The sequence below is a fragment of the Pseudomonas sp. MWU12-2037 genome (assembly GCF_023242345.1).
Classification (GTDB): domain Bacteria; phylum Pseudomonadota; class Gammaproteobacteria; order Pseudomonadales; family Pseudomonadaceae; genus Aquipseudomonas; species Aquipseudomonas gingeri_D.
In genome coordinates, this window is the sequence record NZ_JALLIZ010000006.1 from 342,225 (window position 1) to 444,095 (window position 101,871).

Sequence of the window (101,871 nt, forward strand, 5' to 3'; positions counted from 1 at the left end):
ACAACGGTATCGAGATCGCCATTTCATGCGAACAAGGTATTTGTGGCACCTGCCTGACTCGGGTTCTGGAGGGCGTGCCGGAACATCGCGACCTGTTCCTCACCGAAGGTGAACAAGCCGCCAACGACCAGTTCACCCCTTGCTGCTCGCGTTCGAAAACACCACTGCTGGTGCTCGATCTCTAGTTATCAGTCAATCAATCCATTTGCGTCATAAAACGGATACGGCCCGGGATACTCACCAAACACGCCGTTATGGGTCACCAACGCCTGCTCATGCCAGTGATGCAACAGATACCCCGGCGGTTCCAGGTTGAAATGCGCCGGGGCGGTGGGCTGCAGATCCAGCACGATTTGATGTGAGGTACCGGGGCACACACAAATCAGGCTGCCGCCGAAACGCCGCTGCATCGGCCGATGCAGGTGTCCGCACAACAACCGCTCGACCTGCGGGTGACGGGCAATGAGCCCCTCCAGGGCCATCGCGTTGATGAACGGCTCGCGGTCCATATGGCCAATGCCACTGATAAACGGCGGATGATGCAGAACCAACAGAGTCGGCGCCTCGGGGCGACGGGCCAGTTGTTCATCGAGCCAATGCAACTGACGGTCCTGCAACTGGCCGCCATGGGCGCCGGGTATGCTCGTGTCCAGACCGATAAGGCGTAGCGGATGCTCCTCGACCACCCAATCCAGTGGTTCACCGGCCACTCTCGGCCAGTAGGTGTGATCGGCGAATGCCGCCAACAAATGCTCCCGATTGTCGTGGTTACCGGGCACCAGGTAGAAAGGCATGTGCAGGCGCGCGAGCTCAGGGTGCAGCACGGCATATTCGTCGGGGCGACCGAAGTCCACCAGGTCGCCACTGATTACCACAATATCCGGGCGCGGCCGGCTGGCGTTCAGATGATCGACAGCACGACGCAATGCACCGAGGGTATCGACGACGCCATAGGTCAGTTTCTGACCGGCTTTAAGATGCAGATCGCTGATCTGCGCAACGAGAAATGGACGGTTCAAAATACTGATCTCTGATCACTGATGCAGGGTGAACAACACTTGTGGTTCGATGGCCAAGGCAAGCATGGCGCCGGCCCCGTAAATCACGCCATCGGTGCAGTCCACCAACAACGGCTGGGGGGCGCCGACATCCACCAGCAGACGGCTTTGCGCCCCCTGGAAAAACTGGCCGACAAGACGTCCACGTAGATGCCCCTGGCAGTCCATCACCCGCAGATGTTCGGGGCGGCAATACACGGTGGCAGGCAGACGGGTGCCGCTCCATGGCAATTCACCGCCACTGACTTTCAAGCCATCGGTCGTGCGCTCGATCACCGAAAAAGCATTGAGGTTACCCACGAAGCTGGCGACGAAAGCATTGGCTGGCTGCTGGTAGATTTCCCGCGGACTGGCCAACTGCGCGACGCGGCCCTGCTCCATCACCAAAATGCGATTCCCCAACGCCATGGCTTCGCCCTGGTCGTGGGTGACGAACACGGCGGTGATTCCCAGGCTGCGCAACAGCTGATCCAACTCGCTGCGCAAGCGCTCACGCAACTGCGCATCCAGCGCCGCCAAGGGTTCGTCGAGCAGCAACACCCGAGGTCGCGGTGCCAGGGCACGGGCCAGAGCGACCCGCTGGCGCTGACCGCCGGACAGCTCGTGAATACTGCGTTTACCATGCTCATCCAGGCCGACCAGCTCCAGCAGTTCCGCGCAACGCTTGTTGCGTTCGGCGGGCGACATACCGCGAATTTTCAGGCCGTAGCTGATGTTGCCGGCCACATCCAAATTCGGAAACAAGGCGTAGTTCTGGAACACCATGCCCACGTTGCGGCGCTCGATGGGCAGGTGCGTGACATCATCGTCGCCCAAAAAAATCCGCCCTGCATCTGGACGTTCCAGACCGGCGATCAGGCGCAGGGTAGTGGTTTTACCGCAGCCGGACGGGCCAAGAACCGCCAGGGTTTCCCCCGCCTCGATGCTCAGGTCCAGGTCATGCACGGCAACGGTGCCATCAGCGAACGCCTTGCGACAACCCTCAAGGCGAATGGTGGTTCCGGTCATCGTTTTTCTCCACGGGAAAGACGGCTGCTGATGGCCTGCAGCGCGATAAGCAGCGGCACGATCATCATCAGAAATATAAGGGTGTAGGCGCTGGCGACTTCCAGCCGGGCCGAGGCATAACTGTCGGCCAAGCCCACCGGCAATGTCTTGGTCATCGGCGTGTGGAGCATCCAGGTCAGGTTGAACTCACCCAACGAAAGGGTGACCACCATCAACACCCCGGCGAGAATCCCCGCCCGGCAGTTGGGCAGCACCACACTGAAGAAACGCCGGATCGGCCCCGCGCCCAGGCTCGCCGCCGCCTCTTCCAGGACCGGTAGATGCTGGCGTTGCATCACCGCCATCACCGGGCGCACCAGAAACGGCAGGGTGAACAGCACATGGCCGACCAGAATGAACAACCAACTGCTGCGAAACTCGCCAAACTGGCCATAGGTCAGCAACAACGCCAGCGCGCTGGCCAGGCCGGGCATGGCGACCGGCAGCACCATCAGTTCCTCGAACGCGCGACTGAAGCGATTGTCCATCCGTACCAGCGCATAAGCCGCCGGCACGCCAACCACACAGACACACAGCGCACAAGCCACGGCCAGTTCCAGGGACAGCCAGACGGTCGGCGAATAAGCCTGCCAGACTTGCACCAGCCAGGCGAACGTGAGGCCGCTGGATATCCCCTGGAAATAATTACGCGTCACCCCGGCCAGCAGTGACATCAGCACCGGGACCAGCATGAAAGCGCAAACCAGCAAGGTAAACAGCAGTTGCCCGACAAACAGCGTTGAGCGCTTCACAAGACCGTCCTCGAAGGTTTGACCAACGTGCGGGCCAGCAACAAAACGATCCAGGTCAGCACGCCCAACACCACCGACAGCGCGGCGGCCAGCGCAAAATTGGCGTAGTTGGTGAACACGTTGTAAATCGCTACCGGCGTTACATTCAACCGCGTGCCCAGCGTAAACGCCGTGCCGAAGGCGCCCATGGACGTGGCAAAGCAGATCGCCCCGCATGAGACCAGCGCCGGGGCCAGGCCGGGCACGATGACATCACAGACCACTCGCCAATGACCCGCGCCCAGTGAATGGGCGGCTTCTTCCAGGCTGCGATCCAGGCTTTCACACGCCGCCATCACGGTGAGAATCACTCGCGGAATCGAGAAGTACAGGTAGCCGACGAACAGCCCTGTCAGCGAATAGGCAAAAATCCAGCGCTCACCCGCCAGCTCAAGGCCAAGGCTGGCGAACAAGCCTTGGCGGCCGGCCAGCAGGATGACCAGAAAGCCGACCACCACGCCGGGAAACGCCAGTGGAAAGGTCAACAAGGCGACCAGGGCCGAACGGCCGAAGAAGCGCTGGCGCGAGAGAAACACCCCGCTGACGCCGCCCACCAGCAGCGCCGCGAGGGTCACCACCAGGGCCAGCACGCAGGTCTGCGCCAGACTGCCCAGGTATTGTGCACTGCTCAGCACCTGCCAATAGCCGCTGTCACTGCCATCGCGACTTTGCCCACCCAGCATAATCAGATGCGCCAGTGGCAGTAACCAGAACGCGAACAGCACGGCGGCCGCCGGCGCCAGCGCCCAGGCAGCGGTCGGCCGCAAGCGTGGCACCAAGGTCCAGACCGAGCGACCTTCCCGGGCTTTGACTTGCGAAGCCATCACTTACTTGACCTCACTCAGATAACGTGCGGAAAAGACTTCCTGCACCGCCGCCATATGTTCGTAATCGACCACGCCAGCCCGGGCATAATCGCTGTCCGGCAGGAACTGTGCGGCGACGTCCGCAGGCATCTTTATCGCTCGCACGGGCCGCAGGTAGGCCTTGGCCCACAACGCCTGGCCTTGATCGGACAGGACGAAATCCAAGACCTTCTCGGCATTGACCCGATGCGGGGCATTGCCGACCATGCTCATGACGTAAGGCACGCTGATGCTGCCTTCCTTGGGAATCACAAACGCAACGTTGGCATTGTCCTTGTAGCGCGCTCGATAAGCGTTGAAGTCGTAATCGACCAGAATCGGCAACTCACCGGACAACACTCGGGCGTAGGCCGTCTGCTTGGGCACGATGGGTGCGTTTTTCGCCAGTTTCTGGAAGTAATCGATGGCTGGAGCGAAGTTATCCAGGTTGCCGCCCATGGCTTGGTTGATGGCCACCGCCGTCACGTAACCGACGAACGCACTGGATGGATCGAGGTAGCCCACCATGCCTTTGTATTCCGGTTTAAGCAGGTCGTTCCAGCTTTGTGGCACGGGCAGGCCACCCAGCGCATCGACATTGACCATGATGCCCAACGTGCCGGAATGAATCGCAAACCAGTGGCCTTCCGGGTCTTTCAGGCCGGAGGGAATCTCCTCCCAGCCCTTGGGTTTATACATGCCAACCACCCCGGCCTTTTGCGCCTGCAAGCCGAAGGTGACGCCGTAATACACCACGTCAGCCACCGGGGCGGCCTGTTCGGCGACCAATTGCGCCAGTGACTGACCGGAGTTTTTGTTGTCTTGCGGAACCTGCACGCCAGTCGTATCGGCAATCGCCTTCAGTTGGGTGCCCCAGTCCGCCCACTCCGGCGGGCAGTTGTAGCAGATGGCCGTTTGCGCGGCTTGCGCCAGGTTGACCACGCCGCACAGCAGCAAAGCGGCCAGGGTTTTACTGATGCGGATCATCAAATGTCTCCTCGTAGGGCTGAGTACTTTCGCCTGGCCGGATATGACAAGGCAGGCAATGGGAAGCCGGTGCGGCGCCGGCGATCTGCGCCAGCAACTGATCGATCACGGTATAAGCCAGCGTCGCGATGGGTTGAACGACACTGCACAATGTCGGGTGTATCTGGGTGCCCAGGGCGATGCCGTCAAAGCCGATGACCGAGAGCTGCCGAGGTACGTTCCAGCCGTTACGTCGCAGTTGCGCAATCAGGCTGATTGCCAGCAAATCGTTGGAACAGACCAGCGCACTGAGCGCTTGCGGGCCATGTAGGAACGGCTCGATAGCGGCAAAGTCAGCCTGGGTGTGGGCGGGCATTTCGATCACTGGCAAGCGGTCGAGACCGGCCTCACGCATCGCATCGCAATAACCGGCGTAACGCAGGCGAGCGCGGTCGGACTGCAAGGCGGGCCCCGCGACCATGCCGATCCGCCAATGCCCCGCTTCCAGCAGATAACGGGTCGCCAGCGCCATGCCCGCGCGGTTATCCACGGACACGCTGCTGTGGTCAGGATTGCCGGGTTGGTGGTAGGCCAGTACAAAGGGCGTGTCTTCCCTGGCAAGGCTTTGCAGTACCCGGCTCCGATCGGCATCCGTGACCGTCAGGACCAGACCATCGACGCGCTGACGCAACAATTCCTCGACCACCGCGCTTTCACGTTCGCTGCTGTAGTCGGTGGTTGCCAGCAACAGGTTGTAACCGCGTAAGCGCGCAGCGCGCTCCATCGCCTGGAATTGCTCGGCGAACACCGGGTTGAGCAGATTGGGAACCACAACGCCAATCAGTTTGGTGGTTTGCAGACGGAGTTGGCGGCCGAGACGATTGGGCCGAAAACCCAGTTCACGCGCTGCGGCGAATACTTGTTCTCGAGTCGCTGGACGCACCACTTCAGGGGAGGCAAAGGCTCGCGCCGCGGTCGCCCGCGAAACACCGGCCAGTTGTGCAACCTCTTTCAAATCAGTCATTTTTGCTCGCTTGAGATCGATCTCATTGAGAGCGACATTACTCAAGGGACATGGCGTTTTCGCGATCAAAAAATGACAATTGGATGTCAGGCTCCCCTCGCCCACCTCGACTCCGTCCGAGGTCAGTGCTCAGGTGTCCATCAGTGCGGCCGGCAAGGCTGGAATCAGGAGCGGAGAATAACCTTCATTCGCTCTTCGGCCGCCGCCGAGCCGAAGATCTCGGCATAGCGCAACGTGGCGTTGGCGTGCTCGCGCATGATGGCTTCGGCACGCGCGCCCTGGCGGTTGACCAGCGCATCGAACACCGAATGGTGCTGCATGTGCGCATAGTTGAAACGCCGGTACTCGCGAACCATGTCGTCACGGTCAACCGCCAGGGCGGTCACCGAGGCGAAAGGCAAATGGTCGTTGCGCGCCAGGGCGTCGGCGATGGCCGGGTTGTGGCTACCTTCGACGATCACCTGGTGAAAACGCATGTTGAGATCGTGATAGAGCTCAAGGTCCTCGATGGTCACGAACCCTTTGTCGAACAGTTGATCACCTTGCGACAGGCACTGTTCAAGGCTCGCCCGGGCCTCGTCCGAAAGCCCCCGCTCGGCGGTCTGGCGCGCCGCCAGGCCTTCGAGCACGCCCCGCACTTCGACCGCACCGGCAATATCATCGGGATTGACGGAGCGCACCTGAAACCCGCGCCCGCCAAAACGCACCAACAGGCCTTCCTGCTCCAGCGTGCGGAACGCCATGCGCACCGGCATCCGCGAGACACCGAAAAGCTCCGCCGTGGGATTTTCCATCAGCCGTTCGCCAGCCGCCAATTCGCCGGAGGCGATCATCTTGCGCAGCGCGACCAGCACCGTTTGACCGGGCTTACTCATCCAGGCAACTTCCAGAAAGGTGGGTTGCCATAGTAACGCAAGGTCTGGGCTGACTGCAGGGCGCTGTTTACGGATCGGGCTGCATACCGGCAAAGGCAGCGATGCCTTGCTTCAGCCTTGATACTCGGGATTTTCGATCAGCAAAGCCATGCCCTGCCCGCCGCCGACACACGCCGCCGCGATGCCATAACGCAGATTGCCCTCGCGCAACTGCCTGGCCAGGCTCAGCACCAGGCGCAAACCACTGGCGGCCAAGGGGTGGCCCAAGGCGATCGAGCCACCCCGTCGGTTGAGTCGGTCGCCATCCAGCCCCAGCACCTGGGCCACGGCCAGTACCTGGGCCGCCTGCGCCTCGTTGATTTCCAGCAAGTCGATATCGGCCAGGGCCAGCCCGCTGCGCTGCAGCAGCAACTGGATCGCCGGCGCTGGCCCTATGCCCATGAATTCCGGCGCCACACCTACCACGGTACTGGCCAGCAAATGGGCCAGCACCGGACGAAAAGCCCAAGACGCTCGCCCCACCAGCGCCGCCGCCGCGCCATCGACCAGCGCGCAACTGTTGCCGGCCGTTTGCACACCGCCGTCATGCACCGAGCGCAATCGGCTCAAGGCCGCCAGATCGGTAGGCCGCGGGTGACTGTCCCGCGTCACCCGCTCCACGCCCCGCGGCAACTGGATACTCCGTGCCTGATAGCCAGCCAGCTCAAAGCGTTCATTGCCCAGCGCCACCAGCTCAGGTGTAAACCAGCCGTCCGCCTGAGCCTGCAGCGCCAGTTGATGACTATCCAGCGCATAACGATCCACCACCTCACGACTCAGGCCATAGCGCTGGGCCAGGTTATCGGCGGTGGCAATCATATCCAGACCCGGCGCCGGGTCGTAGAGCGCTTCCCAGAGAAAGTCCTTGAACTCCACGGCGGCACCGAGGCGGAAACCGTCGCGGTGGACATAGGCGGCAATCGGATTGCGCGACATGGATTCAGCCGCCACGCACAGGGCCAACTGCACACCGTCGTCCAACTGCCTGGCGGCCTGGTGCAAGAGCTCGAAGCCGGTGGCGCAGATGCGCTGCACCGCCAGCGCCGGGATCCCTTGCGGCACGCCACTGTAAAGGCCGATATGGCGGGGCAGCAGGTAGGCATCGAAACTGGCCTGGGCCATGGAACCGGCGAGTACGCTGTCCACCGCTGTCGGATCGATAGCGGCGCGGGCCAGCACCTCGCGCCCGACCTTGATCCCCAGGTCGATCGGCGAGACCTGGGCCAAGGCCCCGCCGAGATCGACCCAGGGCGTGCGCAGGGCTTCGAAAATCGCCACATCGCGAAAACTCGAATACTGCCCCACGCTGTTCACGGTTGAGATCCGGCACGCAGGATGGAAGGCTCTTCGCCGCGATACAGCGCTTCGACCTTGGCGGCGCGCCACTGCAACACCGCACGCTGATTGATCGAGCCCTTGTCGGTGATTTCACCGCGATCGATGGAGGCCGGTTCATCGAGCAGCGCGATCCATTCCAGGCGGCTGGCATTACCGGTGGCATCGCGGTTGAGCCGTTGCAGCCAGTCGCTGAACCACAGGCGCACAGGCACGCTGGCCAGGACCTCGACATCGCTGGCCTGCGGACTCAAGGCGGCCAGACGTCGACACTCATACAAGCGTGGAAAGACCAGCGCCCCCAGGCACTCGCGATCCGGCGCGGCCACCACCAGGTCCTGGACATAGGGCGAACCTTCGAGCACCGCGCGATTGCGCAAGGGGCCGACACTGACAAAGACCCCGGAAGACAACTTGAAGTCCTCGGCAATCCGCCCGTCGAACATCAGGCCCAGTTCCGGGTCTCGCGGATCCGCGAGCTTGAGGGCATCGCCGGAACAGTAGAAGCCCTGCTCATCGAAGACTTCGGCGGTCTGCTGCGGCGCGCGCCAGTAACCCGGCATGATGTGCGGCCCGCGAAAACGCCCCTCCAACTTGCCATCCACCGGCACCAGGCGCACCTCACAACCAGGCGCCGGCAAGCCGATGTACCCGGCCATGGACAACGGCCCGGTGGTGAAGGTGCAGGACGGAGCCGCCTCGGTCATGCCAAGCCCGGCCATCATGCGAATACGCTCACCACAATGCGCTTCGGCAACCCGGTCCAGGCGGTCCCAGATCCGCTGGGACAATCCGGCGGCGGCGAAAAAGAACAGTTTCATGCGCGAGAAGAAACATTCGCGCAACTCAGCGTCCTGCTCCAGGGCGCTGACCAGTTCCTCCCAGCCCCTGGGCACGGTCAGGTAGGCGGTGGGCGACACGTCCTTGAGGTTGCGCAGTGTTTCGGCAAAGCCCTGGACGGTGGGCTTGCCGTCGTCCAGGTAAAAGGTCCCGCCGTTGTACAGCACGATACCGACATTGTGGCTACCGCCGAAGGTGTGATTCCACGGCAGCCAGTCCACCAGCACCGGCGGTTCTTCGCCAAACACCGGGAAGGTCTGCAACAGCATCTGCTGGTTGGCGCAGAGCATGCGCTGGGTCGTGACCACCGCCTTGGGCAGCTTGGTGGAACCCGAGGTAAACAGAAACTTGGCGATGCTGTCGGGCCCGGTGGCGGCGAACGCCGCTTCGGCTTCGGCCGCGCCGGGTTGTTGCAGCAAGCTGGCAAAGCGGCTCTGCCGGCGCCCCGGCATCTCGCCACGGACGCTGATCAGTGGCGTCTCGACCGGTAACACGGCGTCTATCGCGCGCTGGAAGGCGGCAACATCACTGACGAACACCAACCCCGGCTGCAACAGATCGCAAACATGCCGCAGCTTGGCGAAATCCTGCGACAACAACGAATAGGCCGGAGAGATCGGGCAATAGGGAATACCGGCGTACATGGCCCCCAGCGCAATCTGCAGATGCTCGATGTCGTTACCCGAAAGGATCGCCAGCGGCCGCTCGGCTGAAAGACCATAACCCAGCAGACCCTGGGCAATGGCGCGGACGCTGTCGAGCATCTCGGCGTAACTCACCCGCCGCCAGCCACCGCCATCCTGACGCGCCGCGATAAAGGTCTGTTGCGGACGTACCTCGGCCCAATGCACCAGGCGATCGAGCAAACGCCTGGGCAACTCGGCCAGGGGTTCGAGGGAGCGCATGGACAGGATGCCCTGCTCTTCGCTGACCTCGACCGCTGGATGGCCGATGGACACTTGGCGATAACGCGGCGTACTGGCCTCGGTCCGAGGCGCTGATCTGAATTCTGAACTCATGGGTTTGTCCTCCTCAGATCGGGTAGTGCCGAGGTCCGTTCTGCAACGTCACCCAGCGCAACTGGGTGAAATGCTCGATGGCCGCCCTGCCGCCAAAACTGCCGTAGCCGCTGGACTTGACCCCGCCGAAGGGCATCTGCGCTTCATCGTGCACGGTCGGGCCATTGATATGACAGATACCCGATTCGACCCGCTGGGCCAAGGCCAGGGCGCGACCGGTGTCACGGCTGAAGATCGCCGCCGACAGGCCGAACTCGGAATCGTTGGCCAGGCGCAGCAGCTCTTCATCGCCATCACCACGCAGTACCACGGCCACCGGACCAAAAGACTCTTCGCGGTACAGGCGCATGGCATCGGTGACACCGTCAAGCAAGGTCGGCTGCAAGATGCTGCCCTCCAATTGACCGCCGGCGAGCAGCGTGGCGCCCTTGTCGAGGGCATCGTCGATCAACAACTTGATGCGCTCGCCAGCACTGGCGTCCACCAGGGAACCGAGTACGCAATCCCCGGCGTCGGGGTTGCCCGCCGGCAAGGTGGCAATCTTCGCCACCAACCGGGCGACAAAGGCATCGGCGACTTTGACATCGACGACCAGGCGCTCGGTGGACATGCAGATCTGCCCCTGGTTGAAGAAGGCGCCGAAGGCCGCGGCCTCCACCGCCGCGTCCAGGTCGGCATCCGCCAGCACCAGAAATGGCGCCTTGCCACCCAGCTCCAGCAACGCCGGCTTGAGATGACGCGCCGACAGTTCGCCGACGATGCGCCCGACATGGGTCGATCCGGTGAAATTGACTCGCCGTACCGCCGGGTTGGCGATCAGCCGCTCGACAATCGCGGCGGCATCCCGCGGCGCGTTGCTGATGACGTTGACCACCCCATCACCGAGGCCGGCGTCCTGTAACACCTGGCCAATCAACCGATGCACCGCCGGGCTCAGTTCCGACGCCTTGAGCACCACCGTGTTGCCACAGGCCAATGGCATGGCAATGGCCCGGGTGGCGAGGATCACCGGGGCATTCCAGGGGGCGATGCCCAGTACCACGCCGCACGGTTGGCGCAGGGCCATGGCGAAGCTGCCGGGGACATCGGAGGGAATGACTTCGCCATTGATCTGGGTGGTCATGGACGCGGCTTCACGCAGCATATTGGCCGCCAGGTGCACATTGAAGCCATACCAGTTGGCCATGGCGCCGGTCTCGCCGGCCGCCGCGATGAATTCCGCGCCGCGGGCCTGCAACTGCTCCGCCGCTCGTAACAGGCGGGTACGTCGTTCATTGGGAGCCAGGGCCGCCCAGCTCGGGAAGGCCGCCTTGGCCGCAGCCACGGCAGCGTCGGCATCTTCCAGGGTGGCGGCGGCAACCCGCGACACCACCTCACCGGTCACCGGATGACGCCGTTCGAAGGTTCGACCGTCTCGGGCGGGGCACGACTGGCCGCCGATCAGCAGGGGCACGTCCAGCATGGTGATTCCTCTTTATTGTCATTATCGGGAATACGTTCAAGCGGCATGGGCGCGGCGCACAACCGGATGCGCTGGCTGCGCGCCACGTGTTTCAGCGCTTATACGCCTGCAAGCCGGGCTTGATGCTCTTGTCGTCGAGAAACTGCTTCATGCCCTGCTCGCGGCCGCCTTCGGTATCCAGCAGGCGCGACTGATCGAGCTTGGCGTACAGGTAATCCTCGTTCTGCTCCCAGGTCAGTTCGCGGCAGCGCTTGAAACCGTGCTTGGCGGCCCGCAGGACCACCGGGTTTTTCTCCAGCAGGTTGCGCGCCAGCGCCACGGTGACTTCACGCAACTGCGCCAGCGGCACACTTTCGTTGACCAGCCCCATCTCGGCGGCTTTCTGCCCGCCAAAGGTCTTGCCGGTCATGATGTAGTACAGCGACTGGCGATGCCCCACCGTATCGGCCATGGCTTTGCTCACCAGGTTGCCCGGCGGGATGCCCCAGTTGATTTCCGAGAGACCGAAGGTCGCCTCGTCGGCGCAGATCGCCAGGTCGCAGGCCACCAGCGGGCTGAAGCCACCACCGAAGCACCAGCCGTTGACCATTGCGATGGTCGGCTTGGTGTACATGCGCAGCAGCTTCCATTGCCATTGCGAGGCTTCGCGGCGGATTTTTTCCTGGAGGATCTCCGGGCCGGCATCCACTTCGCGAAAGTACTCCTTGAGATCCATGCCGGCGGTCCAGGCTTCACCGGCCCCCGTCAGCACCAGCACCCCGGCGGCAGGATCCTGCTCCAGGGTCTCCAGCACATCGACCATTTCCCGGTTCAGGGTCGGGCTCATGGCATTGCGTTTTTCCGGACGATTGAGAATCACCCAGGCAATGCCCTCCTCGATTTCGACCTTGACGGTAGTCCAGCGACCTTCGTAATTGCTCATGGCGGGCTCTCTTGTTCCGGGCTTGAAGATGAGTAAAAACTAAACCTGAAAATTAGTTATGTCAATTAACCATTAACAAAATTAACTTGATTGCTTTTAACCCTTAACCGTTTGTGTTGCCTGGACATCTGCAAGAGACCATGGCTATCCCCGAGCAACCACGGCAAACTAGATAGTCTTCTTAACCTCCTGCCTGAGGATCCACCCCGCAATGGCCAAGTCTTCCAAGATTGCCGCCACCCCCGAGCCCCCTGCCGAGAACGCCGAAACCCAAGCGCCACTGGACTCCGCCCTGGACGACCTGATCGGTTATGCCATGCGTCGGGCGCAGTTGAAGCTGTTCCAGAACCTGATCGAGCGACTCTCGGCCCACGATTTGCGGCCGGCGCAGTTCTCGGCCCTGGCGATCATCGACCAGACGCCCGGGCTGATGCAGGCCGACCTGGCCAAGGCACTGGCCATCGAACCGCCCCAGGTGGTGCCGTTGCTGAACAAACTGGAAAGCCGGGCGCTGGCGGTGCGGGTGCGCTGCAAGCCGGACAAGCGCTCCTACGGGATTTTTCTCAGCAAGACCGGGGAGACCCTGCTCAAGGAGCTGAAACAGATCGCCACCGAGAGCGATCTGGATTCCACCTCCGCCCTCGACAGTCAGGAGCGCGAGGAACTGCTCAGGCTGCTGAAGAAGGTCTATCAGGCATAAACACCGGCGCCGCGGCTGGCGCCGGGACTGGGCCGGCTCCAGTCGCGCCGGAGATACACGATCACTAGCTTACGCCTGGGCATCCATCTGCGCCCAAACCGCCTCAGCCAGATGGAAGGTGGCGTTGGCCGCGGGAATGCCGCAATAGATCGCGCTCTGCATCAACACCTCCTTGATCTCGTCGCGGCTCACGCCGTTGTTTTTCGCGGCACGCAAGTGCAGGCGCAGCTCCCCTTCGCGGTTCATGCCGATCAGCATGGCGATAGTGATCAGGCTGCGGGTGTGCCGTGGCAACCCGGGGCGGGTCCAGATATCGCCCCAGGCATGCCGGGTAATCATCTCCTGGAACTCGCCATTGAACGGCGTCAGATGTTCCAGACTACGATCCACATGGGCATCGCCGAGCACTTCGCGGCGCACTTTCATGCCGGCTTCGTAACGTTGCTGTTCGTCCATTGCAGGATCCTTTTCTAAGGTTTGAAAGCGTGATGTTCGGCCAGCGCACGTTGGACCCAGCGCTGTGATTGCCCCAGGTAATGAGCCGGGTCCAGCAGGCGGTCCAGCGCCTCGGCGGACAGTTGCGCGGTCACTTGCGGTTCGGCTCCGAGCACCTGGCGCAAGTGCTCGCCCTGCTCCACGGCACGGCGGCAGCATTGTTCGATCAGATGATGCGCCGCATCGCGGCCGATACGCTGGGACAAGGCAATGCTCACGGCTTCCGCCAGCACCAGCCCTTTGGTCAATTCCAGATTCTGCAGCATGCGCCCGGCGTCGACTTCCAACCCTGGCACCACCTGCAAGGCCTGTTGCAGCGAGCCGGACACCAGGCAACAGAGCTCCGGCAGGGTTTCCCATTCGGCATGCCACAGGCCGAGGCTGCGCTCATGTTCCTGCGGCATCGCGCTGAACATCGTCGCCACCAGCCCGGGGGCCCGGGTCGCCGCACCGATCATGACTGCCGCTGCGACCGGATTGCGCTTGTGCGGCATGGTCGAGGAGCCGCCCTTGCCCGGCGCGGCCGGCTCGAACACCTCACCCGCCTCAGTCTGCATCAGCAAACTGAGATCGCGTCCGACTTTGCCCAGGCTGCCGGCGATCAGCCCCAGCAGGCTGGCGAATTCCACCAGGCGATCACGCTGGGTATGCCAAGGCTGGTCAGGCAGGTGCAGACTCAACTCATCGGCCAGGGCTTCGGCCACCGTAAAAGCCTGGTCGCCCAAGGCCGCCAGGCTGCCGGAAGCCCCACCGAATTGCAGGCACAGCAAACGCGGTTTGACTTCAGCGAGACGCTGGCGATGGCGAGTGATAGCGCCCAGCCAACCGGCGATCTTCATGCCCAGGGTCACGGGTGTCGCCTGTTGCAGCCAGGTACGCCCGGCCAGCGGGGTGTTCGCGTGGCGCGCGGCCTGCTCGGCGAGCGCATCGGCCAAACGCCCCAGATCACCTTCCAACAGCGCAATGGCTGAACGCAGTTGCAGCACCAGGCCACTGTCCATCACATCCTGACTGGTGGCCCCCATATGCACGTAGCGCTCAGCGGTCGGGTTGGCCACGGCAATCTTCCTGCCCAACGCCTTGACCAGCGGAATCGCCGAATTGCCGGCATTACCGATGGCCACGGCCAACGCGTCGACATCGAACAGCTGCGCGCTACAGGCCGCTTCGATATCACCAACGACCTCCTGGGGTATCAATCCGGTGCTGGCTTGCGCGCGCGCCAGGGCGGCTTCGAAATCGAGCATGCCTTGCAACCGGCCTTGATCGGAAAAAATCGCCCGCATCGCCGGCTGGGTGAAATAGGCATCGAAAAGTTGATTCGTCGGTCTGTTCAAACCACAGCTCCAGGATTCATGAAAAACAATGAGGCGCTTTCAGGTCGCGTCTGCATGGCTGACCAGCCCCTTGATCACCACCGCGAGGGTTGCCAAGGCCGCCGGCACTACCAGCGCGGTCAGCACCTGTTCGAAGTTCCAACCCAGGCCCAATAAGGTCGCCCCGGCCCAGGCCCCGAGGATCGCACCAAAACGACCGATACCGAGCATCCACGACACACCGGTGGCGCGACCCTGGGTGGGGTAAAAACGCGCGGCCAGCGATGGCATCGCCGATTGCGCGCCGTTGATGCACATGCCGGCCAACAGCACCAAGACGGCCAATACGCTGACATGGCCCAGGCTCTGCCCCACCAGCCAGGCGAAGACGCCGGCCAACAAGTAAGCAATGCCAATGACCTTGTGCGGGTTGAATTTATCCATCGCCCAGCCCACACCCACCGCACTGAGCACACCGCCGAATTGGAACAGCGCGCCGATAAAGGCCGACTGCTCCATGCTCGCGCCGCTGTCACGCATCAGGGTCGGCAACCAACTGGTCAACAGGTAGACGATCACCAAACCCATGAAATAGGTCAGCCACAGCAGCAAGGTACCGGCGCTATAAGCCCCGGAGAAAATCACCTTCAGCACGTTGCGGCTCTGCACCACCGTCTGTTCCGGCACGCTGAAGCCGGTGGCCGCCGCGACCTCCAGCGGCGCAATCGGCGCCAGCACCTGGCGAATCCGCTCCACGCCACGATTGCGCACCACCAGGAAGCGTGCCGACTCCGGCAACCGGAACAACAGCACCACGGCCAGCACTAGGGGCAGGATCCCGCCGAGCATCAGCAGGCTGTGCCAACCCAGCAGCGGAATCAGCTTCGCCGAGACGAACCCACCACAGGCCATGCCCAGATTGAAACCGCAGAACATGCTGGTCACCAGCAACGACTTGAGCCGCTCGGGGGTGTATTCGGAGAGCAGCGTGGTGGCATTGGGCATTGCCGCCCCCAGGCCCAGGCCGGTCAACAGACGCAGGGCCAGGAGTTGGTCGATATTGCTGCTGTAGGCCGACAGTAGACTGAACACGCCAAACAGAAACACCGCCACCACCAGCACCCCCTTGCGCCCGAAACGGTCGGCCAGGGGGCCGGAACCCAGGGCACCGAAGACCATGCCGATCAGCGCGGCACTCATCACCGGTCCCAGGCTGGCGCGATCGATACCCCAGTCCTGGCTCAAGGCCGGGGCGATAAAGCCCATGGCCGCGGTGTCCAGGCCGTCGAGAAAGACGATCAGAAAACACAGCAGCACCACCCGCCATTGATAGCTGGACAATGGCTTGGTGTTGATCAACAGCTGAACATCAAGCGTGCCCGTCACTGGCACAGGGGCTAATAACGACATACAGACATTTCCTTCTTCTTATTATTATCGGGTCGCTTGCATCGGCAAGCGCCCTGCAACTGCACGCAAGCCACAACCTTAGAAGTCGAAGAACACCGTTTCCGCCTCGCCTTGGACATGAATGTCGAAACGATAGGCCAGCTTGCCGTCGACCGTGCAACGCCTGGCAATCAGGGTTTCACGGCGTTGCGGCTGTTCGATCAGATTCAATACCGGATCGAGCGCATTGGCCTGGGCCTCGTCGTCGAAGTACAGGCGGGTCTGCAAGTGGATATTGATGCCCCGGGCAAACAGCGAAACGTTGATATGGGCCGCCATGGGTACCCCCGCGGCGTTGTTCAGCGTGCCGGGCTTGATGGTGTTCAGCGTCCACTCGCCGACATCCGTGGTCGCGGTGCGGCCAAAGCTGTTGAAGGGCTTTTCCAGGTTGTAATCGCTGTCATAGACGCCTTCGTGGTTGGCCTGCCAGAACTCCAGGAACGAATCGCGAATCAGATGGCCATTGCCGTCGTAGACGTGCCCCATCAGCAGAATATGCTCGCCCGGCGCACCGGGTTTGGCCATCTCGTTCCAGATTTCCTGCTCGCGGGGCGGGTTGCCGGCAGCCTCCAGCGCCAGGCCGATATGCACATAAGGCCCGGCGGTTTGCGAAGGGGTTTCAGGCAGAAGTTGAACGGGCATGTGCGTGCCTCCTCAGCGGTTTTCGAAGTGGGTCTTGCGCTGGCCGCGCAGAACGATATCAAAGCGATAAGCCAGGCAATCCATGGGATTGGCCAGGCTCATATCGAGCCTGGCGATCAGGCTCTGCACCGCTTCCGGATTGGCGATCGACTTGACGATCGGGCACATGGGGATAAGCGGATCGCCTTCGAAATACAGCTGGGTGATCAAGCGCGTGGCAATCGACGGGCCGCTGATGGAGAAGTGGATATGCGCCGGACGCCAGTCGTTGGGACCGTTGCGCCACGGGTAGGGACCGGGTTTGACCGTGCGGAAACTGTAATGACCGTCACGGTCGGTCAGGGCCCGGCCAACGCCACCGAAATTCGGGTCGATGGGTGCCAGGTAGCTGTCTTTCTTGTGTCGGTAGCGACCACCGGCATTGGCTTGCCACATCTCCACCAGGGTATGCGGGACCGGCTTGCCGTACTGGTCACAGACGCGACCGGCGACGATGATGCGCTCGCCGATGGGCAGGCCGCCCTGGTTGAAGTTCAACAGCAGATCATTATCGTGCACGCCCATCTTCAAATGGGAGAAATCCGGGCCGCTGGTTTCCGACAGGGACTGGGGAATGCTCACCAGGGCCTGGCGCGGGGAACGCAGGATCGAGGTCTTGTAGTCAGGCGTCAGGGCTTTGGGGTGCCAATTGCGGTCACGAATGACGAAGCGGCTGTTGTCCGCATCAGACATGTCGGGCTCCTTATTGTTAGAGGTAAGAGCTGCTTGGATAGCAGTCTGTCCCTCAGTCTCCTTTGATAGTGCCCCCGCCAAAACTGAAAAAACCAACTTCATCCATATCCAAATGGTTATGGATAATGATCCTCGCGATATTCCAGCCCTACTTCGCGCAACACCTCCACACGCCGCCTTCGAGATCTGGCATCCGCTAACGCTGGATGCGGAATTGTTTCGGTGACTGCCCCGTGCCGCGCTTGAAAAAGCGCGAGAAGTAGGCCGGTTCGGAAAAGCCCAGGCTGTCCGACACCTGGTTGATGGTCATGGCGGTGTAGACCAGATCGCGCTTGGCTTCCAGCAGCAGCCGCTGGTTGATCATCTGCAATGCCGATTGCCCGCAGAGGCGTCGGCACAAGGCATTGAGGTGAGCCGTGCTGATCCCCAGCGTCGCCGCATAGTGCTCGATGGGTAGATGCTCGCGAAAGCGCAGTTCCAGTGTCCGGGTGAACATCTGCAAATGCTCGCGGCCCCGTTCAAGCGGCAAGGCGTCCGGCGGCGTGCGCTCCAGACTGCGGCGACTGAGCCAGATGGACAGTACCGTGATCAACGATTGCAGCATGGGATCACGGCCGGGCTGGTGTTCACCGTATTCCCGGGTGATGGCTGAAAACAGCGTGTCCAGATACGAATGCGCGGAGCCGATCGGGTAACAGGCCGCCGTGGTCAATACCGGACTGTTGAGCGAAGCGCCGAGCTGTTCGGCCAGGGGCTGTGCCAGGCTGAGTACGTGGCCTTGGATATCCTCGGAGAACTTGAAGGTGTGCACACACAGCGCCGGCACGACTTGCAGCGCAGCGGAATCGATGTGGTGGATCTCGTCTTCGACCTTCAGTGTCGCCTGCCCTGCCTGCACGTAGAGCAGCTGCACCAGGTCGCTGTGCCGGTGGGGTTTGATTTCCCAGCCATGCAGTTTGCTGCGCTCGGGGATCGACTCGCAATGGATCAAGTCAGGGGTCGGCCAGGCGCCGGTCTCGCCGTAGAGCTTGAACACCGGAACAGGCACAGCGGATGATTTCGACATCTACCTCCCCTCCACAACGATCCACGAAAAGTCCATGGAATGCATCGGATATTGCCTTCATATCCGCACTTTAGCCACTAAAAATACAGGAGACAAAAACAACAGTGCCCGGCAAGGCCCAACGCCTTCAGCGGTACCAGAAAGGACTACCCTCCATGAAAACCCAAGTCGCTATCATCGGCTGCGGCCCCTCCGGCCTTTTGCTCGGTCAACTGCTGCATCGTGCTGGCATCGACAACGTCATCGTCGAACGCAAGAATCCCGAATACATCCTCTCGCGAATTCGCGCCGGCGTGCTGGAACAAGGCATGGTCGATCTGTTGCGCGAAGCCGGTGTCAGCGCGCGCATGGATGCCGAAGGCCTGGTGCATGACGGCTTCGAACTGGCCTTCGACGGACGCTGTGAACGCATCGACCTCAAGGCACTGACCGAGGGCAGAACGGTCATGGTCTACGGTCAGACCGAAGTCACCCGTGACTTGATGGACGCACGTGCCGCCGTGGGCGCGACGACTCTTTACGAGGCCGAGAATGTGCAGCCCCACGGCATGCAGAGCGACAATCCTTACGTGACCTTCGAACATCACGGCGAGACCGTGCGCCTGGACTGCGATTACATTGCCGGCTGCGACGGCTTTCACGGTGTATCCCGACAATCGATACCGGCAGAGACGCTGAAGATTTTTGAACGGGTCTACCCCTTTGGCTGGTTGGGAATCCTGGCCGACACCCCGCCGGTCAGCCATGAACTGATCTACTCCAACCATGAGCGAGGCTTCGCCTTGTGCAGCATGCGCTCGCCGACGCGCACCCGTTATTACGTGCAAGTGGGCGCCGAGGAAAAGGTCGAGGACTGGTCGGACGAACGTTTCTGGGAAGAGCTCAAGCGCCGTTTGCCAAGCGCTATCGCCGAGCAATTGGTCACGGGCCCCTCGATTGAAAAGAGCATCGCGCCGTTGCGCAGCTTTGTCGTCGAGCCCATGCAATATGGTCGACTGTTCCTGCTCGGCGATGCGGCCCATATCGTTCCGCCCACCGGCGCCAAAGGTTTGAACCTGGCGGCGAGCGATGTCAGCACGCTGTACCGGATCCTGCTCAAGGTTTATCGCGAGGGTCGCACCGACTTGCTGGAGAAATACTCGCAAATCTGCCTACGTCGGGTCTGGAAAGCCGAACGCTTCTCCTGGTGGATGACCTCGATCCTCCACCGTTTTCCTGATACCGATACCTTCAGCCAGCGTATCCAGAAGAGCGAACTCGATTACTTCACAGGCTCGGCCGCCGGACGCAAGACGATTGCGGAAAACTATGTCGGGCTGCCCTATGAAGCCATCGAATAACTGAATTGCCCCCCACTCTTTGCGCATCATTCGACGGAACGAAAAAAACCACCTGGGACTGGCTGCCTTGGTTAAGCAAGGATTAATCAGAAAAGACCTACAGTTCCTTAACCCGTCTGAGGAGCAGCACATTTCCGTGTTGCCGCGAGGCTCTGTCTGGACGGCGCCCGATGCGTGGCCTTCCGTGATCAGGAACAGGAACGACTGGCTCATCGACTGATCGCCGACGGCATGGCGCTCTACACTCTCGCCTTTCAGCGGCTCGGTTCACCATCATCCCGGCCCATCAGGATTTCCTCGACGCGGCAGGCCGCGAATGACTCAAGCGAAGACCCAACACCATGAGACAAAGACTTTGCCCATGACATTGCCGAGGAGGCTCTAGCGCTGTAAGCGTGTCCGCTTTTGGCCGTTTTCTGCCTGATGCAGATGGGCTGCTCTCGGCCGGAAGCACGGAAGATGACTAAACGCGTGAACCGGCTATCGACCCAGCACGCAATGATGGCAATATGACTCTTCTTAGGAAAAGTAGCATTCGGCGCGAGGCGAAGCCGGATGTCATGCGCACAGGGATAAGGAACATGGCTTCGATTCAGGTGGATGGTGAGGACAAGACCGCAAAGATCAGCGACTGGTCGATTCGCTGGAGCGACAAGTACGAAGCCCTGGAACTGACGTGTCACTTCCCCTCCAAGAAAAAATACACCCGCCCGCTCAGTAACTGCCAGGTCTCGCCCACCCGCGAGTTGACCAATGTATTGCTGCACAAGTCCGGCAGCAAGATCGTCACGCCTATTGCCAAAGCTATGATTTACGGCGAGCGATATGCCGTCGTGCACTACCCGGACGCCGAAAAGCCCTATATCTACAAGATGGACGGTATCGGTTTTACCGCCCCGACATCAATGAAGGAAACGCCGGTCTTCCGCTATTTCACTACCGTGGCGAATGCCCGAAAGGATCACGCTGAGTCGAAGACCAATCGTGAAATTGCCGATAATGTAGTGCGCCAGCTCGGAAAACTGCCCGCCATCGCTGGCACTGCCTTGCAAGCCTATTGTACGGGGCGCAACGGCACGCTGGCGCCGGGTCAGGGGCTCATCTATCCGTTCGGGCTTAACGAGAGTCAGCTTCAGGCGGTCGAGCGGGCGTTCAGCGCGCAAATCAGTGTGATCGAAGGTCCACCAGGGACCGGCAAGACCCAAACGATCCTCAACATCCTCGCCAATATTCTGTTACGTGGGCAGACGGTAGCGGTGCTATCCAACAACAATGCTGCTGTGGAAAACGTCTACGAAAAGCTGGAGAAATACGGCCTGGGCCACTTGGTCGCCAAGCTTGGCAACCATGACAAACGTGAGGCTTTCTTCGCCGACCTGCCTGCGTGGCCATCAAGCGCGCCCGAGTCGGCACCGTCCCTAGATGAGATCCAGGCCTTGCTGACCCGCTTGAAGCAGCACCTGCAAGACCACAACAGGGCGGCACAACTGCAAATCGAGCTGGACGAGCTGGTCATCGAGCGGCGCTACCTGCAGCAGTGGCAGGCAGAAAGCGATGTGCACGCCACAAGCTCGCTCGACAAGTACGGCCTGACACCGCGCAAGACTGCGGACCTCATGGCCTATCTGGCGTACCTCGGCGAGCAGCGCATTCATCTCAAAGACCGCATCGAGCTTCTGTTCAAATTCAGAATCTTTCGCACCAAGCCATTCGCCGAGAGAGAGGCGCGCATGGCCGTTTTCCATGCACTGCAGATGCATTACTACGACAAGTCGCTACGGGACAAGGAAGCGGAGCTGCAGGCGTGCCGTGAATCGTTGGCACGCGCGAATTTCACGGCCCTGCTGAAAGAACTGACAACAGCATCGATGCACCATCTGAAGCAACATCTGCAACTTCAGGTACCACCGTCGGACAGCTTTGATGTCAAAACTTACTGCCGGCATTTCGATGCCTTCGTGCAGCGCTTCCCTATCCTGGGCAGCGGCACGCACTCCATCGTCAATTCGATCGCGCAAGGAGCGGTCCTCGACTACGTGATCATCGATGAAGCCTCTTTGCAGGACATCGTGCCGGGCATCCTGCCACTGGGCTGCGCAAAGAACCTGATCGTCGTTGGAGACAACCGCCAGTTGCCGCATATCCCTGTGGCACTGGGGCTTCAAGCGCCCGCCGAGGTCTACGATTGCGAGCACTACAGCCTGCTGGATTCGTGTATTGCCGTGTTCCAGGACGCGCTGCCCAGAACCCTGCTGAAAGAACATTATCGCTGCCACCCCAGGATCATCCAGTTCTGCAACCAGCAGTTCTACGACAACGCACTGGTGCCGATGACCGAGGACAAGGGCGAAGCCCCTCTGCGCCTGGTGGTGACAGCCAAGGGCAACCACGCCAGGAAGAACACCAACCTTCGGGAATTGGACTCCCTGCTGAAGGTGCTTGAGGACGAGGGGCAGCCTGTCGGAATGGACGGCGAAGGCCGCGGTTACATCGCCCCGTTCCGGGCGCAAGTCAACCTTTCCGACATGCACTTGCCGACGGATTTCATCAAGGACACCGTGCACAAGTTTCAGGGGCGCGAATGCGACGAGATCGTCTTCTCCACCGTGCTGGACAAGAAGCGCTACAACCAGGAGCGGCAACGCCTGGATTTCGTCGATGATCCACGCATGATCAACGTGGTAGTTTCGCGGGCCAAACATCGCTTCACCCTGGTGACCGGCGACGAAGTGTTCGATAACAACGGCCACATCGCCGCGCTGATCCGCTACATCAGCTATTACGCGCAGGACGAGCAGATCGTGCGCGCGCCGGTGGTGTCGGCATTCGACTTGCTGTACCGCGAGTACGACCAGTCTCTGGCACGCTTGGACGCCCGCCTGCGGCCCGAGGACTCACGCTACAAGTCCGAGCAGATCGTGGCACAGTTGCTGCGCGAAGCGCTGTCAGCCCCGGCGTGCCAGGCATTGAAGTACCACACACAGATCCAGCTGGATAAGCTTGCATCGCCGGGTAGCCTCGACTGGACGGAGCCCCAGCGGGCGTTCATGAGGCGCGCCAGTTGCGATTTCGTGATCTATTTCAAAGTGGGCAAGAAACCTATAGGGGTGATCGAGGTTGATGGCGGGTACCACGACCGACCCGTGCAGGCAGCTCGGGACGCCATGAAAAATGAGATTTTGGCTAGAAGTGGCATTCCTATTCTGCGGCTGCGGACAGTTGAGAGTGACATTGAGCGGAGAGTTGGCGACTTTATCGGGCAGTGGGCTAGTCCTACGCATGGCGGTATTCGCGACTCCCACATCACGTTGTAAATCAAATCACGCTTGCTACGCGGGAGCTTCTTCACACAGCTCTTCGCCGACGCCCGCACCGCCTCGTCCGTACCATGGATACAACGCCAACACCTCAGCGTAGGCATCTTCGTCCTGTATCAAACTGCGGGGCTCTCCCTGCTGGCGGAGGGCTCCATCTGGTACACGGTCGCCAAACAACATAACGGCTCGGGCCGAATCGTCCTGCCGTGAAACCCAGGACAAACCCTGTATGTCAGGGCATTGGGTATGGATCGCAGCGGCCCACTGACGTGTTGCCGGATACTGGTCCTTCTCGGTATCAATCAGGTGCCGGCGCGGCACGCCCAGTTTACGAAGGGCCACACTGCCTAAATCAGCCAACACCAGATCACGAGTGCTGTGGACTTCAGAATGGACCTGCTCTGTATGCGGCGCGGTCTCGATCATCGATACGCAGCTCGAATTCGTCCGATTCCATGCCGGGCTTGTCCAGCGTTCGGAGCAACAGCAAGCGGTCGTTGATCAGCGCGGTAATGTCGGCACCGTCAGCGACGACACGGAAAGTGGGTTTCATTTTTGCGAACTCCAGAAACAACGAACCCCGCACAAGGCGGGGCTAATAATCCGGCACTACAAGGTTGCACCTTGTCGTTACTCTTTGCTCAGGGAGCTATGTGTCCAGCAAGATCGCCGCGTAATCCATCGCGCCGTGCAGGATGTGAACGACCACGACACGGTTGGCCTCTACTCGATAGAAAATGGCATAGTTTTCATGAACCCGACGCCGGATACCGTAGCGTGGCACCAGCGGGAATGCTTGGTGCATGTCCGCCAGGCTTAGACATTTATCGCGTAGCTCGTTAATGAAGGACAACGCACGTAACGGATTGTCTTGAGCAATGTAATCACCAATGCGCTCCAGATCACCTTCCGCTTCGTCTGTTAGCTGAACGATCATGCAGTCTTATCAGCCATCTCTGCGTATTTTGCAGCCAGTCGGTCGAACACCTCTTCCGCAGGCTTGATGCGACCCGCGTCGATGTCGCCCATACCACGAGCAATGGAAGCGTCCAGCGCGGCCAGGCGGGTTTCCCGATCCTGAACCAGCCGTACACCTTCGCGTAGCACTTCGCTTTTCGAGCCGTAGCGACCAGACTCGATGAGCTGCGTCACATAGTTCTCAAGCGGTTTTCCCAACTCGGCACTAATCATGTTTTATCCTCCAGGTAGCCCCACATCCAGAGTAGCCAATTTAATAACTGTTATCAATCCCACAACTGCACCTGCTCCGCTACCGGATCAGAAGCGTCTGGAAAGATAATCGTTCGTGCCTGATTCCGCCGTGTGCGAGCGTCTTTCAGGGAGATGTCGGGGTAGATACCCAAGGATATGCGCGGCTGCTGTTCTTGCCACTTGAAGCGGAAGTGCCAGGCCTTCGTGCCATTAGTCGCCACGAACAATGAAAGTCCGGCGCTATCGCTGAGGCTGTATCCTTTGTCTTCAGGCTTTGCCTGCCTGACGGCGGTGTCTGTGAGCGGCATTTAGTACATCACCCAAAAATCGAACTCAGGATGTACTAAAAAATGTACTAAAAATGTGGGGCTGGGGTGAAGATCCACGAAAGATCTTGAAAACAAAAAACCTGCGCAAGGCAGGTTTTATAAGGGTTTCAGAGATCTCGTCGGATGCCCTGAAAAGCAAAGATGGTCGAAGCCGGAATCGAACCTTTCCCTTTATCACTGAAAATAAAGGAAAAGTTTTAGTCCGAAAATTTTTCTACCTCTAGGTGTATCCTCTTCCTCCGAGCAGCCTCGGGACATGACAAGGTAGGAAAACCTTCAAGCCCTCGGGCTTGCTTTTGACCATCGCAGTTGCTGATCAAAAAAACCGTGAGTGTACTGGGTAGCGGTATCGAGCGGAGCATTTCCACCCGTAAACGACGGCAACTCTCCAGCCCTTCGCCAGCCCCCGCCGCGACAATCACTCGTGGTACGAGGGAAGCTCATACTCTTCCATGGTGCCCCAGGATTTCAGCCTGTCACGGACCTCGGCCCCGGTCAAATGCCGGCCCGTGTCCTGGTAGGCCTTCCATGACGCGAGCGCCTCTTGCTTGAAGCTTTCCCGGGCCTCTTCGCGCTCCACAGACTGAGACGTCAAGTCCTCATCGAGATGCTCCGGCAGCTTTGCCGCCTTGGCCTCAATATCGTCTTTCAGACGTTGGACAGCGTCGGAATTGTCGTCGGAGACATAATCGACAGTCGCCAGCAGATCAGCACGAGCTGTCTGCAACCATTCAAGAACGGGCACGACGCTTCCTGTCGATCAACGCTTGCCTCGTCCATAACTTGCTACCACGACCTCTCATATCGAAAATGCATACCCATCACGTAGATAATGCCTGCTCATGAAATGGGAGCTTCGGGGACAATTGGTAGTGCGACTCGCGCATCACTTTGGCCGCTATCCGCGAGAGCTTTGGCCACGAAACCACTTCGTAAGCGTCGACTGATAAAGTCCTGAATATATTCAGCTGCGATTTTCTGCGTCTTCGGGACAGCCATTGCCTGGCGAATTTCTGTGAAATTGTCTGCCAGCACTCTTACTCCTAGAGCAGACTTTGCAAATCGCTCCAATGGCTGTCGAACCCCCGCTGCCGCATCCAACTGCAGCTCAAGAAAGCCGTCAACAGCATTCGCCGAGGTCTCAACTCTAACGAGTTCAGCTTGCTGCAGGGTGCGTGAGAGGTACAGGTCGTACGCGGCTCCACGACCTACTGAAATCCTGTGACCTTGAGCATCCAGATCAGACACACTTTGGAACGGACTTTCCTTTCGTACGAGGTAGGTGCCATCGATACTCACATAGGGAGTTGAGAAGGCGATCTTCTCCGCACGTACTGGCTCGATAGCCAGAAACGCCAAGTCCCAGAGCCCCTCTCCCAATGCAGTAAACACCTTCCCAGCGGCATCGTAGGGAGTCAGACTAATAACGAGCCCCAACTCCACAGCCAACGCGTTCGCCAGTGCTACTGATACCCCTCCCAAGCTCCCAGTACTTTCATCGCGCTGCGCCAGGACTGGGTTACCCAGATTAATGGCTACCCGAAGCTCGCCAAAGGGGGCCAAATCTTTACACACAGCGTCAATGTCGAACTTCACAGCTGCTCACCTCTTTCAGATTTTGGAGATGCAATGCAATCAATTTCCTGACGACACCTCACAAACTTTCCAACAGCCAAGACCAACATCGTGCCGACCAATCCAGCTATGTAGTGCGACCACGACGGGAGACTGGGCAGGCTTATGTCATCGACAGCCATGCTTGCGGCGATCCAACCGAGCAATGCCGCTCCAAGCGTGATGACCAACGGAAACCGATCCATAAAGTGAAGCACCAGCTTGCTGCCCCAAATGATGATTGGAATGCTGATGACGATGCCGAAAATCACCAGCTCCAGGCTTCCATTAGAGGCGCCCGCGACCGCAACGACGTTATCCAGGCTCATGACCGCATCAGCGACAATGATCATTTTGATTGCGCCCCATAGCCGCGGGCTGGCCGTGAGATTGTCATGCGCATCCTCCTTCTCTGGAACAAGCAGCTTGATGCCGATCAAGAGAAGCAGTGCTGCACCGATGATCTTGAGATACGGTAACTCCAACAATTGCAGCGCAAAGAAAATCATCACAATGCGGAGCACTATGGCGCACAGCGCACCACCTATAATGGCGCGATTACGCTGAGACTCCGGGAGCTTGCGGCACGCCAATGCAATCACAACGGCATTGTCTCCCCCTAGCAAAATGTCGATGGCGATGATTTGCGCTACAGCTAGCCAAAACACCGATGAGTTTAAGAGTTCGATCAAGGTAAGCACTCCCGGCCTCGGCTAATCAACCGGTCAGGTCGTTTTGAAAATCATACAAACCGGGCTGCCGGTTTTAATCACCTGGCCATTCGCGGTAAGGCCACCCGAATGGCGGTCTACGTCAAAAGCGATGATGTTGTCGCTCTCTTCGTTGGCAACAAAAAGACGAGCACCATCGGGGGTCAAATTCATGAAGCGTGGTTTACTCCCTTGTGATGGTATGTGTCCCTTGGCCGAAAACGCGCCACTTTCATCGAGCGCAAAGGTAGCCACGCTGTCGTGACCACGATTCGACACGTACAAATATTTGCCAGAAGGCGCCATGACAATGGCCGCTGCCCGGCTGTTTCCTGTGAAGGTGGCTGGCAATGTGGGCAGAATTTCCTTGGCGATCAACGACCCTTGATCTGCCTCGTAGACGTAACCCGTCACACTGCTATCGAGCTCATTGACGACATAGGCGTACCGGGTATCAGGCGTGAAGACGATATGACGCGGACCTGATCCCTCTCTCGTCTTAACCACGCTGACTTGCGTTGCATCAAGCCTCGCGTTGTTGTTTCGAACGCGATAAACAAAAATCCTATCGAGACCTTTATCGGGCATCACCAGGAAACGACCTGATGGATCAAACGGAATCATGTGGGGGTGAGAACTGCTTTGCTCGACCTTGTGAGGCCCAGCCTCACCCGGAAGCGGCTCGACGTGAGATAAAGCCTCCAAGCTGCCGTCATCCAGAATAGGAAACAAAGCAAAGCTGCCCGTCGCGTAGTTGGCGACTGCCAAAAATTTACTGGTGGGATCAACACTAAGGTGAACAGGATTCTTGCCCTGGGTACCGACGGTATTGAGCTTGGTTAGCTCACCAGACTTTGAATCGATAGAGAAAGCACTGACCTCACTCAGATCACCGTGAACGCAGTAAAGATGAGTCTGGGAATGATCAAATGTTAGAAATGAGGGATTAGCCAAATCATCCAGCGTTTGAACCAGCGTACAGGCTCCGGTCTCTTGGGCATACCGGTAAACAGTGATACCTGCACCGCGTGCGTTACGCTCTTTGGTTGTCCGAGATCCGACATAGGCAAATCGAGGCGTCTGAGCGGCCTTGGTATTAACCATTTTTTCTTCATCACTCGTAGAAGCTGCGCTTGCAGGAATATTGAAATTTCCTGCCATGATCCCTCCTGCCGCAATAGCGGAGAGTTGAACGAATCGACGGCGAGGCATGAGGTGACCAGGGAAATCGGATGAACTCATGGTGTGACTCTCCTTTGTTTTTATTATTGAATTCAGATGTGCTCATGCCGAGCTTGGCTCGGCACGACACAGGCAAAATCAGACCACTTCGGGGATACGTATCCAGCCTTCCATCAGTCGACGAGCACTACGGCTCATGACTGCTTTTTCAACTGTCCATGCACCATTTTCCAAGATGGTTTTTGCACCTACAGCGACGCTACCTGCGGTGTGTCCCATCCGTACCTGCCGGTCTCCGATGTCACCGACAATTTGATTGACCAACGTGCCATCCAGCGCAGCGGCGACCGCCACAGCCACAGCGCCGGTACCTGTAATCGCATGATGAAGCTTGCCCATCGAAAGAATTCGAGCGATCACATCAATGTCACCCGGCTCAACCTGTTTGCCGCCCGCAGCCTGGTAGGCCTGAGGCTTGGCTACCATGCAAAGCTTCGGAGTGTGAGGACGTAAACGCGTAGCCTCCTCCGCACTATCAGCCAGCCCCATGACTACCGTGCAATGAGCGCGAATGGTCTCAAGCCGCATAAGCAATTGCACATCGCCGTTAACTTGGTCTTGGGTTTCGGTGCCCTTCAGACCCACCTTATCTGCCTCGACAAAGATGGTCGGGTTACCAGCATTCAGCAGTGTCACTGGAAGATTGCCGACACCTGGAATATCCAACTCGTCAATGGCATTTCCGGTCGGCAGAATGCTTCCGTCTGAACCACCGGGGTTCAGAAACTCCAGGACGACTTCGGCTGCTGGAAAAGCGACTCCATCGAGCACGAAGTCGCCCTCCTCCTGAACCTCACCATTACGCATTGGAACGTGGGCGATGATCCGCTTCTGAATGTTGGCCTGCCAGATGCGAACAACTGCCGTACCGTCGTGCGGTGCGTCCACCAAGCCTTCAGAGATCGCATAAGGCCCAACCGCTGAGCTCAGATTCCCGCAGTTACCTGACCAGTCGATCACAGGGGTCTCGATCGCCGGCGCCCCGAACAGGTAATCCACGTCGCAGTCATCACGGCTCGACTTTCCGATGATCACGACCTTACTGGTACTGGAAGTGGCGCCTCCCATACCGTCAATCTGCTTGCCGTATACATCGGGACTTCCGATCACACGCAGCAAGATTGCATCGCGCTCTGTACCTGCTGCAGGCAAGTTTTCGTCAAGGAAGAATACGCCCTTGCTGGAACCACCACGCATGTAAACGGCAGGAATACGTCTTTGAGTCATTGGGTTTCTCCTACAACGGATCAGCGTCGCATCAGTTAACAGATGCGTTCTTCATGCTTTCGATAAGAAGCTGTGGCAGCAGGCCACCGCTGCGGAAGTAACGAACATCTTCAAAGGTGTCCAAACGACTCACGACTGTGACGCGCGCCTTCTCACCCGTCTCACGCTCGATGACCAACGTGATTTTTGCGCCTGGCTCGAAGTTATCGGAGATCCCCTCAACGCTAAATGTTTCACGCCCAGTCAGGCCTAGGCTCTGGCGAGAGACGCCTTCCTCGAATTGCAAAGGAAGGATGCCGAGGCCCGCAAGATTGGTGCGATGGATGCGTTCGAAACTTTCAGCCACGACTACACGAACACCTAGAAGACGGGGGCCTTTAGCAGCCCAATCGCGCGAGGAACCGCTTCCGTACTCCTTGCCGGCAACGACAATCAGCGACTGCTTACGCTTCGCATAAATCTCGGCGGCCTGGAAAATCGTGGTGACTTCCTTCTCGGGCAGAAGCAAAGTCCACGGCCCCTCACGACCATCTTCAAGCAATTCGTTTTTCAGACGAGGGCTTGCGAAGGTCGCACGCTGAGCTGCTTCATGGTTGCCGCGACGCGTGCCATAGGAGTTGAACTCTGGCACGGTGATTCCGTGCGATTGCAGGTACTGACCCGCATCGCTTTCAGGAAGAATCGCGCCAGACGGCGAGATGTGGTCGGTGGTGATGTTGTCCGACAGCATGACCAACACACGCATGTTGCTCAAGTCTTTGCGAGTGTCGGTAGCCGTTACCGCATCGCTCCAGTAGGGAGGTTTACGGATGTAGGTGCTGCTCGCTTGCCAGGCATATTGGTCGCTAACGCCCACGCGCAGATCGCTAGCTATCAAGCCCGCTTCACGCGGAACATCCTCGTACGCCTTGTCGAACAAATCGGCTGTCAGGTTATCCGCTTCGATGCGGGTCAGCTCTTCATCGCTCGGCCACAACTCATGCAGATAGACCGGTATCCCTTTGTCATCGAGACCCAAGGCATCTTTTTCTGGGTCAATCAGATATGTGCCGGCAATCGCATAGGCCACGATCAAAGGCGGCGACATGATGAAAACCTCGCGCGCCAGTGGGTGGACTCGGCCTTCAAAGTTACGATTGCCCGACGTCGCAGCCACGGTCTCTAGCTTGCGAGCACGAATTTCGTCCTCGATTTCGGTACTGAGCAGCGGGCCGGACATACCATTACAGGTGGTGCAGCCGTAGCCAACCAGGTTGAAACCTAAAGCGTCCAGATCTTCATTGAGGCCTGACCGTTCAAGATAGTCAGACACCACCCTGGAGCCAGGAGCAAACGAGGTTTTCACCCACGCGGCTCTCTTCAGTCCACGCCTAAGTGCGTTTCGCGCCACCAGGCCCGCAGCGATAACTCCACGGGGGTTGGAAGTATTAGTGCAACTGGTAATGGCCGCGAGAACTACCGAGCCATTGTCCAAGCCGGTAGGAAGATTGGTAGCAGGGGCCTTATGTCCCAACACAATGCGCTGGTGTGGCTGCTTAGGCCCTGCAATTGATCGCGCAACAGAACTGAGATCAAGTGTCACGACACGGTTGTATTCAGCATCGGCAAGACTGTCATGCCAGAGACCTTGTGCGCGTGCGTACGCTTCCGTCAGGCCCGAGATCTGACCACCACGCCCCGTCATTCGGAGATAGTGCAGCGTGCGATCATCAATAGCGAACATCGCCGCTGTCGCACCGAATTCCGGTGCCATGTTCGACAAGGTTCCACGGTCTGCCAGCGACAGCTGTGGCACGCCCGGGCCGAAGAACTCCAGGAAGGAGCCGATAACACCCGTTTTACGAAGCTGCTCAGTCAATGCCAGCGCGATATCGGTAGCGAGATAGCCCTGAGGCAAGGTGCCTTCCAGGCACACCCCAACGATTTCAGGCAAACGCAGCATCAGTGATTTACCCAGCATCGCGGCTTCGGCTTCGATACCTCCGACGCCCCAGCCCAGTACACCGATGGCATTGATCATGGTGGTGTGGCTGTCAGTGCCTACCAGAGTGTCAGGGAATGCCCACAGCTCATCGCCACAACGCTGAGTGCCCACGACAGTAGTCAGACGCTCGAGGTTGATCTGGTGAAGGATGCCTTTACCAGAAGGAATAATCGAAAGATTGCTGAATGCTTTGTTGCACCAGTCCAAAAATTGGAATCGCTCCGCATTACGCTCACGTTCGATCGCTTCGTTGTCAGCAAGAGCGCTTGCGTTACCCCAGCGCTCAACATTGAGTGAGTGATCCACCACCAGATGGGTTGGAGTGACGGGATTGACCAAGCGCGGGTTGCCGCCATTTGCTGCAACGGCGTCTCTTAATCCAGCAAGGTCTACAAGCGCTGGAGTACCGAGCAAATCCTGAAGCACAACCCGAGCCGGGCGAAACGGGATGTCGAACTCTTTTGAACGGGCACAGATCACTTTAAGTGCGGCTTCCGGATCCGACTCACCGCGCAAAACGTTCTCGGCGAGAATTCGCAAGCTGTAAGGCAGCTTAGCGTAATCACCGCCCAGGTCGGTCACGACCCCGCGAACATCACTGACACGATACTCGACGCCGTTGGCGAAAACGGTTCGACCCTTTGACTTAGGCATTGGCTAATCCTCACAGGCAGCACGGGTAACGTTTTTTGTGAGAGCAATATTGCACTTTATCATTATATAGGTCAATGTTGATTCGTCCGACTCATTTCAACCCTGACATCGGACGCCCCCAACCAACGATTTCTACCGTACACAGTCGCTCCCGAGGCGTAGCGCCCAGGTAGGTACGGTAGAAAAAATAAACATAAGAAAATCGAGGTTCATCATGATCAAACTCCCATGCTCCAGCACCGTCCTCATCCTCCTCTCTGTCGAGCCCGCCTCGACCTGAGAACCATGGTTCCAGAACAGCCAAGTGGCTGATGAGAGTGACATACGTCTAAAAAAGGGAATTCGACTGTGCTGACAATCCTTGGCTTTTCAATGGTCATCTGTTTCATGTACCTGATCATGACAAGGCGCCTATCTGCGCTTATTGCATTGATCCTGATACCTATCATTTTCGCGCTGATTGGCGGTCATTACGTGGGCCTCGGCGTCATGATGCTCGATGGTGTCAAAACCCTTGCACCAACGGGAGTGATGCTGACGTTCTCGATTCTCTACTTCGGTATCATGATTGACGCGGGACTCTTCGACGGGCTCGTGCGCTTCATCCTGAAGCTGGTGAAAGGAGATCCGCTAAAGGTTCTGGTAGGGACAGCAGTACTGACGATGCTGGTCTCCCTGGACGGTGATAGTTCAACTACCTACATGATTGCCTGCGCAGCCTTCTTGCCGCTCTATCAGAGGCTGGGAATGAGCGTGCTGGGCATGACATGCCTAGTCAACATCGCCAGCGGCATCATGAATATCTCGCCGTGGGGTGGACCTACGGCCCGCGCAGCTGCAGCGCTGCAGGTCGACGCGATGGAGATATTCCTGCCCATGATTCCCGGAATGCTGATCGGGGCCGGCTGTCTTGTATTTACCGCCGTTATCTTGGGCCGCAAAGAACGTGCACGGCTTGGCATCATCCACCTGGATGACTTTCACATCGGCTCCATGGCGCTGGGTCATGGCTCAGCAGAGGAGTGCGAAGGGAACCGTCGCCCTAAGATGTTTTGGCCGAACCTGATCCTGACTCTGGCTCTGATCGCATGCCTGATAGTAGGTGCAATGCCAATCCAGATACTCTTCATGGTCGGTTTTGCCATTGCCATCATGCTCAACTACCCAAAAATCGAGGAGCAAAAAGCACGCATTGCAGCTCACGCCTCCAACGTACTAGCGGTTACGGCTGTCATTTTCGCCGCAGGCATTTTTACTGGGATACTCTCGGGAACCGGCATGGTGGACTCCATGGCCAAGAGTCTGCTGCATGTCATCCCGCCTAGCTTCGGCCCGTTCCTGGCGGTATTTACAGCCCTTGTTAGCATGCCCTTCACGTTCTTCATGTCCAACGATGCCTTCTACTTCGGGATACTGCCAGTGATTGCGCAGACTGCCGCCCAATACGGCATCACCCCTCTGGAAATCGCCCGCGCATCGGTAGTCGGCCAGCCTGTACACTTGCTCAGCCCGCTGGTTCCCTCTCTCTATCTGCTGGTTGCGCTAGCCGAGGTAGAGCTTGGGGATCACCAACGTTTTGCACTGAAATGGGCCATCCTCGCGAGCTTCGGCCTGCTGGTCGGCGGGCTTCTGTTCGGGGCTTTTCCCTTCTACCAAGTTCGCTAACGTAAACTGTCAACGCAGCACACATCTCGGCAGGGGCAAAAAATTGTCTCTGCCGTTGAGCTAGCCGACACGCTAAAATGGCAATTCTATGGTCAGCTCTTTCTGGTTCTCGATCCGATGCCTCTAAGCCCTCTGCAAGCACGCATTGCGCGTGACATTGTTTCTCATGTACGTCGTGAACGCTTCGATGTAGGGCATCACCTAGTCGAATCACAACTGGCGGCAACGCTTAATGTTTCACGGACTCCGGTCAAGTTTGCCATGGGGTATTTGGTCGAAAAAGGCATGCTGACATACGACCGGAACCGAGGTTTTTTTCTAGCCTGTTCCAGCGATGACCTGATTGACCTTGCCTCGGAAGTCATGGAACGCAGCGACGATCCGCTTTACCTGAAATTTGCCGAATTGCGCCTCAGTAAACAGCTTCCCGAGCTGTTTACCGAGATCGAATTTATGCGCCAATTTGACGTCTCCAGAGCCGCCCTGAGGGCGGTTCTTTCACGTATTCAACAGGAGGGATGGGTCGAACAACGTGCGAGCCAGGGATGGCGCCTCCTGCCGATGATCGACTCAGTGGAGGCCTACGAAGAAAGCTATTCGTTCCGCGCCACCATCGAGCCCTCTGGGTTGCTTTCACCTTCGTTCCAGATTGACCGAGCAACACTCAATTCCTGCCGCCGACAGCAAGAATTCATCGCTAACGGCGGCTACCTGACCATGACACCTCAGGAGCTATTCGAGGCAAACTCACAGTTTCACGAGACGTTGGCGGCTTGCTCAGGTAATCGCTTCCTGCAGCAGACCGTTCGCCGCCTCGACCAACTACGGAGGCTTGTGGAGTACCGTCAAGCCGGCGCTCGCGCGCCTCGCAAAGGCCAAGCGGAAGAACATCTCGCGATCCTCGATTGCCTGGAACGAGGAGACCGTTTGGGTGCTGCGGATCAAATGCGCAAGCATTTGGAACAAGCCCGCCGCAACAAAGTAAACCCCACGCTGTTCGAGTAGTCCCCCCTCCTCTCTTGACGCCTAGCGCGACCCTACGGGTCGCGTTCGCCTCTCCCTGCCCAATCTCATTTCCAAGCGACGGCTTCGAGCTAGTCGTCGCCCGAGGCTGATTTTCAAAAATTACAAATTGACTTATATCGTCATAAAGTTCATTTTAACCCAGAGCAAAGTGAACCTTGTCCTGCGTGTCTGCCCGACACAACTCAAGTGCCAAAGTCTCGACTGAGCAACCACCACAATCACAATAACGGTGATCACATGTCGTACCGTAGAGGCTGGATAGCCGTCTTCTTGTTTTCGTTAGCCATGATCAATTACATGGATCGCATTGCCTTATCCATTGCGGCTAAGCCTATCGCTGAAGAGTTTCACCTGACGTCCATAGGGATGGGCTACCTGTTTTCATCCTTTATCTGGAGCTATGCGTTGTTCCTGATTCCCGTCGGCCTGCTGATCGACAAATTCGGAGTCAAGCGAGTAGGTGGGATGGGCATTTTCATTTGGTCGTTGGCGACAGCACTCACCGGCGCAGCCTCAAGCTTCGCCAGCCTGCTAACCGCGCGACTGGTAATGGGGGCCGGTGAGTCGGTGAGCAATCCTGTCGGCGCCAAGGTGATTCGTGAGTGGATACCAAGCACTGAACGCGGCACGATCACTGCGATTTTTAATAGTGGGTCGTATGCTGGCCCGGCAATTTGTTCTGTTGTCCTCGCTGCCCTGGTCGCTATGTTTGGATGGCGCATGTCATTCGTCATCGCAGGCTCCATCGGATTTGCGTGGTTGGTGGCCTGGTGCTTTTTTTATGACAAACCTGAAAAAGTGAAATGGCTGTCAAACAACGAACGCGAGCACATCGTGCAAACCCGCACGTCGAGCGGAGGAAAAGACACCTCCACAACGACCTACGGGCTCAAGCGGCTGCTGAAGACCCCCACCATTTGGGGTTTGGCTATCACCCAAGGCTGCAACGTTTACACCCAGTATCTTTTCCTGACCTGGCTGCCAAGCTACCTTCAAGAAGTACGTCACCTGACTATTGCCAAGAGTGGACTCTTCACTGCTATTCCGTATGCAACAGCAGTAATACTTTGTATTGTCATCGGGAAGCTTAGTGATCAGTACCTCAAAAATGGTAGCGGCGCCGCCTCCGGTAAACGCCGGAATGTCATCGCGCTAACAATGCTTATCGCCAGTTGCATCCTACTTATTCCCTTCGCAGACGATATCGCTCTTCTGGCGTTGATCTTCTCCCTTACCCTTGCAGGCATCGCATCTACCACATCGCTGAATTTTTCGTTGCTCAATGACCTGCTTCCCAGCTCTGGAGACGTGGGTAGGGCAATGGCATTTGTGGTAGTCGGCGGGAACATTTTCGGCATGTTGGCCCCCGTGGTAACTGGCTACGTCATCAGTGCGACTGGTAGCTATAACTGGGCGTTTGGTATCGCAGGAGCGCTGTTGGTGATTGGGGCTATCGTCATCATGACCATGACCAGAAAGCCAATGATCTCTCAGCAGCAGTCTGCGGATGGGCTTGTATCCAATATGGTCTGAGCGAGGCTCGTGAGAGCGGAATGTAGAGTCGTAAATCCGGCCCGTCAGGATTTTCCGTCTGATTGCAGCAGGCTGAATGAAGCTCAGGGTGAGGGTTATCCGGACGAGGCTCGGTTCATCGTCCAGTCCCCACTCGAGTCACTATGCAGCTGGGATTTTGACAGCCTCCTGCGGCGTTGCTCATTGTGTCTGGGCGTACCGCTGAGGTTGTCAGCACCATACCCATGTAGCTTGGATCCGGGAAGCTACGATACGCTATTGCGCATTGATCCATGAACGAGCCCCAGGTCGCAACGTTTTCAGTAGCGCGACCGCCCTTGGCGTGCGCTAGGTAGTCCCTTGGATTGAAATGTGTAACATGGCTGATATTTTCGACCGGCCGCTCCTACAAAGGGTTTACATTTCCGTGTAGGGGCGAACAGTCCGGTGCTCTGGTTATCCGCGAAAAGAACGCCGCAAAATGAATCAAGCCATAGGATGAAACTCGATCGCCAACCAGATGGCATCCGAGTCAGACCAGTAGCGGTGCCACGGAAAGGTCGGTTTCCCATCGGCCTGCACATGGGTAAACGGATCATGGGTATAACCCGGCGCCATGCTGATCTGTTCGTAAAGGGTTGAGTCATCACGCTCCAGGAATTTTTGGATGCGCCCTGTCCCGTGAATCTGAGTGTGAATTTCAAGGAACGGATGCTCGTTGTGCAGGTAGCAGTCGGTATTCGCTGATGCCCACCACAAGTTGAGGCGAATGCCGTACTCACGCAGGTCAGTCACCTCCTTGCGCTGATTAGCAAAGGCAAACGGATCAAGCATGACATTGCCGATTTCGTCATACCGGGAAATGTACAGTGGCGTGGTGCGCGGAAACTTGGCAAAACGATTGCCGAACCAGTCCCACTTACCCAACACCAAGCCCCCGAGATTGACCTCACTGCGAACCCTGAAGATCGCGACGCGGCTCGCCTCGATAATCACGGCATTGAACAACCAGGTGGATTTCCAGCCTGGGACCACACTGGGAATCGGCCCACCAATGTGCATGGGCGCGTGGTCCAGATTCACGACAACCCCGCCAGACACGACAAAGTCCTTCACATTCTCGACGAGGTAGCATTCCACGAACTCGTCGGAAAACTGCAATTCACGTTTTTGGTTACTCGCTGACATGGCCCTCTCCTGCCTGGGAATTTTCTGACTCGACGAGTCATGCCGCCACGAAAGGCGGCACAACTCAATGAGCCGTTATCAGAAACCGCGCTTTTCGACGTAGTCGTCACGCAGGTCGCCCAGGTAAGCCGGCACGGTGATGTCCCACCAACCGGTCGGGTGCATGTTGCTCCATGGACGCTCAAGGGAGGTGATTGCCTCAATGACGTATGGACGGCCCGATGCCAGCGCACGCTCCACCGCCGCGCAGATCTGCAGTGGGTCGGTCACGCGTTCCGATGCAGCGCCCAGCGACTTGGCGAAGTCGGCAATGTGAGCTTCCCACGAGGCACCGTCCGGGGTGCGGAAATCGGTAATCATTTCCCGGTCTTCGCCGAACATGTTCAACTGCAGGTTGCGAATGGCCGCCCAACCGCCGTTGTTCATGATCAGGAAAATGGCCGGCACGCCCATCATCACCGCAGTGGCAAGTTCCTGGCCTGTCTGCAAAAAAGCACCGTCGCCGCAGATAGCCACCACTGGCTGACTCGGGGCACCCATCTTGGCGCCAATGGCCGCCGGCACCGCGAATCCGATTCCCGAGAAGCCGCCTGGGGTAATGTGCTGCTTGGGTCCGTACACCGGGAATTCGTTGAATACCTGGTTCTGCGGGTTGCTCGAGTCAGTGACCACGATGGTGTTGCGTGGCAGTACCTTGCGCGCTTCGAACAGCACCTGAGACACAGTCATCGGTGATTCATTGCAGGTACGCAACGGATGGAGGTGCTCTTCCCACTTGGCTTTGAGGGTTTGCAGCCGCTGGAACATCGGCGACTGGGAATAGTCGCGAGCAGGGGAATGCGCACGCAACTGCGCCAGTAGCGCGGCCAGGATCGGCCCCGCGTCGCCGACGATGCCCACTTCGGCCGGGTAGTTTTTGCCGATTTCAAAGCCGTCGATGTCGATCTGAATCAGCTTGGTTTTCGGGATATCGAAGGTCACGCCCGGACGGTAGGACGAGGTGATGCGGTCGCTGAAGCGGCAACCGATTGCGAGGATTACATCTGCTTCCCGGGTCATGGCGTTGCCTGGGATCGAGCCCAGGTCACCGCATGGCCAGGCATACAGAGGGTGGTCTTCGGGAATCGAGCCTTTGCCCATGAAGGAGGTCGTGACGGCCGCACCCACATGCTCGGCGATCGCGACGAGTTCGGCACTGGCATTGGCAGCGATCACGCCGCCACCAGCCATAATTACCGGACGCTCGGCCGACAACAACAGCTCGACGGCGCGGGCGATGTCGGCCGGGTCACCATGCAGGCGGCCATGGGACCGGTGGGTCTGCGGGGCAGGCAATGCCACCTCTGCGTACTCGGCTTGTAGGTCTTGCGGCAGATTGATCAGCGCCGGGCCACGACGACCTTCAAGCATCACATTGAAGGCCTGGGTCATAACACTTGGCAGTTGCTCGACATGGCTCGGTTGCCACCAACGCTTCACCACAGGCTCGGCCATGCGCGGAAAATTGTCGCCGTGGGGGCGGTCCAGCTCCTGCAGCACGCCCTTGCCCATCATGTAGGTGTGTACGCCACCACTGATCACTAGTTGCGGAATCGAGTCGGCGAATGCGGTAGCGATGCCGGTCAGGGTGTTCGTGGCGCCAGGGCCGATGGAAGCACAGACTGCGGCGATCTGCCCGCTGGCCCGATAGAAGCCGTCGGCCATGTGCGAAGCACCTTGCTCATGCATCGCGGGGACGAGGGTGATCTCGTCCTTGCGATCGACGAATGCATCGAGCAATGCGGTGTTGCCGTGGCCCGGAATACCGAAGACATAAGGCACTTTTTCGCGGATCAGGTACTCGACCACGATCTGCCCGCCCGTCATTTTTTTTGTATCAGCCATGTCCTGCTCCGTTTGTTCTGTAATGGGAAGGTGTGTATTGCCACGCAGATCGTGGCCTTCAAGTTCGAGACAGCCCTGTCGAGTCAACCAATGTCGTCCGTGTCACCGTGTTGGCTCTTTTCACCGCGGCAATACCGAAGTCTTGCTCCAGAATGTGGTCTGCCGCGCGCAGTGCCTGCGCAGCAATCGTGAGGGCCGGGTTCACGGCAGCCGAGGACGGCATGAATGAGGCGTCGATCACGAAAAGGTTGCAATGGTCGTGACTGCGGCAGAACGTATCTAATGCGCTGGTGCGCGGATCGGTGCCGAACTTTACGGTGCCGCACTGGTGCGAAGTGGAATGCTTGAGCAGCGGCTTGGTCAGCACGATCGGATAGCCGCAGGCACGCAGTAGTGCCGCGAGCTTTTTGACTAACACCCGATGCGGCGCCAGGTTGTTACGACGGATCGCCAACTGAATTTTGCCGTCCTTGAGCACCACTCGGCTCTGTGGGTCGGGTAAGTCTTCAGAAAAGGCAATCCAGTCGATGCTGTGACGAGCCATGCTCGAGCCCACCGCCTTGGGCAGGAACGGCACGTTGGCAGACAGCATTCCGCCTTGAAGCTTGCCGAGCATTTGCGCATGCCCCAGTGGAAATGGGTAATCCGACGCACCGAAGTAGAACTCGTTCATCGCCAGGGTTTTCTGAAAGGTGGTGGTGTTTTTGCCCATGGAAAGCCCCATCAACGCCGTCTGGTTATGGGCCATGTAATTGCGCCCTACCACGTCGGAACTGTTGGCCACCCCGTTCGGTGCCGCATCGCAGGCCGAGCGCAACAACAACGCCGCACTATTGACTGCCCCACAGGCGACAACGATCAGTTTCGCGGTGAGGATTTCGGTCTTACCGGCACTCTCCACCTCCACCCCGCTGACCGTTTTGCCGTCAACCGAGAGGATCAAGCGTTTGACCAGAGTCTGGGTGCGCAATGTGACGCACCCGGTGGCCAAAGCAGGCTTCACTAGTGCGGTTTCGGCCTCCATCTTCGCGCTGACCTTGCACGGGAAACCATCGCAGGTTTTGCAGAGGATGCAGCGGCCCTTGCTGGAGTAATTGACGGCCAGAGGCAAAGCAGAAGTGCGCGCGCCCAGTCGGCTCATCATCGTCCCCATCTGCGCAACGATCGGCTCGCTGGCCACTCTCGGGAATGGATACGCATTGCTGCGCCAAGGGGCCGAGGGGTCATCGGTGTCGTCGCCGTGCACCTCAAAGATCGCTTCGGCTTCGGCGTAATAGGGCTCAAGTTGCGCATAGGAAATCGGCCAGGCTGGAGAAACCCCGGCTTCGTGGTGCAATTCCTCGAAATCACGTTCACGGAGGCGGATCATCGAAGCGCCGTAGAACTTGGTACAGCCGCCCACGTTGTAGTAGATGCTGGGGCGAAACGCTGTGCCGTTCGCATCCAGCCAAGAGTCATGTGCGGTGTATTTTTTGTCGAAGAACACTGAAGCGACGCTCCAGTTCTGGTCTTCCTGAGGCACCCAGTCACCGCGCTCGAGCATGAGCACGTTCACGCCGCTCTCAGCGAGACGACGGGCCGTGGCCCCACCGCCTACTCCGCTGCCGATGACAATGACTTCGGGTAATTGCTTCATCTACGCATTCGCCTCTTTATCGCCTTAAACCAGGCTGGGGTCTTAAGTGCAACGTGTGGGCACCCGACGCAGCCGCCGGGTGCCATTAAAGTATTTGCCTTTGGCCGCTTTCACTCAATTTCGCAATCCAGACAAAGCCGACGCACACTGACGCACTGCATGACATTAAGGGCGCAGGCGCACCGATCAGACTTGCGGGAAAGGCACCCAGCCACGCCTGCGATTGGACTCCACACACGCCTGCGACAACGCCACACCCCGTGCGCCCTCCTGAATATCGGGAATCGGCACAACGGTTGCGCTGCGCCAGGCAGACCCTGCCTCCAGCGCCTGGGCGAAATCGGCGTAAAGCACCGCCAGCGCTTCCAGATAGCCCTCCGAGTTGCCGGCGGGCAGGCTGGTGAACGCCAGCGTCTGGGCACAATTGTCGGACTGCCCACGCCGATAGATCCGCTCCGCTTCGCCTGTGGGCGTGAAGCGCAGGGTCTCGGGCGCCTCCTGGCACCATTCGATCGAGGCTTTGCTGCCGATAACCTTGAATCGCAGGCCATTTCGGTGGCCGGGCGCCGCCAGGCTTGCCCACAACAAACCATCCACGCCGCCTTCGAACTCCAGTTGCACCACGTTGGTATCGTCCATTGCCCAACCTGGTACGGTACTGGTCAGCTTGGCGTTAACCCCGGTGCAACGTCGCCCCGAAAGGAACTCAAGCATGTTGAAGGCATGGGTACCCACATCGCCCAGCGCAGCAGTAGGGCCCGCCTTGGCCGGCTCGCCGCGCCAGGCCAGGCTTTTGCCGAGGTGCTCGACACCTGGCGCTAGCCACTCCAGCAGATACTCGACATACAGGAAGCGGATCTCGCCCAGCTCCCCGCCCTGGATACGGCTGCGCGCGTCCCGAACCATGGGATAACCCAGGTAGGTGTAGGTCATGGCCAGGAAGGTATCGCGCTGCCGGGCGATCCTCAGCAGTTCAAGCGCCTCGTCCAGGCTGTTGACCAGGGGTTTGTCACAGATGACCGGTATGCCCGCCTCAAGGAACAGGCGGCACGGCTCAAAGTGCAAAAAGTTGGGCGTGACAATGACCACCGCTTCAATGGGGTCAGGACGCGCTTTCTCGCCGAGCGCCATGAGTTCAAACGTCGAGTAGATCCGGGTAGCATCCACACCCAGCGCCTCGCCCGCTTCACGCCCTGTGGCCGGATCAGAAGAGAATGCGCCGGCGACGATTTCGAAACGATCGCACAGGCGCATGGCCGCTCGGTGGTAACTGGCGAAAAAAGCGCCTTTGCCACCACCGACCATGCCGACCTTGAGTTTTCTTTTTGCAGGAATATCGCCCGTCAAAATTGCCATGTTGAAACACCTCGTGAGTGAGGCCGATATCGGCCCTTGATTGTTATTGCAGGGCCGCCTTACTGCTCACGTCTCACCTGCCCAGACGGAATCAAAGAACGCCCGACACTTTTTCAGGTTCTGCAGCGGGTCCGCGTGCCATACCTCTTCACTAAACACTTCGACATCAAAGAACCCGCGGTATCCGCTTTGATGCAGCTTGGTCAATATGGACTTGAGCGGTAGCACACCCTCCCCTGGCAACAGGCGATCATCGTGGTAGCGCGTTGGCTCTCGCCAGTCCGAAAAATGCACCAGGGCGATTCGTGAAGCCGTTTCTTCGATACGCCTGTCCAGTTCCGGCTCATGGCACAGATGCCAGACATCGAACAGAATGCCGACCGAAGTGCTGTCGACAGCCGTCACGATCCTCTCTGCATCGACCAGTGTGTTGAGATAATCCAGATAGGGTTCATGCACGGGCTCCAGCGCCAGGGTCACACCCCGTTGCCGCGCTTCTTCGCCCAGGCGTACCAGCACGTCGATGGTTGCCTCGTCCTGCTGCTCGCGGGTACGACCTTCGTGATTGCCCGGAACCACGCCCATCACGCCCACGCCAAGAGTCGCGCAATCATCCAGCGCGCCACGCAACAGGTCGAAAACCTGTCGGTTCTGCTGCCTCCCCGCCGTCAGCATGCACGGCAGGCCGACCATGCTCACCGCCGCAAGCGGTGTATCCCTCAGCACCTTTGCGCCCTGGGCTGCCCCACAGGCCTTTATCTTGTCCCACCACAGGCTGATCCCGTTCATGCCGGCTTCGGAACAGACTCGAACGTCCTCCTCGAAGGACAAGTAACGGGTAGTGATCCCGCAAACGGAAAGTGCTCGTGCAGGCGAACCCTTCACCGCCTTGATGATATGAGGCATGTGCTTGTCGACCCTGTTGTGCTGTTATTTCGCAGGTATCGACCACCCTGCACGCTTCGCCAGGCCAGCATTTTTTTCGGGCTTCCTGCAAACTTGCAGTCGCCCGCGACACCCAAAAGAGCCACTGCCCTAAGCAGGGACAGTAGCTCGGTTGCACGCCTGCGATTACTTCATCGTGGGCATCGAAAACTCGGCACCTTCGCGAATATTGGCCGAAGGCCAGCGCTGAGTGATGGTCTTGCGGCGGGTGTAAAAGCGCACGCCATCGGGGCCATAGGCATGCAAGTCGCCAAACAGCGAGCGCTTCCAGCCACCGAAGCTGTGAGAAGCCACCGGCACGGGCAATGGCACGTTGATCCCGACCATTCCCACCTGGATATGATCACTGAAATATCGCGCAGCCTCGCCGTCACGGGTGTAGATGCAAGTACCGTTGCCGTATTCGTGGTCATTGATCAACTTCATGGCTTCGCCCATGGTGGCAACACGAATGACTTGCAGCACCGGGCCAAAGATTTCGGCTTGATAACTCTCCATCTCGGGAGTGACCCTGTCGATCAACGTGGCCCCCACGAAGAAGCCGTTCTCATAGCCCGCAACCCTGGCATCACGGCCGTCCACGACCAAGCGCGCGCCCTGGCGTTCGGCGCTGGTGATGTAACCGACGACCTTGTCCTTGTGCTGGCGAGTGATCAAGGGGCCGAAATCATTGCTACGCTCGCTGTGCACGCCGAACGTGAGACCGCTGATCGCCACCTGCAATTTTTCGACCAGCGCGTCGGCCACCGCATCACCCACCGCAACCGCGACGGACAATGCCATGCAGCGTTCGCCGGAGGAGCCGAATGCTGCTCCCAACAGCGAATTCACAGCGTTGTCCAGATCGGCATCGGGCAACACGATCGCGTGGTTCTTGGCACCACCCAACGCCTGACAGCGCTTGCCGTTGGCTGTGGCGGTGCGGTAGATGTACTCGGCAATCGGTGTCGAGCCGACAAAACTGACTGCCTGAATCCGTGGGTCATGCAGCAGTGTATCGACTGCTTCCTTGTCGCCATTGACCACGTTCAGGACGCCGGCTGGCAACCCCGCCTCGTACAGCAGCTCGGCGATGAACAGGGTCGCGCTTGGATCACGCTCGGAAGGTTTGAGGACGAAGCAGTTCCCGCAGACCAGCGCCATGGGGATCATCCACATCGGCACCATCACAGGGAAGTTGAACGGCGTGATACCGGCCACCACACCAAGTGGCTGAAATTCGCTCCACGAATCGATATTGGGGCCCACGTTACGGCTGTGCTCGCCCTTGAGCAATTCAGGGGCACCACAGGCGTACTCGACGTTTTCAATGCCGCGTTGCAGTTCACCCGCCGCGTCATGACAGATCTTGCCGTGCTCTTCACCGATGAGTTGGCAGATGCGCTCGGCGTTTTGCTCCAGCAGTTCCTTGAAGCGGAACATGATGCGGGCACGTTTGGCCGGCGGGGTATCGCGCCAGTCCGGGAACGCGTCCTGTGCAGCGGTGATGGCGGCCTCGACCGTGGCCTTGTCGGCCAGGCTAACGCGCTTTTCAGCCTGGCCGGTCGCCGGGTTGAACACCTCCTGGGAACGGCCCGGAAGGTTCACGTACTCACCGTTGATCAAGTGTCCGATGGTGGTGCTCATATCTACTCTCCAAAAATCGTGGTGCCCTGCTGTAGGGCTGAAATACCGGTAAGGGGCGGGTGAACGACAGGGGGTTAATGCCAGAGCGAGGTGTACAGTTCGATCACTTCATCGGCGCTCGGCACGCGCGGGTTGTTACCCGGCGAGCCCGAAGCCAGTGCCTGTTGCGCCATGACCGCCATGGATTGCTCGAAGCGTTCACGGTCAACGCCGAACTGACGCAACGTGGGTACGGCCAGCTCGTCATTCACGGTCTCAAGAAAAGCGATCAGCTTTTCATTGGCCAGCGCATCGCTGTCCGCTGCATTGGCAGAACCGATAGCACGAGCACAGTCGGCGTAACGCTCGACGGCGGCCGGAATCGACCAGGCCGTCACGGCTGGCAGCAGCATGGCGTTGGACAAACCATGGGGAACATGGAAGAACGCACCGATGGGCCGGCTCATGCCATGCACCAGCGCCACCGATGCATTGGAAAAGGCGATACCCGCCAGCGTGGCGCCGATCATCATGGCTTCGCGAGCAACCTGGTCCTGACCATCACGGTAGACACGGCGCAGGTTCGGCCCAATCAGTTTCATGGCCGCCAACGCCTGAGTGTCGCTGTATGGGTTGGCCTTGCGGCTGACATAGGCTTCGATGGCATGAGTGAGCGCATCGATGCCGGTATCCGCAGTCGTGCGCGCAGGCAGGCTGAGGGTCAGCTTGAAGTCGATCAGTGCCGCCACCGGCATAAAGCCAATCCCGGCGCACAGGAGTTTTTCATCGTTGGTTTCATCGGTAATGATCGTGAAACGCGTCACCTCCGAACCGGTACCGGCCGTGGTGGGTATGGCAATGATCGGAAGTCCGGCTTCATTGACCTGGCGCGGAAAGCGGTAATCACGAATGTTCCCACCGTGCTTGCCGAGGATGGCAATGGCCTTGGCGCTATCGATGGGGCTGCCGCCGCCCAGGGCGACTATCGAATCGAAGCTGCCGTCGCGCACACGCGCCACCCCGGCCTGAATCGACTGAGCCGTCGGCTCCGGCACGGTGTCGTCGAACACTTCACAGACAATATTGCGCTCGGCCAGCACCGCGACCAGTCGCTCAGCCTGCCCCAATTTGACCATGACCTTATCCGTGACGATCAACGGGCGGCTGCATCCCAGCGTCGCCAGTACGTCGGGCAGTTTTCGGCTGGCGTCGGCGCCGATTTCCATGATGCGGGGAAGAATGGCTTGTACAGACATCAGAGCACCTCAAGAGCGTTAAGGCTGATTATTTTTATATAACGAGACAAAATGTATCGTTATATAAAAATAAAGTCGACTGAAAGCACAAAAAAAAGCCACCGGCTGTCGACCGATGGCTTGGAGTGAGGCGTGACGCGGGGTTATGTCTCTAACGGAGACTCCTCTACCAGCTCACCTAACCTGGACGCCGCGCGTCTGAGCTGCGGCTCGAGAGCCAGTAGTTCTTCAAGACTTTTGCGTATGGTCGGGGCATGGGTGTACAGACAGGCGAAGAGTCGTCCGCTGCGGTCCTTGATCGGCACGGAACAGGCCACCATACCGTCGACGAACTCTTCATTGTCGACCGCCAGTTCGCTCTTGCGGATGACCTTGAGCGCGGCCTCCAAATCTTCGGGCTGGGTGATGGTGTTGCGGGCCATGCGCTTGAGCGACAGGCTTTCGATGATCTGCTTTCGGCGGCTCTCGGAGAAGGTGCTCAAGTAAAGCTTGCCACTCGCGGTGCACCACATCGGTACATGGGCGCCCACCGGCAAGTGCAGTTGCAGGGGCCAACTGCTCTGGACCCGATCGTGGTAGACCATGTCGATACCGTCGGGCATGGCGATGCCGCAGGTCTCATCCAGCTCCTCGGCCAACTGCCTGAGAATGGCCTGGCGCTGGGCCTTGTAGCGGCTGGCATAGATCACGCCCATGGCGATGTGATGCAAGCGCTCGCTCGGCACAATTGCCCCGCGCAGATTGGTTTGCAGGAAACCTTCGGCCTGGATCTGTTGAAGCAGCCGATGGAGGCTGGGCTTGGGAATATCCAGCATGAACGCCAGATCCGCTGGCGAAGGGGCACTGCTGGCCTGAGCGACCGCTTCGATGATTTCCATCACGCGCGTGATGGAGGAGCCTTTGTTCCGCGAACCGGCACTGTCTTTCATGGGGACGCCTGAATACTGAAGTCGCGCTGATTCTTGCGCAGTGGCGCCAGGATGTCTAACCCGAAGGGTGTTACGGCAACCACCCGGCCCTCACCCACCTGGGTGCGCCGGTAACGGATGCCCGTTGATACGCCTGCTTTTTCTATTCCGTTGCCTGCAAAGAGGGCTATGGTGCGTCATGTCGCGTCACTACTGGGCATCGCCACAACGCCCCTTAGGGTTTTCACCGGCCTTGCGGGCAGCACTGATGGCATGGCATGTGCTGTGAAATCGAATACCGTGTGCCTCACCCGCTGCAAAGGCGCTCACCGGCCATCATCGGTGGCCGCTTGATCGTCGCCTTGATCCTGCCCACGGGGTTCGTATTACTTTGTTGAGGAGGCAAAATGTCTGTTGCTAGCAACCTGTCACACGGCGAGCGTCATCAAGCTCGTAGCGACCAACAGGGCAACGTGCAAAAAAACTTGGCCACGCTGGTAGAGTCCTGCCGCTCGGTGGCTGATCTGTGCCGTAAGGTCGACGTCAACCGCCAGCAGTTCAACAAGTACCTGGCCGGCCAGCACTTGCCGTCGCAGAAGATCCTGCAGAAGATCGCACGCTATTTCATGATGGAGAGCGAGGATCTGTTTCGGCCACCTGTCGACTTCAAGAAATTCTACGAGGGTTTCGAGAACGAACTGCCGATCGGTCTGCGAGCCTCGGCGCAATTCACACACTTCCTGCCACTGGCAAAAAACTCCGCCGATCTGCTCGAAGACTACCTGGGGGTGTACTACCGCTACCACAATTCGTCTATCTACAAAGGACGAATCCTGCGTTCTATCACCTGCCTGTACCGCGCCGACTCCATGGTTCAGTACGTCACCGTAGAACGTTTTCCGCTGCTCGATGGCAGTGGCAAGATCGGTTACTCCTTCACCTATCACGGTTTTTGCCTGCTGCTGGGTGATCGTCTGTTCATGGTCGACTTCGAAGGCAAGCAACGCAACGAAATCACTTTTTCGATTCTCACCCCGCAACACCGTCGCCCTATCCGCTTTCTCTACGGCCTGATCACCGGAGTAGCTTCTTCGTCCTTTCGCCAGCCGTTTTCGACGCGAATGGCCCTGGGCTATGCCGGTAAGGGCATGATCCGTAAAGAGCACTTGCGTAACGGCACCGTGCTGCTGCCCAGCGACCTGTCGTTACCCCTTGAAGTGCGCGAGTACATGACCGGCGACAACTCATCGATCATCTGGGGCGGTCAGGACTGACCCATCCCTGTGCACATAAAAAAACGCCATCGATCATGACCTGATCAATGGCGTTTTTTGTGAGCCTGCCGACTTACTCGACCGCAGTACCAAACGGCACTTCGCGGTGCCCGTAACGGCGCACACGGATGTTGGCTTGCTCGGCGTGACCGGTGAACTTCTCAAGTACGCACAGGCGTGAGCAGTACTCACCGATCATCGCCGAAGCTTCATCGGTGAGGATGCGCTGGTAGGTGCAAGTCTTGAGGAACTTGCCCACCCACAGGCCACCGGTATAACGCGCAGCCCCGGAGGTCGGCAAGGTGTGGTTGGTGCCGATCACCTTGTCACCGTAGGCGACATTGGTTCGCGCGCCGAGAAACAACGCGCCGTAGTTCTGTAGGTGCTTGAGGAAGTAATCCGGATCACGGGTCATGACCTGAACGTGCTCGGAAGCCACCTTATCCGCTTCGATGACCATTTCCTCATCGCTTTCGCAAATGATGATCTCGCCATGGTTGTCCCAGGCCTTGCGGGCGATCTCAGCCGTATCGAGCAACCCCAGCAGGCGCTCGATTTCAGACAGGGTGTCCTCGCCCAACTGACGAGACGTGGTGATCAGCACCGCTGGCGAAGTGGGCCCGTGCTCGGCTTGACCCAACAGATCGGTGGCCACCAGTTCGCCGTCGACACTGTCGTCGGCGATCACCATGGTTTCGGTAGGGCCAGCAATCAAATCGATACCAATCTTGCCGAACAGTTGGCGCTTGGCTTCCGCCACATAGGCGTTGCCAGGTCCGACGATCATGTCCACGGCGGGGAACTCGCCGATGCCCAGAGCCATTGAAGCCACCGCCTGTACACCGCCAAGACAATAGATTTCATCGGCGCCTGCCAGGTAGATGGCGGCAATCACCGGTGCGCTTGGGCGCCCCTCGAAGGGTGGCGAAGTGGCAATGACTTTTTTCACGCCGGCCACCTTGGCCGTGATGATGCCCATGTGCGCCGACGCCAGCAGCGGGTATTTGCCGCTAGGAATGTAGCAGCCGACGGTTTCCACCGGGACGTGTTTATGGCCCAGGATAATGCCGGGCAAGGTTTCCACTTCTACATCGCACATCGAGTTGCGCTGATGCTGGGCGAAGTTGCGCACTTGTTGCTGAGCGAACTTGATGTCGTTGATCTGCCGCGGCGTCAGTTCGGCCAGGCAGGCATCGATCTGTTCCTGACTCAGGCGAAAACTGGCGGGGCTCCACTTGTCGAACTTGTCCGAATACTCGTGTACCGCAGCGTCGCCACGAGTGCTGATGTCGGAAATCATTTGCTCGACAATACGACGCACCTGGTGGGTATCGGCTTCGCCGGATGGTTGCGTGGTGGAAGATTTCAGGTAGTACGCCATGGGGGTTCCTTCGTTCTCGGAAAATGACTTCGCTTCAGGCGATCACATGGGCCAACCGGCCCACCATATTCACAGCGTCACTGCGCAAGAACTGGGCGAAGCGTCTGATGTAGCGAGTATCGGTATGGGGTCTTCAGTACTCAATTTCGCAAGCCGGGCCTATGTGACGCACTTCGACGCAGGTTCGGCGCCAAGACCACGCAGCTGTTGCGATGGGAGTCGCGGTGCCAGCGCCGCAACGCCGAGAATGATGTCTGCCGCCCGCTCACCGATCATGGTGCAGGCCGCGTTGGTGTTGCCTGACACGATGTTGGGCATGATTGAGGCATCCGCCACCCGCAGGTTTTCGATCCCCACGACGCGCAGCTGCGGGTCTACCACGCTCATCGCGTCGGTGCCCATCTTGCAGGTGCCCACCGGGTGCAATGCAGCGCGTGCATTGCGACGCAAGTAGGCGGCCAGCGCAGCCCGGTCGCTGAAGGTCACGCCGGGGTAGTGCTGGCGAGCCACGTACTGGCTGAAGGCAGGCTGGGACATGATGTCCTGCCCAATCAGGTAGCCCTCGGACAACCGGTCGACGTCGTACTGTTCGGCCATGTAGTTGGGCATGATTCGCGGGAACTCGCCGGGGTCTGCACTGCGCAGCGAAACGTGCCCCCGAGAGCGAGGCCGTACATGTTCGAAATTGAGGGTGCAGCCGGTCCCGCCCGGGACACTGTCAGTGCCCTCCTCGATGCCGGCACCGACAATAAAAAAGTACTGCAAGTCTGCTGGCCGATTCGTGTTCGAACCTCGTGCAAACAGACCGCCTTCGATGAGGTTCGACGCAATCGGCCCACTGCGCGCGACCAGGTATTGCAGCGCTGCCCAGGCTTTCCATTGGGGTTTCTTGAACTTGTCGTAGCTGTCGACGCCCTTCAACTGGTAAACCAGCGACATCTCCAGGTGGTCCTGCAGATTGCGCCCTACCCCAGGCAGGTCGGCGTGTACCGGCAAACCCAGCGAGGTCAGTTCATCCGCCGCACCGACACCCGACAACATCAACAGTTTCGGCGAGTTGATCGTACCCGCAGACACAATGACCTCACTGTCTGCCGCGACCGTGAAGCCCACGCCACCCTGCAGGTACTCCACGCCCGTCGCACGGCCATGCTCAATGAGAATGCGAGTGGCCCTGGCGCCGGTAATGACTTTTAGATTCTTGCGCTGCATAACCGGGTGCAGGTAGGCACTGGCAGAGCTTGAGCGTCGGCCATTGCTACTTGCAATCTGATAGTACCCGCAACCGTCCGGCGTACCCGAGTTGAAGTCAGGGTTGAAGGGAAAACCAGCCTGCTGACATGCCTGCAGCCATTTGCGTGTCAGGGGGTGGACGTTACCGTTGAACGACACACCGAGGGGCCCGCCGACACCGTGGGCCTCATTGCAGAAATCGGAGTTGTCTTCGGAGCGGACGTAATAGGGCAACACATCGTCGTATGCCCAGCCCGTCGCGCCCGACTGCGCCCATTCGTCATAGTCCTTGGGGTTGCCACGGGCGTAGACCATGCCGTTGACGGAGCTTCCTCCCCCCAGCACACAGGCCTGAATCATCGTATCCCCAGGGGCACGGCCGAACTCGGCTGGCGAATCCCATGGGTAACGCTTGAGTAGCGGCCCCTGGCATGTCTTGTAGTAGGTGCCGGGAAAACGAATGTAGGGGTTGGAATCGCGTGGCCCTTCTTCGAGCAGCACCACCGAGACCTCTGGGTTTTTCGACAGCTTTGCAGCCAGGATACAGCCGGTGGTTCCCCCACCGACAATGACGCAGGTTGCGCTAAACATCGTGCCATTCCCTTCGTGATGCCGCCACGCGCCAGCGTGGTGCCTGATGGATGCCGTCGGGGCAGACCGCTGGCTGGACGACTCAAGTCCGCCCAGCCAGCAGTTACCTAGATGTTTTTCAGATCGGCGACGAGGCGGTCAGCCGCCTGCCGCGAGGTCATGGCAGGGGTATTGGCAAAGTGCGTGATCACGTCCAGGAACACTCCGCGCACATCGCGGTCCTGACCAATGTTCTCGACAAACGAGGGCAACATCCCGCCATCGGTCTGATTGGCCTTGCGGTCGGCCAGGTTGATCTGGGCACAGCTGTCGAACTTGTCGGCCGGCACATCGACGACGGTTGGAATGGAGCCCTTGCGGGCGTTGAACTCGACCTGCACTGTAGGATCGAGTACCAGGCTGGCAAAGGTTTTCTGGATCTGCTGGTGCTCGGCACTGCTTTGCTTGAAGAAAGCCAACTGGTCGGTAATAAATACAAACGCACGGCCATTGCCTGGAGACGCGGCACACAAGAAGTCTTCACCCGGCTTCATGTTGGCCCGCAAAAACTCGCCTTTAGCAAAGTCACCGATAAACTGAAAACCGGCCTTTCCGTCAATGACCATTTGCGTGGCGGCATTCCAGTCGCGGCCGATACGGTTCTTGTCCGTGAAGTTGATGACCTTGCGGAACTGATCGAAGACCTTGATCATCGTGTCGCTCTTGATGGCCACCGGATCGTGCTCAAGAATCGCCTTGGTGTAAAAGTCCTTGCCAGCGATGCCAAGGATCACCGAGCTGAACATCTGACCTTCCTGCCAGTCTTCCCCGCCCAACGCCACCGGGATGACCCCGTCCTTTTGCATCCGTTCGGCGATGGCATTGAACTGGTCCCAGTTCTCGGGCAACTTGCCGCCGTACTTGGCCAGCAACGCCTTGTTGGCCCACATCATGTTTTCACGATGCTCATCCAACGGGATGGCGTAGTAGGCCCCCTTATACATTGCCCATTTGCGCATTTCCGGCGAGAGCTTGGCATCCCAGTTCTGCTCCTTGGCGTACTCATCGAGGTTGGTCAGTACGCCTTGGTCGACATAGGCATGCATCAGGTTCGGCACCGTTTGCGTCACGTCTGGGGCCGTCCCTGCGGACAGGCGTGCTTGCAGGGCCTGCTGCTGATTATTGCCATCGTTGCCGGCGATGGCCGAGTCCTTCCAGCTAATGCCGGCCTTTTTCACAGCATCCTTGAGGGCATCCAGGGCGTACGCCTCCCCCGCAGAGGACCAGGGGTGAACCACCTCGACTTCCTTCTGCTCTGCCGATGCCATGCCTGAACCCAACAGCACAGCCAATGCGACGGCACTGAGCGCGCCACATTTGAAACCCAATTGCCCTGTGCTCCGAACGTTTTTATTGCTTTTCATAACGTTTCTCTTCTATTGCGGGGTGGGAGATACCGCCTTTTCGAGGCAGTTTTTGCAAAGGTGCTGTCGCGCCCGTCTTGCAAACAGCGGGTACAGGCTCTCGCAACCGGTCCAGGTAGAACGGTGTGAGGGGTGTTCTTCAGTCAGTTATGGTGTTCAACGCTACCGGGCGATGCGCTGCTCGGTAGCGGCGTCGAACAGCAGCGCCTTGCTCAAATCGACCGCCAGGCCAACCCGCTGTCCGGTCTCTCCGACTCCCGGGGCGAACCGTGCCATCAGGGTTTCACCGCAGGCCAGCAGAATCACGAAGTTGTCGGAGCCGGTGGGCTCTACTACATCGACAACGGCCTGAATCAACTCAGGCGAGGTGATGTCTGCTGAGTGAGCCAGCCATTCAGGCCTCACGCCCAGCACGACGTTCTTCCCTACATACGGCCGGTAACCTGCGCTGATCTCACCCAGGTTGACACGCATGCCAGCGGAGGCTTGGGCACCGCCCACGAACACCGCATCAGCGCCTTCGAGCTTGAGCGTGCCGCTGATGCAGTTCATCGCCGGGGAGCCGATGAAGCGCGCCACAAAGAGGTTCTCCGGGTGCTCGTAAATGGTCTGCGGCGAACCGATCTGTTGAACTTCACCGCCCTGCATCACCACAATTTTGGTCGCCAGGGTCATGGCTTCGATCTGGTCATGGGTGACGTAGACCGTGGTGGTCTTTTCCCGTTGGTGAAGTTTCTTGATCTCGGCGCGCATGTCGGTGCGCAGCTTGGCATCCAGGTTCGACAAGGGTTCGTCGAACAGGAAAATCTTCGGCTGACGGACCATGGCCCGGCCCATCGCCACCCGCTGGCGCTGACCGCCGGAGAGTTGCGACGGTTTGCGGTCGAGCAACTGATCGAGTTGCAGAATACCGGCGACCCGCTTGACCGCCTCGTCCTGCTGCTGGCGCGAGGCACCCCGTACACGCATGCCAAAGGTGAGATTGCGGCGCACTGTCATCGTCGGATACAGAGCATAGGACTGGAACACCATGGCGATGTCACGCTCAGCCGATTCGATGTCATTGACCACCACGCCATCGATCACGATCTGCCCACTGCTCACCGGCGCAAGCCCGGCAATCGCACTGAGCAAGGTTGATTTGCCGCAGCCAGAAGGCCCGAGCAACACCAGGAACTCGCCATCGTCCACGTCGATGTTGACGCCCTTGAGCGTCCTCAACTCACCGTAGTGTTTTTCTACATTGCGAATGTTCAAAGATGCCATTTGTGCTTACCCCTTGACCGCGCCGGCCATCAGACCGCGCACGAAATATTTGCCCGCCAGGACGTATACGACCAAGGTCGGCAGCGCCGACAGCAGCGCACCCGCCATATGGATGTTGTAGGGCCGCTCGCCGGCACTGGTGCTGACCAAATTGTTGAGCGCGACCATGATCGGCGTGCTGGAGCCACTGGTGAAGGAGACGCCGAACAGAAAGTCGTTCCAGATCCCGGTGAACTGCCAGATCACCGTGACCACGATCATCGGCGTGGACATGGGTAGGATGATCAGCAGGAACGTCGTCCAGAATCCCGCGCCATCGACCTGCGCGGCCTTGATCAAATCCTGCGGAACCGTCATGAAATAGTTGCGGAAGAACATCGTGGTCATCGGCAAGCCATAGAGGGTGTGCAGCAGAATCAGACCGCCGATACCGTTGGACAGACCGAACAATGCGAGCATCTTGGCGATCGGGATCAGCATCACCTGATAAGGGGCGAAGGTGCCGAACAGAATCAGTCCATACACCAGATTGGCTCCGCGAAAATGGAATTTCGACAAGGCATAGCCATTTACCGCGCCAATCAGAGAGGAGATCACCACGGCCGGAACAACCATCAGAATGGTGTTCCAGTAGAACCCGCGCAAACCGACGCAACTGGTGCCCACACAGGCTCTGGACCAGGCATCGACCCAAGGTTGGACCGTGGGGTGAGTGGGGAACGACAGGATCGAGGTGTGTGCAATCGCGCTCATGTCCTTGAACGAGGCAAACACCATGACCACCAACGGCATTAGGAAGAACGCCGCGAAGCCAATGAGCGCGACATACAAGGCCAGGCGCCGTACCAGGGCGATCATGTTGCGACGCAAGGCTCGAGTATCAATGCCAGTGGCGCGTTCAGTGATGGTTGTCATTGTGTTCACGTTTGAACTCCCCATACAGGTAAGGCACGACGATAGCGACAACAACCAGCAGGATCATTACGGCGCTCGCCGAGCCCTGTGCCATCTGCCCGCGCAGAAAGGTGGAGTTGTACATGAAGGTGGTCGGCAGATCGCTGGAGTAGCCAGGCCCGCCATTGGTCAAGGCCACAACCAGGTCGAACGAGCGCACGGCCTGATAGACCAGGATCACGATCGCGGAAAACATCGAATTGCGCAGCATCGGAATAATGATCTGGGTGTAGATCCGGAAGGCCCCCGCTCCCTCCAACTGCGCCGCCTTGACGATCTCCGCATCCACCCCTCGCAACCCGGCCAGGAAGATCGCCATGACGAAGCCCGCCGTTTGCCACACCGCCGCAATGACCAGTGTATAAACCGCCATGTTCGGATCGACCAGCCAGTTAAAACTGGCATTCTCGAAGCCCCAGCCCTTGAGCAGATGCTCGATGCCGGTGCCAGGGTTGAGAATCCATTTCCAGGCGATACCGGTCACGATCAGAGAGATGGCCATGGGGTAGAGATAGATCATTCGCAACGCGCCTTCGGCACGTACTTTCTGGTCCAGGAAGATCGCGATGATCAAGCCCAGCAACAGCGAAATCACTGAAAACCCCACGGAGAACAGCACCAGATTGATCACTGCGGTGTTCCAGCGGTCAGACTCCCACAGCCGGTAATACTGGGTCAGCCCCACAAAGTCATACTTGGGGAAGAACTTGGAATCGGTGAACGAAATCACCGTCGACCAACCGATGAAGCCGTAGACGCTGATCGCGACCAGGATGAAGGTAGGGGTGATTGTCAGCGCTGCTGGACTCAAGCGAAAACGCTTCGGTTTGGGTGGAGAAGCTGCCGGGTCAGGCGGTGTTATTGTTTTTGTGCTCACGATGATTATCCTCATACAAAACCAGTCAGTTTTATCGACTCGCGGTGCTACCGGCACCGGCCGACTCACCGTCATACACAGGCGCAGGAAAATGCAGGCCGCCCTGATGGACCGCCCCTGCGCTGCCTCTTGTTGTCATGATTTCTACTAGTGCCGGGCCCTTGCTATTCACAGCTTTTTGTAAGGCCGGTTGCAACTGGGAGGCATGCTCGACTCGCCAAGCCTCAAGACCAAAATGCTTGGCCACTTCGGCGAAATCCGGAGAATAGGGTTTACCATCCGGCAGGTTGAACTCACTGCCCAGGTGACGGCCGAAGACCTCGGCCTGACCGTCTCTAAGTGATACGTAGCCACTATTGTTGAACACCACAAACACCACAGGAATGGTGTGCATCACACACACGGCCATCTCCTGCATGGACTGCAAGAAATCACCGTCCCCCACTACGCAAACCACCTGACGTGCCGGCATGGCCAGCTTCGCACCGATGGCCGCGGGCACAGCCCAGCCCAAGGAGCCGAAGCTGCCGGAGCACAGGTGGCTACGCGGCATATACACCGCAAACATTTGCCTCACGGCGATCTGGACACTGCCGGCACCGACCACCACGATTGCGTCGCGCTCAAGCACTCGGCGCAACTCGGCCAGCGGGCGCTGCACAATAAAAGGTGACGCATCGTTGTTGCGGTCCAGCCCCAAGCGGGCTTCCCAGACCTCACGTAGGGCGCCTAATTCTTCCAAGTACGTTGTACGGGCCTGGGAGAAACCTTGGCACTGCTGCGGGGAAAGCTCTGCCAACAGGTCCGCCAGCACATTGCACGCATCGGCCGTGATACCCACTTCCACCCGATGGTTGCGACCGATTTCATGAGCATCCACGTCAACCTGAATCAACTGAACATGGGCCAATGCCGACACCACCCCGCCCTCCCAACCTTCTTGCAGGGTATTGGCCAATCGACTGCCCACCGCCAATACCACATCTGCCGTAGCCAGCAACTGATTGGCACATGGGCTGCCCGATTGGCCGATCGGGCCGGCGCTGAGCTGGTGATCCTCAGCAATGGCGCCCTTGCCGTTGGTGGTGGTGACCACTGGCGCAAAGAGGCGCTCGGCCAGTGCCGTCAGTTCCTGAGAGGCCTCGGCCGCGATCACCCCACCGCCAGCAAGAATCACCGGGCGCCGGGCCTTGACCAACAATTGCAAGGCGCGCTTGATCTGGCCTTTTTGCGCGGCGATTCGACCGGTAGGCATGCGGGTGTTTGGGGGATCGAAACAGACCTGTGCACTCGCCACCTGAATCGCGATCGGCACCTCGACACTCACCGGGCCAGGACGCCCACTGAGCATGGTATTGAACGCTTGATACATGAGCGCCGGCAGGTTTCCGATGGTCGATGCTTGTAGCTGAGCCTTGATTACACCAAGCGAATGGCCGCTATGGGGGCTCCGAACGGAAGTATCTGCCGAGAGAGACTGTGGCAGATGAGATAGCTGCCCACCACTTATGACCAGTACGGCCGTCGAATCTGCAAAGGCCGTGGCTATGCTGCCGAGCGCCTTGGAGACACCGATCGCCGTTGGCAACAATGCTGCCATTGGCCGGCCGCAGGCTCGAAAGTAACCATCGGCCATATGGACCGCGCTTTGCTCCTGCATCACCTGAATAAACGGAATTTCCGTCCCCGGTGCTAGTAATGCATCGACCATCGCCCACGAACCGTATCCTGGGATGCCCGCGACGTAGTGCACGCCATGTGCCTTGAGGGCTTTCGCTACGATTTGGCCGCCGGTGAGCTTCACAGTGAACTCCAATCAGACGAAGGCTGCAGCCGATGATGAAAGGCTCATGGTCGACTGGCTTGCCGTTGGGCTCGAGTATTCGCTTCAGGTACCTGGCACTCAATTTCGCAGGGTCGCGAAAAGCGACGCACTTTGACGCATATCTGGCGCATCACTGACTGAGGCCCCCGACAAACATCCAGTTGTATTGTTGGGGCCAACTGTTCCCGGACACGACATTAAGTATTTTCTCGGAACTCACCGATGCCAGCTTGTCGCCTCTCACAGGGGGGGCTATCTCATCTATGAATGGATGAAATCATTGACCAAGCCGCCAAGAAAAAACCTACGAAACAACCAGACACATACATGGATTGCATAGGTCAGGTCTGACTACTAGATTTGCAACCCTACCGCTAGCCTAGTCGCGCCACAGTCAATCCTGTGGTCGGGTGTCGCAACCTGATGTGTGTCTGAGGCGCGGTTTCGCGCCATAGTTCTCTAGCTGGCGCTTTTAGCGTTCGGCTAGCGTATTTCTATGGCGGACCGTGCGGGGCAGGCTTCGGTCTGGCCGGTTTCCTCAGACGCCGGTTTGCGACCCTCGTACGGTCTGCCACCCTTTGTCCGTGTCGCAACGGTGGATGGCAGTTCCTTAACCCGTCTGAGGAGATAAGGATAATGGCCTACCCCCCTTTTACGCACGGGCACCGCCCACTACGTCAGACCTTGCTGCACCTTGATCACGGAGCTCCCCTCCATGATTGATCGCTCACTACTGTCCCGCCTTCCACCCCACGACCTGATCAGACTGGCGTCCCTCAAGCCTCAGGAAGCGGCAGCGCATTTCCGTGTTGCCGCGAGGCTCTGTCTGGACGGCGCCCGATGCGTGGCCTTCCGTGATCAGGAACAGGAACGACTGGCTCATCGACTGATCGCCGACGGCATAGCGCTCTACACCCTCGCGTTTCAGAGACTCAGTTCACCATCACCCCGCCCCATCAGGATTGCCTCAATGCCGTCTGCGGCCAACGACCCAAGGTGATGGATGAGAGCACACTGGGAGCACACGCATAATGATCATTGCTGAGTAGCGATCAGGTTGGAGCAGCCCGCTGATCGTTCAGGATGGTCCATAAAAGAGGATCAAGGTATCGACGTCCTGGAGTTTCAGTCGTCCAGATTCTCGGCTATCAACGCCACCAGCTCCATCGGGCTTCGGCTGTTGATCACGTTGTAAATCAGGTCACGCTTTGCGCGTGGCAGCTTCTTCACGCAACTCTTCGCCGATGCCCGCACAGCGTCGTCCGTGCCATGGATACGGGCGGCCAGCAGCAGGATGAGGACGGCGTCAGTGAGGTTCATCAGAAACGAGCTCGGATAATCTGGGCAGAAGTGTATCGGCGATGCCTGGTTTTTCTCCACCACGCGTTCGCCCTGACCCGAAGTAATGCCTCGGCTGATCAGCAAAGATCAGGACAGCCAACAAAGATCTGGAAACCATCTGGAGTCGCCGCAGGTTGAGCTCAAAAATTGTAAGTGTTCATGTCGATTCAAAAGGGTTCACAAGCTACAAACACACCTACAAACGCCCTGTTTAGAGCTTCCGCACCACTGCGCCTTTTCAGAAACCGAAGAAAATTGTGGCGGGAGTGTTCCCTATTTCACCGACCACGCCCAACCAATTCGTCGGATCATAACCCCAGCGGCTGACAACGCTCGCCCGTCGCACTTGCCCTGAACGGCCGCCCCAGTGAGGACTCCATTTCATGACCTGAGACATCAACAAGGTAACCGTTATGCGTACTCCATCTACATTATTCGCCAAGGTCTATTATCGTCCCATCGAAGCAGCCATCCGCTTGAGCAACTTGCATCGTTTTGAAGAACAAATCCTGCAACGCCTAAACGGCCGACCACGACCAACGCCAGACGACTTCCCACGCTGGCCCGGCTTACTGCTCAAGACCGATCAAATTTTCGATGCACTGCTCAATGGTGACCTTCCTTATGGAAAAGCCGGCATTACTTGCGCCAACCCTGCCCTCCTCGACGATCCTGGTCTCACGATACGTCATGTCGATCTCAGGGCATGGATGGAAAAATTCTATCCAGAAGACCGGCCCAGATTCCTGTTCAGCCCACCAGAGTGCCGCGGGCTAAGTCGGGAGGCAGTTAAAGACTTGATCAACGAGCATAACAACCTGACGCTGCGCTTGAACGAATGCACCTCAGACTACATGGCCCTGAAAGAGCAGAATGCAACGCTCACGCGGCAGGTCATCGATCTGCAGAAAAAGTCACCACCCGACAACCTGAGCGATCGCGGCAGATCCACCCTGTTGAATATCATCGGAGGCCTGTTGACTGCCCTGCGCGGCAGCTCGCCCACAGGCAAACCCTTCACCAGTTATGAAAGCGACAGTGCGATCATGGACCTGATCATCGCCCACCATCAGGGGCGACTCGGTATCTCCGAACGTACGATGCAAAAATACTTCGCCGCTGCCCGTAGAAGTCTAGCCGCCTAGCCATCAGCCCGAACCGCAACTGCGGTCCTGTAGGCCGCAGATGCGGTGGTGGCAGATGACTCAGGCGCTATTGAATACCTATCACTCTTTCCAAGCTTTCAGGAGTGATCCTAATGACTGCCCTTCCTACGTCTACCACCACCGATCCCTTCGAACACCGCGTCCTGCGTCGTGATGAGGTCGAACACAAGACGGGACTCAAGCGTGCGCACATCTACGCGTTGATGCGCGCTGACCGTTTTCCAAAAACCATTCCCCTGGGCAAGCGTGCCGTCGGATGGGACTCACGAGAGATCGAACAATGGATCGCCGACCGCTGCGCCGAGCGGAGCTGACGGGAGCCGATCATGCAGGTTGTTTCCCTGATTTCAACCAAGGGCGGTGTCGGCAAAACCACCACCGCCGCCAACCTTGGAGGCTTTGTTGCTGATGCCGGCTTGCGGGTATTGCTGCTGGATCTGGATGTGCAACCTACCCTGTCCAGCTACTTCGCTCTGAACCACCAGGCGCCGATCGGCACCTACGAACTGCTGGCGATGAACGAACAAAACCTGGGCCGCCTGATTTCCCATACCAGCGTGCATCGACTGGATCTGATCCTCTCCAACGATCCCTTGGGACAGCTGGGAACCTTGCTATTGCACGCACCGGATGGGCGTTTGCGCCTGCGTAATCTGCTACCCACATTCCAGCCGTACTACGATCTGCTGCTGATCGACACTCAGGGCGCCCGCAGTGTGTTGCTGGAGATGGCAATGCTGGCCTCGGATCTAGTGTTGTCGCCTGTCACGCCGGAGATCCTCGCCGCCCGTGAGTTGCGTCGGGGGACCTTGCAGCTACTGGATGATCTGGCGCCTTATCGCCATCTGGGGATTCAGCCTCCTCCCATGCGCCTATTGATCAATCGTGTTCATCCCATATCGATCGACGCTCTACTCATCCACCAAGCCTTGCGCCAGGCGTTTGGTCAGAGCAACAGCGTTCAGGTGTTGGATACCACTATCCCGGCGATCGATGCTTATCCACGTGCCGCCACCCGACGACTGCCGGTGCATCAGGTCGAACCTCGTAAACCCTCTCGCCGCCTGGCACCCGCCGCCCTGGAGACGATGCGCGCACTTGCCAGCGAGCTGTTTCCTGCCTGGCAAGAGCGCTTCGCCACGGTCAACAGGCGAGCGATGGGAGGACATCGTCATGGCGAGTGAACTCCAGCGGATGAAGACGACCGAGCCCGTCGCCGACACCCTCAGCAGCATGACGGCGCAACTATTGAGTCCGCCCTTCGTCCGTGACACTCCAGCGGCGCAGGTCATCAGCGATCCCCTGGTGGATACACCGATGCAGGTGCCTCTGGAGCAGATCCAGCCGTACCACCTCAATCCGCGGCGCTCACCCAACCCTCAGTACGACGCCATCAAGGCCTCGATTCGCCAGCGCGGGCTGGATCAGCCGCCGAACATCACGCGCCGGCCCGGTGAAGAACACTTCATCATCCGCAACGGTGGCAATACACGCTTGGCAATTCTCAACGAGCTATGGCTTGAGACCGGTGAAGAACGCTTCCATAACCTGCTATGCCTGTTCCGTCCCTGGACAGCGCGGGGTGAAATTCTCGCGCTGACTGGTCACCTGGCCGAGAACGAATTGCGCAGCAACCTGACCTATATCGAACGCAGTCAGGCAGTGGATCAGGCCCGTCAGCTGTACGAGCAGGAATGCGGGCATTCGCTGAATCAAAGCGAGTTGGCTACCCGTCTGACCGAGGACGGGTATCCGGTAACCCAGCCGTCCATCAGCCGTATGCGGGCCACCCTGGAGCATTTGCTGCCCGCCATTCCCGGGCAACTGCACGCGGGCCTCGGACGCCCTCAAATCGAAAAGCTCCTCAGCCTACATAAAGCTGCCCAGCGCGCCTGGGAACGACATGCATCCGACGCCGAATTCGCTCCCGTGTTCCAGGAAAGTCTGACCCGCTTCGATAGCGACGAAATACCGCTTTCCATCGAACGAGTGCGTGATGAGTTGATCGGCGACCTGGCGCAACAACTGACGCTGGACTACGACGAGCTGGCTCTGGAAATGGGAGAGTCGGACCTGCATCGCAATCTGTTGGGCCAGTTGCTGGAGCCGGAGGTACCGCTACCACTCCCCGAGTCCGGCCCACGCCCCACTGCATCCGTGTTCGCCGTCGGCACATCGTCTTCGAAGACTGCCAGCGCCGAACAATTGCGCAGCCGAATCGCCGAACTGGCCCGAACCATCACCGCCGAGACAGCACCAGACATTGAAGTGCTGGTGCAGCTCTCGGGATATGGCTTTGCCTGCCACTGCGCCAATCCGGAGAGTCTGACACCCCGCGGGCAAGCGCTGCTGTTGCTGCTTCAGACGCTGACAGGGAACACTCCTACCAACACGAAACCGGCAGCCGATCTGGGCTCCCTGTTCTGTGGTGGCCACGCGGTCCCCTTTGAACGACTGAGCGATGAAACACTGAATCAACTGTTTCGGCTGATCAAACTGATGCGTCTACTGCCTCTCGATAACCCGCCGGACTCCAGCCCATGAACAGTCCGCAGGCACTGAACCAGGCCGTCATTGCCCAAGCGCTGCAGGACCTGCGCAACGGACAACTCCGACGCTGTCTGGCCCTCGGATTTACTGAACAACAACTGGCGGCGCTCAAACGTCCTGAGCTGCTCAGTGTGTTGATCAATGCCCAGGTCAGCTGGTGCACGGTCAAGGTCAACAGCGCGGTGGTGCAACGGATTTTGACTCAGGCCAACGCGGTCACCGAAGAAGTGGCCACCATCGACCGGCTGCTCCGCGCCGGCGCCAGCACCGAGATGATGAGCCGCTACCACGGGTTGACCCATCAGGAGGTCGCCATGCGCCGTGACGTGCTCGGCCTGCCCAAGCGCAGAGGTCGTCATCCGACGCTGGACGAGGCCCAGGATGTCGAACTGTGGCATCGTTGGAAGCCGCTACGCGATCAGCGAGCGGTCGAAGTCAGCGACGAAGCCGCGATGTTGCAGCTGGCCCTGGAAGTGGCCGAAGACATGGCGATACCACTCTCGGTGGTATGGGCGGCAATTCAAAGCTGGGTTGATCAAGATCTGGTATGAGCCATGGGTCAGCATCCTGCATCCCCCGTCGGCCCCTCAGTCAAGCGGCTGCCCGACGATGGTTTTGTCTACAGCGGCAATCCCCATGACAGTGTCCCGCGCAAACTGTTGCTTGATCGCCGTCTGACACCACTGGAGCGCAATACCTGGCAAGTCATCCGTCTGCTGCTCCAGGGCGACGGCATAACCACCCTTCCCACCTACGAACATCTGCGCCCGTACCTGGCGACCAGCCCCTGCGCGGCACAGGCCTCCTGCGAAACCGTCGCCCGGGCACTGACCTTGTTGCGCCTGAGTCGCTGGCTCAGCCTGGTACGCCGGCGACAGCCCGGGAACGCAGGCCAATGGCAGGGCAACATGTATGTCCTGCACGACGAGCCCTTGTCACCCAGCGAAGCCTTGCACCTGGATGCCGATTACCTGGAGTTGGTGAGTCAGTCACTGGTCCACGCCAGCAAAGCGCTGCAGCGGGTCGCCTACCAGGCTTTGCAGGAACTGGCGGAGGATCCGCTCCTGGCCACACAACAGCAGACCGAACGTCTGCAACGACTGGCGCACTGCCTGGGTGACGCCAGTGCTTTCACGTCACCCGAGCCGCCCCTGATTTCGGAATCCGAAGTGGGACCTGCTTCGGATTCCGAAGGCACACCTACTTCGGAATCCGAAATCCCCTCACCTGCTTCGGATTCCGAAGCAGGACGCAAAGCCAATGAATCCGCCAGACTTCGGAATCCGAAGCAGGTCTCCAGTACTGTACTAGGTATCAGTAAAAGCTTTTGTATACCGCGCGTAAGCGACAGCAATCCGCTGCGCCCGCCACCCCGCTTTGCCAACCTGCGACCGGAGGAACAGAGTGCCGCATTGGCCACCTTACAGCGTGTCGATCCGACTCTGCGCCAAGCCGTGCTGGACGAGTGGGCCATTCGCTGCGAGGCCGGTGGTATCCAGCGTCCCGCGGCGTATCTGTTCGGCATTGTGCAGAAAGCCCTGCGTGGTGATTTTCATCGTTGGGCTGCGCGCGCCCAACCTGCGACAGCGCCCTCAGCACTTCCGCCTATGCAGGACGAAGCACAGCGCGCCGTGGCCCAGCAGCATCTGGCGGAGTTGCGCCAGCTGCTCGGTATTCGCTGACCCGTGCTCAGACGCCTTGGAGCTCTGCCAAAGGATTATGCCACTGGCATAAATCCATACCGGTCTGCCCCCATTCACAGCCTCTGCAAACGGGGCGAACAGACGAGCCCATTCGCGGCAGACAGTGATCATCAGCGGCACCACTCTGAGCGCTCGATTTGCCCAAGAGCCCTTTGCCCATGGCCCAGCCCAATCACACCCCGCTCGGTACCCTGCGCAGCCAGATCCAACTGACCCTGCACACGCACCATGCCATCCGCCTTTGGCATGGGCGTCCCCAGGCAGGCGATCTACACGGCATCCTCGGACTGAGTGGGTTTGTCGCCCAGGCCAACCGCATCCACCGCGATGCGGCGGCCGATGATCCTTACGCCGATGCCTGGCTACTGCGCATTGAAGCAAAACTCGATGCCACCCGAACCGTCCTGTTGACCCTGCGCGAAGAGCTGAGGGACGCGCTGACCCAAGCCCCATCCGCCCTGGATCTGGGCGACAATCTCAACACCGCCCCTGTACGACTGCCGGTCACTGTCAATGCACCGCTGGGGTTTCTGGCGCTGTACCTGCTGGCTGACTACGACGAGCTGGCGCGCCTTGCCATCTTGGCCCAGCACACTGCGCTGATTGACGGCCTGACTCTCGATCTCTGGCTGGAGGAAGGCGCGCACCAGCTACGCAGCCTGTTCAGCCTGGTCCAGCCCTATCGTTCCAGTGGGGTCTGTCGCAACGACTTTGCTGCCGGCAACGCCAAGGCGTCTCATGCGCGCGAACAGTTCGGCGAACTGCCGCAGTCCGTACTCGACGGTAGCCAGCGCGCCCGACATGCGCCAGCGATACGGAGGTCGGGGTCAGGCAAGAACACCGGTGCTGCGCCAGTGCCCAGCGTGGTCGACGATAACGGAGTTCTGGACCAGTCCCTGATCGAGGAGCACCGGCCATGAACCCGTTGAAGGTCGCGGAACAGGTTGCCTCCCTAAAAGGCCTTTTCAAGGGTAAGGGGGAACTGCTGATTCTGGCTGATGCCTGTATCGCACAGCGTGATGCTCTGATCCATCAGACCCTGCCGTCGATGTTGGATCGTGCTCGTGTCTCGCCACTGCATCTGCTACCGGTGCAACTGAGTCGTCAGGCCACCCAGGCGGGCACCACGTTTTTGCGCTGGCGCCGGGTCGATCGAACGGCAATGGGTGTGGCGCAGTGGCAGGCCCTACTGTTGGTCCCGACCACGCCCTCGGCCGTGGTACCAACGCTGTACCAGCTGGAACACCAACGCATTTTACTCAATGCCCAGATCAGCCTGACCCACGCCCTGGCACAACTAGCGCGCGGTACGGCTGACAAACTGGCCCATGCCGAACGTATCTACCAACAGCGGCGGGAGTGCGTCGCAAGGGAGGCACCATGAGCACCTACTTTATCGGTGAAGGCAATATCGGTTCCGCCCCCGACTACCGTGAGTTTCCTCGGGACAACACCAAGCCCAGGCGCTTGTTGCGGCTCAATGTCTACTTCGACAACCCGGTGCCGACCAGGGATGGCTATGAAGATCGCGGCGGTTACTGGGCACCGGTGGAGTTGTGGCACCAGGATGCCGAGCAATGGCAAGCCTTGTTCCAGAAAGGCATGCGCGTACTGGTCGATGGCCGCACCGTTCGCGAGGAATGGGAGGATCGCGAAGACAACCCACGCGTGACCTTCAAGATCGAGGCGCGGCGTATCGGCATTCTTCCGTATCGCTTGGCGAAGGTGACCTTGCAAGCGCCCGCCGAATCAGCGACCCAAGAGGTTGCGGGCGAAGCCTAATTGGCCAACCAGCCTGTGCCACGAGAGCGCCAGTAATCAATCCCTACACAGGCTTGGCGAACCAGCACATCCTCACATCGAGCTATTCAAAATCCCTTCCCCTGCAATCTGGTTGCCCTTCCTGACGTATTACCGCAGGCACGGGCGAACGCACTCATACAGGCTTGCCTACGTGTTCGCCATATAGATCGGCAACCGCCCAGGCAGTCCAGGTCTTCAAGGCTGCGTCGCGCTCTCGCGCTGACCGCCCCCTGTCTCTCAACGCTACGTACCGCCCCAATGTGCGATGGCGTCCACTCACAGGAGCTTCGTCATGCAATACCGTCCAAGCCCATTGAGCAGTGTAAGGCTAGGCCTTACACTACAATTACCATGATCCGGCGTTTCCGGCACAAGGGCCTGAAGGCGTTGCACCAACGCGGTGATACATCCGGCGTGCGCGCCGATCACGTTGCCCGTCTGCGTCGCCTGCTGAGCTCCCTGGATGTCGCGCAAACACCCAAGGACATGGATCGCCCCGGTAACCGGTTGCATCCGCTCAAGGGCCCCTATGCGGGTTACTGGTCGGTCAGCGTGTCGGGTAACTGGCGTGTGGTGTTCTGCTTCGACGGCACCGACGCAGACTTGGTCGATTACCTTGATTATCACTAAGGAGGTTCCTGATGCCGATGCACAACCCTCCCCACCCCGGTGAGGCGCTGCGTGAAGATGTGCTACCCGCCGTAGGTCTGAGCGTCGCCGCTCTGGCCCGACACCTGGGTTACTCCCGCGGTCAACTGTCAACGGTGCTGCATGGCCATGCAGCGATTTCCGCTGATCTGGCCTACCGGCTGGAGCTGGCCGGTTTGGGCAGTGCTCGCCAGTATCTGGCCGAGCAAGCCGCCTATGATCTGTGGCAGGCCCAACAGCGCGAGCATCCACTGATTGCGCGGTTGCAGTTGGCTTAATCCTCTGCGCCCCCTTGGCCTGAGCTTGGGGGCATACCCACCATCACGATAATTAACTGGAAATTGATGCGGATTGTAGCCGTGTTAATGCGTCAAATATCGGCCCAAAACAGCTTCCTATAAGCAACTCAATGTTCGATCACTTTCAAGTATATCGAGGAACTCCCAGCATACTTGACACCCTTACTCGGTCACCTAGCCCTACACTCTCAGCGACTAGTCTAATTTTTTGAACACCATCCTCTGCGAGTGCCGGACCGAGATATATACGATCTACAAGCTGACAAAGATCGACTGCAACCATAATACCTTTATCGGGAACAGCGACACCGAACTCTTCAGCTAATCGAAGAGATATTATCAGCCGAAATTCTTGCTCCCAAGAAAACACTCGATGCTTGTACATAAATCGATCAAGCATGCTGACATTAAGTCCTTCCTGAAGAAGATCGACATATCGTACATTGCCGCTCCAGAGAGTCTCACTTGTGTAGTTTTCTCTCAGTTTGAATGGTGCAATTGCTTCAGCTAGCTTTCTTGGGCTACTTCGGATAGCCACCCCTTTCCAAGTCGCTGCATACAGTTGCCACATTGCATCGCTTTCATATGTAGCTCGATGCCAGCAGCAAATTTTCGTAAGACGTCTCAGTTTCTCAAAAGCTCTTTCGCCACGCTCGTGAAGCGGTAAAAATCTCGGATCAAAATTTGTACCTGGAGGTAATACAGCGATGGCGCCTTCGAATGGGTCCTGAAATTGGCGCGCAGACGCGAAATAGAGATGCTCGCCACTCATTAAGTCCAAAAAGCGGTCAGGTCTAAAATAGCGCCATATTGGTTCATCTCGGTCAGTCGGCTCATTAAATATATTTTTCAAAAAAACACCTGTAATACTGGCATGATTCCTCTCTTGGACTCATCGATTATCTAGTGCCCAGCCGTGCTCCACCTCCCCCCAAGATGAGGCAGTGCTTCGAAGCAAGGCATCGTATGAACGGATCATTATTCGCCCGCCAGACATCCGATTCCATGCACTCTTCAATTCTTGCAACTGCTCATCTAACGCCAACTCCTCTTCGCGCCCGATGATTAGAAATCCTCTTGGCTCTCGAAAATCAGTCAACTTGAAATGATCCCTAAAAAAGCTTTGATTTGCGCTACAGTAGTCCATGTATCTTAGCAACTGGCAGACGCCCTGATTCGCAGTTTCCGAGAACGAGATGTTTTTGCCATTTCTTGTGCGTTTAAACAACCGAGCGTTTGGACCTTTCAGCTCGGCCACACACCAGTAGAACCCGTCCGAATTCTTTCCACCGAACAGATAGTCAGGCCGCAAACCTTTCTTTGATGGAGTTGCTCCAGGGTCAATCAACTTTTGGGGAACAACCCACATACCATGGTGACCAAAATTTGTGAAGTTGAGGCACTGTCCTAGGAAGGCTGGATTTTTTCTTATGAACGTGTCTGCGACGGTCTCATTAGCTCCGGCTTGGAGCAGTTCTATAAATGCTTTTTGGGTAGCCGCGCTCACCGTACCGGAGTTGACGTGGTAGCTCTCTGGGGGCCAGTTTTTGGGATAAGGTAGTTTCTCATCCGAAGAGTAGATACGCATTCTGCGCGACTCCTTTAGCTACCGTGGATGGATTCGGTAATGGAAAATTTTTCAGTCGTTCCATCAGGGCGATTCACCCAGAAGCATTTGGTGCCGTAGTCAGCGCTTCGAACACTGAAGTGGGTGACACCACACCCAATTTTTACGACTGCGTTGGGATGATTTTCCAGCGCCGCTCGCAAAACCAATGCGTCATCAGCATTGACACGATCGCCTACATCATATCGGTGAAGCATCGTCCTTAAGTGTACAACGGCGTCGCCCCTCCTATCGAAGTGCAGGGGGCCAAGGGTGATGGGCTTCGCGGGCATGTGTAACCTCCAATTCAACAGCAGGATTATTTAGTAACGTCGTCAGACAGCGCGAGACGCTCGCGCACCTCGCGGATAATGATGGCTGGGATATCCATTGCTTGGAATTGATTTAAACGCTCAGAAATCCATGCCACGCATTCCTCTCTGATAAGGTCGTCGCGGGCAATTTTCTCGTACAAAGCGACGGCGCTCATGCGGGAAAGACCAAGTTCCATGAGTGAGAGAAGCGTCGTCGACGAAACGCCAAACTCAAGCTGAGTCCCGATATCCAAACCATCGTCGATGAGATCTCGCCGGCCAGTTTCGCGAAGATGCAGATGCAACACGTCCATATAGGCGGAAAGGTACTTTGGCGCTTTAAATCGAGCGACCTGTTCCACTAGTTCCATCGTGCTGCGGATCAGCTCAGGAAGTTTGAAAGACCTGTCGTTGTCTTGGTGCCATTTGATACTATCGCGAATAATCCTGGCCAACGAGTACCCTTTTAACCATTTAAAGATGATCAACGCATATAGTTTGATACGCTTATCAGGTTCGAATGCGAGAAACAGGTGTTTGTTGATCCGCAACATAATGGTAATAAACCGGTCGTAACTATCATTGCTCGCCACTTCAGCCGGCAGCAGATTCTCAACATCACCAGTATAAGAACGAAAAGCCTCGAGAAGCCGTTGAAGGCCAATTGCGCTCACCCCGGGGTGCCGAGCGGCCAGATCAACCTTGATTTCAATTTGCGCTACCAAACCCTCCAGAATCTGGTCAAGTTTTGCAATCGACGCAGCGTCATGGCGCTTTGCAAAACTTGCCGCTGATATGGAACCGAGTCGCATGAAGGTAGTGAGCAGATAAGCGCCAACCTGCTCGAATATCTCAGTGTCCTCGATGCTAGATAGATCTGACAATCCACGCTGGGACAGATACTTCGCCATGCCGTCACCAAGTTCGAGAACAGCGTCGCTTTCACGCTTAATTGGATAGCGCGCACGGCTAGGAACACCAGAGGGCCAAGCCCGTTTATCCTCAGGGTCGATGCAGATGATATTTCCTTGAAATTCGTCGCCCCATCGGCCCGCACGGCCGGCCAGATTCCAGAAATCGTGCGGTTCCATCGGGTGGCCCTTCCCTTTACGCGGTCCGCGCACCACGATGGTACGACACGACAGGTTTACTCCCTCAATCAAAGTTGAAGTGCATATTAGAAAGCGAATTTTTCCGGATCGGAATAACCGTTCTATCTCTATCCGGAGCAACGACGGCATATTGCCATAGTGAAACGCCACCCCTAGCTCAACCAACGGCGCAAGGCGAAAGTCCTGATGTACCCCCTTCCGAGCAAGATCCGCGAGCTCTAATAGTTCCGAGTCGATGGACCCAAGCTTGGGCAAAAGTTGACTGATCAGATCAGCCACATCTTCCGCCTCACTGGCACCGTTTGTGTAGACGAGCGTTCCGCCCCTCTCGCCGATAGCTGCGGCGATAAATGCGAGGCGCTTTTTGAGTCCGTCCGGAGTACTCGCGAGCTGAAGTGTTCCTACTGGAAATGTCGAACCCTGCTGTCGGAGAGTAAGCGTCCAAAGTTTCGATTTTCGTGGCACCTGGGTGGCGACTATAAGGTTCTGAAGGACCGTGGAGGAATCACTATCAACAGCGATAGTGCTTACACCCTCAGGCGCGTCTGTGAGTAACTCTCCCGGGTTTTGGGTCGCCGGGCTGATAAATACTGCCTTCAGCTTTGGGTTAGCTCGTGTGGCCCGCTCTACTGCATCCTGCAAAATTACACCGCGCTGGTTGTCACCGATCTTGTGCGCCTCGTCCACAATAAGTAGGTCGATTGAGAATATGTCACTCAGCACGTTCGCGAGAAGGTGCAAGCGCTCCTGTGTGAATACAAGAATCACTCGCGTGCCACCCTCGCGAGCAGCCTTATACTTATCGCGAAGCGGAAGGGACGACACCTCAACTAACTCGGTGTTACCAAGAAGCGTCTTGAGATTGGTTTCTATTTCGGAGACCAGAGCGCGGGTCGGAGCGAGATAAACTGCTACTTGGGTCTCGCCTGTAATTACCTGGTCGATTAGCCACTGAAGTACGAGAAACGTCTTGCCAGAGGCAGTTGGTGCGGATGCCGAGAGCCAACAATCCCCGGTCGCATTGTCCCAGAAGCGTTGCTGAAAATCGTTTACTTGTAGCCAAGCACCACTTGATTGCACAAGGATAGAACGGTCCATCTCGCGACGTTGCGCCTCGAGTCGCAAAGCGACGCCAAGGCGCCCGTCGAGACCAGGTGCCACTAAGCCCCGATCAGTGGCTAACGTAATGGCTCTGAAGTTAGAGAGCTTACCTAAGAGCACTGCGCCCGCGTCTTTGAGTGCATGATCTCCAGCCAATGAAATTACACCAGTTGCAATTCGTAGCGCCGCTTCTTGATCAACCCTTTCAGCGGACCGGGCAAGAATGCTACCGGCGAGCAACATTCTGGGCCAGTCAATGACCGAAGCGGGCGATGCAGAAGGGTCGAACTCCAAATTATCGAGTTCGTTGCGTACAGTGAGTCGAGTGATCTCATCGAGATCCTCCCGAACACCTTCCTGAAGAAGCCACGACTGGAGGTTGGCGAGGCTCATTGTTCAGTGATCCCCATAGCCTTGAGAAATGCGGCACGGAAGCCTTCGGCTGACGGCAGAGGGATGCAAAGTATCTCAATTTCCATCTGATCGAGCTTCTCCAGCTTGAGCCGTTTTCCGATACTACTGCTCCAACCTGTAAGTTCCACGCGGGATGCGTTAACAAGCTCCTCCGCAACTGCTTTTGCATTTTCTTTCGGGTAGAACGGTACATCGAAGCCTACAAGAGCCACACCGCAGTATTGGACCCGCTTAGACATGACCGACGATTTATCAAAATATTTCTTAAGCGCATCTGTGAGTGCTGGATTGCTAAGATCGGCTTTGTCGCTCAGGAGCATTAGGTCACGCTCCCGTCCTGCCTCTTCGTGTTCGGGCTCAATTAGAAAAGGGGCGAGGGATTTGAGACAATCGCGAATCGCTGCACTCGCATCTCCATAGATTTTCGATTCCCCCCAGTAGAGCTTCAAAATACCTTCCGGTGTTACGCCCGCATACACCCCGTCCGCGCCATGAAAGTGCATACGGGTGTCCGTCTTGAGATCCATCTTGCATAGAATCTGTGGTAACTTCAGGAAACGCTCCGCGAGTAGAAACAGCAACATCTCTCCACCTTCACCGGTGTTTGCCAAATCGGTGAATGAGCGTTTTGCCCGCTCAACGAGTTCGGAAACGGCCTCAGTGCTGTTGAACCTAGCATCACGCGCTTTTGCGTCGGCAAGCTTCGAGCGGGGGATCGCGTAATCAGCTATGGCGTTCCGCATGAACTCCGCCAGTCGATGCGGCTGAATACGACCATTTCCATCCACCGAAAGACAATGACAGTGGATCTTAACCAAATGCCCGTCGATGGACACGTCTCGTTCTACAAGAGTGAGGTGGACCTGAAGCGCTTCTGGGTTTCCTGTCAGAGCAGATTCGAGATCGGTGGCGGTGATAGTTGACAAATGGCCTCCATGGCGTCTATCCACCTGCCGTCAGATGGGATCATGGAAACAAATGTAACCGCCCGCACCTCCTTAGTCCACGGACTTGCTAACTCCCAAGGCGCGTTAAGCCGGGTCTGCGATCAATCAAGCTCAAAAAAACTCGTCGTCGGTAGAGTTCGCACATACCGACTGTCCTCACGGCCCTGAACAAACTGATAACGACCAGCATCGGATTACCGCTGCCTCTACTTACCGCACCCCCTCATGCTACCGCCCAGCGTTGCCAACTCGTTTGGCACCCGCCCAGGTAGCCAGGATCTTCAAGGCTACGACGAGGTATACCCGCGTTGATCCCACGGCCTGCACGTAATCCCACAGGCGCATTTTCCCATCAAGCGGTTTGCCGCCGCCCCTGACAGGAGTCCTTCAATATGCCCCAGGAGCCCATCGATCCCATTCTCGCGGAGCTGATCCGCACTCATCATCAAAGCACTCAAACGCCCCATCTGTTCTTCCGTGCCTGGAAACAGGCTGTCCAGCTTGCCGGCATCACCTATTTCGGTGACGGCAGTCGTTCAGGCTTTCAAGACGCCCAGAGCAAATGGGACCTGTGCCCCAACATGCCACTGATCCAGCGAGCCATCGGCGTCATGAGCCATGGTGAAAAGGTATTTCTGGCTGCACTGGTCAGTTTTTACAATGCCGAAGACGGGGGACGCCTGCTGCAAGCAGTCGATGTCCACGGCCTGGCTGATCTTGGTGTGCTGGACGCAAAACGACGAGCACTTATCGCCCATCTGATCCTCAACTACAGCGGCTGGTAACAGCCCGCTACAACCCCGACGGGACACCTCCCGTCGGGCGGTGTCCCTCTCCCTTCGGCAGGAGATCGACACATGCCTACTTATCCTTTCAATCCGTTTGCCCGCGGCTTCAGTGATCTGCGTATTCAGCGATTGCTGGCCATTCTCTACGACGTCGATGCACCGTTGTGTCATCGACCGCCCCACCCGTCCCAGCAGGGTATGGACGACGACCAGTTCTCCCGTCGCCAGTGCCTGTTCAACGACGAGCATGCACTGGTCCTGACGACGTCAACGACCCTGGAAGAGCACGACGCCCAGTATTCGCACATCGGTGTTGTGGTCCAGGTGATCTATGCCCTATTCGCCCATGATCGACAGCCGCCCATTCTGCTCGGCGACCTCTACTCCCAAGCCGTTGCCCAACTACGGATCAAACAACTGGCGTTCGAGACCGGACACTACAGCCGTTGCTGGGAGATCAGCAGTGTGCATCTGTGCGACACGGCCTATAACTGGCTAATAGCACAGGCGGCCCGCCATGCCCCGACGGAACTGCTGTTCGAGGTGTTCACTCTCCCCGTCAGCCAAGCCCTGGGCTGCAAGCTGATCGGCACACCCTGGACAGATGCGAACCTAGGCCGCGCCAGCGACTGCGCCGCCGAGGAACTGCGACAGGAACAACTTGACGCCGGCGTGCCGGAATCGCTCGTCAACGTGCTTCATCTAGCCGCACAAGCGGATGTGCGAATACTGATCTTCGATCCGGACGCAGCACCTCTGGAAGGTCTCGTCACCTACGCAACCGAGGTCTGATCAGGTCACACGAAGCCCCCTCTCCGGGGCTTCGGCTTCATCTGCCCCTCCAGCGAAACAACCCGGAGCTGTGACGCAACGCATTGAGCAGTGCCCTCGCGCCATGGACCACCGATGCTGCCTGCATGTCTCGCCGACTCGTTCGGCAACATGCCCAGGTGGTCACGATCTTAAAGGCCACGGCGCTCTGCGCTGATCACTCCCGTTCGCACCGCATCCTCGCGCGAACCCCGTCAACACGACGGGCGATGCCGTTACTCCCCGCCAGTCATGTACTGGTCCCTACCCCGTGGAGCCTGTCCCTACGGGGCGTCTCCACGTTCATTTGCCATCCGAACTCAGGAGACTGTCATGTCCCAATCATCCGCGGTCACCGATGTGACCTACTTTGATCTGCACACCAGCGGCCTTGGTTATCTGAATCGCATCCGCGAAGTGAAACCCAACCGCGGCAAGCCGTTCCTGGCCTGCACCATCGCCGCCCTCTGCGGGCCAACCGAGTCACCAGACTATCGCTACTTCGATGTCACGGTCAGTGGCAGCGAAGCCCAGCATCTGGTCAGTCGTTGCGCCGAAGCGGTCCGTGAGGGCCGCAAAGTACTGATCGGCTTTCGACTCGGAGATATGTGGACCGGCTTGTTCCGCTATCAACGTGGCGAGAAGGCCGGCCAGACCGGCGTCACTCTCAAGGCACGTTTGCTGTTTATCAGCTGGATCAAGATCGACGGCCAACAGGTGTATCAGGCCAAGCCCCGCTCCAACGACGAGCATGCCGTTGAGGCTCAGTCGCCCGAAATCTCCGATACCACGGAAGCGTTCACCTGCGAATCGCCTGCCGTGGCGGAATCGTTCTAGACCGTACGTCCATTCATCCATTCGCAATACCCATGACTTGCCCCTCGCAAGCCATGGCCTTGCCGTGCTCTCAGGAGACCATCATGGAAACCCAATGCACTTTCGCTCCACGCTTTGCCCCCGGCATGATCGTTGCCACTCGGGGTGTCCAAACGCTGATCGAGGATGAAAACCTCGACCCATCGTCCTACCTGCTTCGTCATCTTGAAGGCGACTGGGGTGATGTCGATCCAGAGGACTGGCAAACCAATCAGTCCGCCCTGGAGCACGGCGAACGCCTGCTGTCAGTCTACAAAATCACGTCCGACCTGACGCTGTGGATCATCACCGAGCGGGATCGCTCGATGACCACACTGCTGCTGCCAGACGAGGACTGAGCAACACACAATGGCCTCCCAATGGAGGCCATTGTTTTGCCGGAATGAGGGGCTCACCCGGGCCACTTTGCTGACTGAACACCTCGCCTGGATCATGCCCAATCCCCCCACCACATAGGGATTGCACCATGCATTCAATCGGAGTTCGTCACTTTCATTTCATTGTCGGTCCAGGCCTGAGCCTGCTGCTGGGCTGCGCTTCAACACCCCATATTGATCCAGAGACTGTCGAGGCAAGTGTTGTTGCAAGCCCTTCTCCGCCCCCTGCGTTGGTACCAGTCGTGAGGCGAAGCCGCTACACCCTGATCGAACTGCGCCCTGATGCGGCACAACAGGATCTGCAACGCCAAGTCATAGACCTGCGCATCCCGGCTACTGCCGACACCAACGTCGGCGACGCCTTACGCTACCTGCTGCTGCGCTCGGGTTATCGGCTTTGCGAGAGCGATGGTGCGCCGGCCCAGTTGTTCGCTCTGCCACTCCCCGCCGCACACCTGCGATTGGGGCCGTTGCCCTTGAGTGAGGCGCTGCAACTTCTGGCCGGCAACGCGTGGCGTTTATCCATCGACGAGCGCAATCGACAGGTGTGCTTTATCGCCAGCGAGCACCTCCAGCCATGAACGATGCCTCCTTGAACCGAAACAGCCAACTGATCCGGATCGCCGTCACCGCCTGGCTAGTGCTTTTGACGACGGTATTAATCGCCCTCGCGATCTCGGGGACCAACCTGCGTAATCAGCTGCAACGCGATGCTCCCGATGCAGCCATTGAGTCACTGCAGACCCACATGACCAATCTGGAAACCTTCAAAGCGCAGATCGAAAACGCACCGGCCATGCTGTCATTACTGGAATTCCGGCAAGCACGTCAGGCACTGGAGCGACAAATAGAAGCCCTGGATCAGCGCCAGCAGGTCACCCGCAACAGCAGCGAGCTGGACGCTTTGCGCAACCGCATCGACGCTCTTGAACAGCAATTGTCGGACCTCAAGCGGTCCTCTCCACCGCCCCCCATCCAGCAACCGCAACGCACGACGGCATCACGCTCAACGAACTCGCTCGCACCGCCCTTCACCCCAATGGGCATCGAGTCGCGCGGTGGCGAACGCTTTCTTGCCCTCTTGCCCAATGGAGAAACAGCACTGCCTCAAGTCCGACTACTGCGTATCGGCGAAGCCGAGGGACGTTGGCGACTACAAGCCCTCGAGGCTGGCAGCGCAGTGTTTTCGGTTAACCAAAAAACGCGGCGCCTGGACCTGCCGCAGGAGTGAACTATGTCATCGCTAACCCATTTCCGTGCCCTGCCCCGGTTGCTCGCGATCCTCCTGCTAACGGACTTGATCACCTCAGCACCGACGTTGGCCGAAGAAAGCACAACCAGCCGAAACCGCTTCAGCCAGCAGCATGACAGCCGTGAAAATCACAGCGACGAACAGTTGGCCAAAGACTGGGGACTACGCGCAGAGGACTGGGCACGCTACCGGCAGTTGCAACAAGGGCCGCTGGGTATCTACTCACCCAACCTCGATCCGCTGACGGCATTGGGTATCGAAGCACGCAGTGACGAAGAACGCCGCCGCTTTGCCGAGCTGCAAGTCCGCGCCGAATCGGCGCGAGTCAGCAAGGAGCTCGCCTATCAACGTGCTTATGACCAGGCCTGGAAGCGGCTGTACCCAGAGCTGTTGCCAGTCAATCTGACAGATACACAAAGCAGCCCGGTGATGTTGCAAGGCAGTGGCCGCCAAGCCTTGTTTATCAAGGACAACTGCTTGGCGTGCAATCTCCTGGTCAAGAAGCTGCAAGCGGCCGGTCGTGAGTTCGATCTCTATATGGTCGGCAGCGACAACGACGATGCCCGCTTGCGGCGCTGGGCCCTTCGCGTCGCGCTGGATCCGCTTAACGTGCGTGAACACCGTATCACTCTCAATCACGACGCTGGGCGTTGGAGCAGCCTTGGAGTAGCCGGCGATCTGCCTGCGCTGATACACCAGGTGGACGGGCAATGGCAACGTCAGTGATCCACCACTGGGCCCAGTGGCTGCTGGCCGCCGAACTACTTGGCTCGACAGCGCTTATGGCACGAGAGCTTCCACCGCCGGCCTATCAACTCGCGGCAACGCAGGCACAGGTACCATCGAGCCTGCTGTACGCCGTAGCTTTGCAGGAAAGCGGTCGGGCCATGCATGGCCGCGTGATTCCATGGCCCTGGACCCTGAATATCGCTGGACAGTCCCATCGCTACGCCACCCGCCACGAAGCTTGTGCAGATCTGCGTCAGGCCTTGCTGGTTAGACCGGCCATACAGGTGGATGTGGGTCTGGGGCAACTCAATGTCGGCCATCAACAACACCGTGTTCGCCAGCCCTGCGAGTTGCTGGAGCCCTATCGAAACCTGCGTCTGGCCGCGACCATCCTGCGCGAACAGTACGCCCCTGGGCAAAGCTGGCTGATGGCGGCCGGTCGTTACCACCGCCCCGCAGGAGGCAACCCGGCCGTTCGCTACCGGCACAGCGTCAAACGACATTTGGACCGTGTCACCGCCCTATCGAGTGATCACCCATGAAGCCCTCGTACCTGCTGCTGATCGGCTTACTGGGCTTGCCCTCCGCCCTGCCCGCGCTCGAAGACCCGGACACGTCGCTGTTGCAGCCCTATGACGAGGCGTCTCTGCTACCAATCCGCTCACCGTCCTTGCACCCGGGGCCTGTCGAGCCCCGGGCGGTAAACCTGCCCGGCATCACCGCCCTATTTCTAATCGGCGATGACCCGCGCTCACACGCCTGGCTGCAAAAACGACTGCCCGACTTGCAACGGCTCGGTGCCGCCGGGCTGGTGGTCAATGTCGAATCCGCGGCAGCACTAAAAGCTCTGCGCAATCGTGCCCCCGGCCTGAGTCTGACCCCGGTGCCGGGCGATGACCTCGCCGCTCGCCTGGCACTGACTCACTACCCTGTACTGATCACCGCGACAGTGATCGAGCCATGACATGGCCCAGACCGTCGAAGTGCTACTGCGCCCAGCGGTCGAGTTCTACACCGTTGCAGCCTGCGCCAGCAGCGCTTTGTTATGCGCGGCGGCCCCCTGGTCACTGGCACTCAGTCCGGAATTGGGTCTGGGGGCAGCATCGGTGTTTGCCGGTTTCGGCACGATCCGATTACGCCAGGCCTCGGTAATTCTGCGCTACCGCCATAACATCCGACGCCAGCCCCGCTACGCCTTACGTGACGCCCAGATCCCAGTCAGCCACGAACGGCTGTTCCTCGGCCGTGGCTTCCGTTGGGAGCCCCACCACACCCACCGCCTGTTACAGACCTATCGGCCTGAGTTCCGTCGCTACGTCGAAATGCCTCGACGTCAGCGCTACGCTAGACAGCTGGAACAGCGCCTGGAGTTTGCGCCCTTTCCTCTCTCGCAACTGGCGCGGGTCACCGCCTGGGATCACCCACTAAACCCATTACGTCCCTGGCCTGCGGTAGGAGGCCTGCCCCGACTGCACGGAGTCGAGCCCAATGAAGTGGACGTCAGCCTCCCGATCCGGGAGCGGGTCGGCCATACCCTGGTGCTCGGCACCACTCGCGTCGGTAAGACCCGCCTGGCCGAACTGCTGATTGCCCAGGACATCCGCCGCGGCGAGATCTGTATCGTCTTCGACCCCAAGGGCGACGTTGATCTATTCAAGCGCATGTACATGGAGTGCCAACGTTGCGGGCGACTGGACTCCTTCTATGTGTTCCATCTCGGTTGCCCCGAAAGCTCAGCGCGCTACAACGCCGTTGGCCGCTTCGACCGTATCACTGAAGTGGCCAGCCGCATCGCCGGCCAGTTGTCCAACGAGGGCAACAGCGCGGCGTTCCGCGAGTTCGCCTGGCGCTTTGTCAATATCATCGCCCGCGCCCTGGTCGAGTTGGGGCACCGCCCGGACTACCTGCTGATCCAACGCCATGTGGTCAATATCGACACGTTGTTTATCGAGTATGCCCAGCACTTCTTCGCCAAAAGCGCACCCAAGGCTTGGGAAGCGATCGTGCAGATCGAGGGCGAGATCAACGAACGTAACACGCCTCGTCATATGCTTGGCCGCGACCGGCGGGTGGTGGCGATTGAGCAATACCTGGCGCAGGTGCCGACGTTCGACCCGGTGCTCGAAGGCCTGCGCAGTGCCGTGCGTTATGAGCGCACGTTCTTCGACAAGATCGTCGCTTCCCTTCTGCCTCTGCTGGAGAAATTGACCAGCGGCCAAATCGCCCAGTTGCTGGCACCGGACTACGCCAACCTCAACGACCCACGACCGATCTTCGACTGGATGCAGGTGGTGCGCCAACGAGCAGTGGTCTATGTCGGCCTGGATGCACTGTCCGACGCCGAGGTTGCAGCGGCAGTCGGCAACTCGATGTTCGCTGACCTGGTGTCGGTGGCCGGCCATCTTTACAAATTTGGGCTGGATGACGGCCTGCCCGGCGCGGCCAACAGTCCCATGGTACCGATCAACGTCCATGCTGATGAGTTCAGCGAATTGATGCGTGACGAGTTCATCCCCATGATCAACAAAGGTGGTGGCGCAGGTATGCAGGTCACCGCCTACACCCAGACGCTCAGCGACATCGAAGCCCGCCTCGGCAACCGTGCAAAAGCCGGTCAGGTGGTTGGCAACTTCAACAACCTGATCATGTTGCGGGTGCGCGAGACGGCTACCGCCGAGTTGCTGACCAAACAACTGCCCAATGTGGAAATCGCCAGTGTCTCTCCGGTCAGTGGTACCACTGACAGCTCTGACCCGCACGGACGCACAGACTTCACTTCCAGCAGCATGGACCGTATCACCATCAGCAACGTGCCGATGCTGGAGCCGGCGCACATCATCGCACTGCCCAAGGGCCAGGCCTTCGCTCTGCTTGAAGGAGGAACCCTGTGGAAGCTGCGTATCCCTCTGCCGATCCACGAACCCGAGGTCGATCTGCCAAACAACCTGCGCGATCTGGCCGAGCATATGCGCCGCCAGTACACCGACGACGCATCGGCCTGGCATGGCGAAGAGCGTAAACGTGCGTGACCCAGCCAGCGCTGCCCAGCAACAGCAGGCCCGCCAGCAAGGTCTGCTGACCGGCGTAATAACCTTGCCGTTGCGCTTTATCGGGGTGCTGCTGGGTTCCCTGATGCTGTGTTTGCTGATCGAACTGGTGGGCCTGCATCTGTTCTGGCCTGAACAAGGCTGGCGCCATGCTCAGGGGATGATGAACTTCGAACTGCAACAACTCTCAACCCACTTTACTCGTAGCGTGGTGGTAGCAGAGTCAGGGCGCAGCGCCTATCAGTTGGTGATGTGGCTGCACCAGAATTTGCTTCTGGACAGTGGGTTGCTGGATTGGCTGAAGCAGATGAACGTCCAGGCGCAATCGGCTGACACCACGGAGGGATTCAATGCCAGCGTTGCACAGGTCGTGGTGTACCTGGAGCGCTATGTGCTGGCTGCATTCTACGTCACGGCGACCTTCCTGCTACGTCTGCTGGTGCTGATCATGACGCTGCCGCTATTCGCCTTAACCGCCCTGACCGGACTGGTCGACGGCCTGGTGAGGCGAGACCTGCGCCGCTTCGGCGCAGGGAGGGAGTCAGGCTTCCTCTACCACCGGGCACGGGCCACAATCCTGCCTTTGGCGGTACTGCCATGGGTGGTGTATCTGACGTTGCCAGTAAGTGTGCATCCGCTATGGATCTTGCTACCGGCTGCCTTGATGTTGGGAGTCGTGATGGATGTGACAGCAGGGAGTTTTAAAAAGCATCTTTGACTGCGAGTACATAAGGGGTTTCAAAGACACCCAATCACCACCCCTACCAAAGACGTCTTTTGCCGGTCACTGAAACCTCATCGATAGCCTTTACTTTTCTGTCGTGAAAACCCAAGTAACCCATGCTCATAAAATCAGCGCTTCTTTGGCGCAGGCGGCGGGGCCTTTGGCACGATGGCAGGACGGACGTTCGTTGGCGCGGGCGGATTGACATTCATTCCGTCATTAACGTGAACTCTCCTACCACCACTGGTTGGATGCTTCTGATTTGTCATGTCGACTCCTCCGGACTGTTTAAGATTTCCACGAAATAGACGTCTGCGTTACAAACCAGAAGAAACTCTACCCCTGGACTTTCAACATAATCATTGTCGGCGATCCAAGCAGGAAATTGCATCAGAAAATGCCCCTCCTTCGGGTCAGTCGGCCAGACCAGAGGGTAGCCAAACAACCTGCGTCCATCCAAGAAATTGAGCACCACCGCCCGTCCTGGGAATTTACGAAACGCATAGATCCATTCTTTGTAGGACGCCCGGGACGTGAAGCCGAGCTTCCTCGCCACTTGGTAAAAGGAGTCATGATTCGCCGCAAATGCCAGGCCAAACCCGATCAGAATGGCCAATCCTATGGCCCAGGCGCTTTCTATGGAGGTACTCCAAGTCCCCCAAACGACCCCATGGCCTCCCACGTATCTAAGAAGCCATTCGATACCCGAGACAATGAGGCTGATCACCCCCGTCCCGATCAGCGCTTGAATGGTCCTTTCAAACTGTCCTGGCTTAGGTGATTCAGACAACCAGTAGAAAATCGTGGTTACCACAAATCCAGGAATCAATAGCTGTACAAGCGGAATGATTTTGTTGGCCAGATCTTCCATAGCAGATCAATTCCACATCAAAGGGATGATTCACCTCGCAGTCGGTAAGAGCTCTCACTGTCGTCAAACAGGTGAGGCGCTGCCACTCAATATTCACTGAGTAAACGTATGGGATTCAACGACAAACTCTCTGATCGGTTGAAAATCTGGTAAGCAAACGTTTCGCATTCCCTCAAGCAAGCAGACGCCAGGCGCTAAATCATTGTGGCTCCCCCCCCCATGGAGCCAGCCAATGCTCATTCAGGTGCTATTCCGCCACGCGCTACAGGGCATCCTGCTAACCGTGCCGTTTTTTGCACTGACATTTGCCCTCTGCCCTGTAAACGCCTCGGAAACTGAGCGCCTGGCAGTCCTACTACGCCAATTTGATCTGATCGAGCGCTTGGCCGAGGACAGCGCCAACCTCTCCCGTGATGACACCTCCCGCTACCACTTCGACTACACCCGCTTCCAAGAGGACGTGCAGCGCATGCGCCAGGGCATCCGCGACCACCTGAGCCCACTGCGGGCGCAGCCACGTGATCCAGTGCCACTGTCCGGGGACTATCGCCAAGAAACGGAGGTGCCCCATGAGCCTGAGCGCTGAGCAAAGCACCGCCTTCCTGGCCCACGGCGGTTTCACGCCAGAAGCCAGTTCGTCCTTGCTGGTGAGCGCGGTATTCGCGGTGCTGCTGATCTGGGGTGTATGGGCGTTGCGCACGGCCTATGTCGGCTGGGCCGAGCACAAGCTGACCCAACGCCAGTTGCTCGGCGTGGCGGTGCGTTTTGCCGCGATGTATGTGGCGCTGACCTACTTCCTGCTGTCTTGAGCGAGTCCGCCATGAAGCACTCCGATCAAGCCCTGCCCACCACTTTCACCATGATGTTCGGGGCCTGGTTGTGCGCTCTGGTGGCATTGCTGCCGCTCGCACGGGCTCAGGGGGCGTTGCCATCGCTGGAAGATCCATCGCGGGGCACCGGCGACGGCATTCTGCAAACCCTGCAGAACTACGGCTACGACATCGTGATGTTGGTCGCGCTACTGGTGATCGCCTCGATGTTCGTGGGCGTCTGCTACCACGCCTACACCACCTATTCGGAGATCCACGCAGGACGCAAGACCTGGGGTCAGTTCGGACTGACCGTAGCGGTGGGCGCGTTGCTGCTGGTGGTCGGTATCTGGCTCCTGACCAAGGCCACCGGGATCTTGTAGGAGACCAAGCATGCACAGTGAATCGCGACAGGATCAGACCCTGACCTTCTTGCCCCATCGTCTGAATCGGCAACCGGTGGTAGTCCGTGGACTGACCGCCGATGAATTGTGGATCTGTACAGGGATCAGCGCGGCATTAGGCTTACTGGCTGGACTGCCATTGGCCTGGCTGACCAACAGTGTGGCAATGGCCCCAACGCTGATGCTGATCGCGGTAGCCAGCGGGGTGTTCTTCGGCGGTTCGCTGCTGCGTCGGCAAAAGCGTGGTAGGCCAGACGCCTGGCTATATCGGCAGCTGCAATGGACGCTGTGCCGTCGCTACCCATTTTTGGCACATCACCTGGGTGGTGATGGCTTGATTCTGCGCTCCGGTGCCTGGGGCATTCGTCGGAGCCGGCCATGAGCCGCTTCAAGAACGAGGTCACACACCTGATGGCTCATGTACGCACCTTACGGATGGGCGGCACGGGGCTGTTGCTGGTGTCGATATTGCTGGCGATCGGCTGGTGGAGCGCACCACGTGACCTGACAATCCATATCCCGCCAGACCTCCGCTCCGGCAGTGCACAAAAATGGTGGGAGGTACCACCCTCAACCGTGTACGCCTTCGCCTTCTACATTTTCCAACAGCTCAACCGCTGGCCAAACAACGGCGAGGATGACTACCCACGCAATATCCGGGTGCTGTCGGCGTACCTGACACCAGCCTGCCAGCTATTTCTGCAACAGGACGCCAACCGCCGGCGAGACAGCGGCGAACTGCGCCAACGGGTGCGCGGAGTCTACGAAATTCCCGGCCGCGGCTACGGCGACAACCCGATGGCACGGATCAAGGTAATGTCCGAAGACGACTGGATTGTCACCCTCGACCTGACAGCCGATGAGTATTACGGCGCCGAACAGGTCAAGCGCGCCCTGGTGCGTTACTCACTGAAAGTGGTCCGCCGGGACATCGACCCGGAACGCAATCCCTTCGGTCTGGCCCTGGACTGCTACAGCCAGACACCGCAACGCATTGGGCGTGTACCCGATGACGAACACGAGGAGCCTTCTTCATGAAACAACTCTTGTGGAGTGCCCTGCTCCTGCTGACAACCTCGCTGGCAAACGCCGTGGAGATACTGCGCTGGGAACGCCTGCCGCTGGCAGTGCCGTTGCGGGTCGGAGAGGAACGTGTGGTATTTATCGAGCGCAATGTCCGCGTCGGTATGCCCTCTTCGCTGCAAGGCAAACTACGTGTGCAAAACGCCGGAGGTGCGCTGTATCTATTGGCAAGCGAAACCATTGCCCCCAGCCGTTTGCAGTTGCAGGACGCCGACGATGGCACGCTGATCCTGCTGGACATTGTTGCGGAGCCAAGCGAAATCGGAATCCCACCGCTGGAAGCGGTGCGGATCGTCGAAGCCGAACGTCTATCTCCCCACCTCACCGACGACAGCCCAACCACTTCCCCCGCCCCACCAACCCCTTTGTCAGTGGCCCTAACCCGTTACGCCGCGCAAAGCCTGTATGCACCGCTGCGAACTGTCGAACCAGTACCCGGCCTGAGAGCGGTACCGTTGCGCAACGATCTCGTGCTGGACACGTTGATGCCCGAGTTGCCTCTGTCCTATCGGGCGTTAGCCTCCTGGCGACTGGAAGACCTGTGGGTCACCGCAGTACGCCTGCGCAATACCTCACCACATTGGCTGACCCTCGATCCACGACGCTTGCAGGGAGATTTTGTCAGCGCGACCTTTCAGCATCCTGACATAGGGCCAAAGGGCGAATCCACCGACACCACAGTGCTGTACCTGGTCACTCGCGATCATGGTCTGGCCGAGTCGCTGTTGCCTGTTATCAGCCCGGTGGATGCCGCGCTGAACCTGCCTCGGAGCAATGGCGATGAAGAGTAATGGCTTGCTCAAGTGGCTGATGTTGCCGCTGATCGCCTTGCTGCTCTACGTCGGGTTAAAGCTGGCCGGATCGTCTCGTGAGGACAATATCGACAGTACGGTTGAACCTCTCAGTCGTGAGGAGATGCGGGCTTTGGGCATCGAAGGCGATACTCCACGCGACACCGTCGCCACACTGGTGGGCCAGGTCAAACAGCTCCGCGGTGAACTGCAGAATGCAGTAAAGGGCAACCAACGGGAGAAAGCCGAGAACGACCGCTTGCGTCAGCGTGAGGGCACCATTGAGCAGCGCGTGCAAAGTGCTCTGCAGAACGAACGCGAACAGGCAAATGAATCCCAGCGGCAGACCCATCAACTGCTGCAGGACCTGCAACAACGCCTCGAATCACTGGGCAATACCGACCTCCCCCTCGGCCTGGGGCTGGAGGACGGGGATGGACAGGATCCGCTGCGGGATCGACTGATCTGGATTGAACCGCAGGATGGCCGCGACCTCGGTACCAAATCGCGCAAGCCACTGAGTTTTCCCAGCTCTTTCGGTCCGACGCAAAAGCCACTGGAAGACACCGTCAACCAGCTCGGTGCGACCAGCAAGGCTTTGCAAGGCAAGACAGCGCTACAACCGGTCTACACCGTCCCCGCCAATGCCACCCTGATGGGCTCAGTGGCAATGACTGCACTGATCGGACGGGTACCTATAGATGGCACAGTCAATGACCCGTACCCCTTCAAAGTGCTAATCGGCCCGGACAACCTCACCGCCAACGGCATCGACCTGCCTGAAGTCGCGGGCGCAGTGATCAGCGGAACCGCGTCGGGAGATTGGACGCTTTCTTGCGTACGCGGGCAAATCCGCTCGCTGACCTTTGTGTTCCGCGACGGCACGGTACGCACCGTGCCGTCGAAAGGCTCCAAGCAGGAAGCAGACGACGACACACAAAACAACGGCGACAACCGTCAGGGCCTCGGCTGGATCAGCGACCCCTACGGCATCCCCTGCGTGACCGGCGAACGACGCAGCAATGCCCAACAATACCTCGGCTCACAGGCACTGATCACCGCCGCCGGCGCCGGTGCGGCAGCGCTGATCCAAGGCAACAACAGCACGACCTACATGAGCCCTGGCAATCCGCTGGGCACGGTAGGCATTACCTCCAACGAAGCCCTGGGTCGGATTCTCGCTGGCGGCGTTCAGGAAATGGCCCAGTGGGTCAACAAACTCTACGGCCAGGCCTTTGCAGCCATATACGTGCAGCCCGGCGCCCGAGTCGCGGTGCATATCGAGCGAGCGATCAATGTCGATTACAACCCGAACGGGCGCCGGGTCGACCACAAGCGAGGAGATAGCGGCTATGTCGTTGAACTGGACTAGCGTGGGAATCTTGTCGGCCTTGTTGCTGGCAGGCGGTTGCGCGACCAACCCGGAAGAACTGCTGCCCCATGGCGATGCCACCATGCTGGATATCTGGAACCAGCAGACCACCGGCCGCGGCGACAACGGGCCGTCGATCCGCCGCCTGCTCGATGCCCGACAGATGCTGCGGCGACCACTGGAGCCCACCGATCAGTTGATGATGAACCAGAGCAGCTATACCCGCACCGCACAGACCGAGATCTACCGCCAGTTCCACCGTCTGCCCAACCCCGACTTGGTGATGTATGTCTTTCCACACTTGGCCGGCAGCGATCCGGTGCCGGTGCCCGGATATAGCACGGTGTTCCCTCTGTACCAGAGTGTTCAATACGCCCTGCCCGGCGAACGGGTCGAGGATTACTGATGAAGCGCATGCATCGCCGGCCAGGCGATGCCTGGCAACGCTACCGGGCACGGCTACGCGGACTTGGCATCCCCACGCCCGGTCGCGACTCAAACCGCAGACCAGCAACCCGGGCCGATGAACAGCGCCTCTATGCCGCCCCGCCCTCCTTCGTCGACCTGGTGCCCTGGGTCGAATACCTGCCCGACTCACAAAGTCTTCTGCTCGATGACGGCCAATCGGTCGCGGCCTTTTTTGAGTTGAGCACCATCGGTACCGAAGGCCGAGAAGGTGAATGGCTGCGGGAAGTGCGCGATGCCCTGGAGAATGCCTTACAGGACAGCTTCGATGAGCTGGATCAACAGCCCTGGGTGATCCAACTCTACGCTCAAGACGAAATCGACTGGGGGCCCTACTTGGAAGGGCTTCGCGATTATGTGCAGCCCAGAGCCCGAGGCAGTGCCTTCACCGAGTTCTATTTGCGCTCCATTGAGCACCACCTACACGCCGTCAGCAAACCCGGTGGTTTGTTCGAAGACCGCACCGTCAGTCACCTGCCCTGGCGTGGCCAACAGCGGCGCACCCGGCTTGTGGTTTACCGACGTGCCCAACATGCACCACTTCGCCATGAACGCTCTCCGGACGCGGCCCTCGCAACGGTCTGCGATCGCCTTTCGGGAGGCCTCGCCAATGCCGGCATCCAGGCCCGACGTATGGACGCGGCGGCGATGCATGGATGGTTGTTGCGTTGGTTCAATCCCGCCCCAGATTGGCTGGGCAGCGACCCAGCCGCGCAACAACGCTTCTATCAATTGGCCGGTCTGCCGCAAGCCCCGGAGGCTGCCGAGTTGGAACTGGCCAGCGGCACCGACTTCGCTCAGCGTCTGTTCTTCCGCCAGCCGCGCTCAGACACCGAGCACGGCGTGTGGTGGCTGGACGATCTGCCACATCGAGTCATCACCCTGGACCGTTTGCGCAGCCCGCCGGGTATCGGCCATCTGACCGGCGAAAGCAGCAAGGGGGGCGATGCGCTCAATGCTGTGTTCGACCAACTGCCGGAAAGTACGGTGTTGTGCCTCACCCTGGTTATCACTCCCCAGGATCGGCTGGAAGCGCAGCTCAATCACCTGAGCCACAAATCCGTGGGCGACACCCTGGATTCGCAGCAGACCCGCGAAGATGTCGAGCAGGCACGCAAGCTTATTGGCCGCTCGCACAAGCTCTATCAGGGGGCACTGGCGTTCTACCTGCGTGGCAGCAATCTACGGGAGCTCGACGCGCGAAGCCTGCAACTGACCAACGCTCTACTCAATGCCGGCCTGCAACCGGTGCGCGAAGAGGATGAAGTGGCGCCGCTCAACAGCTATCTGCGCTGGCTTCCGTGCGTGTTCGATCCAGATCTCGACAAACGCCAGTGGTACACCCAACTGATGTTCGCCCAACACTTGGCCAATCTGGCACCGGTGTGGGGCCGCAGTGAGGGAACCGGTCACCCTGGCATCACGCTGTTCAATCGTGGTGGCGGACTCATCACCTTCGATCCACTGAACCGACTGGATCGGCAGATGAACGCCCATCTGTTTCTGTTTGGCCCAACCGGTTCGGGCAAGTCCGCCACCTTGAACAATCTGCTCAACCAGATCACCGCGATCTACCGGCCGAGACTGTTTATCGTCGAGGCTGGCAACAGCTTCGGCCTGTTCGCCGACTTCGCCCAGCGTATGGGCCTGAGCGTGCACCGGGTCAAACTCGCCCCTGGCTCCGGGGTCAGTCTGGCCCCATTCGCAGAAGCTTGCCGTCTGGTGGAGGACCCCAGCCGGGTCAAGACCCTGGATGCCGATGCCCTGGACGATGAAAACGAGATCGGCCAAGAGGACGAGCGCGATGTCCTGGGCGAGTTGGAAATCACCGCTCGACTGATGATCACCGGCGGCGAGGATAAGGAAGAACAACGCCTGACCCGCGCCGATCGCAGCCTGATTCGCCAGAGCATCCTGGACGCGGCTCACCTCTGTGCAGCCCAACACCGCACGGTGCTGACCGAGGATATACGCAACGCGCTGCGCACCGCCAGCCAGGACCTGAACCTGCCCGAATCCCGCCGCATACGCTTGCAGGAAATGGCCGATGCCATGGACCTGTTCTGCCAAGGCAGTGACGGAGAGCTATTCAATCGCGACGGCACACCCTGGCCCGAGGCCGACGTGACCCTGGTGGACCTGGGCACCTACGCTCGCGAGGGGTACAACGCACAGCTGTCGATCGCTTATATCTCACTGATCAACACCGTTAACAACATCGCTGAACGCGACCAGATGCTAGGCCGACCGATCATCAACGTCACCGACGAGGGTCATATCATCACAAAGAATCCACTGCTGACACCCTATGTGGTTAAGATCACAAAAATGTGGCGCAAGCTCGGTGCCTGGTTCTGGCTGGCCACGCAAAACCTGGATGATCTACCCAAAGCCGCAGAGCCGATGCTCAACATGATCGAATGGTGGATCTGTCTGTCGATGCCACCGGATGAAGTAGAAAAGATCGCCCGCTTCCGCACCCTCACTCCGGCACAAAAAGCATTGATGCGTTCAGCACAAAAGGAAGCAGGTAAGTACTCCGAAGGAGTGGTTTTGTCCAAATCGATGGAGGTGTTGTTTCGTGCCGTGCCACCGAGTTTGTACTTGGCAATGGCCATGACCGAGCCCGAAGAGAAGCATCAGCGGCACCGCCTAATGCAGGAGCAGGGAGTTAGTGAGCTAGAGGCCGTCTTTCAAGTGGCCATGGAAATTGATCAGACGCGGGGGGCACCTTCGACAATATAGTGTAGTAGTCAACTAATCCCGGATACGACGTTAAGTTTTTTCTCGGCCTGAGCTGGCGCCAGCCCAGCGTTGAATTGATGTGGCCGAATCCAGTTATACCGATGCATCAGATAATGGCTGATATCTCGGTGCGCCTCTCGGGCCGTCATGTAGCCTACGGTCGGTATCCATTTCGTTTTCAAGCTGCGAAACACGCGCTCCATCGGCGCAATCCCAGCAGTCTCCACGACGACTCATGCTCTGGCGCATGCGATAACGCCAGAGCCGTTGGCGAAACTGCCGCCGGCCATAATTGCGACCCCTGGTCCGAGTGGAACAGCCGCCCCTGAGGTCTGCCGCACTGCTCGTAAGCCATATCCAGAGCCTTGATTACCAGATCTGCATCCGGTTTGTTCGACAGCACCCAGCCCACAATTGGCCGTTTTCTGCCCGTGGTGAAAGGCAGATAGCCACCCCGACGGAGCCCAGATAGGCTATAAAACGTTTCTAAATCATCGCCGCAGCACATCAACCACTGACGCTGATTGACACTCGGTATAGGCACATTCCTCGACAACTACCCTCTTCATGTTGAAAATGCTTCCTCTGCGTCAAACCGGAAATCAGTACCTACAAGGACCGTCATGCACCCGGCCTCAACCATCTCCTCGTCGTCAAGCACTGACACCGAAACCCCAGCCGTAAAACCAGCGAAACCGTGGCTAGCTTTCATTTTCGGTGCGGTGTTCACCGGCTGGGGCCTGCTCTACGCTGGCCGTCCTCGTGCCGCTATCTCCTTGGTTGCAGGACTATGGGCATGCTTGCTGATCGGCGGTCGAGTCGGCATATTCGGCAGCCTGAAAGGACTGTCCATAATCTTCGGATTGGTGGTATTCGCAAAATGCATCTCTTCCATCAGCGGAGCGTTGCTGGCACGCCGCAGAGTCTGGCGCCCCACTCTCCGAAATCATCTGTTCTACTTGGCAGGCATGGGTTGCACACTGTGGCTACTGTTGCATGCAGCTGCCTGGCCGTATCTCCTGGGTTTTACGGCCACCCGAATTACCGGTAATGGCATGGCGCCCACGTTGATGGAGGACGACACCGTGAGCTGTATAGCGCGTTCTCAATACGATCCGGGTGATGTGGTCGCGTATGAACAGCTCGCGGGCGACTACGTTAAACGCGTCGCCGCCAGGGGCGGCGATACAGTGGAACTGGTGTCAGGCAACTTAAGGCTCAACGACCACAACCTTGGTCTGTTCTACGCCAGCACGCAGGCCCAGCCATACTCCCAAACTTTCGAACGAACATCGTTAGGTGCGGATCAGTTGTTCATGCTTGGTGACAACCGTGATAACAGTCGCGACAGCCGGTTCGACGGCCCAGTCATGGCGGACCGGATAAAGTGTAAGGTCACCGAAATCTTCTACTCTCGACACCAAAATCGAATCGGAATGCGTGTGGACTGATGAAGCAGGCGCCCTAGCGCGTCGGGTAGATATTCAGTTCCAGCGGCTCGGCACGCGTGTCAAGCTGAAAGCCGCCAACGCGCACAGAAGTCGCGGCCGTCTTTCCATGCTCCCAAACACGCCGAAACTTCTCATCGAAAGGCTCTTTACTCTCGTCAGAGGGAACAACACCGACTACCGCCCTAGCTACGCAGAGCAGCAACCGGTGTTGGGCGTCAGGGGCCATCATTTGTGTCCACGCCAGCATCTGCACGCGTTCGGCATCGCCGGTCTTTCCGACATAAAGACGCATATCGATGGCACCGTCGTGCACGTACAACGATTGCTGCCAGAAGCCCGCAGCCTGCGTCATCGCACCCGACTGAATATCCTTGCACTGTGGGTCGGCCTTGAGCCGCCCCCCTACAACTTTGGCCAATACCGGGACCACCACACCCAACGACGCTGGTTTCGACAGTCCGCAGCTATAAACGTACTCAACCTTGTCGGGCCACGGCATACCCGCTTGGTGGAGTTGCCCAGTCACCTGAGCGAAAAATTTACTGTCATCAAGATCGCCGCACTCACGCGTGGCACGTACGGTACGGATGACGTTGCCATTGCCGTCGATGCTAACCCCGCGCTGTCACCGAACTGTTTCTTGACGGCTTTCAGCACGTCATCGTAGTCGCCTTGTTGCTCTCCGAACGCCTTGACCTGTTGGTAGCCGTGATACCACTTCATGGGCAATGACCAATTTAGATGCCCACCCAACACGGCAGCGATCAAAAGAACGGAGATGAACAGTAAACTTCGCGTCCTGCGAGGCATGGGAATGATCTCTAGTGGTTATTGGTATTGTATCGTAAGCGTACATCCGATAGAGCCACGCGGTTCGAAATAATAAAATCCCAAAAAGGCTATAGCTAGAGATATCTCCGTCGATAAGTTGAGAGTAGAGATAAATAAGCGAACTTTGGAAAGCTAGTAAACCATCTAAAATTTCCACAAGGGTATTGCCTCATGCTATCTGCGCGCTTCAAAAGATTTTCACGCGTCATGAAAACTGTTGTCTCAACCTTCCACTTCTTCGGCAGCCTTGCTGGGATCGCCGCCGCCTATGTCACCTTTCACCCACTCACTAACTTTAATCCAGGAGTGGTGGGGCGCTGGGAAAGTGATTACTCCTACCCCATACAGGGAGGCACGCTGAGATTTCAAGGTCGCAGCATTTTTTTTCACGAGGGTAAATACAATGTTGCCGGCGTGATCACGCTGGAAGGTACGACCAAAGGACAAGGCTATAAATACCACTACAACGTCGTTGGGGCCGGTAACTGGACTGCAGACAGCAAGCGGATGTCAATCACCTTGCAAAACATGCACTCGTTCGCCAGGTCAATCGAGGTAAAAGGTATCGAGCTCACGCCCGAGCTGGCAGAAAGAGTGTCCGGAATACCTACCCCAAAATTGACTGATTCTTACCCTGACGGCATGTCGGACGAGTACAACCTTCAGTCGGCATCCCCAAAGGCCTTGGTACTTCAAGGCATCGATCCGTTTGGTAAGCCGTTTACGATCCAGATGCACCGACAGTCATAGCACCCCGCCCCCTGCGCCCGGAGGGCATGCCCCTCCGACACCTGAAAAAAGCTGAATCGTAGAAGAGGACATCTACATCGGTCACATCTTGGATGTTAGCCATGCAATTCGCAATCTGAAAGACCGGATTGTCAAACCAAACAAATCGCACCGTCTCGCCCACGGTAGCGGGAGCCAGCCGCACTAGCGCAGCGTCTAGCGTTGGGCTTTCAAGAGATTGGTGGAGTGCTCGTCCAGGTCAATCGTCATCGAGATCGACCATCTGGCCGACTACGCATTGGGACCCGGGTTCTCTCAGGGTACCCTCTCTTCCTGCAGGGTTTTGCTGTACCTGGTCTACCGCGAAACCGTTAGACTGTGGCAAGGACTCCAACCATCGAGCACAGCCTGTATGTCTGCACGCACCTTGCCCTCACTCCTGTCGCTTCCTGAATTGATCAACGCGAAAAACACCGACACCGACGTACGGGGTACAGGGGTTGAGGCCGAAGCTGATCAGCTATTTATCAGCAATCGTTTCAGCGAAGCGGCAGAGGCTTACCGAGCCCTTGATCTCGACGACATCAATCGGCGGGAGAAGCTCGCGTATTGCCTTTTCTGTGCTGGTCAGAAAGATTTTTACACCGTCCTAGATGCCCGTATTGAACACGCAACGCCCTGGGGGTTGGCGCTGCATTCATGGGCTTTTAATGACCGCCGCTTCGCCTTTGACTTGCCTGTAGACGACTTAGCTGAGCGGTTAACGAGGCTCCTTCAATGTGCCGTGAAAATGGACTCTTGGCCCAAGCTACGTGAGTATCTGATTGCTGGCTGCTGGCATCATTCGCTTCAGCAACGGCATGACACGCCGGCTATGAGAACGCTCCAATCTACGGCATCTGCGGCGCTTGGCAAGACTGGTTCGAAGCTCCAAGAAACTCTTGAGCTGTGCACTCGGATCTTCAACTACTATCGAGACCGAACAGAACCTCAAGTTCGGGCTCTGGACGAGTTGGTTGCGTCCACCTCTACTAACGACACACCAGTGTTGTCTGCACTTTTTTCTGCGGCCATGATCGTTCAGAACACTCAACAGGCGAAATCAGCACTATCCGAATTGTGCCGTCGCTATAGTGACCACCAATACCTCGAACAAACAGTATCCGCAGTTGCAGTTGAGGCAGGCTGCCCAGAATTCCTGGATTGTCTGCCTGCAGAGCTTAAGGCAGCCAGTCTGAATCGTCCCGAAATTTGCTTGATTGTCGCTATGGTAAAGCAGGACCCGAGTGAGGTGCATGCGCTCGCTGAGACCATGCCTGCGAGCGGGCCCGCTGATAGCGTGATCCACCTTCCACGCATAGCAGAGCCCTTCTTCGACTTCCTGCTATCTGGACGGACATCCCAAGTCGGTGGTTGGGGAGGTTCTGTACCTTGGGAAGCAATTTTGGGTGAGCGACTGGTAAAGACTTTACCCGCCGGCGCCCTGCGCAACTCATTCCTCCGAACCTGCAGGGAGTTCTTAAGCGATGAGGAGTTTCTCGTACATACCAAAGACCTATGCGATTTGTTCGAATCATCTCTTTCAGATGAGGATTTTTATTCGATTCTTAGGCCCGAATGTCTTCAGCTTGTGAACGCTCACTCAGTCGCGAAGTACCTTATAAGAAAGGCATCTGAAGAAAGTGAGTACTCCCCCTTTGAGTGCGATGAGGAGGAAATCCCTTGGGATCGATTTGTCCCCGCAATCAAGGAAGAGCTCGCGTCTCTCCAAACGAAGGTTGGGGCAGCCGTTGAATCTGTTCTAGATGGCTGGGGTGTCCCGCTACGACCAACTCTGGAACGGCGACTGGCCGGTGAGGGGTTGCCTGTGTTTATCAGCACCCCACTAGCCAGCATTGAGGACGCGATTTCAGAGCTGAATGGCAGTGACTTGGCGTATCTGCAATTGGCACTGCTGAAGCTTTCGACGAGGGTTGCTGAACGGATCTCGCCGGCGGCCACGCATGAAGTTGCTATCCACACCTACAACGACTTCATACGTCCCAGCTCTCTGACTGAGTATGGTGAGGGGCGTGTTCGAGCGTTGGCCAATCGATATGGTGCCGCACGCTTCCTTCAAGGCCTAGACGCTTTGATGAGGAGCCCTGAGTTCAATCCCAAGACTGACCGCGAGCTATCGGCACTGTCAAAGATACTGGTGACGCTACAGGGCTCTCTTCAGGTAAGGCGAGCCTATCTCGCTGGCGTGCTACGCAAGCGACTTAAAAATCTGAAATCCCATTGGCTCGATCAGCAGGTTTCAGAAGCTATGACCCGCGGTGTGGACATAGAGCAAATGATCGACCTGGCCAAGGGCGTCAGCTCCTGGGACGACTGGACTGATGGACTCTCCCGCCTAGCGCCGTACTGATCGGGAGATTGCAATCTAGTGGTAATACGCCCAGGACAAGTGAGGAGGACGTTGCTGCCTAAACTGGAGAACAACAGTAGCGTCTCTCGAGTGCTCGGTTTTCTGTCAAGCTGACGGATCATCAAATCGTATTGGGTTGCGTCCTTTGCCTGACGAGCTGGTTGAATCTGTTGGTTCTCAACGCGCAGCGCATCTCTTGCAGCAATCGATTGTCAACGCCGGCCCAAAACTGACCCCTTGGAGTACCGGCAGTATCGGGGAATTACAGCATAATCAGTCCAAGAAAACGTCCGCACCTCCGCTTTCGCACTTTCTTTTCGCGTGCACAGCGCGATGACCGCTGCCTGCTTCACCGCTGGCGGCCGGGCCAACCCGTCTGATCGACCGACGACACGCGTGTGCAACTCGGGGGGGATTTCGTAAATCCAGGCACGCAACGAATCCCGCGCGGGGTAGCCCAACGCCTTGATAGTAGCGGCGATGCTGCGACCGTATTCGAGATAGTGCCCGACAGCCTTTTCCCTTTGGGCCAGTGAGTACTTCGACTTCGAGTTCTCATAGCCACGCGGCAGGTCGAGGCATCGCTCATGCTCTGCATGCCAGCTCTTCAAAGAGTTCTTCGTCGGGTAACCCTGCGACGTAATGCGGACTCGACCACCCCGAGCAAGCGGCTGGCTTCGATATGGCTATAGCCTTGATCGAGCACGAGGCCTGCGGCCTCGCGTTTGAACTCAGCGGAAAAGGAACGACGTTGCTTGGTCATCAGACACCTCTATCTGGCGAGCATTCTCGCCTAAATGGGTGTCCGGTTTCATTAGACCACTACAGTGTCGGCTCCAATACAAAAAGATAATTGGGCACTGGCTTGGTTCTGTATCAGGTATCGGGATTACTCTGGGATGGGGGTAGGCTACTTGGATATACGGGTGGTGAGCTACCTCCGGTTGATGCAAGGCTGGCACCGCGATTCCTGTTGTACCGGTACTGAAGCGCAAGATCGTAAGCGGTGTTGAAATGCGGCCCTAGGGTACCGCCCATCGACTGGTGCTGACTGGCCACAGTGCAATGGTCGACATCAGTTAGCAAGCTTTCGAAAATGAGCCAAGAATGCAGATGAGGAGTTGTCTGGGTAAGCGTGTTGCCCACATCTACGGATAGCTTGCGCGCTTTCTGATCATCGGTAATGAAGGCTTGCTTGATGCTCATTGCGAAAGCGATTGATGACAGCTCACCCTTGCCAAGCCGCTTTCGGCTTTCCAAACGTGCAATTACCTGGAGATCATTGATAGTGCAGGAATGAGCCTGAAATCTGCCTCGCTGCTGTTCATGCTTGAGCCGCTCCCTGAGCGCCAGATCAGCCTCAGTGGGATTCGTGCGAGGTTTGACCAAGCACTCGTAATGCACAAATGCAGTCATACAGAACTCGCAATTCGCTTCTCGCGCTGCCGCATACAAGCGGGTAGATGACAATACATTCCATACCGAACAGGTATCTGCCACATTAATGCGGTGAAAGCTGGAAGGATCAATGGCCATGGAGGGTTCGTCCGTAAAGTTTTGCTATCCCCACAAGCTCTGCGTAGCTACAAAGCAGAGCTTCCGATAGTCGACCTAGGCTAATCAGATCTTGGCTGTACGCGTCCAGGCATAGGCCGACGTAGTGATCGGACAAGCCTCGCGTAAGCAGGCTGCCCTTTCTAGCACGCTGCTCAGGAGTGAGTCGTTCAGGGAGCTCGGGATCGACCTTGGCCTCCCTCGGAACGCGATACTGGCGAATCCGTCGACTCGTGTCGTTATCAACTAACCTTGCTTCCTTGACGGCTATCCCCAAGGCATCACAGCTCACTCGGAACTTATTGGCCCAGAGCTGAGTATCACTTTCCGACCAGCTAGAAGGATCTGGCAGCTGGCGGATGACCTCCTCAGGCATGAGATAGCAGGATGCGAAGCGGTTCGCACGCACCTCGCGCATGTCAGCCCCGTCTCCTTGTAGGGTCACACTCGCACCTTCATGACTGTCAAAAATGGAGTGAGCCATCTCGTGGGCAGCACTAAACCGTTGTCGATAGACGTCTTCGGTGTAGTTGACCAGGATGCACTTCCCTGCCGTGGGATGCTGGATGAAAACTCCCGAGATTTTGGAGTTGGAAAGCTTTCTTCGGAACACGTGAACGCCTACCGATCGAAACTCGGCATAAACGTCCAGCGGCACTTGTCTTTCACCATGCCCCATTACTTTACGCAGCACCTTGGCCGCATCTTGCGCATGCCCTTTGAAGTAGGTTCCAGTAGGGACGAAGGAGAATTCCTGGGACGTGCCATGCAGTTCTTGGATCAGAAACTGTTCTGTGTCACATAGATACAAAAACTCCTGGATGGCCGCGCGATCTGCTTTCGAAAACTCTTTGCCGTGCGTTCTGTACAGGCTCTCCGTCTGCTCGAATGGGGCAATCTGCTCATTGGAAATGAAAAACTTGAAGTCGCAGCGGTAGAAGTCGGCGAGGATAAGAATTTCGTCTCCCGTTGGCTCCACAGCGCCCCGTTCGATTTGAGTCAGGCGATCCACTGAGATAGCCGTGTCCTTGGCCACGTCCTCTTCTGTGGCCTCTAACTGGTTACGGTAGCGCTGCAATTTTTCGCCAAGCGATTGAAGGTTCATGCTGCACTTAATGTCCTGGATGGCACTGACGTGTGAAAACATCTTAGCTCAGGTTATCTGTAACCGTCCGAATTACACCGCCTTGCCTCTCAGACCCTGATCTCCTTTAACCATTCATTCGCTTGCTCACAGTCAAAAGCCGTCGGGTCGAAGGTCGACCCATACCATCCCATCATCGCTTCATGTTCCGGGTGACCAGGGTCTGCCATCGCTTCAAGAAACTCGGCATAGCCCGGTTCGCCGCCCACGTCTTCTGGAGGGCAGGCATTGGCGCCGTCGACGCAATACGGCACCTGCGGACAGGCAATAGCAGGCAGCACTTTTTCGACCTTGATCCGGTGATCCCAGCTGTCGCCAAAGTCATACACATAGCGAAATGTCTTCTTCCCGCACAAGGCTTTGACCAGGGTCTTGCGGGCTTCCGGCTTGACCGGTGGGCCCCATCCGTCGGGATCGGGGATGCCGTAGTTTTCACCGGCAATTTCAAACTCATGAAGATGCCCACCCTCCCAGCCCATGGCGAGCTGGATCACGGAGTGCAATCTACCCAGGGTGATATTTTCCGGTACCGCCACGCGACGCCAAATCGTCGGTTCTATGTATTTCAACTCGATGTGCAGCAACAACAGATCTGCTTCAGGTTTTGGCAAACGAACAAGGTTGACCATGGATTAAGCCGCTTCGCAGTGTTCAATGGGGGTGAGAGAAACGTTCCAGGGCAGCAGTTCGTCGACCCGATTGATCGGATGCTCGGCAATGCGCTCCAGGACGTAGGTCAAATAGGCTTGTGGGTTCAGAGCATTGAGCTTGGCCGAACCCACCAGGCTGTAGATCGCCGCCGCTCGCTCTCCGCCGCTATTGGAGCCAGCAAACAGGTAATTTTTTCGACCCAACGCGACAGCGCGCAGCGCGCGCTCGGCGGCGTTGTTGTCGATTTCGATCCGGCCATCATCGCAGTAGCGCATCAAGGCCTGCCAACGGTTGAGGGCATAGAGGATCGCACCGCCCAATGTCGACTTTTTCGACACTTGAGCCAGCGTCTGGTTGAGCCAAGCGTGTAATTCTTCCAGCAACGGACTGGCCCGGCTTTGTCGAACGGTTTTTCGCTGATTGGGTGGTTGCCCACGGATCTCGCTTTCAATGGCATAGAGCGCTGCGATCCGTTGCAGTGCCAGGGCGGCTAGCGGCGAGGCCTGGTCTTTGTAGACATCGTAGAATTTGCGTCGGGCGTGAGCCCAGCAGGCGGCTTCCAGAATCGTACCCGAGTCATACAACTGGGAAAATCCGGCATACCCATCGGCTTGCAGAACACCGCTGAAGTCTTTGAGGTGAGCACGAGGATGCTGTCCCTTTCGGTCAGGCGAGTAAGCGAACCAGACCGCAGGCGGCGTCGAGTCGCCCGCCGGTCTGTCATCGCGTACGTAGGTCCACAGGCGAGCCGTTTTGGTCTTGCCGTTGCCCGGCGCCAGTACACCAATCGGCGTGTCATCGGCGTGGACTTTATGACCGCTCATGACGTGACGCTCAAGGGCGTTGATCAGTGGGCGCAGCAACTGACTGCTCTGGCCGACCCAGTCGGCCAGGGTTGAGCGCTCCAGATCCACGCCCTCACGGGCGTAGATCTCGGACTGCCGATACAACGGCAAATGATCGACAAACTTCGAGACCAGCACATGGGCCAACAACCCAGGGCCAGCAAGGCCTCGGGCTATCGGGCGACTCGGCGCCGGCACTTGGGCGATGTGCTCGCAGCAGCGGCAAACCCACTTCGGGCGCACATGGCGGATCACTTTGAAGCGCGCCGGGATGTATTCCAGTACTTCAGAGACATCCTCACCCAACTGGCGAAGCTGTCCGCCACAGCCAGAGCATTGCGACTCGGGCTGATGGACGTGAACTTCACGTGGCAGGTGTTCCGGTAATGGTTTGCGCCGAGAGACGGTACGAGGGGGTGGTTCGGTGGGTGGCGTCAGTTCAGTTTGACTGACTTCCAACTCCTCGAGACTCAGCTGGAGTTGATCGATCATCGCGTCCAGTTGCTCGGAACTGCGACCGAACTGCGTGCGTCGTAGCTTAGCGATCATCATCTTCAATCGCTCAATCTCTGCCCGCTGGGCAGAGACCAGGGCCTTCAAGGTTTGAAGATCGTTCGGCAGGGAGTCGGTCGCGAGAGTCATGACCGGATGCTATCGGTTTTTTTCAACGGGGTCAGTCAGACCGCATGGATAGGTGCTGTACGAATGGGCCTGCGCCAATCAATGCCTTCCAACAACATCGACAACTGCGCGGTCGTCAGCGACACGCTGCCGGTGGTTGCTTGTGGCCAGATGAAGCGCCCTTGTTCCAAGCGCTTGCAAAACAGGCACAAACCGTCGCCATCCCACCACAGTAATTTTATTCGGTCACCGCGCCGTCCGCGAAAAACAAAAATCTGGCCAGAGAACGGATCGGCTTCAAGCTGCGTCTGTACCAATGCCGCCAAACCGTCGAAGCCACGGCGCATGTCGGTGGCCCCTGCGGCGATCCAGATGCGGGTTCCAGCGGGAGGAGCAATCATCGCAGTAACTGCTGCAAGATGAGTTGCAGGGTCTGCGGGTCTGGCATGCCCGTGATGTGCAGTTTGGCTTTTCCCACTTCAACAACGATCTCGGGAAGACAGGCTGAAGGTGGCTGGGCGACCGGTAGATCCGTGGGCATCTCGATCACTTGGACAGGCAAAAGCGCTGCCTGGCTGGCCGGACCGAATACCCCTTCTTGATATTGCTGGCGCCAGCGAAACACCAGGTTGGCATTGATGTCATGTTCGCGAGCGATCAACGACACGGAGGTGCCAGGCTGGAACGTGACCTCGACAACCTTGCGTTTGAACGCTAACGGGAAGTTCGGGCGGCGCCCGGGTCGACGGGCTGGGGCAACTGTATCCAAGATAGTGTCCACTAAAAAATGGTGTCCATTATCTTGGCCAATTTAGAGGGCCGTCAGGAGAGGGTGCTGGCCGGACGGTTACGAAAGGTGCGCGTTATCCTGCTGGAATTGAACCGACGTTCGTGAAGCTCCCTACTCTCACTGACAGCATCAGCTCATGCTTGGTGAGTTGAGTAGAGAACTGATAACATACGAGCCACCCTGGATATTCATACAGCGGGTAGCAGAAGCAGCTAGCATGGTCCGACTCTCAAAACATAGCTGCTAACTGGTTCATTCAACACCTGCGCGCGAGGCAAACAAATGCCTTTACCTGAAGAGTACATGTCACTTGAGTCTGCCATAGCATCGCTCAGGCGCGAAGCTCCTGAAGTGCTGAAGGCCATTGCGAAAGCCGTAAACGCACTCGACCCACGCGCTCAGGTCAACCGTCACATCATTGATGCTTGGGAATACGGGAAGCGCATTCCGAACTTCGCAATGACGTATGGACAGTTGGGTGCGTACTTCAACCTTGCTGTCAACAAATACGCATCAGTCCTGATCGAGACCGAGGTGGGCGTAATTCAATCCCAGCATGTGAAGCTAAGCCGGAAATGGCTACTCGATCAACGAGAACAAGTAGCCCACCTACCCGAGGAAGCAAAAGCAATAGCGCTTAGATCCGTTGGCTCACCTGGGG

General features: G+C 58.2%; 96 protein-coding genes and 8 pseudogenes (1 of these 104 cut by a window edge). 43 read left to right on the forward strand and 61 right to left on the reverse strand.

Annotation, left to right across the window (positions count from 1 at the left end; translation table 11 throughout):
- Window positions 1–185, forward strand: the 3' portion of a protein-coding gene (locus M5B42_RS13900) for a PDR/VanB family oxidoreductase (RefSeq protein WP_248746175.1). The gene continues 766 nt to the left of window position 1, outside the view; only the last 185 of its 951 coding nucleotides appear in the window; its start codon lies off the left edge, out of view; it ends in the stop codon at window positions 183–185.
- 3 nt (window positions 186–188) lie between these two features.
- Here M5B42_RS13900 and M5B42_RS13905 read toward each other — a convergent pair whose 3' ends face one another.
- The 11 genes from M5B42_RS13905 to M5B42_RS13955 form a co-directional block, all read right to left on the reverse strand.
- Window positions 189–1,019, reverse strand: coding sequence for a phosphodiesterase (locus M5B42_RS13905; RefSeq protein WP_177098766.1), 831 nt, complete (start codon window positions 1,017–1,019; stop codon window positions 189–191).
- Between the two features lie 15 nt (window positions 1,020–1,034).
- The gene (locus M5B42_RS13910) at window positions 1,035–2,066 is read right to left on the reverse strand and encodes an ABC transporter ATP-binding protein (RefSeq protein WP_248746176.1); all 1,032 of its coding nucleotides are present in this window, start codon (window positions 2,064–2,066) and stop codon (window positions 1,035–1,037) included.
- Complete coding sequence (locus tag M5B42_RS13915) at window positions 2,063–2,857, reverse strand: ABC transporter permease subunit (RefSeq protein WP_103496948.1); 795 nt, start codon at window positions 2,855–2,857, stop codon at window positions 2,063–2,065. The genes M5B42_RS13910 and M5B42_RS13915 overlap by 4 nt, the downstream gene beginning before the upstream one ends.
- Window positions 2,854–3,720 carry an ABC transporter permease gene (locus M5B42_RS13920; protein WP_248746177.1) on the reverse strand — a complete coding sequence of 289 codons (867 nt, stop codon included), beginning with the start codon at window positions 3,718–3,720 and terminating at the stop codon, window positions 2,854–2,856. The genes M5B42_RS13915 and M5B42_RS13920 overlap by 4 nt, the downstream gene beginning before the upstream one ends.
- A gap of 3 nt (window positions 3,721–3,723) precedes the next feature.
- Window positions 3,724–4,728: an ABC transporter substrate-binding protein gene (locus M5B42_RS13925; protein WP_248746178.1), complete on the reverse strand. Its 1,005-nt coding sequence runs from the start codon at window positions 4,726–4,728 to the stop codon at window positions 3,724–3,726.
- Entirely contained in the window at window positions 4,712–5,731 is a 1,020-nt protein-coding gene (locus M5B42_RS13930; protein ID WP_177098771.1) for a LacI family DNA-binding transcriptional regulator, read from the reverse strand. The genes M5B42_RS13925 and M5B42_RS13930 overlap by 17 nt, the downstream gene beginning before the upstream one ends.
- 164 nt (window positions 5,732–5,895) lie before the next feature.
- Complete coding sequence (locus M5B42_RS13935) at window positions 5,896–6,606, reverse strand: GntR family transcriptional regulator (protein ID WP_103496951.1); 711 nt, start codon at window positions 6,604–6,606, stop codon at window positions 5,896–5,898.
- A gap of 111 nt (window positions 6,607–6,717) precedes the next feature.
- Complete coding sequence (locus M5B42_RS13940; protein ID WP_248746179.1) at window positions 6,718–7,959, reverse strand: thiolase family protein; 1,242 nt, start codon at window positions 7,957–7,959, stop codon at window positions 6,718–6,720.
- Window positions 7,956–9,839: a feruloyl-CoA synthase gene (locus M5B42_RS13945; protein ID WP_248746180.1), complete on the reverse strand. Its 1,884-nt coding sequence runs from the start codon at window positions 9,837–9,839 to the stop codon at window positions 7,956–7,958. Before M5B42_RS13945 ends, M5B42_RS13940 begins: the two co-directional genes overlap by 4 nt.
- Before the next feature lie 13 nt (window positions 9,840–9,852).
- Window positions 9,853–11,301, reverse strand: a complete 1,449-nt coding sequence (locus tag M5B42_RS13950; RefSeq protein WP_248746181.1) for an aldehyde dehydrogenase — start codon at window positions 11,299–11,301, stop codon at window positions 9,853–9,855.
- Between the two features lie 91 nt (window positions 11,302–11,392).
- A complete protein-coding gene (locus M5B42_RS13955) occupies window positions 11,393–12,223 on the reverse strand; it encodes a p-hydroxycinnamoyl CoA hydratase/lyase (protein ID WP_177098776.1) in 831 nt (276 codons plus the stop codon).
- A gap of 211 nt (window positions 12,224–12,434) precedes the next feature.
- Between M5B42_RS13955 and M5B42_RS13960 the strand changes: the two genes are divergently transcribed.
- Window positions 12,435–12,923 carry a MarR family transcriptional regulator gene (locus M5B42_RS13960; protein WP_248746182.1) on the forward strand — a complete coding sequence of 163 codons (489 nt, stop codon included), beginning with the start codon at window positions 12,435–12,437 and terminating at the stop codon, window positions 12,921–12,923.
- 69 nt (window positions 12,924–12,992) lie between these two features.
- Here the strand turns inward: M5B42_RS13960 and pcaC are convergent, their stop codons facing one another.
- The 6 genes from pcaC to M5B42_RS13990 form a co-directional block, all read right to left on the reverse strand.
- On the reverse strand, window positions 12,993–13,379 hold the full coding sequence (gene pcaC, locus M5B42_RS13965; protein WP_177098778.1) for a 4-carboxymuconolactone decarboxylase: 387 nt from the start codon (window positions 13,377–13,379) through the stop codon (window positions 12,993–12,995).
- A gap of 14 nt (window positions 13,380–13,393) precedes the next feature.
- Window positions 13,394–14,755 carry a 3-carboxy-cis,cis-muconate cycloisomerase gene (locus tag M5B42_RS13970; RefSeq protein ID WP_283099758.1) on the reverse strand — a complete coding sequence of 454 codons (1,362 nt, stop codon included), beginning with the start codon at window positions 14,753–14,755 and terminating at the stop codon, window positions 13,394–13,396.
- Between the two features lie 39 nt (window positions 14,756–14,794).
- Complete coding sequence (locus M5B42_RS13975; RefSeq protein ID WP_248746183.1) at window positions 14,795–16,144, reverse strand: MFS transporter; 1,350 nt, start codon at window positions 16,142–16,144, stop codon at window positions 14,795–14,797.
- Between the two features lie 78 nt (window positions 16,145–16,222).
- Window positions 16,223–16,825 (reverse strand): protocatechuate 3,4-dioxygenase subunit alpha, encoded by a 603-nt coding sequence (gene pcaG, locus M5B42_RS13980; RefSeq protein WP_103496964.1) that lies wholly within the window; start codon window positions 16,823–16,825, stop codon window positions 16,223–16,225.
- A gap of 12 nt (window positions 16,826–16,837) precedes the next feature.
- On the reverse strand, window positions 16,838–17,557 hold the full coding sequence (gene pcaH, locus M5B42_RS13985; RefSeq protein WP_103496965.1) for a protocatechuate 3,4-dioxygenase subunit beta: 720 nt from the start codon (window positions 17,555–17,557) through the stop codon (window positions 16,838–16,840).
- A gap of 196 nt (window positions 17,558–17,753) precedes the next feature.
- Window positions 17,754–18,623 (reverse strand): helix-turn-helix domain-containing protein, encoded by an 870-nt coding sequence (locus tag M5B42_RS13990; RefSeq protein WP_177098782.1) that lies wholly within the window; start codon window positions 18,621–18,623, stop codon window positions 17,754–17,756.
- 155 nt (window positions 18,624–18,778) lie between these two features.
- Between M5B42_RS13990 and pobA the strand changes: the two genes are divergently transcribed.
- Together pobA and M5B42_RS14000 are read left to right on the forward strand one after the other, a co-directional pair.
- Complete coding sequence (gene pobA, locus M5B42_RS13995; protein WP_152739488.1) at window positions 18,779–19,963, forward strand: 4-hydroxybenzoate 3-monooxygenase; 1,185 nt, start codon at window positions 18,779–18,781, stop codon at window positions 19,961–19,963.
- A gap of 581 nt (window positions 19,964–20,544) precedes the next feature.
- Entirely contained in the window at window positions 20,545–23,277 is a 2,733-nt protein-coding gene (locus M5B42_RS14000) for an AAA domain-containing protein (RefSeq protein ID WP_248746184.1), read from the forward strand.
- Between the two features lie 204 nt (window positions 23,278–23,481).
- Here the strand turns inward: M5B42_RS14000 and M5B42_RS14005 are convergent.
- The 11 genes and pseudogenes from M5B42_RS14005 to M5B42_RS14055 form a co-directional block, all read right to left on the reverse strand.
- Window positions 23,482–23,706, reverse strand: a pseudogene (locus M5B42_RS14005) (RES domain-containing protein); the annotation flags it as partial.
- Window positions 23,690–23,833, reverse strand: a pseudogene (locus tag M5B42_RS14010) (late control protein); the annotation flags it as partial. The pseudogenes M5B42_RS14005 and M5B42_RS14010, both read right to left, overlap by 17 nt.
- Before the next feature lie 96 nt (window positions 23,834–23,929).
- The gene (locus M5B42_RS14015) at window positions 23,930–24,217 is read right to left on the reverse strand and encodes a type II toxin-antitoxin system RelE/ParE family toxin (RefSeq protein WP_152739491.1); all 288 of its coding nucleotides are present in this window, start codon (window positions 24,215–24,217) and stop codon (window positions 23,930–23,932) included.
- The gene (locus tag M5B42_RS14020) at window positions 24,214–24,471 is read right to left on the reverse strand and encodes a type II toxin-antitoxin system ParD family antitoxin (protein ID WP_152739492.1); all 258 of its coding nucleotides are present in this window, start codon (window positions 24,469–24,471) and stop codon (window positions 24,214–24,216) included. The genes M5B42_RS14015 and M5B42_RS14020 overlap by 4 nt, the downstream gene beginning before the upstream one ends.
- Before the next feature lie 53 nt (window positions 24,472–24,524).
- Entirely contained in the window at window positions 24,525–24,800 is a 276-nt protein-coding gene (locus M5B42_RS14025) for an Arm DNA-binding domain-containing protein (protein WP_283099759.1), read from the reverse strand.
- Between the two features lie 439 nt (window positions 24,801–25,239).
- On the reverse strand, window positions 25,240–25,566 hold the full coding sequence (locus M5B42_RS14030; RefSeq protein WP_248746185.1) for a CopG family transcriptional regulator: 327 nt from the start codon (window positions 25,564–25,566) through the stop codon (window positions 25,240–25,242).
- A 95-nt stretch (window positions 25,567–25,661) separates the two neighbouring features.
- Entirely contained in the window at window positions 25,662–26,417 is a 756-nt protein-coding gene (locus tag M5B42_RS14035; protein ID WP_248746186.1) for a transporter substrate-binding domain-containing protein, read from the reverse strand.
- A complete protein-coding gene (locus M5B42_RS14040; protein ID WP_248746187.1) occupies window positions 26,414–27,127 on the reverse strand; it encodes a TerC family protein in 714 nt (237 codons plus the stop codon). Before M5B42_RS14040 ends, M5B42_RS14035 begins: the two co-directional genes overlap by 4 nt.
- Before the next feature lie 33 nt (window positions 27,128–27,160).
- A complete protein-coding gene (locus M5B42_RS14045) occupies window positions 27,161–28,387 on the reverse strand; it encodes a lactonase family protein (RefSeq protein ID WP_248746188.1) in 1,227 nt (408 codons plus the stop codon).
- Between the two features lie 78 nt (window positions 28,388–28,465).
- Window positions 28,466–29,614 (reverse strand): 2-methylaconitate cis-trans isomerase PrpF, encoded by a 1,149-nt coding sequence (gene prpF / locus M5B42_RS14050; protein ID WP_248746189.1) that lies wholly within the window; start codon window positions 29,612–29,614, stop codon window positions 28,466–28,468.
- A gap of 31 nt (window positions 29,615–29,645) precedes the next feature.
- On the reverse strand, window positions 29,646–32,252 hold the full coding sequence (locus tag M5B42_RS14055; RefSeq protein ID WP_248746190.1) for an aconitate hydratase: 2,607 nt from the start codon (window positions 32,250–32,252) through the stop codon (window positions 29,646–29,648).
- 348 nt (window positions 32,253–32,600) lie between these two features.
- Here M5B42_RS14055 and M5B42_RS14060 point away from each other — a divergent pair, with 348 nt between their 5' ends.
- The 3 genes from M5B42_RS14060 (at window position 32,601) to M5B42_RS14070 (ending at window position 36,476) form a co-directional block, all read left to right on the forward strand.
- A complete protein-coding gene (locus M5B42_RS14060) occupies window positions 32,601–33,917 on the forward strand; it encodes a CitMHS family transporter (RefSeq protein WP_248746191.1) in 1,317 nt (438 codons plus the stop codon).
- Between the two features lie 117 nt (window positions 33,918–34,034).
- The gene (locus tag M5B42_RS14065) at window positions 34,035–34,922 is read left to right on the forward strand and encodes a GntR family transcriptional regulator (RefSeq protein WP_248746192.1); all 888 of its coding nucleotides are present in this window, start codon (window positions 34,035–34,037) and stop codon (window positions 34,920–34,922) included.
- Between the two features lie 258 nt (window positions 34,923–35,180).
- Window positions 35,181–36,476 (forward strand): MFS transporter, encoded by a 1,296-nt coding sequence (locus M5B42_RS14070; protein WP_152739498.1) that lies wholly within the window; start codon window positions 35,181–35,183, stop codon window positions 36,474–36,476.
- A 465-nt stretch (window positions 36,477–36,941) separates the two neighbouring features.
- Here M5B42_RS14070 and M5B42_RS14075 read toward each other — a convergent pair whose 3' ends face one another.
- The 8 genes from M5B42_RS14075 to M5B42_RS14110 form a co-directional block, all read right to left on the reverse strand.
- Entirely contained in the window at window positions 36,942–37,643 is a 702-nt protein-coding gene (locus M5B42_RS14075; RefSeq protein ID WP_152739499.1) for a hypothetical protein, read from the reverse strand.
- Window positions 37,644–37,721: 78 nt separating this feature from the next.
- Window positions 37,722–39,527 (reverse strand): thiamine pyrophosphate-binding protein, encoded by a 1,806-nt coding sequence (locus M5B42_RS14080; RefSeq protein WP_248746193.1) that lies wholly within the window; start codon window positions 39,525–39,527, stop codon window positions 37,722–37,724.
- Between the two features lie 58 nt (window positions 39,528–39,585).
- Window positions 39,586–41,163, reverse strand: coding sequence for a GMC family oxidoreductase (locus M5B42_RS14085; RefSeq protein ID WP_152739500.1), 1,578 nt, complete (start codon window positions 41,161–41,163; stop codon window positions 39,586–39,588).
- 186 nt (window positions 41,164–41,349) lie between these two features.
- The gene (locus M5B42_RS14090) at window positions 41,350–42,519 is read right to left on the reverse strand and encodes a Gfo/Idh/MocA family oxidoreductase (RefSeq protein ID WP_152739501.1); all 1,170 of its coding nucleotides are present in this window, start codon (window positions 42,517–42,519) and stop codon (window positions 41,350–41,352) included.
- A 66-nt stretch (window positions 42,520–42,585) separates the two neighbouring features.
- Window positions 42,586–43,425, reverse strand: coding sequence for a sugar phosphate isomerase/epimerase family protein (locus M5B42_RS14095; protein WP_248746194.1), 840 nt, complete (start codon window positions 43,423–43,425; stop codon window positions 42,586–42,588).
- A 165-nt stretch (window positions 43,426–43,590) separates the two neighbouring features.
- A complete protein-coding gene (locus M5B42_RS14100) occupies window positions 43,591–45,090 on the reverse strand; it encodes a CoA-acylating methylmalonate-semialdehyde dehydrogenase (protein ID WP_152739503.1) in 1,500 nt (499 codons plus the stop codon).
- A 74-nt stretch (window positions 45,091–45,164) separates the two neighbouring features.
- The gene (locus M5B42_RS14105) at window positions 45,165–46,325 is read right to left on the reverse strand and encodes an iron-containing alcohol dehydrogenase (protein ID WP_248746195.1); all 1,161 of its coding nucleotides are present in this window, start codon (window positions 46,323–46,325) and stop codon (window positions 45,165–45,167) included.
- A gap of 143 nt (window positions 46,326–46,468) precedes the next feature.
- Window positions 46,469–47,254, reverse strand: a complete 786-nt coding sequence (locus M5B42_RS14110) for an IclR family transcriptional regulator (protein WP_248746196.1) — start codon at window positions 47,252–47,254, stop codon at window positions 46,469–46,471.
- 386 nt (window positions 47,255–47,640) lie between these two features.
- Here M5B42_RS14110 and M5B42_RS14115 point away from each other — a divergent pair, with 386 nt between their 5' ends.
- Window positions 47,641–48,507 (forward strand): helix-turn-helix transcriptional regulator, encoded by an 867-nt coding sequence (locus M5B42_RS14115; RefSeq protein ID WP_152739506.1) that lies wholly within the window; start codon window positions 47,641–47,643, stop codon window positions 48,505–48,507.
- Window positions 48,508–48,580: 73 nt separating this feature from the next.
- Here M5B42_RS14115 and hisD read toward each other — a convergent pair whose 3' ends face one another.
- The 8 genes from hisD to M5B42_RS14155 all read right to left on the reverse strand — a co-directional run bounded on the left by hisD (window position 48,581) and on the right by M5B42_RS14155 (window position 59,357).
- Entirely contained in the window at window positions 48,581–49,888 is a 1,308-nt protein-coding gene (gene hisD / locus M5B42_RS14120; protein WP_152739507.1) for a histidinol dehydrogenase, read from the reverse strand.
- Window positions 49,889–50,047: 159 nt separating this feature from the next.
- Entirely contained in the window at window positions 50,048–51,712 is a 1,665-nt protein-coding gene (locus M5B42_RS14125) for a GMC family oxidoreductase N-terminal domain-containing protein (RefSeq protein ID WP_152739508.1), read from the reverse strand.
- A gap of 107 nt (window positions 51,713–51,819) precedes the next feature.
- Window positions 51,820–53,115 carry an ABC transporter substrate-binding protein gene (locus M5B42_RS14130; protein WP_248746197.1) on the reverse strand — a complete coding sequence of 432 codons (1,296 nt, stop codon included), beginning with the start codon at window positions 53,113–53,115 and terminating at the stop codon, window positions 51,820–51,822.
- Window positions 53,116–53,277: 162 nt separating this feature from the next.
- Complete coding sequence (gene ugpC / locus M5B42_RS14135; RefSeq protein WP_152739510.1) at window positions 53,278–54,381, reverse strand: sn-glycerol-3-phosphate ABC transporter ATP-binding protein UgpC; 1,104 nt, start codon at window positions 54,379–54,381, stop codon at window positions 53,278–53,280.
- Between the two features lie 6 nt (window positions 54,382–54,387).
- Window positions 54,388–55,239, reverse strand: a complete 852-nt coding sequence (locus tag M5B42_RS14140; RefSeq protein WP_218586081.1) for a carbohydrate ABC transporter permease — start codon at window positions 55,237–55,239, stop codon at window positions 54,388–54,390.
- A gap of 40 nt (window positions 55,240–55,279) precedes the next feature.
- Window positions 55,280–56,227, reverse strand: a complete 948-nt coding sequence (locus M5B42_RS14145) for a sugar ABC transporter permease (RefSeq protein ID WP_152739511.1) — start codon at window positions 56,225–56,227, stop codon at window positions 55,280–55,282.
- 16 nt (window positions 56,228–56,243) lie between these two features.
- Window positions 56,244–58,016: a thiamine pyrophosphate-binding protein gene (locus M5B42_RS14150; protein ID WP_178129845.1), complete on the reverse strand. Its 1,773-nt coding sequence runs from the start codon at window positions 58,014–58,016 to the stop codon at window positions 56,244–56,246.
- Between the two features lie 1,146 nt (window positions 58,017–59,162).
- A complete protein-coding gene (locus M5B42_RS14155) occupies window positions 59,163–59,357 on the reverse strand; it encodes a hypothetical protein (protein ID WP_248746198.1) in 195 nt (64 codons plus the stop codon).
- A 434-nt stretch (window positions 59,358–59,791) separates the two neighbouring features.
- On the opposite strand from M5B42_RS14155, the gene M5B42_RS14160 reads away from it, so the two are divergent.
- The 11 genes from M5B42_RS14160 (at window position 59,792) to M5B42_RS14210 (ending at window position 67,526) form a co-directional block, all read left to right on the forward strand.
- The gene (locus M5B42_RS14160) at window positions 59,792–60,523 is read left to right on the forward strand and encodes a hypothetical protein (RefSeq protein WP_248746199.1); all 732 of its coding nucleotides are present in this window, start codon (window positions 59,792–59,794) and stop codon (window positions 60,521–60,523) included.
- Window positions 60,524–60,636: 113 nt separating this feature from the next.
- Window positions 60,637–60,858 carry an AlpA family transcriptional regulator gene (locus M5B42_RS14165; protein ID WP_248746200.1) on the forward strand — a complete coding sequence of 74 codons (222 nt, stop codon included), beginning with the start codon at window positions 60,637–60,639 and terminating at the stop codon, window positions 60,856–60,858.
- Window positions 60,859–60,870: 12 nt separating this feature from the next.
- On the forward strand, window positions 60,871–61,728 hold the full coding sequence (locus M5B42_RS14170) for a ParA family protein (protein WP_248746201.1): 858 nt from the start codon (window positions 60,871–60,873) through the stop codon (window positions 61,726–61,728).
- Between the two features lie 10 nt (window positions 61,729–61,738).
- Entirely contained in the window at window positions 61,739–63,088 is a 1,350-nt protein-coding gene (locus M5B42_RS14175; protein WP_349292779.1) for a ParB family protein, read from the forward strand.
- Complete coding sequence (locus tag M5B42_RS14180) at window positions 63,085–63,645, forward strand: DUF2857 domain-containing protein (RefSeq protein WP_248746202.1); 561 nt, start codon at window positions 63,085–63,087, stop codon at window positions 63,643–63,645. Before M5B42_RS14175 ends, M5B42_RS14180 begins: the two co-directional genes overlap by 4 nt.
- A gap of 3 nt (window positions 63,646–63,648) precedes the next feature.
- Window positions 63,649–64,776, forward strand: coding sequence for an STY4528 family pathogenicity island replication protein (locus M5B42_RS14185; RefSeq protein ID WP_248746203.1), 1,128 nt, complete (start codon window positions 63,649–63,651; stop codon window positions 64,774–64,776).
- A 179-nt stretch (window positions 64,777–64,955) separates the two neighbouring features.
- Complete coding sequence (locus M5B42_RS14190; protein ID WP_248746204.1) at window positions 64,956–65,717, forward strand: PFL_4669 family integrating conjugative element protein; 762 nt, start codon at window positions 64,956–64,958, stop codon at window positions 65,715–65,717.
- Window positions 65,714–66,181, forward strand: a complete 468-nt coding sequence (locus tag M5B42_RS14195; RefSeq protein ID WP_248746205.1) for a DUF3158 family protein — start codon at window positions 65,714–65,716, stop codon at window positions 66,179–66,181. Before M5B42_RS14190 ends, M5B42_RS14195 begins: the two co-directional genes overlap by 4 nt.
- On the forward strand, window positions 66,178–66,579 hold the full coding sequence (locus M5B42_RS14200) for a single-stranded DNA-binding protein (protein ID WP_248746206.1): 402 nt from the start codon (window positions 66,178–66,180) through the stop codon (window positions 66,577–66,579). Before M5B42_RS14195 ends, M5B42_RS14200 begins: the two co-directional genes overlap by 4 nt.
- Before the next feature lie 372 nt (window positions 66,580–66,951).
- Window positions 66,952–67,230, forward strand: coding sequence for a type II toxin-antitoxin system RelE/ParE family toxin (locus M5B42_RS14205; RefSeq protein WP_248746207.1), 279 nt, complete (start codon window positions 66,952–66,954; stop codon window positions 67,228–67,230).
- A gap of 11 nt (window positions 67,231–67,241) precedes the next feature.
- A complete protein-coding gene (locus M5B42_RS14210) occupies window positions 67,242–67,526 on the forward strand; it encodes a HigA family addiction module antitoxin (protein WP_121131736.1) in 285 nt (94 codons plus the stop codon).
- A 145-nt stretch (window positions 67,527–67,671) separates the two neighbouring features.
- On the opposite strand, the gene M5B42_RS14215 is transcribed toward M5B42_RS14210, so the two are convergent.
- The 5 genes from M5B42_RS14215 to M5B42_RS14235 are packed head-to-tail and all read right to left on the reverse strand — an operon-like array spanning window position 67,672 to window position 73,020.
- Window positions 67,672–68,400 (reverse strand): hypothetical protein, encoded by a 729-nt coding sequence (locus tag M5B42_RS14215; protein WP_248746208.1) that lies wholly within the window; start codon window positions 68,398–68,400, stop codon window positions 67,672–67,674.
- Between the two features lie 39 nt (window positions 68,401–68,439).
- Window positions 68,440–69,135, reverse strand: coding sequence for a Shedu anti-phage system protein SduA domain-containing protein (locus M5B42_RS14220; protein ID WP_248746209.1), 696 nt, complete (start codon window positions 69,133–69,135; stop codon window positions 68,440–68,442).
- 14 nt (window positions 69,136–69,149) lie between these two features.
- Window positions 69,150–69,446, reverse strand: coding sequence for a DCL family protein (locus M5B42_RS14225; RefSeq protein WP_349292778.1), 297 nt, complete (start codon window positions 69,444–69,446; stop codon window positions 69,150–69,152).
- Window positions 69,447–69,472: 26 nt separating this feature from the next.
- Entirely contained in the window at window positions 69,473–72,073 is a 2,601-nt protein-coding gene (locus M5B42_RS14230) for a DEAD/DEAH box helicase (protein WP_248746210.1), read from the reverse strand.
- The gene (locus tag M5B42_RS14235) at window positions 72,070–73,020 is read right to left on the reverse strand and encodes a DUF1837 domain-containing protein (protein WP_248746211.1); all 951 of its coding nucleotides are present in this window, start codon (window positions 73,018–73,020) and stop codon (window positions 72,070–72,072) included. The genes M5B42_RS14230 and M5B42_RS14235 overlap by 4 nt, the downstream gene beginning before the upstream one ends.
- Window positions 73,021–73,433: 413 nt before the next feature.
- On the opposite strand from M5B42_RS14235, the gene M5B42_RS14240 reads away from it, so the two are divergent.
- From M5B42_RS14240 to M5B42_RS14290, 11 genes and pseudogenes are all read left to right on the forward strand, one after another.
- Window positions 73,434–73,826, forward strand: coding sequence for a hypothetical protein (locus tag M5B42_RS14240; protein ID WP_248746212.1), 393 nt, complete (start codon window positions 73,434–73,436; stop codon window positions 73,824–73,826).
- 72 nt (window positions 73,827–73,898) lie between these two features.
- Complete coding sequence (locus tag M5B42_RS14245) at window positions 73,899–74,621, forward strand: ABC transporter substrate-binding protein (protein WP_248746213.1); 723 nt, start codon at window positions 73,899–73,901, stop codon at window positions 74,619–74,621.
- Between the two features lie 351 nt (window positions 74,622–74,972).
- Window positions 74,973–75,476: an STY4534 family ICE replication protein gene (locus M5B42_RS14250; protein ID WP_248746214.1), complete on the forward strand. Its 504-nt coding sequence runs from the start codon at window positions 74,973–74,975 to the stop codon at window positions 75,474–75,476.
- An 83-nt stretch (window positions 75,477–75,559) separates the two neighbouring features.
- A complete protein-coding gene (locus M5B42_RS14255; RefSeq protein ID WP_248746215.1) occupies window positions 75,560–75,853 on the forward strand; it encodes a hypothetical protein in 294 nt (97 codons plus the stop codon).
- 281 nt (window positions 75,854–76,134) lie between these two features.
- Window positions 76,135–76,473 carry a PilL N-terminal domain-containing protein gene (locus M5B42_RS14260; protein WP_248746216.1) on the forward strand — a complete coding sequence of 113 codons (339 nt, stop codon included), beginning with the start codon at window positions 76,135–76,137 and terminating at the stop codon, window positions 76,471–76,473.
- Complete coding sequence (locus M5B42_RS14265) at window positions 76,470–77,123, forward strand: hypothetical protein (protein WP_248746217.1); 654 nt, start codon at window positions 76,470–76,472, stop codon at window positions 77,121–77,123. Before M5B42_RS14260 ends, M5B42_RS14265 begins: the two co-directional genes overlap by 4 nt.
- Window positions 77,124–77,126: 3 nt before the next feature.
- Window positions 77,127–77,870, forward strand: a complete 744-nt coding sequence (locus tag M5B42_RS14270) for a TIGR03759 family integrating conjugative element protein (protein WP_248746218.1) — start codon at window positions 77,127–77,129, stop codon at window positions 77,868–77,870.
- A gap of 56 nt (window positions 77,871–77,926) precedes the next feature.
- The gene (locus tag M5B42_RS14275; protein ID WP_248746245.1) at window positions 77,927–78,415 is read left to right on the forward strand and encodes a transglycosylase SLT domain-containing protein; all 489 of its coding nucleotides are present in this window, start codon (window positions 77,927–77,929) and stop codon (window positions 78,413–78,415) included.
- Window positions 78,412–78,837 (forward strand): integrating conjugative element protein, encoded by a 426-nt coding sequence (locus M5B42_RS14280; RefSeq protein WP_248746219.1) that lies wholly within the window; start codon window positions 78,412–78,414, stop codon window positions 78,835–78,837. Before M5B42_RS14275 ends, M5B42_RS14280 begins: the two co-directional genes overlap by 4 nt.
- A 1-nt stretch (window position 78,838) precedes the next feature.
- Window positions 78,839–80,860, forward strand: a pseudogene (traD, locus tag M5B42_RS14285) (type IV conjugative transfer system coupling protein TraD); the annotation flags it as partial.
- Window positions 80,861–80,894: 34 nt separating this feature from the next.
- The gene (locus M5B42_RS14290) at window positions 80,895–81,638 is read left to right on the forward strand and encodes a TIGR03747 family integrating conjugative element membrane protein (RefSeq protein WP_248746220.1); all 744 of its coding nucleotides are present in this window, start codon (window positions 80,895–80,897) and stop codon (window positions 81,636–81,638) included.
- Between the two features lie 271 nt (window positions 81,639–81,909).
- On the opposite strand, the gene M5B42_RS14295 is transcribed toward M5B42_RS14290, so the two are convergent.
- Window positions 81,910–82,515: a DUF6338 family protein gene (locus tag M5B42_RS14295; protein ID WP_248746221.1), complete on the reverse strand. Its 606-nt coding sequence runs from the start codon at window positions 82,513–82,515 to the stop codon at window positions 81,910–81,912.
- A 232-nt stretch (window positions 82,516–82,747) separates the two neighbouring features.
- On the opposite strand from M5B42_RS14295, the gene M5B42_RS14300 reads away from it, so the two are divergent.
- From M5B42_RS14300 to M5B42_RS14340, 9 genes are read left to right on the forward strand one after another with little or no spacing between them, the layout of a single operon-like run.
- Window positions 82,748–83,101 (forward strand): RAQPRD family integrative conjugative element protein, encoded by a 354-nt coding sequence (locus tag M5B42_RS14300; protein WP_248746222.1) that lies wholly within the window; start codon window positions 82,748–82,750, stop codon window positions 83,099–83,101.
- Window positions 83,085–83,324 (forward strand): TIGR03758 family integrating conjugative element protein, encoded by a 240-nt coding sequence (locus M5B42_RS14305; RefSeq protein ID WP_248746223.1) that lies wholly within the window; start codon window positions 83,085–83,087, stop codon window positions 83,322–83,324. The genes M5B42_RS14300 and M5B42_RS14305 overlap by 17 nt, the downstream gene beginning before the upstream one ends.
- A 50-nt stretch (window positions 83,325–83,374) precedes the next feature.
- Window positions 83,375–83,707, forward strand: a complete 333-nt coding sequence (locus M5B42_RS14310) for a TIGR03745 family integrating conjugative element membrane protein (protein ID WP_121141380.1) — start codon at window positions 83,375–83,377, stop codon at window positions 83,705–83,707.
- Between the two features lie 10 nt (window positions 83,708–83,717).
- Entirely contained in the window at window positions 83,718–84,110 is a 393-nt protein-coding gene (locus tag M5B42_RS14315; RefSeq protein WP_248746224.1) for a TIGR03750 family conjugal transfer protein, read from the forward strand.
- The gene (locus tag M5B42_RS14320; RefSeq protein WP_248746225.1) at window positions 84,107–84,766 is read left to right on the forward strand and encodes a PFL_4703 family integrating conjugative element protein; all 660 of its coding nucleotides are present in this window, start codon (window positions 84,107–84,109) and stop codon (window positions 84,764–84,766) included. The genes M5B42_RS14315 and M5B42_RS14320 overlap by 4 nt, the downstream gene beginning before the upstream one ends.
- Window positions 84,763–85,602 carry a TIGR03749 family integrating conjugative element protein gene (locus tag M5B42_RS14325; RefSeq protein ID WP_248746226.1) on the forward strand — a complete coding sequence of 280 codons (840 nt, stop codon included), beginning with the start codon at window positions 84,763–84,765 and terminating at the stop codon, window positions 85,600–85,602. Before M5B42_RS14320 ends, M5B42_RS14325 begins: the two co-directional genes overlap by 4 nt.
- The gene (locus M5B42_RS14330; RefSeq protein ID WP_248746227.1) at window positions 85,592–86,974 is read left to right on the forward strand and encodes a TIGR03752 family integrating conjugative element protein; all 1,383 of its coding nucleotides are present in this window, start codon (window positions 85,592–85,594) and stop codon (window positions 86,972–86,974) included. The genes M5B42_RS14325 and M5B42_RS14330 overlap by 11 nt, the downstream gene beginning before the upstream one ends.
- A complete protein-coding gene (locus M5B42_RS14335; RefSeq protein WP_248746228.1) occupies window positions 86,955–87,380 on the forward strand; it encodes a TIGR03751 family conjugal transfer lipoprotein in 426 nt (141 codons plus the stop codon). Before M5B42_RS14330 ends, M5B42_RS14335 begins: the two co-directional genes overlap by 20 nt.
- Before the next feature lie 8 nt (window positions 87,381–87,388).
- Entirely contained in the window at window positions 87,389–90,184 is a 2,796-nt protein-coding gene (locus tag M5B42_RS14340) for a conjugative transfer ATPase (RefSeq protein WP_248746246.1), read from the forward strand.
- An 8-nt stretch (window positions 90,185–90,192) separates the two neighbouring features.
- Here the strand turns inward: M5B42_RS14340 and M5B42_RS14345 are convergent.
- Window positions 90,193–90,605, reverse strand: a pseudogene (locus tag M5B42_RS14345) (DDE-type integrase/transposase/recombinase); the annotation flags it as partial.
- 202 nt (window positions 90,606–90,807) lie between these two features.
- Here M5B42_RS14345 and lepB point away from each other — a divergent pair.
- Window positions 90,808–91,635: a signal peptidase I gene (gene lepB, locus M5B42_RS14350; RefSeq protein WP_248746229.1), complete on the forward strand. Its 828-nt coding sequence runs from the start codon at window positions 90,808–90,810 to the stop codon at window positions 91,633–91,635.
- A 13-nt stretch (window positions 91,636–91,648) separates the two neighbouring features.
- On the opposite strand, the gene M5B42_RS14355 is transcribed toward lepB, so the two are convergent.
- Together M5B42_RS14355 and M5B42_RS14360 are read right to left on the reverse strand one after the other, a co-directional pair.
- Window positions 91,649–92,134: a hypothetical protein gene (locus M5B42_RS14355; RefSeq protein ID WP_248746230.1), complete on the reverse strand. Its 486-nt coding sequence runs from the start codon at window positions 92,132–92,134 to the stop codon at window positions 91,649–91,651.
- Window positions 92,135–92,157: 23 nt separating this feature from the next.
- Entirely contained in the window at window positions 92,158–92,358 is a 201-nt protein-coding gene (locus M5B42_RS14360; RefSeq protein ID WP_248746231.1) for a hypothetical protein, read from the reverse strand.
- A gap of 315 nt (window positions 92,359–92,673) precedes the next feature.
- Between M5B42_RS14360 and M5B42_RS14365 the strand changes: the two genes are divergently transcribed.
- On the forward strand, window positions 92,674–93,216 hold the full coding sequence (locus M5B42_RS14365) for a hypothetical protein (RefSeq protein WP_248746232.1): 543 nt from the start codon (window positions 92,674–92,676) through the stop codon (window positions 93,214–93,216).
- 391 nt (window positions 93,217–93,607) lie between these two features.
- Entirely contained in the window at window positions 93,608–95,605 is a 1,998-nt protein-coding gene (locus M5B42_RS14370; protein WP_248746233.1) for a hypothetical protein, read from the forward strand.
- 305 nt (window positions 95,606–95,910) lie between these two features.
- Here the strand turns inward: M5B42_RS14370 and M5B42_RS14375 are convergent.
- From M5B42_RS14375 to M5B42_RS32120, 8 genes and pseudogenes are all read right to left on the reverse strand, one after another.
- A pseudogene (locus M5B42_RS14375) lies at window positions 95,911–96,237 on the reverse strand (IS3 family transposase); the annotation flags it as partial.
- Window positions 96,228–96,368: pseudogene (locus tag M5B42_RS14380) on the reverse strand (transposase); the annotation flags it as partial. The pseudogenes M5B42_RS14375 and M5B42_RS14380, both read right to left, overlap by 10 nt.
- 113 nt (window positions 96,369–96,481) lie before the next feature.
- On the reverse strand, window positions 96,482–97,141 hold the full coding sequence (locus tag M5B42_RS14385) for a hypothetical protein (protein WP_248746234.1): 660 nt from the start codon (window positions 97,139–97,141) through the stop codon (window positions 96,482–96,484).
- The gene (locus tag M5B42_RS14390) at window positions 97,131–98,264 is read right to left on the reverse strand and encodes an XRE family transcriptional regulator (protein WP_248746235.1); all 1,134 of its coding nucleotides are present in this window, start codon (window positions 98,262–98,264) and stop codon (window positions 97,131–97,133) included. Before M5B42_RS14390 ends, M5B42_RS14385 begins: the two co-directional genes overlap by 11 nt.
- Window positions 98,265–98,353: 89 nt before the next feature.
- The gene (locus tag M5B42_RS14395) at window positions 98,354–98,932 is read right to left on the reverse strand and encodes a plasmid pRiA4b ORF-3 family protein (RefSeq protein WP_248746236.1); all 579 of its coding nucleotides are present in this window, start codon (window positions 98,930–98,932) and stop codon (window positions 98,354–98,356) included.
- A 3-nt stretch (window positions 98,933–98,935) separates the two neighbouring features.
- Window positions 98,936–100,441 (reverse strand): IS66 family transposase, encoded by a 1,506-nt coding sequence (locus M5B42_RS14400; RefSeq protein WP_248746237.1) that lies wholly within the window; start codon window positions 100,439–100,441, stop codon window positions 98,936–98,938.
- A 35-nt stretch (window positions 100,442–100,476) separates the two neighbouring features.
- Window positions 100,477–100,821, reverse strand: coding sequence for an IS66 family insertion sequence element accessory protein TnpB (tnpB, locus tag M5B42_RS14405; protein ID WP_248746238.1), 345 nt, complete (start codon window positions 100,819–100,821; stop codon window positions 100,477–100,479).
- A gap of 191 nt (window positions 100,822–101,012) precedes the next feature.
- Window positions 101,013–101,201, reverse strand: a pseudogene (locus tag M5B42_RS32120) (transposase); the annotation flags it as partial.
- Between the two features lie 291 nt (window positions 101,202–101,492).
- On the opposite strand from M5B42_RS32120, the pseudogene M5B42_RS14415 reads away from it, so the two are divergent.
- Window positions 101,493–101,871, forward strand: a pseudogene (locus M5B42_RS14415) (hypothetical protein); the annotation flags it as partial.

Excerpts from the sequence above, each read along its gene's own strand:
- M5B42_RS13990 (WP_177098782.1), bottom strand. The coding sequence starts at position 18,623 with ATGTCGAAATCATCCGCTGTGCCTGTTCCGGTGTTCAAGCTCTACGGC.
- pobA (WP_152739488.1), top strand. The coding sequence starts at position 18,779 with ATGAAAACCCAAGTCGCTATCATCGGCTGCGGCCCCTCCGGCCTTTTG.
- M5B42_RS14250 (WP_248746214.1), top strand. The coding sequence starts at position 74,973 with ATGTCCCAATCATCCGCGGTCACCGATGTGACCTACTTTGATCTGCAC.
- M5B42_RS14190 (WP_248746204.1), top strand. The coding sequence starts at position 64,956 with ATGGCCCAGCCCAATCACACCCCGCTCGGTACCCTGCGCAGCCAGATC.
- M5B42_RS14335 (WP_248746228.1), top strand. The coding sequence starts at position 86,955 with ATGTCGTTGAACTGGACTAGCGTGGGAATCTTGTCGGCCTTGTTGCTG.
- M5B42_RS14180 (WP_248746202.1), top strand. The coding sequence starts at position 63,085 with ATGAACAGTCCGCAGGCACTGAACCAGGCCGTCATTGCCCAAGCGCTG.
- pcaH (WP_103496965.1), bottom strand. The coding sequence starts at position 17,557 with ATGTCTGATGCGGACAACAGCCGCTTCGTCATTCGTGACCGCAATTGG.
- M5B42_RS14110 (WP_248746196.1), bottom strand. The coding sequence starts at position 47,254 with ATGAAAGACAGTGCCGGTTCGCGGAACAAAGGCTCCTCCATCACGCGC.
- M5B42_RS14045 (WP_248746188.1), bottom strand. The coding sequence starts at position 28,387 with ATGAGTTCATCCGATTTCCCTGGTCACCTCATGCCTCGCCGTCGATTC.
- M5B42_RS14065 (WP_248746192.1), top strand. The coding sequence starts at position 34,035 with ATGCCTCTAAGCCCTCTGCAAGCACGCATTGCGCGTGACATTGTTTCT.
- M5B42_RS14355 (WP_248746230.1), bottom strand. The coding sequence starts at position 92,134 with ATGCCGTGGCCCGACAAGGTTGAGTACGTTTATAGCTGCGGACTGTCG.
- M5B42_RS13935 (WP_103496951.1), bottom strand. The coding sequence starts at position 6,606 with ATGAGTAAGCCCGGTCAAACGGTGCTGGTCGCGCTGCGCAAGATGATC.
- M5B42_RS14395 (WP_248746236.1), bottom strand. The coding sequence starts at position 98,932 with ATGGTCAACCTTGTTCGTTTGCCAAAACCTGAAGCAGATCTGTTGTTG.
- M5B42_RS14220 (WP_248746209.1), bottom strand. The coding sequence starts at position 69,135 with ATGCGTATCTACTCTTCGGATGAGAAACTACCTTATCCCAAAAACTGG.
- M5B42_RS14130 (WP_248746197.1), bottom strand. The coding sequence starts at position 53,115 with ATGAAAAGCAATAAAAACGTTCGGAGCACAGGGCAATTGGGTTTCAAA.
- M5B42_RS13925 (WP_248746178.1), bottom strand. The coding sequence starts at position 4,728 with ATGATCCGCATCAGTAAAACCCTGGCCGCTTTGCTGCTGTGCGGCGTG.
- M5B42_RS14075 (WP_152739499.1), bottom strand. The coding sequence starts at position 37,643 with ATGTCAGCGAGTAACCAAAAACGTGAATTGCAGTTTTCCGACGAGTTC.
- prpF (WP_248746189.1), bottom strand. The coding sequence starts at position 29,614 with ATGACTCAAAGACGTATTCCTGCCGTTTACATGCGTGGTGGTTCCAGC.
- M5B42_RS14325 (WP_248746226.1), top strand. The coding sequence starts at position 84,763 with ATGAAACAACTCTTGTGGAGTGCCCTGCTCCTGCTGACAACCTCGCTG.
- M5B42_RS14310 (WP_121141380.1), top strand. The coding sequence starts at position 83,375 with ATGATGTTCGGGGCCTGGTTGTGCGCTCTGGTGGCATTGCTGCCGCTC.
- ugpC (WP_152739510.1), bottom strand. The coding sequence starts at position 54,381 with ATGGCATCTTTGAACATTCGCAATGTAGAAAAACACTACGGTGAGTTG.
- M5B42_RS14025 (WP_283099759.1), bottom strand. The coding sequence starts at position 24,800 with ATGCCGCTCACAGACACCGCCGTCAGGCAGGCAAAGCCTGAAGACAAA.
- M5B42_RS14295 (WP_248746221.1), bottom strand. The coding sequence starts at position 82,515 with ATGGAAGATCTGGCCAACAAAATCATTCCGCTTGTACAGCTATTGATT.
- M5B42_RS14080 (WP_248746193.1), bottom strand. The coding sequence starts at position 39,527 with ATGGCTGATACAAAAAAAATGACGGGCGGGCAGATCGTGGTCGAGTAC.
- M5B42_RS14320 (WP_248746225.1), top strand. The coding sequence starts at position 84,107 with ATGAGCCGCTTCAAGAACGAGGTCACACACCTGATGGCTCATGTACGC.
- M5B42_RS14155 (WP_248746198.1), bottom strand. The coding sequence starts at position 59,357 with ATGAACCTCACTGACGCCGTCCTCATCCTGCTGCTGGCCGCCCGTATC.
- M5B42_RS13945 (WP_248746180.1), bottom strand. The coding sequence starts at position 9,839 with ATGAGTTCAGAATTCAGATCAGCGCCTCGGACCGAGGCCAGTACGCCG.
- M5B42_RS14280 (WP_248746219.1), top strand. The coding sequence starts at position 78,412 with ATGAAGCCCTCGTACCTGCTGCTGATCGGCTTACTGGGCTTGCCCTCC.
- M5B42_RS14100 (WP_152739503.1), bottom strand. The coding sequence starts at position 45,090 with ATGAGCACCACCATCGGACACTTGATCAACGGTGAGTACGTGAACCTT.
- M5B42_RS13975 (WP_248746183.1), bottom strand. The coding sequence starts at position 16,144 with ATGTCGTTATTAGCCCCTGTGCCAGTGACGGGCACGCTTGATGTTCAG.
- M5B42_RS14385 (WP_248746234.1), bottom strand. The coding sequence starts at position 97,141 with ATGGCCATTGATCCTTCCAGCTTTCACCGCATTAATGTGGCAGATACC.
- M5B42_RS14265 (WP_248746217.1), top strand. The coding sequence starts at position 76,470 with ATGAACGATGCCTCCTTGAACCGAAACAGCCAACTGATCCGGATCGCC.
- M5B42_RS14245 (WP_248746213.1), top strand. The coding sequence starts at position 73,899 with ATGCCTACTTATCCTTTCAATCCGTTTGCCCGCGGCTTCAGTGATCTG.
- M5B42_RS14400 (WP_248746237.1), bottom strand. The coding sequence starts at position 100,441 with ATGACTCTCGCGACCGACTCCCTGCCGAACGATCTTCAAACCTTGAAG.
- M5B42_RS14165 (WP_248746200.1), top strand. The coding sequence starts at position 60,637 with ATGACTGCCCTTCCTACGTCTACCACCACCGATCCCTTCGAACACCGC.
- M5B42_RS14020 (WP_152739492.1), bottom strand. The coding sequence starts at position 24,471 with ATGATTAGTGCCGAGTTGGGAAAACCGCTTGAGAACTATGTGACGCAG.
- M5B42_RS14095 (WP_248746194.1), bottom strand. The coding sequence starts at position 43,425 with ATGCCTCATATCATCAAGGCGGTGAAGGGTTCGCCTGCACGAGCACTT.
- M5B42_RS14055 (WP_248746190.1), bottom strand. The coding sequence starts at position 32,252 with ATGCCTAAGTCAAAGGGTCGAACCGTTTTCGCCAACGGCGTCGAGTAT.
- M5B42_RS14125 (WP_152739508.1), bottom strand. The coding sequence starts at position 51,712 with ATGTTTAGCGCAACCTGCGTCATTGTCGGTGGGGGAACCACCGGCTGT.
- M5B42_RS13920 (WP_248746177.1), bottom strand. The coding sequence starts at position 3,720 with ATGGCTTCGCAAGTCAAAGCCCGGGAAGGTCGCTCGGTCTGGACCTTG.
- M5B42_RS14175 (WP_349292779.1), top strand. The coding sequence starts at position 61,739 with ATGAAGACGACCGAGCCCGTCGCCGACACCCTCAGCAGCATGACGGCG.
- M5B42_RS14340 (WP_248746246.1), top strand. The coding sequence starts at position 87,389 with ATGCATCGCCGGCCAGGCGATGCCTGGCAACGCTACCGGGCACGGCTA.
- M5B42_RS14200 (WP_248746206.1), top strand. The coding sequence starts at position 66,178 with ATGAGCACCTACTTTATCGGTGAAGGCAATATCGGTTCCGCCCCCGAC.
- M5B42_RS14315 (WP_248746224.1), top strand. The coding sequence starts at position 83,718 with ATGCACAGTGAATCGCGACAGGATCAGACCCTGACCTTCTTGCCCCAT.
- lepB (WP_248746229.1), top strand. The coding sequence starts at position 90,808 with ATGCACCCGGCCTCAACCATCTCCTCGTCGTCAAGCACTGACACCGAA.
- M5B42_RS14205 (WP_248746207.1), top strand. The coding sequence starts at position 66,952 with ATGATCCGGCGTTTCCGGCACAAGGGCCTGAAGGCGTTGCACCAACGC.
- M5B42_RS14160 (WP_248746199.1), top strand. The coding sequence starts at position 59,792 with ATGCGTACTCCATCTACATTATTCGCCAAGGTCTATTATCGTCCCATC.
- M5B42_RS14105 (WP_248746195.1), bottom strand. The coding sequence starts at position 46,325 with ATGTCTGTACAAGCCATTCTTCCCCGCATCATGGAAATCGGCGCCGAC.
- M5B42_RS14275 (WP_248746245.1), top strand. The coding sequence starts at position 77,927 with ATGGCACGAGAGCTTCCACCGCCGGCCTATCAACTCGCGGCAACGCAG.
- pcaC (WP_177098778.1), bottom strand. The coding sequence starts at position 13,379 with ATGGACGAACAGCAACGTTACGAAGCCGGCATGAAAGTGCGCCGCGAA.
- M5B42_RS13955 (WP_177098776.1), bottom strand. The coding sequence starts at position 12,223 with ATGAGCAATTACGAAGGTCGCTGGACTACCGTCAAGGTCGAAATCGAG.
- M5B42_RS14090 (WP_152739501.1), bottom strand. The coding sequence starts at position 42,519 with ATGGCAATTTTGACGGGCGATATTCCTGCAAAAAGAAAACTCAAGGTC.
- M5B42_RS14015 (WP_152739491.1), bottom strand. The coding sequence starts at position 24,217 with ATGATCGTTCAGCTAACAGACGAAGCGGAAGGTGATCTGGAGCGCATT.
- M5B42_RS14365 (WP_248746232.1), top strand. The coding sequence starts at position 92,674 with ATGAAAACTGTTGTCTCAACCTTCCACTTCTTCGGCAGCCTTGCTGGG.
- M5B42_RS14225 (WP_349292778.1), bottom strand. The coding sequence starts at position 69,446 with ATGCCCGCGAAGCCCATCACCCTTGGCCCCCTGCACTTCGATAGGAGG.
- M5B42_RS13910 (WP_248746176.1), bottom strand. The coding sequence starts at position 2,066 with ATGACCGGAACCACCATTCGCCTTGAGGGTTGTCGCAAGGCGTTCGCT.
- M5B42_RS14360 (WP_248746231.1), bottom strand. The coding sequence starts at position 92,358 with ATGAAGTGGTATCACGGCTACCAACAGGTCAAGGCGTTCGGAGAGCAA.
- M5B42_RS13930 (WP_177098771.1), bottom strand. The coding sequence starts at position 5,731 with ATGACTGATTTGAAAGAGGTTGCACAACTGGCCGGTGTTTCGCGGGCG.
- M5B42_RS14330 (WP_248746227.1), top strand. The coding sequence starts at position 85,592 with ATGAAGAGTAATGGCTTGCTCAAGTGGCTGATGTTGCCGCTGATCGCC.
- M5B42_RS14145 (WP_152739511.1), bottom strand. The coding sequence starts at position 56,227 with ATGAGGATAATCATCGTGAGCACAAAAACAATAACACCGCCTGACCCG.
- M5B42_RS14085 (WP_152739500.1), bottom strand. The coding sequence starts at position 41,163 with ATGAAGCAATTACCCGAAGTCATTGTCATCGGCAGCGGAGTAGGCGGT.
- M5B42_RS14370 (WP_248746233.1), top strand. The coding sequence starts at position 93,608 with ATGTCTGCACGCACCTTGCCCTCACTCCTGTCGCTTCCTGAATTGATC.
- M5B42_RS14070 (WP_152739498.1), top strand. The coding sequence starts at position 35,181 with ATGTCGTACCGTAGAGGCTGGATAGCCGTCTTCTTGTTTTCGTTAGCC.
- M5B42_RS13960 (WP_248746182.1), top strand. The coding sequence starts at position 12,435 with ATGGCCAAGTCTTCCAAGATTGCCGCCACCCCCGAGCCCCCTGCCGAG.
- M5B42_RS14255 (WP_248746215.1), top strand. The coding sequence starts at position 75,560 with ATGGAAACCCAATGCACTTTCGCTCCACGCTTTGCCCCCGGCATGATC.
- M5B42_RS14230 (WP_248746210.1), bottom strand. The coding sequence starts at position 72,073 with ATGAGCCTCGCCAACCTCCAGTCGTGGCTTCTTCAGGAAGGTGTTCGG.
- M5B42_RS14170 (WP_248746201.1), top strand. The coding sequence starts at position 60,871 with ATGCAGGTTGTTTCCCTGATTTCAACCAAGGGCGGTGTCGGCAAAACC.
- M5B42_RS14140 (WP_218586081.1), bottom strand. The coding sequence starts at position 55,239 with ATGATCGCCCTGGTACGGCGCCTGGCCTTGTATGTCGCGCTCATTGGC.
- M5B42_RS14240 (WP_248746212.1), top strand. The coding sequence starts at position 73,434 with ATGCCCCAGGAGCCCATCGATCCCATTCTCGCGGAGCTGATCCGCACT.
- M5B42_RS14390 (WP_248746235.1), bottom strand. The coding sequence starts at position 98,264 with ATGAACCTTCAATCGCTTGGCGAAAAATTGCAGCGCTACCGTAACCAG.
- M5B42_RS13950 (WP_248746181.1), bottom strand. The coding sequence starts at position 11,301 with ATGCTGGACGTGCCCCTGCTGATCGGCGGCCAGTCGTGCCCCGCCCGA.
- M5B42_RS14115 (WP_152739506.1), top strand. The coding sequence starts at position 47,641 with ATGTCTGTTGCTAGCAACCTGTCACACGGCGAGCGTCATCAAGCTCGT.
- M5B42_RS14195 (WP_248746205.1), top strand. The coding sequence starts at position 65,714 with ATGAACCCGTTGAAGGTCGCGGAACAGGTTGCCTCCCTAAAAGGCCTT.
- M5B42_RS14210 (WP_121131736.1), top strand. The coding sequence starts at position 67,242 with ATGCCGATGCACAACCCTCCCCACCCCGGTGAGGCGCTGCGTGAAGAT.
- M5B42_RS14305 (WP_248746223.1), top strand. The coding sequence starts at position 83,085 with ATGAGCCTGAGCGCTGAGCAAAGCACCGCCTTCCTGGCCCACGGCGGT.
- tnpB (WP_248746238.1), bottom strand. The coding sequence starts at position 100,821 with ATGATTGCTCCTCCCGCTGGAACCCGCATCTGGATCGCCGCAGGGGCC.
- M5B42_RS14185 (WP_248746203.1), top strand. The coding sequence starts at position 63,649 with ATGGGTCAGCATCCTGCATCCCCCGTCGGCCCCTCAGTCAAGCGGCTG.
- M5B42_RS14270 (WP_248746218.1), top strand. The coding sequence starts at position 77,127 with ATGTCATCGCTAACCCATTTCCGTGCCCTGCCCCGGTTGCTCGCGATC.
- hisD (WP_152739507.1), bottom strand. The coding sequence starts at position 49,888 with ATGGCGTACTACCTGAAATCTTCCACCACGCAACCATCCGGCGAAGCC.
- pcaG (WP_103496964.1), bottom strand. The coding sequence starts at position 16,825 with ATGCCCGTTCAACTTCTGCCTGAAACCCCTTCGCAAACCGCCGGGCCT.
- M5B42_RS14300 (WP_248746222.1), top strand. The coding sequence starts at position 82,748 with ATGCTCATTCAGGTGCTATTCCGCCACGCGCTACAGGGCATCCTGCTA.
- M5B42_RS14000 (WP_248746184.1), top strand. The coding sequence starts at position 20,545 with ATGGCTTCGATTCAGGTGGATGGTGAGGACAAGACCGCAAAGATCAGC.